Origin of the sequence: Chryseobacterium kimseyorum, assembly GCF_025971945.1 — a bacterium.
GTDB lineage: Bacteria > Bacteroidota > Bacteroidia > Flavobacteriales > Weeksellaceae > Chryseobacterium > Chryseobacterium kimseyorum.
The window spans coordinates 1-115,343 of the sequence record NZ_JAPDHW010000006.1; the positions used below are offsets into that span (position 1 = coordinate 1).

The 115,343-nt window shown below is 36.9% G+C and carries 88 protein-coding genes and 2 tRNA genes (1 of these 90 running past the window's edge); 64 read left to right on the top strand and 26 right to left on the bottom strand.

Annotated elements, in window-relative coordinates:
- Positions 1-835 (bottom strand): helix-turn-helix domain-containing protein (locus tag OMO38_RS09570; protein WP_264749957.1); only part of this gene is annotated, 835 nt, incomplete at its 3' end.
- A gap of 185 nt (positions 836-1,020) precedes the next feature.
- Here OMO38_RS09570 and OMO38_RS09575 point away from each other — a divergent pair.
- Genes OMO38_RS09575 through OMO38_RS09615 form a run of 9 tightly spaced genes read left to right on the top strand, consistent with a single transcriptional unit; the run spans position 1,021 to position 7,530 of the window.
- The gene (locus OMO38_RS09575; RefSeq protein ID WP_264749958.1) at positions 1,021-1,872 is read left to right on the top strand and encodes an aldo/keto reductase; all 852 of its coding nucleotides are present in this window, start codon (positions 1,021-1,023) and stop codon (positions 1,870-1,872) included.
- A 26-nt stretch (positions 1,873-1,898) separates the two neighbouring features.
- Positions 1,899-3,038 (top strand): aldo/keto reductase, encoded by a 1,140-nt coding sequence (locus tag OMO38_RS09580; protein WP_264749959.1) that lies wholly within the window; start codon positions 1,899-1,901, stop codon positions 3,036-3,038.
- A 26-nt stretch (positions 3,039-3,064) separates the two neighbouring features.
- On the top strand, positions 3,065-4,048 hold the full coding sequence (locus OMO38_RS09585; protein ID WP_264749960.1) for an aldo/keto reductase: 984 nt from the start codon (positions 3,065-3,067) through the stop codon (positions 4,046-4,048).
- A 21-nt stretch (positions 4,049-4,069) separates the two neighbouring features.
- A complete protein-coding gene (locus tag OMO38_RS09590) occupies positions 4,070-4,543 on the top strand; it encodes a nuclear transport factor 2 family protein (RefSeq protein ID WP_264749961.1) in 474 nt (157 codons plus the stop codon).
- A 2-nt stretch (positions 4,544-4,545) separates the two neighbouring features.
- On the top strand, positions 4,546-5,352 hold the full coding sequence (locus OMO38_RS09595) for an alpha/beta hydrolase (protein ID WP_264749962.1): 807 nt from the start codon (positions 4,546-4,548) through the stop codon (positions 5,350-5,352).
- Positions 5,349-5,621, top strand: coding sequence for an alpha/beta hydrolase family protein (locus OMO38_RS09600; protein ID WP_264749963.1), 273 nt, complete (start codon positions 5,349-5,351; stop codon positions 5,619-5,621). Before OMO38_RS09595 ends, OMO38_RS09600 begins: the two co-directional genes overlap by 4 nt.
- A gap of 19 nt (positions 5,622-5,640) precedes the next feature.
- On the top strand, positions 5,641-6,261 hold the full coding sequence (locus tag OMO38_RS09605) for a flavodoxin (RefSeq protein WP_264749964.1): 621 nt from the start codon (positions 5,641-5,643) through the stop codon (positions 6,259-6,261).
- 27 nt (positions 6,262-6,288) lie between these two features.
- Positions 6,289-7,032 (top strand): carboxymuconolactone decarboxylase family protein, encoded by a 744-nt coding sequence (locus OMO38_RS09610; protein WP_264749965.1) that lies wholly within the window; start codon positions 6,289-6,291, stop codon positions 7,030-7,032.
- Positions 7,033-7,047: 15 nt separating this feature from the next.
- Positions 7,048-7,530 (top strand): cupin domain-containing protein, encoded by a 483-nt coding sequence (locus OMO38_RS09615; RefSeq protein ID WP_264749966.1) that lies wholly within the window; start codon positions 7,048-7,050, stop codon positions 7,528-7,530.
- Positions 7,531-7,548: 18 nt separating this feature from the next.
- Here OMO38_RS09615 and OMO38_RS09620 read toward each other — a convergent pair whose 3' ends face one another.
- Both OMO38_RS09620 and OMO38_RS09625 read right to left on the bottom strand, forming a co-directional pair.
- Positions 7,549-8,103, bottom strand: a complete 555-nt coding sequence (locus tag OMO38_RS09620; RefSeq protein ID WP_264749967.1) for a 2'-5' RNA ligase family protein — start codon at positions 8,101-8,103, stop codon at positions 7,549-7,551.
- Positions 8,104-8,518: 415 nt separating this feature from the next.
- Positions 8,519-8,962 carry a response regulator gene (locus OMO38_RS09625; RefSeq protein WP_264749968.1) on the bottom strand — a complete coding sequence of 148 codons (444 nt, stop codon included), beginning with the start codon at positions 8,960-8,962 and terminating at the stop codon, positions 8,519-8,521.
- A gap of 162 nt (positions 8,963-9,124) precedes the next feature.
- Here OMO38_RS09625 and gndA point away from each other — a divergent pair, with 162 nt between their 5' ends.
- The 19 genes from gndA (at position 9,125) to OMO38_RS09720 (ending at position 43,084) form a co-directional block, all read left to right on the top strand.
- Entirely contained in the window at positions 9,125-10,543 is a 1,419-nt protein-coding gene (gndA, locus tag OMO38_RS09630) for an NADP-dependent phosphogluconate dehydrogenase (protein ID WP_264749969.1), read from the top strand.
- Between the two features lie 12 nt (positions 10,544-10,555).
- Complete coding sequence (gene zwf, locus OMO38_RS09635) at positions 10,556-12,037, top strand: glucose-6-phosphate dehydrogenase (RefSeq protein ID WP_264749970.1); 1,482 nt, start codon at positions 10,556-10,558, stop codon at positions 12,035-12,037.
- Between the two features lie 27 nt (positions 12,038-12,064).
- Entirely contained in the window at positions 12,065-12,775 is a 711-nt protein-coding gene (gene pgl, locus OMO38_RS09640; protein ID WP_264749971.1) for a 6-phosphogluconolactonase, read from the top strand.
- Positions 12,776-13,049: 274 nt separating this feature from the next.
- Complete coding sequence (locus OMO38_RS09645) at positions 13,050-14,429, top strand: rhamnogalacturonidase (protein ID WP_264749972.1); 1,380 nt, start codon at positions 13,050-13,052, stop codon at positions 14,427-14,429.
- The gene (locus OMO38_RS09650) at positions 14,426-17,281 is read left to right on the top strand and encodes a glycoside hydrolase family 2 protein (RefSeq protein ID WP_264749973.1); all 2,856 of its coding nucleotides are present in this window, start codon (positions 14,426-14,428) and stop codon (positions 17,279-17,281) included. Before OMO38_RS09645 ends, OMO38_RS09650 begins: the two co-directional genes overlap by 4 nt.
- 1 nt (position 17,282) lies before the next feature.
- Positions 17,283-18,605: a rhamnogalacturonan acetylesterase gene (locus OMO38_RS09655; protein ID WP_264749974.1), complete on the top strand. Its 1,323-nt coding sequence runs from the start codon at positions 17,283-17,285 to the stop codon at positions 18,603-18,605.
- A 368-nt stretch (positions 18,606-18,973) separates the two neighbouring features.
- A complete protein-coding gene (locus tag OMO38_RS09660; protein ID WP_264749975.1) occupies positions 18,974-21,751 on the top strand; it encodes a glycosyl hydrolase in 2,778 nt (925 codons plus the stop codon).
- A 9-nt stretch (positions 21,752-21,760) separates the two neighbouring features.
- Entirely contained in the window at positions 21,761-22,564 is an 804-nt protein-coding gene (locus tag OMO38_RS09665; RefSeq protein WP_264749976.1) for a DUF4350 domain-containing protein, read from the top strand.
- Between the two features lie 312 nt (positions 22,565-22,876).
- Entirely contained in the window at positions 22,877-24,751 is a 1,875-nt protein-coding gene (locus OMO38_RS09670; protein WP_264749977.1) for a rhamnogalacturonan lyase, read from the top strand.
- Positions 24,752-25,014: 263 nt separating this feature from the next.
- Positions 25,015-25,797, top strand: a complete 783-nt coding sequence (locus OMO38_RS09675; RefSeq protein ID WP_264749978.1) for a rhamnogalacturonan acetylesterase — start codon at positions 25,015-25,017, stop codon at positions 25,795-25,797.
- A gap of 16 nt (positions 25,798-25,813) precedes the next feature.
- Positions 25,814-26,974: a glycoside hydrolase family 88/105 protein gene (locus OMO38_RS09680; protein WP_264749979.1), complete on the top strand. Its 1,161-nt coding sequence runs from the start codon at positions 25,814-25,816 to the stop codon at positions 26,972-26,974.
- A 681-nt stretch (positions 26,975-27,655) separates the two neighbouring features.
- Positions 27,656-28,744 (top strand): L-rhamnose/proton symporter RhaT, encoded by a 1,089-nt coding sequence (rhaT, locus tag OMO38_RS09685; RefSeq protein WP_264749980.1) that lies wholly within the window; start codon positions 27,656-27,658, stop codon positions 28,742-28,744.
- A gap of 332 nt (positions 28,745-29,076) precedes the next feature.
- The gene (locus OMO38_RS09690; RefSeq protein ID WP_264749981.1) at positions 29,077-32,118 is read left to right on the top strand and encodes a SusC/RagA family TonB-linked outer membrane protein; all 3,042 of its coding nucleotides are present in this window, start codon (positions 29,077-29,079) and stop codon (positions 32,116-32,118) included.
- 18 nt (positions 32,119-32,136) lie between these two features.
- Positions 32,137-34,206: a RagB/SusD family nutrient uptake outer membrane protein gene (locus OMO38_RS09695; protein ID WP_264749982.1), complete on the top strand. Its 2,070-nt coding sequence runs from the start codon at positions 32,137-32,139 to the stop codon at positions 34,204-34,206.
- A 274-nt stretch (positions 34,207-34,480) separates the two neighbouring features.
- Complete coding sequence (locus OMO38_RS09700; protein WP_264749983.1) at positions 34,481-36,583, top strand: bifunctional aldolase/short-chain dehydrogenase; 2,103 nt, start codon at positions 34,481-34,483, stop codon at positions 36,581-36,583.
- A gap of 202 nt (positions 36,584-36,785) precedes the next feature.
- The gene (locus OMO38_RS09705; RefSeq protein WP_264749984.1) at positions 36,786-38,063 is read left to right on the top strand and encodes a TIM barrel protein; all 1,278 of its coding nucleotides are present in this window, start codon (positions 36,786-36,788) and stop codon (positions 38,061-38,063) included.
- 382 nt (positions 38,064-38,445) lie between these two features.
- Complete coding sequence (locus OMO38_RS09710) at positions 38,446-39,831, top strand: FGGY-family carbohydrate kinase (protein ID WP_264749985.1); 1,386 nt, start codon at positions 38,446-38,448, stop codon at positions 39,829-39,831.
- A 107-nt stretch (positions 39,832-39,938) separates the two neighbouring features.
- Complete coding sequence (locus tag OMO38_RS09715) at positions 39,939-41,090, top strand: alpha-hydroxy acid oxidase (protein ID WP_264749986.1); 1,152 nt, start codon at positions 39,939-39,941, stop codon at positions 41,088-41,090.
- A 587-nt stretch (positions 41,091-41,677) separates the two neighbouring features.
- The gene (locus OMO38_RS09720) at positions 41,678-43,084 is read left to right on the top strand and encodes a glycoside hydrolase family 140 protein (RefSeq protein WP_264749987.1); all 1,407 of its coding nucleotides are present in this window, start codon (positions 41,678-41,680) and stop codon (positions 43,082-43,084) included.
- 204 nt (positions 43,085-43,288) lie between these two features.
- Here the strand turns inward: OMO38_RS09720 and OMO38_RS09725 are convergent, their stop codons facing one another.
- From OMO38_RS09725 to OMO38_RS09755, 7 genes are all read right to left on the bottom strand, one after another.
- On the bottom strand, positions 43,289-43,873 hold the full coding sequence (locus OMO38_RS09725) for a hypothetical protein (protein WP_264749988.1): 585 nt from the start codon (positions 43,871-43,873) through the stop codon (positions 43,289-43,291).
- A 207-nt stretch (positions 43,874-44,080) separates the two neighbouring features.
- Positions 44,081-44,524, bottom strand: a complete 444-nt coding sequence (locus OMO38_RS09730; RefSeq protein ID WP_264749989.1) for a nuclear transport factor 2 family protein — start codon at positions 44,522-44,524, stop codon at positions 44,081-44,083.
- Positions 44,525-44,783: 259 nt separating this feature from the next.
- Positions 44,784-45,830: a GntR family transcriptional regulator gene (locus tag OMO38_RS09735; protein ID WP_056076505.1), complete on the bottom strand. Its 1,047-nt coding sequence runs from the start codon at positions 45,828-45,830 to the stop codon at positions 44,784-44,786.
- A 344-nt stretch (positions 45,831-46,174) separates the two neighbouring features.
- Positions 46,175-48,310, bottom strand: coding sequence for a hypothetical protein (locus OMO38_RS09740; RefSeq protein ID WP_264749990.1), 2,136 nt, complete (start codon positions 48,308-48,310; stop codon positions 46,175-46,177).
- A 264-nt stretch (positions 48,311-48,574) separates the two neighbouring features.
- Positions 48,575-52,183 carry a DUF4450 domain-containing protein gene (locus OMO38_RS09745; RefSeq protein WP_264749991.1) on the bottom strand — a complete coding sequence of 1,203 codons (3,609 nt, stop codon included), beginning with the start codon at positions 52,181-52,183 and terminating at the stop codon, positions 48,575-48,577.
- A 1-nt stretch (position 52,184) separates the two neighbouring features.
- The gene (locus tag OMO38_RS09750) at positions 52,185-53,585 is read right to left on the bottom strand and encodes a glycoside hydrolase family 28 protein (RefSeq protein WP_264749992.1); all 1,401 of its coding nucleotides are present in this window, start codon (positions 53,583-53,585) and stop codon (positions 52,185-52,187) included.
- A gap of 552 nt (positions 53,586-54,137) precedes the next feature.
- Positions 54,138-54,764, bottom strand: coding sequence for a CatA-like O-acetyltransferase (locus tag OMO38_RS09755; RefSeq protein WP_264749993.1), 627 nt, complete (start codon positions 54,762-54,764; stop codon positions 54,138-54,140).
- A 120-nt stretch (positions 54,765-54,884) separates the two neighbouring features.
- On the opposite strand from OMO38_RS09755, the gene OMO38_RS09760 reads away from it, so the two are divergent.
- On the top strand, positions 54,885-55,460 hold the full coding sequence (locus OMO38_RS09760; RefSeq protein WP_264749994.1) for a Crp/Fnr family transcriptional regulator: 576 nt from the start codon (positions 54,885-54,887) through the stop codon (positions 55,458-55,460).
- Between the two features lie 8 nt (positions 55,461-55,468).
- On the opposite strand, the gene OMO38_RS09765 is transcribed toward OMO38_RS09760, so the two are convergent.
- Positions 55,469-55,996, bottom strand: a complete 528-nt coding sequence (locus tag OMO38_RS09765) for a GNAT family N-acetyltransferase (RefSeq protein ID WP_264749995.1) — start codon at positions 55,994-55,996, stop codon at positions 55,469-55,471.
- Positions 55,997-56,198: 202 nt separating this feature from the next.
- Here OMO38_RS09765 and OMO38_RS09770 point away from each other — a divergent pair, with 202 nt between their 5' ends.
- From OMO38_RS09770 to OMO38_RS09790, 5 genes are all read left to right on the top strand, one after another.
- Positions 56,199-56,375 (top strand): histone H1, encoded by a 177-nt coding sequence (locus OMO38_RS09770; protein WP_262989762.1) that lies wholly within the window; start codon positions 56,199-56,201, stop codon positions 56,373-56,375.
- Between the two features lie 260 nt (positions 56,376-56,635).
- Positions 56,636-57,784, top strand: a complete 1,149-nt coding sequence (locus OMO38_RS09775) for a hypothetical protein (RefSeq protein ID WP_264749996.1) — start codon at positions 56,636-56,638, stop codon at positions 57,782-57,784.
- 5 nt (positions 57,785-57,789) lie between these two features.
- Positions 57,790-58,623 (top strand): GLPGLI family protein, encoded by an 834-nt coding sequence (locus tag OMO38_RS09780; protein ID WP_264749997.1) that lies wholly within the window; start codon positions 57,790-57,792, stop codon positions 58,621-58,623.
- A gap of 234 nt (positions 58,624-58,857) precedes the next feature.
- On the top strand, positions 58,858-60,420 hold the full coding sequence (locus tag OMO38_RS09785; protein WP_264749998.1) for a M20/M25/M40 family metallo-hydrolase: 1,563 nt from the start codon (positions 58,858-58,860) through the stop codon (positions 60,418-60,420).
- Positions 60,421-60,446: 26 nt separating this feature from the next.
- Positions 60,447-61,154 carry a hypothetical protein gene (locus tag OMO38_RS09790; protein WP_264749999.1) on the top strand — a complete coding sequence of 236 codons (708 nt, stop codon included), beginning with the start codon at positions 60,447-60,449 and terminating at the stop codon, positions 61,152-61,154.
- A 108-nt stretch (positions 61,155-61,262) separates the two neighbouring features.
- Here the strand turns inward: OMO38_RS09790 and OMO38_RS09795 are convergent, their stop codons facing one another.
- The 3 genes from OMO38_RS09795 to OMO38_RS09805 all read right to left on the bottom strand — a co-directional run bounded on the left by OMO38_RS09795 (position 61,263) and on the right by OMO38_RS09805 (position 66,634).
- Positions 61,263-61,832 carry an RDD family protein gene (locus OMO38_RS09795; protein WP_264750000.1) on the bottom strand — a complete coding sequence of 190 codons (570 nt, stop codon included), beginning with the start codon at positions 61,830-61,832 and terminating at the stop codon, positions 61,263-61,265.
- 62 nt (positions 61,833-61,894) lie between these two features.
- Positions 61,895-64,018, bottom strand: coding sequence for a Tex family protein (locus OMO38_RS09800; protein WP_264750001.1), 2,124 nt, complete (start codon positions 64,016-64,018; stop codon positions 61,895-61,897).
- A 201-nt stretch (positions 64,019-64,219) separates the two neighbouring features.
- Positions 64,220-66,634 carry a hypothetical protein gene (locus OMO38_RS09805; protein WP_264750002.1) on the bottom strand — a complete coding sequence of 805 codons (2,415 nt, stop codon included), beginning with the start codon at positions 66,632-66,634 and terminating at the stop codon, positions 64,220-64,222.
- 471 nt (positions 66,635-67,105) lie between these two features.
- Here OMO38_RS09805 and OMO38_RS09810 point away from each other — a divergent pair, with 471 nt between their 5' ends.
- The 7 genes from OMO38_RS09810 (at position 67,106) to OMO38_RS09840 (ending at position 77,016) form a co-directional block, all read left to right on the top strand.
- Positions 67,106-67,411, top strand: coding sequence for a GIY-YIG nuclease family protein (locus OMO38_RS09810; protein WP_264750003.1), 306 nt, complete (start codon positions 67,106-67,108; stop codon positions 67,409-67,411).
- 440 nt (positions 67,412-67,851) lie between these two features.
- Entirely contained in the window at positions 67,852-70,668 is a 2,817-nt protein-coding gene (locus tag OMO38_RS09815; protein ID WP_264750004.1) for a type I restriction endonuclease subunit R, read from the top strand.
- Positions 70,668-72,605, top strand: a complete 1,938-nt coding sequence (locus tag OMO38_RS09820) for a restriction endonuclease subunit S (protein ID WP_264750005.1) — start codon at positions 70,668-70,670, stop codon at positions 72,603-72,605. Before OMO38_RS09815 ends, OMO38_RS09820 begins: the two co-directional genes overlap by 1 nt.
- A gap of 1 nt (position 72,606) precedes the next feature.
- The gene (locus OMO38_RS09825; protein WP_264750006.1) at positions 72,607-74,133 is read left to right on the top strand and encodes a class I SAM-dependent DNA methyltransferase; all 1,527 of its coding nucleotides are present in this window, start codon (positions 72,607-72,609) and stop codon (positions 74,131-74,133) included.
- 54 nt (positions 74,134-74,187) lie between these two features.
- Complete coding sequence (locus OMO38_RS09830) at positions 74,188-75,522, top strand: SIR2 family protein (RefSeq protein ID WP_264750007.1); 1,335 nt, start codon at positions 74,188-74,190, stop codon at positions 75,520-75,522.
- A 9-nt stretch (positions 75,523-75,531) separates the two neighbouring features.
- Positions 75,532-76,614 carry a phosphomethylpyrimidine synthase ThiC gene (locus OMO38_RS09835; RefSeq protein WP_264750008.1) on the top strand — a complete coding sequence of 361 codons (1,083 nt, stop codon included), beginning with the start codon at positions 75,532-75,534 and terminating at the stop codon, positions 76,612-76,614.
- 126 nt (positions 76,615-76,740) lie between these two features.
- On the top strand, positions 76,741-77,016 hold the full coding sequence (locus OMO38_RS09840) for a DUF1294 domain-containing protein (RefSeq protein ID WP_264750009.1): 276 nt from the start codon (positions 76,741-76,743) through the stop codon (positions 77,014-77,016).
- 408 nt (positions 77,017-77,424) lie between these two features.
- Here the strand turns inward: OMO38_RS09840 and OMO38_RS09845 are convergent, their stop codons facing one another.
- Positions 77,425-77,658 (bottom strand): hypothetical protein, encoded by a 234-nt coding sequence (locus OMO38_RS09845; protein ID WP_264750010.1) that lies wholly within the window; start codon positions 77,656-77,658, stop codon positions 77,425-77,427.
- A 649-nt stretch (positions 77,659-78,307) separates the two neighbouring features.
- A complete protein-coding gene (locus OMO38_RS09850) occupies positions 78,308-78,664 on the bottom strand; it encodes a hypothetical protein (RefSeq protein ID WP_264750011.1) in 357 nt (118 codons plus the stop codon).
- 100 nt (positions 78,665-78,764) lie between these two features.
- Between OMO38_RS09850 and OMO38_RS09855 the strand changes: the two genes are divergently transcribed.
- The 11 genes from OMO38_RS09855 to OMO38_RS09905 all read left to right on the top strand — a co-directional run bounded on the left by OMO38_RS09855 (position 78,765) and on the right by OMO38_RS09905 (position 93,769).
- A complete protein-coding gene (locus tag OMO38_RS09855) occupies positions 78,765-79,043 on the top strand; it encodes a DUF1294 domain-containing protein (protein WP_264750012.1) in 279 nt (92 codons plus the stop codon).
- A gap of 478 nt (positions 79,044-79,521) precedes the next feature.
- The gene (locus OMO38_RS09860) at positions 79,522-80,070 is read left to right on the top strand and encodes a type 1 glutamine amidotransferase domain-containing protein (RefSeq protein WP_264750013.1); all 549 of its coding nucleotides are present in this window, start codon (positions 79,522-79,524) and stop codon (positions 80,068-80,070) included.
- A 991-nt stretch (positions 80,071-81,061) separates the two neighbouring features.
- Positions 81,062-82,870 (top strand): translational GTPase TypA, encoded by a 1,809-nt coding sequence (gene typA / locus OMO38_RS09865; RefSeq protein ID WP_264750014.1) that lies wholly within the window; start codon positions 81,062-81,064, stop codon positions 82,868-82,870.
- Between the two features lie 396 nt (positions 82,871-83,266).
- The gene (locus OMO38_RS09870) at positions 83,267-84,382 is read left to right on the top strand and encodes a M23 family metallopeptidase (protein ID WP_264750015.1); all 1,116 of its coding nucleotides are present in this window, start codon (positions 83,267-83,269) and stop codon (positions 84,380-84,382) included.
- A gap of 356 nt (positions 84,383-84,738) precedes the next feature.
- Positions 84,739-86,076: a DcaP family trimeric outer membrane transporter gene (locus tag OMO38_RS09875; RefSeq protein WP_264750016.1), complete on the top strand. Its 1,338-nt coding sequence runs from the start codon at positions 84,739-84,741 to the stop codon at positions 86,074-86,076.
- Between the two features lie 344 nt (positions 86,077-86,420).
- Positions 86,421-87,806 carry an MFS transporter gene (locus tag OMO38_RS09880; RefSeq protein WP_264750017.1) on the top strand — a complete coding sequence of 462 codons (1,386 nt, stop codon included), beginning with the start codon at positions 86,421-86,423 and terminating at the stop codon, positions 87,804-87,806.
- Positions 87,807-87,969: 163 nt separating this feature from the next.
- Positions 87,970-89,571, top strand: a complete 1,602-nt coding sequence (locus tag OMO38_RS09885; RefSeq protein WP_264750018.1) for a glycoside hydrolase family 10 protein — start codon at positions 87,970-87,972, stop codon at positions 89,569-89,571.
- A gap of 297 nt (positions 89,572-89,868) precedes the next feature.
- On the top strand, positions 89,869-90,420 hold the full coding sequence (locus OMO38_RS09890; protein WP_264750019.1) for a ferritin: 552 nt from the start codon (positions 89,869-89,871) through the stop codon (positions 90,418-90,420).
- 218 nt (positions 90,421-90,638) lie between these two features.
- Positions 90,639-91,730, top strand: a complete 1,092-nt coding sequence (gene ychF, locus OMO38_RS09895) for a redox-regulated ATPase YchF (protein ID WP_263002264.1) — start codon at positions 90,639-90,641, stop codon at positions 91,728-91,730.
- A 253-nt stretch (positions 91,731-91,983) separates the two neighbouring features.
- Positions 91,984-92,922, top strand: coding sequence for a helix-turn-helix domain-containing protein (locus OMO38_RS09900; protein ID WP_264750020.1), 939 nt, complete (start codon positions 91,984-91,986; stop codon positions 92,920-92,922).
- Positions 92,923-93,007: 85 nt separating this feature from the next.
- Positions 93,008-93,769, top strand: coding sequence for an SDR family NAD(P)-dependent oxidoreductase (locus tag OMO38_RS09905; protein ID WP_264750021.1), 762 nt, complete (start codon positions 93,008-93,010; stop codon positions 93,767-93,769).
- Positions 93,770-93,858: 89 nt separating this feature from the next.
- On the opposite strand, the gene OMO38_RS09910 is transcribed toward OMO38_RS09905, so the two are convergent.
- Positions 93,859-95,007 carry a methionine aminotransferase gene (locus OMO38_RS09910; RefSeq protein WP_264750022.1) on the bottom strand — a complete coding sequence of 383 codons (1,149 nt, stop codon included), beginning with the start codon at positions 95,005-95,007 and terminating at the stop codon, positions 93,859-93,861.
- 188 nt (positions 95,008-95,195) lie between these two features.
- On the opposite strand from OMO38_RS09910, the gene OMO38_RS09915 reads away from it, so the two are divergent.
- From OMO38_RS09915 to OMO38_RS09930, 4 genes are read left to right on the top strand one after another with little or no spacing between them, the layout of a single operon-like run.
- Positions 95,196-97,085, top strand: coding sequence for a DNA topoisomerase IV subunit B (locus OMO38_RS09915; protein ID WP_264750023.1), 1,890 nt, complete (start codon positions 95,196-95,198; stop codon positions 97,083-97,085).
- 16 nt (positions 97,086-97,101) lie between these two features.
- Complete coding sequence (locus tag OMO38_RS09920) at positions 97,102-97,578, top strand: hypothetical protein (RefSeq protein ID WP_264750024.1); 477 nt, start codon at positions 97,102-97,104, stop codon at positions 97,576-97,578.
- 7 nt (positions 97,579-97,585) lie between these two features.
- The gene (locus OMO38_RS09925) at positions 97,586-100,168 is read left to right on the top strand and encodes a DNA gyrase/topoisomerase IV subunit A (protein ID WP_406567310.1); all 2,583 of its coding nucleotides are present in this window, start codon (positions 97,586-97,588) and stop codon (positions 100,166-100,168) included.
- 11 nt (positions 100,169-100,179) lie between these two features.
- Entirely contained in the window at positions 100,180-100,821 is a 642-nt protein-coding gene (locus OMO38_RS09930) for a rhomboid family intramembrane serine protease (protein ID WP_264750025.1), read from the top strand.
- 15 nt (positions 100,822-100,836) lie between these two features.
- Here OMO38_RS09930 and OMO38_RS09935 read toward each other — a convergent pair whose 3' ends face one another.
- The 6 genes from OMO38_RS09935 to OMO38_RS09960 all read right to left on the bottom strand — a co-directional run bounded on the left by OMO38_RS09935 (position 100,837) and on the right by OMO38_RS09960 (position 105,104).
- Positions 100,837-101,376 (bottom strand): hypothetical protein, encoded by a 540-nt coding sequence (locus tag OMO38_RS09935; protein ID WP_264750026.1) that lies wholly within the window; start codon positions 101,374-101,376, stop codon positions 100,837-100,839.
- Positions 101,377-101,453: 77 nt separating this feature from the next.
- Complete coding sequence (locus OMO38_RS09940; RefSeq protein ID WP_264750027.1) at positions 101,454-101,999, bottom strand: hypothetical protein; 546 nt, start codon at positions 101,997-101,999, stop codon at positions 101,454-101,456.
- Positions 102,000-102,165: 166 nt separating this feature from the next.
- Positions 102,166-103,017 (bottom strand): peptide chain release factor N(5)-glutamine methyltransferase, encoded by an 852-nt coding sequence (prmC, locus tag OMO38_RS09945; protein ID WP_264750028.1) that lies wholly within the window; start codon positions 103,015-103,017, stop codon positions 102,166-102,168.
- The gene (locus OMO38_RS09950; protein WP_264750029.1) at positions 103,018-103,776 is read right to left on the bottom strand and encodes a YaaA family protein; all 759 of its coding nucleotides are present in this window, start codon (positions 103,774-103,776) and stop codon (positions 103,018-103,020) included.
- A 3-nt stretch (positions 103,777-103,779) separates the two neighbouring features.
- On the bottom strand, positions 103,780-104,481 hold the full coding sequence (locus OMO38_RS09955) for a CPBP family intramembrane glutamic endopeptidase (RefSeq protein ID WP_264750030.1): 702 nt from the start codon (positions 104,479-104,481) through the stop codon (positions 103,780-103,782).
- A gap of 11 nt (positions 104,482-104,492) precedes the next feature.
- Positions 104,493-105,104, bottom strand: coding sequence for an L-threonylcarbamoyladenylate synthase (locus tag OMO38_RS09960; RefSeq protein WP_264750031.1), 612 nt, complete (start codon positions 105,102-105,104; stop codon positions 104,493-104,495).
- A 100-nt stretch (positions 105,105-105,204) separates the two neighbouring features.
- Between OMO38_RS09960 and OMO38_RS09965 the strand changes: the two genes are divergently transcribed.
- The 3 genes from OMO38_RS09965 (at position 105,205) to OMO38_RS09975 (ending at position 106,043) form a co-directional block, all read left to right on the top strand.
- Positions 105,205-105,277, top strand: a tRNA-Met gene (locus OMO38_RS09965).
- Positions 105,278-105,316: 39 nt separating this feature from the next.
- Positions 105,317-105,389: transfer RNA gene (locus tag OMO38_RS09970), tRNA-Met, on the top strand.
- A gap of 255 nt (positions 105,390-105,644) precedes the next feature.
- On the top strand, positions 105,645-106,043 hold the full coding sequence (locus OMO38_RS09975; protein WP_264750032.1) for a hypothetical protein: 399 nt from the start codon (positions 105,645-105,647) through the stop codon (positions 106,041-106,043).
- Between the two features lie 59 nt (positions 106,044-106,102).
- Here the strand turns inward: OMO38_RS09975 and OMO38_RS09980 are convergent, their stop codons facing one another.
- Positions 106,103-106,672 (bottom strand): hypothetical protein, encoded by a 570-nt coding sequence (locus OMO38_RS09980; RefSeq protein WP_264750033.1) that lies wholly within the window; start codon positions 106,670-106,672, stop codon positions 106,103-106,105.
- A gap of 322 nt (positions 106,673-106,994) precedes the next feature.
- Here OMO38_RS09980 and OMO38_RS09985 point away from each other — a divergent pair, with 322 nt between their 5' ends.
- From OMO38_RS09985 to OMO38_RS10005, 5 genes are read left to right on the top strand one after another with little or no spacing between them, the layout of a single operon-like run.
- Positions 106,995-107,360, top strand: coding sequence for a BlaI/MecI/CopY family transcriptional regulator (locus tag OMO38_RS09985; RefSeq protein WP_264750034.1), 366 nt, complete (start codon positions 106,995-106,997; stop codon positions 107,358-107,360).
- A 1-nt stretch (position 107,361) separates the two neighbouring features.
- Positions 107,362-109,314 carry a M56 family metallopeptidase gene (locus OMO38_RS09990; RefSeq protein WP_264750035.1) on the top strand — a complete coding sequence of 651 codons (1,953 nt, stop codon included), beginning with the start codon at positions 107,362-107,364 and terminating at the stop codon, positions 109,312-109,314.
- A 51-nt stretch (positions 109,315-109,365) separates the two neighbouring features.
- Complete coding sequence (locus OMO38_RS09995) at positions 109,366-111,204, top strand: M56 family metallopeptidase (RefSeq protein ID WP_264750036.1); 1,839 nt, start codon at positions 109,366-109,368, stop codon at positions 111,202-111,204.
- A gap of 8 nt (positions 111,205-111,212) precedes the next feature.
- Positions 111,213-112,037, top strand: a complete 825-nt coding sequence (locus OMO38_RS10000) for a GLPGLI family protein (protein WP_264750037.1) — start codon at positions 111,213-111,215, stop codon at positions 112,035-112,037.
- Positions 112,038-112,041: 4 nt separating this feature from the next.
- On the top strand, positions 112,042-112,941 hold the full coding sequence (locus tag OMO38_RS10005; RefSeq protein ID WP_264750038.1) for a GLPGLI family protein: 900 nt from the start codon (positions 112,042-112,044) through the stop codon (positions 112,939-112,941).
- A gap of 48 nt (positions 112,942-112,989) precedes the next feature.
- On the opposite strand, the gene OMO38_RS10010 is transcribed toward OMO38_RS10005, so the two are convergent.
- Positions 112,990-114,846 carry a M61 family metallopeptidase gene (locus OMO38_RS10010; protein ID WP_264750039.1) on the bottom strand — a complete coding sequence of 619 codons (1,857 nt, stop codon included), beginning with the start codon at positions 114,844-114,846 and terminating at the stop codon, positions 112,990-112,992.
- A 122-nt stretch (positions 114,847-114,968) separates the two neighbouring features.
- A protein-coding gene (locus OMO38_RS10015; RefSeq protein ID WP_264750040.1) for a M1 family metallopeptidase crosses the window boundary here: on the bottom strand, positions 114,969-115,343 show its end. The gene runs 1,257 nt beyond the window's last position; only the last 375 of its 1,632 coding nucleotides appear in the window; the start codon falls outside the window, past its right edge — the gene reads right to left on this strand; its stop codon occupies positions 114,969-114,971.

A 115,343-nucleotide genomic window follows, 5' to 3' on the forward strand; every position in this document is an offset into this window, starting at 1 on the left:
GATGCTGAGGATATTTAAACCCTAAATCATACGCAATCTGACTGATGGATTTATCAGCATCAAAAACCCGTTCTTTGGCAACATCTATAATTTTATTCTGAATATATTCCTGCGCCGTTTTCCCGGTTTCTTTTTTAATTAAATCTCCAAAATAGTTGGGAGAAAGATTGAGTTCTTCTGCACAAAAAGCTACAGAAGGCAAACCAAAACTGTTGGGCTTTTCTGAATTGAAATAACTGTTCAATAATTCTTCAAATTTCTCCAGAATTCCTTTGTTGACATTTTCTCTCGTGATAAACTGTCGGTCGTAGAACCGCTCACAGTAATTCAGGAAAAGTTCGATATTGGAGGCAATCAGTTTTTTGCTGTGTTTGTCCACAGACTGCTCGAGTTCTGACTGAATTTTAGCAAAACATTCCAAAACCAGTTGCTGTTCTTTCGAGGATAAATGTAACGCTTCATTATTTTGATAGCTGAAAAAGCCGTACTCCGAGATACTTTTGGCAAGTGGTGTTCCTTTAATCAAATCAGGATGGAAAACCAGTCCGTGACCCATCGGCTGATAAAAATCTACTTTATTTTCGACATTCACAACCTGTCCGGGAGAGACAAAAACCAATGTTCCTTCCTGATAATCGTACGTTGCCCGGCCATATTTCAAGTCACCACATTTTACATCCTTCAGAAAAATACAGTAGAGATTGAAATTCATTTTAGAACCTGTTCTTTTGTGGGCTTTCGAAAAATCAATAACGCTCACCAAAGGATGCAATGTCTCGTGATTATTAAATTGATTATAATCATTAACGGTTTCAAAATTAACGGAATTACTCATAGCAGTTTCATTTTCTGATACAAATCTAATTATAAAATCAATGTCTTCTCAGTGTAAAACTTCACATCTGTAATATTGGTAGGTAATACCGTAATCTGTCTACAAAAAGGTTCATCATAAGGGTGGAAATTTGCATAGTAAGTTGATTATCCGAATAATCAATTTTTTAAAATCAATTTAAAATTATGCAAAAAGTAATATTAAACAACGGTGTGGAAATGCCGATTTTAGGTTTCGGTGTATTTCAGGTTCCGGATTTGGCAGAATGTGAAAAAGCAGTCGTTGAGGCTATTAAAACCGGATACAGATTGATTGATACCGCCGCATCGTACGGAAACGAAGAAGCGGTAGGCAACGCCATCAGGAAAAGCGATGTTCCGAGAGAGGAATTATTTATCACCACAAAGCTTTGGATTCAGGATGCTGGCTACGAAAATACGTTGAAAGCGTTTGAGAAGTCACTCAATAAATTACAGCTGGAATATCTTGATTTATATCTGATTCATCAGCCTTATGGTGATGTTTTCGGTTCCTGGAGGGCGATGCAGGAACTGTATTTTCAGGGAAAAGTGAGAGCGATTGGTGTTTCCAATTTTCATCCCGACAGAATTGCAGATTTAATTGCCAATAGTGGATTTACACCAGCCGTTAACCAAATCGAAACGCATCCTTTTCATCAGCAGGTCGAGACGCAGAAATTCCTTGAGGAAAACAATATTCAGATAGAATCCTGGGGACCATTTGCAGAAGGTAAAAACGATATTTTTAAAAACGAAACTTTAACATCGATTGCGGTTAAAAATAATAAATCTGTGGCTCAGATTATATTACGCTGGCTGACTCAAAGAGGTGTTGTGGCGATTCCAAAATCAGTTCGAAAAGAACGAATGGCGGAAAATTTTGACATTTTTGATTTTGAATTGTCCGCAGATGAAATGCAGAAGATTTCCAATTTAGATACCAATGCGAGTCTGTTTTTCGACCACAGAGACCCGAATATGGTCAAATGGCTGAGCGAAAGAAAACTGGATTTGTAAATTAATCAAGACTTAAAAACATTAAAATGGACAGAAGAGATATTTTAAAAACCCTCGGACTCGCTACGGTAGGAAACGCATTGTTACCCTTTGGGAATCTGGCAAAAGGTGCAACGTCAGATTTCAGTGCTAATGAAAATGGTTCGCTTCCCAGCCGTAGAAAATTGGGCAAATCGTTAGAAGTTTCAAGCATCGGATTGGGCGTTCAGAATATGAGCCGAACTTATCAGACCACGATTCCGAACCGTAAAGAGATGCACCGAATTATTCAGAAAGCATTCGACAACGGCGTAACACTTTTTGATACCGCAGAAGCCTACGGTCCTTTTGAATGTGAGAAAATTTTGGGAGAAGCCACCTCGTCTTTTCGGGATAAAATTGTTATCGAAACCAAATACGGCTGGAACATCGGCCAGGAAACCGGAAAACGTCTGCCAGGATTGAACAGCAAACCCGAACATATCAAAATTGTTGTTGAAGGAATGCTGAAGCGTCTTAAAACCGACAGAATCGATTTGTTGTACCAACACCGTGTTGACCCTAAAGTTCCGATTGAAGATGTGGTTGGAGCCATTCAAGATTTAATAAAAGAAGGAAAAGTTCTGCATTATGGGCTTTCTGAACCTGGCGTAGAAACGGTGAGAAGAGCTCACAAAATTCATCCCGTGACAGCCATTCAAAATGAATATTCATTGTTGTGGCGCGGACCGGAAAAGAAAATTATCCCGCTTTGTGAAGAATTGGGAATTGGTTTTGTTCCGTGGAGTCCGCTGGGTGTAGGTTTTTTGACCGGCGCTATTGATGAAAACACGCGATTTGCACAGGGCGACATCCGTGGAAATGAAACTCGTTTTTCACCCGAAAATATTCAGCAAAATTTAAAATTAGTTAAAGTTCTGAAAGACTGGAGCGTGAAGAAAGAGGCGACGCCAGCTCAGATATCTTTGGCGTGGCTGCTTCATCAAAAACCGTGGATTGTGCCCATTCCTGGAACAACTCAAATGTCAAATATGCTCGACAATATCGGAGCGGATAGAATCAAATTCACCAATGCAGAATTTAAAGAATTCAATACGACAATTGATGCTGTAAAAATCGCAGGCGAAAGGTTACCGCCTTTCGTACAACAGTTTTCGGATGTGGAAGCACCTGTGAAGAAGAAATAGAATATTAATCATACAAAAAAATTAAAATGCAAAAAAGAATATTGGGAAACCAGGGATTAGAAGTTTCGGCTTTAGGATTAGGATGTATGGGTTTAAGCTTCGGCTACGGACCTGCAACAGAGAAACAGGAAGCCATTAAATTAATTAGAACAGCATTTGAAAAAGGGATTACTTTTTTCGATACGGCTGAATGTTATGGCCCGTTTACCAATGAAGAATTATTGGGCGAAGCTTTGCAACCTTTCCGAAATGATGTGGTCATCGCTACGAAATTTGGTTTTCAGGATGGCGATTCCAGCAAAGGATTAGACAGCAGTCCGGAAAGAATCCGAAAAGTTGTAGAGGATTCTTTGAAAAGACTGAAGACAGATTATATCGACCTTTTTTATCAGCACAGAGTAGACCCGAATATTCCAATGGAAGACGTGGCAGGAACGGTAAAAGAATTGATTAACGAAGGAAAAGTAAAACATTTCGGATTGTCGGAAGCCAGTGCCGAAAGCATTCGAAAAGCGCACGCAGTACAGCCTGTTTCTGCTTTGCAAAGTGAATACTCAATGTTTTTCCGTGATGCCGAGAAAGAAATCATCCCGACGCTGGAAGAATTGGGAATTGGTTTTGTACCGTTCAGTCCTTTAGGCAAGGGATTTTTAACGGGAGCAGTGACAGAGCAGACACAGTTTGACAAAAATGATTTCAGAAATATCGTTCCTAGATTTTCTGAAGACAACAGAAAAGCAAATCTGGCTTTGGTTGATTTATTGAAAACGATTGCTGCAGAAAAAGAGGCAACACCCGCACAGATTGCTTTGGCGTGGCTGTTGGCGCAGAAACCGTTCATCGCACCAATTCCGGGAACTACAAAACTGCACAGACTGGAGGAAAACATCGGCGGCGCATCTTTAGAACTTTCTTCTGATGATTTATCTAAAATCGCGCAATCACTGAGCCAGATTGAAATCGTTGGGGAACGTTATCCACAGCATTTACAGTCGAGAGTCGGGAAATAATTTAGTTTAAAATCAAAAAAAATGAAAGCATTAATTGTTGCATTAATCATATCCACAGGTTCTACCTACACATTCGCACAGCAGGCAAAACTGGAAACCGTCGTGAAAAAAGAGACAAAATCTGAACAGGAAATCATCCAGCTTTCCAAAGACAAATGGGATTGGATGTCTTCTAAAGATGCCGAAAAACTGGATAAACTTTTTGACGAAAAATCAGTGTTCGTACATATGGGCGGTTCGTGGGGCAAAAAGCAGGAATTGGATGTCATCAAAAGTGGCGGAATCTGGTACAAGAAAGCCCACATTCACGAAACATCCGTAAACATTATCGAGAACACCGCTATCATTCTGACCAAAATGGATTTAGTGGCCGTGGTTGGTGGAAATGAAGTAACCAATCCGTTTATTGTAACGGAAGTATTTGTGAAAAAGAGCGGAACCTGGAAATTGGGTTCACTTTCATTCACCAAAACTATGACACCGGAAAAGAAATAAAGATGAGAACTAAGGCAATACAATTTTTAAGTTTAATTGGTTTAATAGTATTTTCAAATACCAATATTCAGGCTCAGAAAAATGCGAAGGAACCATTGATGATTGCAGAGCAGGGAAGTTTTGCGGTTGGCGGTACGGTTATCAAAAGTCCGGGAACGTTCAATCCACAAAAGCCGACTGCTGAAGGACAGACTTTCAGAGGCGACCACGCTTACGTTTTTTATCAGATTCCTGTGAAAGCCAGAAAATATCCATTGGTAATGTGGCACGGAATCGGACAGTTTTCAAAAACCTGGGAGACAACTCCTGATGGAAGAGAAGGTTTTCAGAATATCTTTCTGCGCAGGAATTTTCCTGTGTACATAATGGACCAGCCGAGAAGAGGAAATGCAGGTAGAAGTACGGTAGCTTCTACGATTGAGCCAACTCCTGATGAGCAAAATTGGTTCAATGTTTTTCGAGTGGGATTATGGCCGAAATATTACGAAGGTGTACAGTTTGCCAAAGATTCGGCCACGCTCAATCAATATTTCCGTTCTATGACACCGAATATTGGGACAATTGATATTAAGGTAAATGTTGATGCAGTTTCAGCTTTATTTAATAAAATCGGGGCCGGAGTTTTGGTCACGCATTCTCATTCAGGTGGAATGGGTTGGCGGACCGCTGTAAAAAATCAAAATGTAAAGGCATCGTTTCTTACGAGCCGGGAAGTGGTTTCGTTTTTCCTGAAGGTGAATTACCAAAACCCATTGCAAGTTCTGCCGGTGCGCTCGAAGCTTCTTCGGTTTCAAAACAGGATTTTATGAAACTGACTAAAATTCCGATTATCATTTATTACGGAGACAATATTCCGGAAAAGTATTCTGAAAATTCGGGAGCTGACGGTTGGAGAGCACGTTTGCAGATGGCGAGATTGTGGCGTGATGCGGTCAATAAATATGGTGGTGATGTGACGGTCGTTCATCTTCCCGAGGTCGGTCTGAAAGGCAATACACATTTCCCTTTTTCTGATTTAAATAACATCCAGGTGGCCGATTTGATGAGCCAATGGCTGAAGGATAAAAAATTAGATTAATTATTTAAAATTATTATCAATGCAGAAATTTGTCATATTCCTAATATCAGTTCTCTGTTTTTTCTCTTGCTCAAAAGCACAGGAAACAATATCAGAAAAAGAATCATTAAAAGATAAAAAAGTGCTGATTTTTTATTTATCAAGAACCAAAAACACGAAGACCATTGCAGAAATCATTCAGAAGAATGTGGGTGGAGACTTGGTGGAACTTGAACTTCAAAATCCTTATCCCGAAAATTATAAGGCCATTGTTGACCAGGTTTCAAAGGAAAATGAGTCAGGATTTTTGCCACCACTGAAAACAAAAATTGAAAACATTGAAAAATATGACGTCGTCTTCATCGGATTTCCAACCTGGGGAATGAAACTGCCGCCACCAATGAAAAGTTTTCTGAAACAATATGATTTGAAAGGTAAAACCATCATTCCATTTAATACCAATGCGGGTTACGGAATCGGAAGCAGTTTTGACACGGTAAAAGAACTCAGTCCGGAAAGTAAAGTGTTTGAAGGATTCACAATGAAAGGCGGCGTAGAACGTGACGGGATTTTATTTGTAATGGAAGGCAAAAAGAAAATTGAGGCTGAAAAGAAAGTCAAAGAATGGCTGACCAAAATTGGTTTAAATAAAACAAAATAGTTGAAATTAAATTTAAAGTAAAAGAAAATGAAGAAAATACAATTTACAGTCGTCATTGTTTTACTGACGGGAATTTCACTGTTTTTTAATACAATAAAAGCACAGCAAATGTCAATAGCAAATTCAGAATTAAATTCAAAAGAAAAAAGCATCATCACCATTTCATCCTTCACGGCGCAAGGAAAACTGACTGAATTGAAAACAGCTTTCAATTCAGGGCTTGATGCAGGTTTGACCATCAACGAAATCAAAGAAATGCTGGTTCATTCTTATGCTTACTGCGGTTTTCCGAGAAGCATCAGAGGTTTGCAGACTTTTATGGAAGTTGTGAACGAGCGAAAAACAAAAGGCATCAGAGACAATATGGGAGCTGAAGCTTCGCCGATTATTGATGAAAAGACCAAGTACGAAAGAGGTAAAAAGATATTGGAAGAACTTTCTGGTGCGCCGCAACCTGATAAACTTTCAGGATATTCAGCGTTTGCACCTGCGATTGATACTTTTTTAAAGGAACATCTGTTTGCAGATATTTTTGAAAGAGATGTGTTGACTTTTAAACAGAGAGAATTGGTAACCATTTCCATTATCACGGCCATTGGCGATGCCGACCCGATGTTGCAGTCGCATTTGGGACTTTCATTAAATGTCGGTTGGTCGCCCGAACAGTTGAGTGAATTTGTTAATGTTATCACTCCGACAATCAGTAAGGAAAAATCAACAGCTGCTGCCACGGTTCTGAAAGAAGTTTTAAAAACAAGAAAATCAAAATAAATTTAATATTTACAAATGAAAAAAGCATCATTTCTGACGTCTCTAAGTTTTGTGATTCTTATTTTTTCAAACAGTCAACTGAAGTCCCAAACTCAAAAAACAATGCAGACTGAATCTAAAACCCTGTTTGAAAAAGGCGAAAAAGTAAAAAACGAAAATTTTATAGGGACAGCTTACCTGAAAATGTTGGTAACGAATGACCCTGAAAATCCAATTACCGTCGGCAACGTCACTTTCGAACCGGGCGCAAGAAACCGCTGGCACAAACATCCGGGAGGGCAGATTCTATTGGTGACAGACGGCATCGGCTACTATCAGGAAAGAGGACAGGCAAAGAAAATTCTACGAAAAGGCGATGTCATCAAATGTCCGCCCAATGTGGAGCACTGGCACGGCGCAAGTATCGACAGTCATTTTTCGCATTTGGCCATTGGAAACAGTGATAAGGAGGCGGTGATTTGGTTGCAGCCTGTGACAGATGCCGAATACACACAGTAATTAAGTTATCTATTTCATTTACCATAGTGTCAGTTGTTTGTCAGAAATTTCTTCTCCCAAAAATGGAAAAATCTGCACAACTTCAAATTGTTTTATGGTATCATTATATTTCCTCAGAGCAATTTTATTGCAATCAAAATTAAGTGTTTCATCAGAAAAAATATTCCGGGATATCTCAATCTGCTGTGGTGAGAGTCCACGTCCAATACTTATGTGAGCACTGCTTTTAATAAGACCTTTAACTTCTGATCTTAGCCTTTCAATTAATTTTTCAAGGTCATCTTTGCTATTAGCTTTAGGTGAGAAAAATGCTGTTTGCTCGGAACAAATGACCTTGTCAAATTCAGCAGGGAAACATTTCTGCTCTCGCGCAATTTTAATCAACTTCAAAATTATTTTCTTCAGTTTATTGTCAGTCGCTAGAAATTCTTGAAGTGTAATATGAGCAATAGACTTGCGACTAGAATAGTCTTTTCCGGATTCTGTAAATAACCTCATTTTTAATTTGCCAACTTTCAAATCAATTTCATCTGGTGGGAGAATAACAACTGAATAGTGATTAACATGATTCATATAAATTTTTAAAAATTGAAATTAGTATTATTAAATTAGAATCAGCTGTGATGAATTTTAAATAAAAAACATCAATCTAAGATTGTTGTTCTTAAACTTGAAACGACTTTGTGATTGACTGTCTTCAATATTTACATTTACGCCAGTTTCAAGATTAAAGAACAATTTTATCTCGCTTGTTCGTAAGAGCCTGATGAACCAAAGACATATTGTTTGCATTTAAAACGTTTATTTTGCTTTTATTAATTACTCTTAAAAGTTTCCAGGCTATCATTTATAATGTGTTTAAAAAAGTTTTCCATAGTTTTAAACAAGTTTTAGCATTATAATCAATAGAAAAACCTCACTTCAGATAAACGAAGCAAGGTAGATTTTATGTTATAGTAAACTATAATTTTATTGAAATTCTGAAAAGTTAGTTTTGAGTTATCTTTTCGATTTTTAAAAGAACATCGTCGATATCGAAAGGCTTAGCAATAAATTCATCTGCCTCACATGCTTTGATTACATTTTCAGATTTTGCATGTGCGCTGATAATCATCACTGGGATTTCTGATGTTTGCGGTTCCTGTTTTAGCTGATTGCATAAATCTGTTCCCAATCCGTCAGGTAACATTACATCCAGAATAAAAACATCAGGAACTACAGATTTGTCTCTTTCGTTGAATGTTTTCACACTAGAAAAAGAGCGTACATCATAATTTTCGAATGACAGGAGTAATTGTAATGCATCTCTGATGCCTGTCTCATCTTCCACGATAAAAATTGTCTTCATACCCTTGCTTGGCAAAAACAAAGCCAATATTTCACTGTTTTTAAAATCTTTAGAAAAAAGTTTACGGAGTATTTTATTTATCATAAAAAAAAATTAAAAATACTTTACAATTGTGATTGTGGTATCATTTTGAAAATCAGCACTCTGTAATAATGTATTGTATTTTTTATCTGCTTTTATTTTTTTCATCCTCGTCATTTCCGTAAATTTATGGGCTGATAACAGAATTCAAATAATATCAGTAAAATGGAAGGATATAATTTCGGAATGATCGGTCTCGGTGTGATGGGGCGAAATCTTCTTTATAACATCGCCGATAACGGCTTTTCAATAGCAGGATTTGATCTCGATGCTGTGAAAATCAGAGAACTGCAGGAAGGCGTAACCTCTGCAACTAAAGTCATCAGTACTGCAACGGTAGAAGATTTTGTTGCCGCACTGGAAAGTCCCAAAAAAATTATCCTGATGGTTCCTGCCGGCGTTCCTGTTGATGCTGTTTTGTACAGTCTTACGCCACTTTTAAGTCCCGGTGATATCGTAATTGATGCAGGTAACTCTTACTTCAAAGATACTGAGAGACGTGTGGCTGATTTAAAAGAGAAAAATCTTCACTTCATGGGAATCGGTGTTTCCGGAGGTGCAGAAGGTGCGAGAAGGGGACCGAGCATTATGCCTGGAGGTGATTTGGAAGCTTTTAAATTAATCCAGCCAATGCTGGAAGCGATTTCTGCGAAAGTAAATGGAGACGCCTGTACAGCTTATATGGGGAACGGTGCTGCCGGAAACTATGTAAAGATGGTTCACAACGGAATTGAATACGCCATCATGCAGCTGATCAGTGAAGCTTACGATCTGTTGAAAAAAGGAGCTAACTTGAATAACGATCAGCTCTACGAAGTTTTTAAAGAATGGAACAGCGGCGAGATGAACTCTTATCTGCTTGAAATTACAAGAGATATTTTCAAGCAAAAAGATGATTTGGAAGAAGGTTTTCTTGTTGATCAGATTTTAGATAAAGCCGGAGCGAAAGGTACCGGAAAATGGACGTCCGAGCAGGCGATGGAAATCGGAGTTTCTATCCCGAATATTGATACGGCTGTGACTTCAAGAATTTTATCGGCTTACAAAGAAGAACGTACAAAGGCTTCACAAATATATTCTAAAAACGAAATTACAAGTCCGGAAAATACAGAACTGTTCATCAAAGAAGTGGGTGAAGCGCTTTATCTGGCGACGATTATCAGTTATGCCCAAGGATTGGCATTATTGGTAAAGGCTTCTGAGGAATATAGTTTTGAAACTTCTCTAAAAGATGTGGTGAAGATTTGGAGAGGTGGATGTATTATCCGTTCTGTTTTACTGGAGAAATTCTATGTTGCCTATACAAAAGATTCAGATTTATCCAATATTTTACTTGATCAGGACATTTCAGAAATCGTTAAAACCAAAATTTCATCATTAAGAAATACTGCAGCATTTGCCGCTAAAAACGGGATTTCAACTTTAGGAATTCAGTCTGCCTTGGGATATTTTGATGCCTACACTACGGAATCTCTTCCTGTGAATTTAATTCAGGCTCAGCGTGATTATTTCGGAGCACACACCTATCAGAGAACCGACAGAGAAGGAATCTTTCACACAACCTGGCAGACTGCCATTATTTAATATTCTGAAAAAATGAGTGATAATAAAATCCTTCAGCCAACGACCATTATTATCTTTGGTTCAACGGGAGATTTAGCCAAAAGAAAACTGTTTCCGGCGTTTTATAATCTTTACATCAGTGGCAGAATGCCGAAGGGCTTCAATATTCTGGCATTGGGACGGGCAGATAACAGCGATGAATATTTTAAAAATTACATCAAAGAAAATCTCGAACAGTTCTCAAGAAAAAAAATCAGTTCAGAAGACTGGGCAGGCTTTCAGGCGCACATTACCTATTTTCAGCATCAGCTGGATGAAGAAAATTCTTACAAAGATTTATATGAAAAATTAGAGAAATTCGATAAAGTCTACGGAAAAAGAGGAAACAGATTGTTTTACTTATCCATCGGACCGAATTTCGTTTCTACCATTTCAAATCATATCAAAAATGCTTCGTTAGCATCTGATCCTGAGAAAGACAGAATTATCATTGAAAAACCTTTCGGGCACGACAAAGAGTCGGCTATAGAACTCAACAATTTACTGGCTGAAACTTTTGAAGAAGAACAGATTTACCGTATCGACCATTATTTAGGTAAAGAAACGGTACAGAATATACTGGCATTCAGATTTGGAAATTCTATTTTCGAACCTTTGTGGGACTGTAAACATATTGAATCGGTTCAGATTACCGTAGCAGAAGAAGTTGGCGTAGAAACGAGAGGAAGTTTTTACGAAGAAACCGGAGCGCTTCGTGACATGATTCAGAATCATTTGCTACAAATCCTCTGTATGGTGGCTATGGAACCGCCTGCGTCGCTTGAATCGGGTGAAATCAGAGACCGAAAAGTAGATGTTCTGAAATCCATCCGCAGAATTTCTTCAGATAAAGTTGATCATTACGCGGTGAGAGGTCAGTATGGAAAAGGCACTGTTAATGGTGCCAAAGCCAAAGGTTACCGTCAGGAAGAAGGAATTGCTCCTGATTCAAATACAGAAACTTTTGTAGCCGTAAAATTCTATCTTGATAACGATAGATGGCAGGATGTTCCGTTCTATGTGCGTACCGGAAAAAAGATGAAGGAAAAACATTCTTACATTACGATTCAGTTTAAACCGCTTCCAACGTCAACATTTTCCGAAACTTCGCAGCAATTGTCTGCCAACCGACTGATCATCAATATTCAGCCTTTGATGGATATCAGATTACAGTTTATGGCAAAGCAACCGGGACTTTCTTTAGTGTTAAAACCTGTGGAAATGATTTTCGACAATTTTGCCTGTCAGGAAGATACACCGGAAGCGTACGAAACTTTATTATTGGATGCTTTGATGGGCGATCTTACTCTGTTTATGCGTTCAGATCAGGTGGAAGAAGCCTGGGATGTGGTGAAAACTATTCAGGATACCTGGGAAGGTAGAAAAGATTCATCATTTCCTGATTATGAAGCAGGCAGCTGGGGACCGGAAGAAAGTTTTGCTTTGGTCGAAAGACAGGGACACAGCTGGGTTTAGGATGATTTAAATTTAAATAAAAAGAAAATGAATATTACCGTATTTGAAGATTTAGATACATTATATAAAAAGGCAGCGGACAGTTTTGTTGATTTGTCAAAAAACTCAATCGAAAAACACGACCGTTTTACAGTTGCACTGAGTGGGGGTTCTTCTCCAAAAGCTATTTTCAAATTGCTGGCAACTCAGGAATATGCCGATAAAATTGAATGGAATAAAGTATGGTTTTTCTGGGTTGATGAACGTTGGGTTCCTTTAAATGACGAGAAGAGCAATGCGAAAATGACTTATGACACACTTTTGGATCAGGTTCCTGTAAACAAAGATCAGATTTTCCCGATGTACAGAGACGGAATTGAGCCTGAAGTGTATGCTCAAGAATATGAACATTCAATCAGAATTGTTCTAGGCGAAGAAGGTGTTTTCGATTTTATCCTTTTGGGCATGGGCGATGATGGTCATACTGCTTCGTTATTTCCGGGCGAGAATATTTTAAATGAAACTGAAAAATGGGTCGATGCCTATTATCTGAAGCCTCAGGAAATGTACAGGATTACTTTGACGGCACCCATTATCAATAAAGCTGAAAATATTCTGCTGGTTACCTTTGGCGAATCTAAAAAGCACGCATTGAATGAAGTTTTAAATGGAGAACATAATCCTGAAATATATCCGCTTCAGTTGATTGACAGAAAGGAAAATTTTCATTTGTTTACAGATAATAAAGCAATGAATTAATAATGTGATTTATTAAATTCAATAATAAAAACAAATGGCACCATTAGAATTCTAGTGGTGCTTTTCATTTACATTAAAAATGTAAACTGCATAAAGATTTGGCTGTATTTTTCAACATGAAAGAGCAGGATGCTGTAAGCCTTCAGAATGTATATTTTTATGAAAATGAAATGAAAGAGTAATTTTCTTTAAAGAATGAAAGTTATTTTATTGATTTTTGTGTTATAAACAACTATTCATAAAAGTCAGGTCATACAGCAATATATTTTAAATTATGAAATTTCAAAATACATCCAAATTTGTTTGGTCTCTCGTGATTGTCGCATTATGTTCGAATGGATTAAAAAGCCAGGACAAATGGCCAGACGGAACCAATATAGACAAGTGGTTTAAAGAAATCAAACCTACAGACATCAACAGATTAGGCAAAAAATACATCTTGACAGCCAACGGCGTGAAGAACGACAGCACAATTCTTCAGACGAAAGAACTTCAGGCTGTGATTGATTTGGCGGCTAAAAATGGCGGCGGAGTTGTGGTTGTGCCGAAAGGTACTTTTCTCATCAGTTCGGTCTTTTTCAAACAGGGAACGCATTTGCATCTCGAAAATGGAGCAAAATTAAAAGGAAGCGACGATATCAATGACTTTCCGATTGTGATGACAAGAATGGAAGGTCAGACGGTAAAATATTTTCCGGCTTTAATTAATGCTGACGGATTAGACGGTTTTACGATTTCAGGAAAAGGTACTTTGGACGGTAACGGACTTCGCTTCTGGAAATCTTTCTGGAAAAGACGCGAGTGGAATCCTAAATGTACCAATATGGATGAAATGAGACCTAGAATTATCTATGTTTCAAACTCAAAAAATGTTCAGGTTGAAGGAATTACAGTTAAAAATTCTCCGTTCTGGAGTACGCATTATTACAAAAGTGATTTCGTTAAATTGTTAAATCTGACAATTTTGGCGCCGAAAGAACCGGTGAAAGCTCCAAGTACAGATGCGGTTGACATCGACGCTTGCACGAATTTCTTAATTAAAAATTGCTATATGTCAGTGAATGACGACGCGATTGCTTTAAAAGGCGGAAAAGGTCCGAAGTCTGATAAAGACCCGAACAACGGCGAAAACAGAAATATTCTCATCGAAGACAACAGTTTCGGATTTTGCCACAGTGTTTTGACTTGCGGAAGCGAATCGATTCATAACTACAACGTGATTTTGCGTAATTCAAAAGTGAACGATGCCTCAAGATTGTTACATTTAAAAATGCGTCCTGACACGCCTCAACACTACGAATTTCTTACGGTTGAAAACATTACTGGAAACGTAAAAACTTTCTTATATGTTAAAGGCTGGAACCAGTTTTTTGATTTGAAAGGCGAAGAAAGACCGAGAAAAGGTTTAGCGAACAATATCACCATCAAAAATATCGACATCAGTTGCGAAACGGCGTTCTCTGTTGAAAAATCTGACTTATTCGACTTAAAAGATTTCACATTTGAAAATTTCAAAATCAAAGCTCTAAAACCTGAAATGCTAAACCTGAATCACATTCAGAATTTAAAGCAAAAAAATATCAATGTTACGCAGGTCGCTTCTCTCACGCAATCTTACGACAAAAAAGACGATTCCGATATTTCTGCTAAATGAGTTTTTATTCCAAAATATTCGTTCTTTTATGCTTTTGCTCACAGTTTCTGCATTCTCAATCTAAGGAAATCCAATTCCTGAGCGGGACAGATTCTGAGCATACGAAAGAATGGGATTTTTGGATAACCGGCGGGAGAAAATCCGGAAGTTGGGAAAAAATTCAGGTGCCTTCACAATGGGAACAGCAGGGATTTGGCTCGTACAACTACGGGCGGGATTACGTCACCTACGGCAAAAATTTTAAATTCAATGATGAAGTAGGTCTGTACAAACATAAATTTTCAGTTCCGAATTCGTGGAAAGGAAAATCAGTGAACATCGTTTTCGAAGGTTCGATGACCGACACAGAGGTGAAAATCAACGGAAAATTGGCCGGAGAAATTCATCAGGGTGCTTTTTATGAATTTAAATATGATATTTCCGACAAATTAATTTTTGGAAAAGAAAATATTTTAGAAATTAAAGTTTCCAAAATGTCTGCGGATAAATCAGTCAATAACGCAGAACGTCTCACAGATTATTGGGTTTTGGGCGGAATTTTCCGTCCGGTTTATTTAGAAGCCAATCCTAAAGAAAATATTTCATCAACATCCATCGATGCCAAAGCAGACGGAACTTTCCGTTCGAATATTCATTTAAAAGGAATCAATTCTGTCAACAATGTAAAGGTTGAAATTTTTGATGCTAAAAATAATCTCGTTGGCGAATCTCAGGTTCAAATTCAAAAAGGAGATACTTTAAAAAATATTCAATTTTCAGTTAAAAATCCACAACTCTGGACGGCCGAAACGCCCAATTTATACAAGGCAAAATTCAGTTTAAATAAAAACAGAAAAAATATCTTCCACACCGAAGAAAAATTCGGTTTCCGAACGGTTGAAATCCGAAAAGGCGACGGCATTTACGTCAACGGAACCAAAGTCAAAATGAAAGGCATCAACCGTCACGTTTGGTGGCCTGAAACAGGCAGAGCGGTCAACAAAAACATCGATTTGATGGATGTTCAACTCATCAAGGAAATGAATATGAATGCCGTCCGCTGTGCTCATTATCCAGCAAATAAATCGTTCTTACAGATTTGTGATTCTTTGGGTGTATATGTTTTGGATGAATTGGCGGGCTGGCAAAAAAAATACAGCACGGAAGTTGGCAGAAAGCTCGTGAGAGAAATGGTTACGAGAGATTCTAATCATCCTTCTATTATTTTTTGGAGCAACGGAAACGAAGGCGGACATAATTTTGATTTGGATGCAGAATATGCAAAATATGACCTGTCCAACCGTCCTGTTATTCACGCGCATCACAAGCCTGGAAATGCTTTCAACGGAATCGACTGCAATCATTACGAAGATTATTACAGCACCAAAAAAATTCTCGAAGGAGAAAATATTTATATGCCGACCGAATTTCTGCACGCGCAGGATGACGGCGGTGGTGGAACTTCCTTGGCCGATTACTGGGAATTGCACTGGAATTCCAAAAAAGGCGCGGGCGGTTTTCTCTGGGCATTTGCAGACGAAGGTTTGGTACGAACCGATTTTAATAATCAACTCGATGTGAACGCAATCAACGCTCCGGATGGAGTAGTGGGTCCGCATCGTGAAAAAGAAGGAAGTTTTTATGCGATTCGGGAAATTTACAGTCCGGTAAAAATAGATTTGAAAACGTTGCCGGATGATTTTAACGGAACAATTCCTGTTGAAAACCGGTATCATTTTACGAATTTAAATGAATGTCAGTTTGAATGGAAGCTGGTCAAATTTAAAACTCCATTTTCTTCAGAATCCGGATTTTATGTTGTTCAAAATGGAAAAGCAGAATCTCCGAATATTAAACCAACTGAAAAAGGAAGTATTAAATTAAATCTTCCTCAAAACTGGAAAGAAATTGAAGCCTTAATACTGACTGCAACCGATTCTTTTGGAAAGGAAATTTACACGTGGACTTGGAGAATAAAATCTAATGATGAAATTTCAAAACAATTTTCAAAATCCTTAGTAAAAGAATTTCCGTTTTCAGTTATCGAAAACGATTCATTATTTATTTTAAAATCAGACGAGAAAGAATTTTCATTTGGAAAGAAAGATGGATTATTAAAGTCTGTCGTTTTAGATAAAAAAGGCAAGAAAATGACCTTCAGAAACGGACCGGTTTTCGTGAATGGAAAAACAGAATTATCAACCATAAAAGCTTATGCAGAAGGACAAAATCAAGTCATTCAGATTTCATACAAAGACGGAAAAAAAACAGTTTGGAGATTAAATCCGAATGGTATTTTAGAATTGAATTATGAATATTCGCTTGCCGGAGATTATCAGTTTGCAGGTGTAAGTTTTGACTATCCCGAAAATTATGTCATCGACGCGAAGTGGCTCGGCAAAGGTCCATATCACGTTTGGAAAAACAGAACTCAGGGGCAGACTTACAGCGTTTGGCAAAATCTCAAGAACTCAACCAGAACAGGTTTTTCACCTTGGATTTATCCTGAATTTAAAGGCTATTTTGACGATATTTCGTGGTTGCAATTGAATACGGCAGAGGGAAAAATAACAGTCGGAACGAAAGAAGAAAAAATGTTCGTCAGACTTTTTGATTTTTACGGAATTTACGGCGCTGAAGGTTACCCGAAACTGCCGACAGGAAATATTTCTTTCCTCGACGCCATTCCGCCGTTGGGAACAGCTTTGGCGTTTAATATTAATAATGATACTGCGACTTTAGGCCCAGAAAGTGAACCAAATCATTTGAAAGGAACATTCAAAAGAACTTTGTATTTCTATTTTGGTCTTCCTGATTTGGGCGGTGAAAATAGGCAGTTCACAATGCCGAAAGAAAATATTTTAACAGATTAAAATGCAGAACTGGATAAGATTTTTGATGCTGTTTTTAGGTTCGTTTCTGTTCGCGCAACAAACGAGTTTCAAGTTTGATTTTGGTACAGACAGAGCCGAAAACGGATTTATTCCCATCACATCAACATCGAAATTTGATAAGAAAATCGGTTACGGATTTATGGATATTTCCGGTTTGAAATCTGTTGATAATGGCGGAAATGCTGTAACGGGAGATTTTATAACCAGCGAAAAACCATTCTATTTTTCAGTCGTGATTCCTGAAGGAAATTATAATATTACATTAAATCTTGGTGATTCTAAAGGAAGTTCTGAAACAACCGTACGGGTAGAAAACCGCCGTCTGATGCTGAATGATATTAAAACAAAAAAAGGTGAAATTGTCGAAAAACAAATCACAGTTCACGTCAAAGACAGCATCATCAGAAAACAGGACGGAACTCAAATCGGAATTATAAAACTGAAACCAAGAGAACGAAAATACCTGCATTGGGACAATCTGCTGACGATTGAATTCAATAACGAAGCACCAAAAGTTTGTTCGGTCATCATTCAGCCCAACAAAACGGCGAAAACTATTTTTATCACCGGAGATTCCACGGTTGTGGATGCGCAGTACGAACCCTGGGCGTCGTGGGGACAGATGTTGCCGTATTTTTTCGTTCCGAATGAAGTCGTGATTGCCAACTACGCCGAAAGCGGAGAAACCCTGAAAGCCTTTGAAGACCGTCACCGAATAGATAAAATCTGGAATAAAATAAAACCGGGAGATTATCTGTTCATCCAGTTTGGGCACAACGACCAAAAATCGGGAAACAGCATTAAATCCGGTTATCGAAAACGATTAAAAGAATGGATTTTGAAAGCCAAAGAGTTAGGAGCAATTCCAGTTTTGGTCACTTCAATGAACCGCAGAGTTTTTGACGAGAACAATAAAATCGTCAATACTTTAGATGATTTTCCTGATGCAATGCGTGAGATTGCGAAAGAGGAAAAAGTCGATTTAATCGATTTGAATGCATTGAGCAAAACCTTATTCGAAACGATGGGACCTGAAGAAGCAAAGAAAGCATTCGTGCATTATCCCGCAAATTCTTATCCCAACCAACCAACTGCTTTGGCAGATGATACGCACTTCAACACCTATGGCGCTTACGAATTGGCGAAATGTGTCGTGAAATCTATCGTTGACCAAAATTTAACTTTAAAGAAATATATTTCAAAAAATTATAAAAATTTTAGCCCAAATAAACCTGATAAAGTTAAAGAATTTCACTGGCCGGAATCTGTTTTTATGGAATCTTTGAAACCAGATGGAAATTAGGATTTAAGAGTGATTCGAAAAGAAATTTTGTATGCCCCAACCCTAAAAGGAGCAAAATTTCTAAGAAAGTTATGACAAGATAATTCCCTTTCATTCTGATTACGAGCAAGAAAGAAGGGAAGAGAAGTAATTTTAATGAAATTGAAAGTCCTGAAAGAACGTTATCAAAAGCATTGGGTGAAGCCCAATGATAAAGTGAAAGAAATAGCAAACAAGCCCTGAAAGGGCGAAGTCATAAACGTATTAAAAAAATCTCTATTTTTTAAAACTTATGTGTTCTTCTAAACAGCCGAATCACCCACTAAAAAATAACTAATATGTCCAAAAATCTTTTGTGACTTTTGTGGTTAAAAATTAAATGAAAAGTAATGAAAATTAAAAATATAGTCAGCCTCAGTCTCTTCTGTTTTGCCTTAGGAAATCTCTCCGCACAAAACCCGTGGCCACAAACCACCGAGACCGCAAAACCGTGGACCCGCTGGTGGTGGATGGGAAATGCTGTCGACGAAAAAGGTTTGGACAAACAACTGACCACTTTAAATAAAGCAGGTTTTGGAGGTGTGGAAATCGTGCCGATTTATGGCGCAAAAGGTTTTGAAAAACAATACCTCACTTACCTTTCTCCGGAGTGGATGAAAATGCTTCAGTTCACGACCAACAAAGCAAAAAGCCTGAATATGGGCGTTGATATGTCAGTCGGAACAGGTTGGCCAATCGGTGGTCCACAGGTTGACGAACAGGATGCTGCGACAAAAATGATTGTACAAACCTACACGATTTCATCTGGTGAAAAATTTTCAGATAAAATCGTTCTGAAAGATGAGAAACAGAAGAATTTAAAAACAGTAAAACTCGATATTGTCACGGCTTACAATGAGAAAAATGAAGCTGTAGTTTTAACGGATAAAATCAATGCTGATGGAACTTTAAACTGGAAACCAGGTTCAGAAAAATGGACGGTTTACGCAGTTTTTGTGGGTAAAACTTTACAAAAGGTAAAACGCGCTGCTCCTGGCGGCGAAGGTTACACTTTAGACCACTTTTCGCCGGACGCAACGAAGGATTATCTGAAAACTTTTGACAAGGCGTTTGGAAACTCCAACTACGGAATCAGGTCTTTTTTCAATGACAGTTATGAGGTTTATAACGCTGACTGGACGCCAGATTTTTTAAATGAATTCAAAAAAAGAAGAGGATATGACTTAAGTCCGTTCATCAAATATCTCTTGAGCAACGAGGAAAATGAAATTGCAGGAAGAGTAAAATCGGATTACAGAGAAACTCTGAATGAATTGATTTTAAATAATTTCACCAAAGATTTCACCAACTGGGCGCATTCCAAAAACTCAAAAAATACCAATCAAGCACACGGTTCGCCGGGAAATTTATTGGATTTATATGCAGCAGTTGATATTCCCGAATCTGAAACTTTCGGAAGTTCGATTTTTGAAATTCCAGGGTTGAAAAGAGATACTGCGGATATTCAGAAATCAGATATGCCGGATTTTAATATGTTGAAATTTGCATCTTCGGCAGCAAATGTGACGGGCAAAAAATTAACCTCCAACGAAACTTTCACCTGGCTGACAGAGCATTTCAAAACCTCGTGGTCACAGGCGAAACCGGAAGTAGAGCAGGTGTTTTTATCGGGAATCAATCACGTTTTTTATCACGGTACGACTTATACTCCAGCGGATGTGAAGTTTCCGGGATGGTTGTTTTATGCTTCAGTAAATTTCGTTCCTGAAAACAGTTTATGGCCACATCTGAAAGGACTGAATTCTTATATCGAACGCACGCAATCTGTTTTGCAAAGCGGAAAATCGGATAATGAACTGCTGATGTACTGGCCGATTTATGACCAGTGGGCAAGTCCGAAAGGGAAGGATGTGACGTTCAAAGTTCATAACGTGGAAAAATGGCTGGTGCCGACTCCGATGTACGAAAATATGAATAAGCTCAGTAAAATGGGGTATTCTCTCGATATGATTTCGGATAAAATGATTGGTGAATCAAAGTCGGAAAATCAGAAAATTCAGGTTTCGAAAGAAGGCTCGGCTTGTCAGGTTTTAATTATTCCTGAACTGACGTATCTGCCGGAATCTACTTTAAAAAGCATAATAGATTTAGCTCAAAACGGCGCATCAATTATCTTTCAAAACGAACCTAAAGATATTCCCGGAAACTTTGAAGTGGAAAAAAGAAGAACGCTGTTAAAGTCTTTATGGAATCAGATTCCGTTTCAAAATCAAACTGGAAATGTAAAAATGGCAAACTTTGGAAAAGGAAAAATTGTTCTGAGTTCAGATGTTGCAGAAGCTTTAAAGTATTTAAAAATCGAAAGAGAAAAACTGACTGATACAGGATTGAAATTCGTGAGAAGACAGTTCGACGGCGGAAAATATTATTACATCGTCAACCATACTTCAAAGGAAATCAATCAAAGTATTCCGTTGAATTTTGTTGGAAAACAAGTGATTTTGATGAATCCTGAAAATGGAAACTATGGTCTAGCAGAGACTCAGAATAATTCAGTTAAAGTTCAGTTGAAATCAGGAGAATCATTAATTCTCAAAACTTCTGAAATTTTGGACAATTCAATTGCAAAATGGAATTATACTGAAAAAAACGATTTACCAATTATCTTAAATCAACCTTGGCAACTCACTTTCAAAGAAGGCGGTCCCGAACTTCCGGAGACCAAAACTTTAGACAAACTTGAGCCTTGGACCAACTTCACGGAAGATGCTTCAACCCAAAGTTTTTCCGGAACCGGAGTGTACACGACGATTTTAAAATTAAAAAAGAAAAACGCCGATGACTATCTTTTAAAATTTGATAAGCTTTACGAAAGTGCAAAAGTGATTGTCAACGGTCAGGATGCCGGAATAGTATGGAGTTTGCCTTTTGAAATCAACATCGGAAAATATTTGAAGAAAGGAAAAAATACCATCCAAATCGAAGTCTGCAACCTGATGGCCAACAGAATCCGTGATATGGACCAAAAGAAAATCCAGTGGCGAAATTACCACGAAATCAATTTTGTGAATATTAACTATAAGCCATTTGATGCATCCAACTGGAAAGTTCAGCCTTCCGGTCTGGACGGAGAAATTCAATTAATTCCAATTCATTATTCAAAATAAAAATTAATTATGACTAAAAATATCATAAAAACATTCGCATTAGGAACTTTGCTGACCTTCAGTTTTTCCAATGCTCAGCAGAAACCGAAAGTGGTTTTAGACAACTTTTTCAACAACGAAAAAAAGGAAAATAAAGAAACCAAAGTTCTGGAATCGTGGCATTACACGTGGAACGACACCAGCAACGGTGGGTTTTCTCTTTTGGGCGAAATCTTCACAAAACAAGGTGCAGAAATCAGCACTTTGACCACAGCTCCTTCAAAAAAAGATTTGAAAAACGCCAATATTTACATCATCGTCGATGCCGATATTGACAAAGAAGCATACGGCGGAAAGGCGAATCTGATTGACCCGACCAGCATCAAAAACCTTACTGATTGGGTGAAAAAGGGAGGCGTTTTGGTTCTGATGAGCAACGATAACGGCAATTCGGAGTTCGAACATTTCAACAAACTGGCTGGAGAATTTGGAATTCACTTTAATGATGATAGCTACAACCGCGTTCAGAAAAGAGAATTTGAGCAGGGAAAAGTGATGGTTCCAGCCGGAAACGAAATTTTCTCTGAGCAGAAATTATATATGAAGGAAGTGGCAACGGTTTCCGTGAAAAGTCCGGCGAAAGAATTGCTTTCTGCGGAAGGCAAAAACATCGCAGCCATCGCGAAAATAGGCAAAGGAACTGTTTTCGCACTAGGCGACCCGTGGTGCTACAACGAGTACATCGACGGCAAAAAGTTACCCGCAGATTTCACCAATTATCAGGGAACTGAAGAGTGGGTGAAATGGTTGTTGAAACAGACTTCTAAGAAATAATTTTTTTAAGTGCAATCTGTTGAAGTTGTGTAGCAAGATTTCTTTGGGCAGCTTAATCCGCCTTCCACTCCCGCTTTTTTGCTCGTCGTTCCTCCTCACAAAAAGAGCTCCGTTCAAGTCGGGCTGCGAATGATTCAACGTTCAAAATTGCTTTTAAATTTTGAAAAACCCTGAAAGGGCAATATCAAAAGCATTGGGTGAAGCCCAATGATAGATTAAAGGAAGATTTCACACAGCCCTGAAAGGGCGAAATCAATTAAAGGAATCTTTGGAAAATGGCAACCATTAGCCAAAACTTATAAAATCAGAATTATGAATGTAAAATTTAAATTTATTTTAGGCGCAATTCTTTTTTCAGAACTCCTGTCAGCACAAAGACAAATGGAATATCTGAAACGCGGAATTGTTGCCATACCTTCAGATTCAGGCGTTTTTGTGAGTTGGCGTTTGCTTGGTACAGAAGCTCAGAATACTCATTTTGATTTGTACCGAACTGAAAATAATTCAACCAAAAAGCTGATCGAAAAACCACTTTCTAACGAAACCAATTTTTTAGATAAAACCGCAGACAAAGCAAAAAATTATACTTATTTCGTCAAATCAAATACGCAGGATAAATCAGTTGATATTGATTCTGCAAACTATGTAGCCAACCAAAAACCTTATTTTTCAATTCCACTAAAAACTCCAACAGGTTATACGCCAAATGATGCTTCAGTAGCAGATTTGGATGGCGACGGTGAATATGAAATCATCCTTCATCAAACCGGAAGGTCAAAAGATAACAGCCAGAAAGGAGAGACTGACCCGCCCATTATTCAGGCTTATAAATTGGACGGGAAGCTTTTGTGGGAAATCAATTTAGGCAAAAACATCAGAGAAGGAGCGCATTATACACAATTTTTAGTCTATGATTTAGACCAGGACGGAAAAGCTGAAATTGTAATGAAAACCGCTGACGGAAGCAGAGACGGAAAAGGGAAATTCATTGGCGACCCGACAAAAAATTACGTCAACGAAAACGGAATGATTCTCTCTGGACCGGAATTTATGACTGTTTTTGATGGAGAAACCGGAGCAGAAATTCACACCGTGAATTATGTAGTTCCAAGATTTGCCGGCAGTTTAAATCCAACCGACGGAGAAATGACCGAAACCTGGGGCGACGCCAAAGGAAACCGACTCGACAGATTTTTGGGAGCTGTTGCTTATCTGGATGGCAAAACGCCGAGTGTGATTATGTCGAGAGGTTATTACACCAGAACCGCAATTGCAGCTTGGGATTATAAAGATAAAAAACTCAGCCTGCGGTGGCTTTTTAATACCGAAAGTTCGGAAGAAAATAAAAAATACCGCGGACAGGGAAATCACAATCTCAGCATTGCGGATGTCGATAACGACGGAAAAGATGAAATTGTTTTCGGGGCAATGACTGTAGATGATGACGGAAAAGTGTTGAACAGCACAGGTTTCGGTCACGGCGATGCTTTGCACGTTGGAGATTTAGACCCATCCAATCCTGGATTGGAAATATTTGATATTCAGGAAAGATTTGATGATGCAGGAGCGCATTTCAGGGACGGCAAAACCGGGAAAATTTTATGGAAATTGCCATCAACTGTTTACAGTGAATCCAGTAAATTTCAAGGCCCTGGACGTGGTTTGTCTTTAAATATCGACCCTCGTTACGAAGGTTCGGAATCGTGGGCTGCAGGAGCTGGACTGAAAGGGGTTTACAATACAAAAGGAAAAAAAATCAGCAACAAAAATCCACCAGCGAATATGGGGATTTATTGGGATGGGGATTTTTTAAGCGAAATTTTAGACGGAACAAACGTATCAAAATGGGACTGGAAAAAAGAAAAATCTAATTTAATTTTTGATGCTAAAAATTTCCAATGCGAATCGAATAATGGGACGAAGAAAAATCCGGCTTTGGTGGCTGATTTATTCGGAGACTGGCGTGAAGAGGTGATGTACAGAACGGCCGATAATCAGGAACTGAGAATTTTTTCTACAACAATTCCAACGAAACACAGGCTGTACACTTTGATGCATAATCCGCAGTATCGTTTGAGTATTGTATGGCAAAATGTTGGGTACAATCAACCTCCGCATACCGATTATTATTTGGATGAATCGATTAAAGAAATGCCAAAACCTAATATTGTAACTATAAAAAAATAGACCTTACAAAGAAGTTTTTTAACCACAACAGGCACAAAAGATTTTGGACACATTAGTAATTTGAAGTTTGTGATTCAACTTTTAAAAAGAGCACATCAGTTTCGAAAATCAAAGATTTTCATATTGGTCTTATGTAAGCGAAGCGGCTTTGCCTCAAATAATAAATTAATTGAAGGAATCGGCTAAACTTCGTTTTGTGAAATGAAAAAAGAATATTTAAATAAAAACTCTGCGAGCTTCGTGTTCAAAAAAATAAAAGTATTATGAAAATAAAGTTCATGCTTCCAATTTTAGCTTTGATTTTAATTATCGGAGCATCTTTTCAAAAACTTCAGGATAAACCTGTTCTTTACATCATAGGAGATTCAACCGTACAGAATGGTTCTGGTAAAGGCTCAGACTCACTTTGGGGATGGGGAAGTTTTATGAATTTATTTTTAGATACAACAAAAATAGAGATTCAGAATCATGCGAAAGGTGGCAGAAGCAGCAGAACTTTTATCACAGAGGGCCGGTGGGATTCCATTATGAAAACCATTAAAAAAGGAGATTATGTTTTGATGCAGTTTGGTCACAATGATGGTGGCGAACTGGCAGATACACTGAGAGCTAGAGGAACAATTAAAGGAATTGGAGATGAGTCCAAAGATATCTACAACCCAATCCTTAAAGTGGACGAAACGGTTTATACTTACGGTCATTACATGAGAAAATATGCGAATGAGGCGAAATCGAAAGGGGCAATTCCCATTATAGTTTCGCCAATTCCGAGAAATAAATTTAACGAGAAAGGTAAAATCGACAAAGACCAGTACGGCATTTGGTCACAAGAAGTTGCCCAACAAACCGGAGCTTATTTTTTAGATTTAAATACAATGGTCATCAAAAAATATGAAAAAATGGGAGCCGAAAAAGTAAAAGCTTTCTTCCCAAAAGACCATACGCATACTAATGAGGCCGGAGCAATTTTTAATGCGGAACTGGTTACAAAAGGCATTAAGGATTTAAAGAAATCTGAACTCAGGAATTATTTAAATAGAAAATAAAAATAAATATATACTTATGAAAAAGCTATTAACAACAGTTTTTTTTGCACTGATCATCGGAGGTTTGACTTCCTGTTCAGTACAGAAGAATGCTTCAGCAAGCAAAGTGGAAATTCCAAACAAAAAAGAAGTTTTGGAAGTTTCAAGAAGAGCGAATCAATACTTTATGGACAAGTGGCCGGATACCAAAAAAGACATTGTTGGTAAGAAAGTCTGGCCTAGTAATCTCTGGACGAGAGCGGTGTACTACGAAGGTTTGATGGCGTTACATTCTGTAGATCCAAAGAAAGAATATTATGATTATGCAATGTCTTGGGCAAACAATCACAAGTGGGATTTACAACGGGGTACATACACCCGAAACGCCGATCATCAGGCTTGCGGACAAACCTATCTCGACCTTTACGAAATCGATGGAAGAAAACATCCTGAAAGAATTAAAAAAGTAAAAGCTGCGATGGACAGCATGATTGCAACCAAAAAAGTAGATGACTGGTGGTGGATTGATGCCCTTCAAATGTCGATGCCAATCTTTACTAAATTGGGTAGAATTACCGGCGAACAAAAATATTTCGACAGAAATTACGAAATGTATGCTTACACAAAATACAAGCATGGCGGAAATGGTTTGTACAATCAGGCAGACAAAATCTGGTGGAGAGACAAAGATTTCGTGCCGCCTTACAAAGAGCCAAATGGTGAAGACTGTTACTGGAGCCGTGGAAATGGTTGGGTGGTGGCTGCGTTAGCAAAAACGCTGCAAGACACGCCTAGATCTGATCCTCATTATAAAGAATATCTGCAGGATTATAAAGATATGTTGGCAGCGTTACTTCCGATTCAGAGGGAAGATGGTTTTTGGAATGTGAGTTTACACGATCCAAACAATTTCGGTGGAAAAGAAACAACAGGAACTGCACTTTTCGTGTACGGAATGGCGTATGGCGTGAACAACGGATTAATCGACAGAGATACTTATTTACCTGTTTTAGTTAAAGCATGGAACGCGATGGTCAAAGATTCTGTCCAGCCTAACGGATTTTTAGGGTGGGTTCAGGGAACCGGAAAAGAGCCGAAAGATGGTCAACCATTAGCAGTAGATAAAGTTCCTGATTTTGAAGATTACGGATTGGGATGTTTTTTACTTGCTGGAAGTGAGGTTTATAAATTGAAATAGATTTTAGCTCCCGCAGATCAAGGTGATTTTGCAGATCTTTAAAATATAAGTCTGCTCAAACCTTCAAGGTTTCTAAAACCTTGAGGGTTTTTTTATGAGAAAGTTCAGTACACATGTGCTTCACATTTTCTCATCATGAGAAACCTAATCGCACGCATTGAATAAACTTTCTCATAAGGGGGAAACCTTGTCGCACCCGTGTAATGAACTTTCCCCTAAAGTAGATTGTATGTTGCAAACGTGCTTTAAACTTTCCCCTAAAACTGTCTTTAAAAATAAAACACTAATCTTTTTAACACGAAATCACCATCATCAAAAATCAAACATCCATAGATCAAACCTAACGGGTTTTCAAAACCCGTTAGGTTTTTTGTTTTTTGGATGAAAAATTAATTGGAAGTCAAACATATTTTTGAAATGGATTTTTACTCTAAACAATAAAAAGAGCTCTGATTAATTTTCAGTTTTAATCTAAATTCCAGAATGTCACAATATCTAGGGCAAATTTTAAAAGTTTAAAGAATAAAATATTATAGATAACTTTCATTAAAATAACAACTTAAGCCAAAATTTGTAAATCGTGTGAATTTTATTATTTTTCAAAATCATCATACATGACACTACAAGACGCGCAATCGGTTACATCTTGCTAATTTTCAAATTCAATCAATCAGAAAAATTATGAATGCATTATTAGGAGTTTTATTTCATTTTTTGGGAGGCTTTGCTTCGGGCAGTTTTTATATGCCTTACAAAAAAGTAAAAGGATGGCAATGGGAAACTTTTTGGTTGATCGGAGGAACATTCTCATGGATCATCGTTCCGCCGTTGGCTGCCTTTCTTACGATTCCTGATTTTTGGGAAATCATTAAAAATGCAGGTTCATCTATCTTAGGATTCACATTTCTGTTTGGGGCACTTTGGGGAATTGGTGGTTTTATGTATGGTTTGGGCGTTCGTTACTTGGGAGTGGCTTTGGGAAGCAGCATCATGTTAGGGCTTACGATGGTAATCGGTTCACTTTTGCCTTCCATTTATTATGAATTTAATCCTGAAGCAGGAAAAGACAATATCGGTTTAATGTTTTCCAGCGATTGGGGAAAAATGGTACTTTTAGGACTTTTGGTTTGCGTTGTAGGAATTATCATCAGCGGAAAAGCTGGTGTGATGAAAGATAAAGAACTTCAGACCGATGCCATCGATCCTCACGGAATGGAAGTGAAAACGGAATACAAATTTGGTTTAGGATTGATCGTAGCAATCATTTCGGGAGTTTTAAGTGCCTGTTTTAATTTCGGCCTGGAGGCTGGAAAACCAATGGCGAATGTTGCCAATGAAGCATGGAAATTGGCAAATCCAAATCAGGGAGAGTTTCTTTTTCAAAATAATGTAACGTATGTTGTTGTTCTTTGGGGCGGTATGTTGTCGAATCTGATCGGTTGTCTTTATCTTTCATTTAAAAATAAATCATATTCAGATTATACCAAAAAGAGCGTTCCTGTTGTAAAAAATATCATTTTCTGTGCGTTGGCAGGAACGATGTGGTTTTTACAGTTCTTCTTTTACGGAATGGGAGAAAGCAAAATGGGGAATGGCCCAAGTTCATGGATTTTGCACATGGCATTCATTATTTTAATTGCGAATCTTTGGGGCGTAATTATTAAGGAATGGAAAGGCGTATCTAAAAAGACAATCACTACAATTTCATTGGGAATGTTTGTGCTGTTTATTTCGATATTGATTGTCGGATATGGAAATTCAATCAGATAGAAATATTTTCATAAAGAATATTAAATTTTATATAGTTCATTTTTGTAAGGCACTGATAAAGATCAGTGTCTTTTTTTTTGCTAATAATTTACTTTTCAGTAGTAATTTTTTAAGTGAATCTAAATTTTTATAACAAATAAATATTTACGAATTTCAAATTTTATTCTATTTTCTGTCATTGAATCACTAATGCATTTAAATTTTATATCAAATATTTATAAATATTTAAGTAAAATTAAGAATTATGTAAGGCAGGATATTGCAGGATGCGAGAAGTTTTGTAACAATGTACTTTGGTGACAGAATTAAGTAATGTAAATAAAAATTAATATATGTCTCAAATAATTAAACAGAGGAATCTAAAGCCACTCATCGCACCGCTCTTTTTGCTTGCGTCTGGTTTTATGTTCGGACAGCAAGTGACAAGCGATACTGCAAAAGTAGATACTAAAGAGATCGAAGAGGTTGTAGTTATCGGTTACGGTAAAGTAAGAAAGTCTGACCTTACCGGATCTGTATCATCAGTATCTGCGAAAGACTTGGCTGCAACGCCATCGATGAATGCACTACAGGCTTTACAAGGTAGGGCTGCCGGATTAAATATTGTGACGGCCGGTGGTGCTCCAGGAGCAGGTGCTAACGTTACCATTCGTGGTGGAGCATCTATTACTCAAGGTACTGAACCTTTATACATTGTTGATGGATTTCAGTTTGATAATGCATTAAATATTATTAACCCTAATGACATTGAAAGTATTGATGTCCTTAAAGGAGCTTCTGCCATTGCAATCTATGGTTCGCGTGGTTCCAACGGTATTATTGTTATTAAAACCAAAACGGGTAAGAAAGGAAGAGTGACCGTTCAGTACAATTCTTTCATGGCGTTTGACATGCTGTCTAAGAAATTGGATATGATTTCAAATGCTGAACAGTATGTGAAATATCAATATGAACTTGCTCAGTTACAGGGAAAAACTACACAGTGGAGTAATGTTTTTGACAATAGCTTGGGAATCGATTCACCAGGGTTTTATACAGGTGCTTTTAACAGAATCAGTAACCGTTACGGTTCAGCGCCAGCATTAGACTGGCAGGAAAAAATGCTTGGCGGAACAGGACTTACGCAAAACCATAACGTAAACGTTTCTGCAGGTACCGATAAAACGCAGGTTTTTGTAAGTTATAATTATAATAAGCAGGAGGGTTTATTACAAAATTTCAGCGAAACTAGAAATTCATTACGTGCAAATATAAATTCTGAATTGTATAAAGGCATACGTTTAGATTTCAGTTCAATGTTCACTTCCAATTCTACAAACGGAGGAGGAGCATATTCGGGAATGAAAAAGATTCTTTTACAGCCTATTACCGGAGGAACATTATTTAGTCAGGATCAGTTGTTTAATACACAGACTTTTGCAGATTATTCAAGTTTAGATTCTTCTTTTGATACCGAAAATCCATATATCGAAACTGCAGCATCTACTTCAAACAGACGTGCCCGAACATTTTTAGCGAATGTAGGTTTAGAATTTGATTTATTGAAGAATTTTACTTTCAGAACAGCAGGATCATATAACTGGACAAACAGTAAGTCTACCTCATTCTCAGATAAAAATTCCCGTGCATTTCTTACAGATCCTGTGAATACAGGAATCAACGGAAGTATTGGTAATTCTGAATCTTACAGATATCAAATCACCAATACATTGACCTATAATAAAACTGTTGGTGAAAAACATAAATTTACTGGTTTAATCGGTAATGAAATCGTTTACCAGGAAAATGAAAGCAACAGTATGAGATTGATAAGATTTCCTACTATCCTAAATTATGGTTTGGATGATATTACTAATGCTACTGTTGCAGATAAAGATGCAGACAGATCTTCTTTCAGCTTACTTTCGTACTTCGGACGTGTAAATTATAACTACGATAACCGTTATTTATTGACGGGTACTTTACGTTATGATGGTTCTTCCAAATTTAAAGATAATCTTTGGGGAATGTTCCCATCGGCAGCTGTAGCTTGGCGTGTTTCTGAAGAAGGCTTTTGGAAAAATTCTAAAATTGACAATTATATTAATGATCTAAAGTTAAGAGGAGAATACGGTGTGGTTGGTAATAATAATATTCCAAATAATGTATTCAGAACCAATGTGGTAGGAACGGACTATCCAACAAATAATACGATTGGTAACCTAGCTTTAGTAACAAGTTCTGTTTTAGGAAACCGTGGTGTAGAGTGGGAGTCAATGAGATCTACAAATATCGGAGTTGATCTTGCATTATTTAACAACAGAATTAAATTAACTTCCGAATGGTATAACAATAATGTAAATGGTATGCTGTTGGAAACTTTACTTCCCGCATCTACTGGATATAGAAGTAAGTTTATAAATATCGGTTCTATGGTGAACCGAGGTATGGAATATACGTTAAACACGATTAACCTGAAATCTGAAAACTTCAGATGGTCTACAGATGCAAATATTGGTTTTAATAAATCTAAGGTATTGTCTCTTGATGACGGAAGAACTTTCAGAAACTTCAGTGTAGGTAGCAACAGAGCAGGGATGGTAACGTATTATGCCACTGTTGGAGAAGAATTGGGAGACATGTACGGTTATGTTTATCAGGGAATTTATACGACTGATGACTTTACTCAGGCAGCAAACGGAACATTAACCTTAAAGCCAGGAGTTGTAAAACCAGCTTCCGGAACACCTAGACCCGGAGATATTAAATTTGCTGCAGATAATGACGCAGGAGATCAGTTTACCAGAAAAATGGTAAAAATAGGAAACGGTACTCCTGATTTTATCGGTGGTATAAGTAATAACTTTTCTTACAAAGGATTTGATTTAGCAGTCTTTTTAAAATTCAGTGTGGGAGGTGATATTTATAATGCGACTAAGCACAGTTTGAGTCCGTATGCATTATATCAGAACGTTCCTTCAGAATTCGGTGATAACTATTACCATGTGGTAGATCCAAATACAGGTCAGGCTGCAACAAGTTTAGTAAGATTAAAAGAACTTAACCCTAATGAAAGCGACAGGCTTTGGAGTTTAGGAAATACAAATTCCAGTTACATTACTTACCCTTCATCATATTATGTAGAAGATGGTTCGTATTTAAGGGTTTCTATGGTAACTTTAGGGTATTCATTTCCGAAAGAATTCTTAAACACGGTGAGATTATCAAATGCGCGTATTTATGCTACAGTGAATAACTTGGCAACAATTACAGGATATTCTGGTTTTGATCCGGAGGTGTCAGCAGCAAGTGGTGTTACAGTAACACCTGGATATGATAATTCTTCGTTCCCGAGATCCAGAAGCTATGTATTGGGGATCAATCTTACTTTTTAATATTTAATTGTTTCAATCATGAAAAATATATTTAACAAACATAATTTAATAAAAAAACTGATCATTGTTCCTACAATACTTATTGCAGGTTTGGGTGTAAATTCTTGTAGTGATGAATTTCTAGATCAGCCTGCTTATAATTCATCTGATACAGAATCTGTTTTTAATAATATAGAAACAGCAGATGCTTTTGTTCAGGGTTTATACAGAGGTCTTGTGCCTACGGAAATGTTTTACCAGTTAGGAGCCGGTGACACAGTGACGCATTCGGCGGAAGATGGATCTACCAATAATTCCAAATACAATATCTGTAATTACCAGTACGACTCAAAAACGCCTAACACAATTACGGGAATTTACGCGGCAATGTATGCGGTTATAGAAAGAACCAACATCGCAATCGACAGATTACCGGATATGCCAGCCAGCCCAAAACGTGAAGCATTGTTGGCAGAGGCAAAAGCCATTCGTGCTTTTTGTTATTATAATTTAATCAGGGTTTACGGTGATGTACCGGCTATTTGGATTCCTCTGGAAGAAGCAGATCCCAACGATCCAAGTACGCTTTATCCTAAGCGTTCTTCTCGTGACGATATTTACGATAGAGTAATCAGCGATATACAAGAATCTATTGTTAATATGCCAACTTCTAACGGTACTCCGGAAAGATTAAATAAGCAGTCTACCAATGCACTTTTAGCCAGAATAGCATTGTATGCTGCAGGATATTCTCTTCGTTGGCCTCTTAATACTTCAACGCCGGGAACAATGTCCCGCCGTCCGGATAATGCAAGAGTTCAGCAATTATATCAGATTGCAGATGCAGCAGCGGCTTCTGTAATCAACGGCGGTACAAACAGTCTGGTACAGGCATCAGGAGGTAAGAGCGGTTTTGAAGCACTTTGGTTTAATTTTGACAGAAGAAATTTTGCAGCAGTTAATCAGGAAATGCTTTGGCATATCGCTTCATACGGACCTAACACCAACTCTGCATTTGGAGTCTACGCACATCCAGGATCCAGAGGAGGTACCTATGGTTCTCGTAAAGCTTTGCAGTTTATACTTCCAAGTTACTATCTGTCTTTCAATGCAGCAGATAAGCGTAGAGATGTAGCAACTACTTCTTACAGCATCTATTTCTTGAATGGTGGTGCTGCTACTGATACCTGGGTTGATGTGGGAACTACGTACTCTTGTATTATGCCTGGAAAATTCAGAATTTCATGGTGTGTGGAGCCACAGGCTGCAGATTCACGTAATTTGAATATTCCTATCATCAGATATGCAGACGTATTACTGATGTATGCAGAAACGCAAAATTATTTAAATAACGGACCTACAGCTGCGGGTACTGCAGCATTAATGCAGGTGAGAAATCGTGCAGGAATTGGCGCTTTACCAGCACCTACAGGTCAGCAGGCATTTGAATCAGCAATTGTTCAGGAGCGTAAATGGGAATTTTCAGATGAGTTCATGCTTCGTACAGATTTAATTCGTATGAATAAGTTGGCAAGCGAAATTGATGCGACAAAAACAGCAATGAAAAATCTTTCAAACCGTACAGGTCAATTTGCAACAACTCCAATCTACCGTCTTTACAAATTTCACAAAAATGCACAGATTTATGGAGATCCTTTCTTGGCTGTTACTTATATCGAACTAACTAATCCTGCACAGATTGCACAGGTTCAGGCAGTACCTACAAGTAATGCGAATAATGCGTATGCAACATACCAAACTACTTTGAAGGCTATTGCCGCAGCAAACGGACAAACATCAACAACAGATGACAAGTGGTATCCTGTAAATATGTTCCAGGCTTACACAAGTACATTCAATGGTAATGCAAGAAAAGCCGTAGGATTTACAGCCGGATTCAATACCCTACAGGTTGGTGCAATTATTTATACCAAACCAACAGGATCATTTGAAAACGGTGGAACCTATCCGAACTGGATCGAAGGCGGTGGCGATGGCCTTTTCTACGGCTTTGTACCGAATAAAACAGAATTGCTTCCATTTGCGGCGCAGTCTGCAGGTCATCCAATGATTGATAACCCAAATTTAACACAGCTTCCTGGATATTAATCAATACAATATTTAGCATTTAATTAAACATTAAGAAAGTGTAAAGATTGATGGTTTTCCTGTTGCTCTTATCAACTTTCTTAATGTTTATAATTTAAGGAACATTCAATCACAAAATATTAATAATAAAACACTTAATACGATTGTTACAAATAACGGAATAATCATACGTTAATTTATCTTTAACTAAAGCATCTTGCAGTATAGTGCGGGATAGTGTAACGGGTAAAACAATCTAAATTTGAGTAAAATTCAGAAAAACAAAAGAAAACAAATGGAAAACGTAAAAACATTTAAATACGTAGATTATTTATGGGATGAAGAAAAAGCAGCATCATTTGGCGACGACCAGGTGGCTTTATTTTTATACCGTTCAAACATATTAGGAGCAGACCTTAGAATTACCAATTATGGTGGTGGTAACACAAGTTGCAAAACCATAGAAAAAGATCCTTTGACTAATGAGGAAGTTGAAGTAATGTGGGTAAAAGGTTCAGGTGGTGACATCGGAACACTTACAAGAAAAGGAATCGCCGGATTGTATACGGAAAGATTAAGAAATCTTAAAAATGTTTACGGAGGATTGGCAGACGAAGACAGAATGGTTGGTTTATTCGACCACTGTATTTTCGATTTGGAAAGCAAAGCGCCTTCTATTGATACGCCTCTTCACGGTTTACTTCCATTCAAACATATCGATCACCTTCACCCGGATGCATTAATTGCAGTAGCTGCCGCCAAAGACAGCGAAGCGATTACCAAAGAAATCTGGGGAGATACAATGGGCTGGGTTCCATGGCAGCGTCCCGGTTTTGACTTAGGTTTACAGTTGGAAAAATGTTTAGCCGATAATCCTGGAATCAGAGGAATTGTTTTGGGTAGCCATGGTTTATTCACTTGGGGAGACACTTCTTACGAATCTTATATGAACAGTCTGGAAGTAATCGAAATGGCTTCTGAGTATATCGCTAAAAAAATCGAAGAAAAAGGACAGGTTTTTGGCGGACAGAAAGTAGAATCTCTTCCTGCTGACGAACGTAAAAACAAAGCTGCTCAGATTATGCCTTTGTTGAGAGGTTTAGCATCTTCTGAAAACAGAATGGTTGGTCATTTCACAGACAGCGATGTTGTTTTGGAATACATCAACAGTAATGATTTGGAAAGATTGGCTCCACTTGGAACTTCTTGTCCGGATCACTTCTTAAGAACAAAGATTCAGCCTTTAGTGTTGACTTTAGATAAGAATGAAGATTTAAGCGATTCTAAAGCGATTTTAGAAAAATTAAATCCACTTTTCGAACAGTACAGACAGGAATACAAAGACTATTACGAAACGTGTAAGCATTCAAACAGCCCTGCAATGCGTGACCCGAATCCGGTGATCATCATCTACCCGGGAGTTGGAATGTTCAGTTTCTCAAAAGATAAGCAGACAACGCGTGTTGCCAACGAATTTTATGTGAATGCAATTAACGTAATGCGTGGCGCAGAAGCAATTTCTGAATACACTTCTCTGCCAAGACAGGAAGCATTCGATATCGAATACTGGTTATTGGAGGAAGCGAAGCTTCAGAGAATGCCTAAAGAAAAACCATTATCAAGAAAGGTTGCTATCGTAACCGGAGCAGGTGGTGGAATTGGACAGGCCATCGCAGACAAAATGGTTCAGGAAGGTGCAGTCGTTGTTTACACAGATTTAAATCAGGAAGCAGTAGAATCTGTAACTGCAAAATACAGCAAAGATCAGGCAGTAGCCGTGACTTGTGATGTGACCAGCGAAGAGGCAATTGCAAACGCTTTCAAAGAAGCTGTTTTAGCTTTTGGTGGAGTAGACATCATCGTGCATTCTGCTGGTTTGGCTATTTCTAAATCTTTGGAAGACACCACTACAAAAGACTGGGATTTACTTGAAAATGTTTTGGTAAAAGGTCAGTTCTTAATGGCGAAAAGCGGTGCTGAGGTTTTGAAAAAGCAAAATCTAGGTGGAGACATCGTAAGCATTGCCAGTAAAAACGGATTGGTTGCCGGACCAAACAACGTAGCCTACGGAACTGCAAAGGCAGCGCAACAGCACATGACAAGATTATTGGCAGCAGAATTGGCAGCTGATAAAATCCGTGTGAATGTGGTAAATCCGGATGGCGTTATCGTTGGAAGCAAAATCTGGGAAGGTTCATGGGCAGAAGGCCGCGCAAAAGCCAACGGAATTTCTGTAGAAGAATTACCTGCATTTTACGCAAAAAGAAATTTATTAAACGAAATTATCCTTCCTGAAGACATCGCAAACGGAGTTTTTGCCTGTGTTGCAATATTAGATAAAACCACAGGAAACATCATCAATGTCGATGGAGGAATGGCGAATGCGTTCCCGAGATAATATTAAAAATTTAACCACAAAAGTCACAAAAGTTTTTTGAAGTTATTATTCGGATTCTGAAAAGATAAAATAAGGATTACCGAAATTTGTTGAGTTGAAAAGACAAGGCTTATTTGAACTTAAATGCGCAAAACATTAAAGCTATAAATTTTCAGGAAAGCTTTTGTGACTTTTGTGGTAAAAATAAATTTAAAAATAAATCATGATTATAGGAAAAGATATCATTGAACAACACAACAAAAACGAAGTTGAAAATTTCAATTCAGACTTCGCATATTTATCAGATAAATTAACAAAATCAGGTTCAGACGTTGCTGAAATCGTTAACAAAATCGCTGATTTCCAGGTGGCAATTCCAAGCTGGGCTTTAGGTGCAGGCGGAACCCGTTTCGGAAGATTTTCTTACGGTGGCGAACCGGCAGTTTTAGAACAGAAATTAGATGATGTTGGATTGCTTCATGCACTTACTCATTCTGCAGGAGCCGTTTCACTACACATTCCATGGGATATTCCAAGTGATGTAAGTGCTCTGAAAGAAAGCGCAGCATCTCACGGTTTGATCTTTGATGCGATGAATTCAAACACATTTCAGGATCAGCCGGATGCAAAACATTCATATAAATTCGGTTCTCTAAATTCGGTAAACGAAGATTCCCGTGCTTATGCTGTTGAACACAACAAAGAAGTAATCAGAATCGGAAAAGAATTAGATTCAAAAAGCTTGACCGTTTGGTTGGCAGACGGAGCAAGTTTTCCAGGACAGTTAAACTTCCAGACTGCTTTATCAAACACTGAAAAAAGCTTAAAAGAAATCTACGCAGGAATGCCGGAAGACTGGAAACTGTTCATAGAATACAAACCATACGAACCGAATTTCTATTCAACAACCATTCAGGATTGGGGAACTTCTTTCATGCTGGCAAATGCTTGCGGGGACAGAGCTTTCACTTTGGTTGATTTGGGTCATCATTTACCAAACACCAACATTGAGCAAATCGTTGCAACATTGATGTACAAAGGTAAATTGGGTGGTTTCCACTTCAATGACAGTAAATATGGTGATGATGATTTGACGGTGGGTTCTATCAAACCTTATGCTTTATTCCTGATCTTCAATGAATTGGTGTACGGAATGGAAAATAATAAAAACAATCCTTATCCGGCTTGGATGATTGACGCAAGTCACAACATCAAAGATCCTCTGGAAGATTTATTACAGTCTTTGGAAGCCATCTTAATCGCTTATGCTCAGGCACTTTTGGTTGATCAGAAAGCTTTAAAAGAAGCACAGCTGAACAATGACGTTGTCGCAGCTCAGGATATTTTGCAGAATGCGTACAGAACAGACGTTCGTCCGTTGTTGAAAGCGGCTAGACTGCAGACTGGCGCGGCTTTAGACCCAATTACTGCTTACAGAAGTTTAAAGGTGAGAGAAACCTTGATTTCTGAGAGAGGCTGGGCAAAAGCAACCGGATTGTAAGATCCGTATTAATTTGATAATTACTTTCAGGTGCAATCGAAAGTTTAATTATATGTATCCTTATTTACCGTTGAGAAAAGAGTGTTTAGAAAATTAGGACTAGGCTTCGTTATTTAAGAAATCAGTGGATTTTTTTCTTAATTTTTCCTAATCACTAAACACTCCTTGATGGTTTTAAATCTTTTAGTAATTAAAGATACCAAAAAAAAGTTTAAATCTTTGAAGCCTTTGCTAAGTGAAACGCCTTTGCGAACTTAAAAAAAATCAGCTTGTCAAAAAAAAATCTTAGCGGACTTTGCGTTTAAATTAAATGTAAAGCAAATTAGTGCTGTTTGTGAAATTATTTGTGCTATTTGTGTTTAAATAAAAATTTATCCCGAGAATGTCCAAAAAAAAGGTAACCATCGTATTTGATATTGGAAAAACCAACAAAAAGTTTTTTTTATTTGATAAAAATTACAAAGAAGTTGTGCGTGAATATACCGAACTTCCCCTTACCACCGATGAAGATGGTTATCCCACAGAAGATTTGGCAGCATTGCAAAACTGGATCAAAGATAATTTCAATGCCATTCTCGATGATGAAAATTTTGAAGTAAAAGCCATTAATTTTTCTACGTACGGAGCAAGTTTTGTGCACCTCGATCAGAAAGGAAATGTTCTGACGCCTCTGTACAATTACACCAAACCAATGGATCAGGATATTCTTGATTTATTTTACGAAAAACACGGCAGCAAACTGAAAATTGCCCGAGAAACAGCATCTCCGCAAACAGGAATGCTGAACTCAGGACTGCAATTATTCTGGTTAAAATACAAACATCCGGAAGTTTTCAAAAAAATCCGTTACAGTCTTCATTTACCGCAGTATTTATCTTATTTATTCACCGGAATTTGCGTTTCGGAATTTACCTCAATCGGCTGTCATACCAATTTGTGGGATTACGACAAAGCAGATTATCACGACTGGGTTTACGATGAAGGAATCGATGCCTTGTTAGGACCAATTGTTCCGACTTCTGCAAGCATCAACACGTCTTACAGAAATAAAAAAATTAAAATAGGCGTGGGAATTCACGACAGTTCTTCCGCGCTGTTACCTTATATTTTAAGTAAAAAAGAACCTTTTCTCTTGCTTTCAACAGGAACGTGGAGTATTTCTTTAAATCCATTCAACGATGAAAGTTTAACGGATGAAGATATCGAAAACAACTGTCTGAACTACATGAGAATCGACGGTAAACGCGTGAAAGCATCCCGTTTTTTCATGGGGAATGAGTATAAAATTCAGGTTGAAAAACTGTGTGCGTACTATGGAAAAGAATATGGTTTTCACAGAGAAGTGCAGTTTGATCAGGATCTGTACCTGCGTCTGATGAAAAATAAAAACATTTATTTCCGTTTTGAAGGGATTATTTTAAAACGTAAAATGATTACTGCAACAGATTTAAATTCATTCGCAACCTTTGAAGAAGCCTACCACCAACTAATGATTGAATTAATGGATCTGCAGATTCATACGATCACAAACGCCATCGGAAATTCAGAAATAAAAAATATTTACATTGACGGAGGTTTCACAGACAACGATGTCTTTATGAAACTGATGTCGCACCATTTCCAGCATTATAATGTGATGTCAACACACTCTCCATTGGGATCGGCTTTAGGAGCTTCGATGGTGATTTCAAACAAAAAAATAGACGAAACTTTTTTACAGCAGCATTATCAGATGAAAGTGCTTCAGCCTTTAATTCTTAATTTATAAATTTTGTTGGAAGCTGGAAGTCAGATGCCGGTAATTAAAAAGTAATTTAGTTTTTAATATCAACATAAAACATCCATCACCCAACATCCAACATTTAACAACAAACTATGTCCTTTCCATTTGATACCAACTACGCTTCCCTCGAATTGCTGATCGAAAAAGCAAAAAAGAAAATGCCCCGATTCGCCTTCGAATATCTGGACGGCGGCTGTAACGAAAATATCAACCGCGACAGAAATACAAGTGAATTGAGAGATGTTCTCCTTCGTCCGCAATATTTAATAAACAACTATACAGAGGCCAATATGGAAACGGAACTGTTCGGAGTAAAATATTCCGCACCGTTCGGAATTTCTCCGGTTGGTCTGCAGGGTTTGATGTGGCCGAATGCTCCGGAAATTTTAGCAAAAGCAGCTTTTAAACATAATATACCTTTCATTTTAAGTACGGTAACGACCAGCAGTATCGAAAGAATTGCTGAATTAACGGAAGGAAAAGCATGGTACCAACTCTATCATCCAAGAGAAGAATGGTTGCGTGACGATATTCTTGACCGTTGTGAAGCTTCTGGTTATGATGTTCTGTGCGTTTTATCGGATGTTCCTACGTTCGGTTACAGAGCAAAAGAAATTAGAAACGGTTTGGCAATGCCTCCGCAACTGAATTTCAGAAACGTTTCGCAAGCGTTGGCGAGACCGGAATGGTGTCTTGAAATTTTAAAACATGGCGTTCCGAGTTTTAAAACAATGGAAAAATACATGGATAAAAACATGAATGTGAAACAATTGGGACAGTTCATGAATTCCACTTTTTCCGGCAGATTAAATTCCGACAGAATCAAAGCCATCCGCGATAAATGGAAAGGAAAGCTTGTCATCAAAGGTGTGGCTTCCGATGAAGATGCAGCCGAAGCGGTACGTTTAGGTTTTGACGGAATGATTATTTCCAATCATGGCGGAAGACAGTTGGATGCTGGAGAATCAACGATTGCGGTAGTAAAGGAAATCAGTGAAAAATACAAAGGTCAGATTAAAATCATGATGGACAGCGGCGTAAGAACCGGTCCGGATGTTGCCCGTGCTTTAAGCTGTGGTGCCGAATTTACCTTTATGGGAAGAACGTTTATGTATGCCGTCGGAGCTTTAGGTGAAAAAGGTGGCGATCATATCATTGAAATGCTGAAAATGCAGTTCAGACAGGTGATGGAGCAGGTTTGCTGTGATACGCCAGAGGAATTGCAGAAGTTTAGAGTGAAGTAGTTTGAGCGGGAAGCTGAGTGATGAAAGTTGGAAGTTTTTACGTTTTCATTAAAAGATATTTTATCTAACTACAACTTTACAGGATGCGAACCATCAATTTTCATAAAAAAAAAGTCCATATTTTTTAATGAATGAAAAGCTTAGTGAGTTTGTCTGAGTGAAAAGGCTTTGTGTAACTTAAAAGCAGATAGTATTTAAAAATTCTTTGTGCACTTTGCGTTAAAATAAAAAATTTTGAATAATCATAGCAAAAAAAATACAGTTCGGTGAATTGTATTTTTTGTTTTATAATACTATTTTTAATCAATATTCAAAGAATGTTTTCAAGCTTCGCGAAGCAAATTTATTTGCCTTTGCATCCCTAAAAAAATGCAACATTAAAAATAATCTTTGCGTTAAAACAATTTGTGTAATGTTTGAAAAATTATTGCGTACATATTTTTTTACCACAAGGAACACAAAGATTTTTCACAAGGATCACAAGCCCTGTGTTCATAGTGAAATGCTTAGTGTTCTTAGTGGTAAAATCACATCATGAAAACAAAAGATAATCAAAAACGAAATCATTTAAAAACCAAATTACTGTCATGAAAAAATTCCTCATATTGCTCCTCATAATTTATTCAGTTTTTACCTTTTCTCAAAACAAAAAACAGGAATTGCCATGGTCAAATGGAGCTCTGCAGGTCAGCTCTAACAACAGATATTTGCAGCACAAAAACGGCAAACCATTTTTCTGGTTAGGAGAAACCGGATGGCTTCTGCCGGAACGTACCGATCGGGATGAAGTAGATTTTTATCTGAGTCAATGTGCAAAAAACGGATTTAATGTCGTTCAGGTTCAAACCATCAATGCCGTACCTGCTTATAACAAATATGGGCAGCCTTCAATGACTGACGGTTTTGATTTCAGCAATATCAACCAAAAAGGAGTTTATGGATATTGGGATCACATGGATTACATTGTAAAAACAGCCGAGAAAAACGGAATTTACATCGGCATGGTCTGTATCTGGGGCGGATTGGTAAAAGCAGGAAAAATGGATGTAGATCAGGCAAAAAAGTACGGACAGTTTTTAGCGGAACGGTATAAAGATTCGCCTAATATCATCTGGTTTATCGGAGGCGATATGAGAGGCGACATCAAAACAGAAGTCTGGGAAGCATTAGCCACCAGCATTAAGGCGGTTGACAAAAACCATTTGATGACCTATCATCCTTTCGGTGCTACGAGTTCAGCAGATTGGTTTAACAGTGCCGGTTGGTTAGATTTCAATATGTTCCAGAGCGGTCACAGAAGATACGGACAGCGGAAAGGCGACGGTGAATCGAAAAAAATCGCCGCTACCGAAGAAGACAACTGGAGATATGCAGAAAAAGCACTTTCGATGAAACCTTTAAAACCCATCATCGATGGCGAACCTTCGTACGAAGACATTCCACAGGGACTTCACGATGTCAGCGAACCACGATGGAAAGATCATGATGTAAGAAGATATGCATATTGGTCGGTGTTTGCCGGTTCTTTTGGGCATACGTACGGGCACAATTCCATCATGCAGTTTTACAGGCCAGGTCTGTCGCCTGCATACGGAGCTCAGCGTGCTTGGTACGACTGTCTCAATGACGCAGGTTTTGTGCAGATGCAGTATTTAAAAAATCTGATGTTGAAATTTCCGTACTTTGAAAGAATTCCGGATCAAAGTATTATTAAAGGCGAAGTGGGTGAGCGTTACGAAAGACTTATTGCTACCCGCGGAGCAGATTATCTGCTCGTCTACAATTACACCGGAAGAAGTATGCAGATCGATTTGTCGAAGATTAGTGGAAAGAAGAAAAAATGTTGGTGGTACAATCCAAGAACCGGCGGGTACAAATACATTGGCGAGTCTGATGGAAATAAAATTTTGCAGATAACTCCTGAAAAAGAGAATGGAGAGGCTAAGGATTTTGTTTTTGTGGCGGTGGATGCTTCGAAGTATTATTTACAGTAAAAATAATTTAGCAATGCAAAAAACTTAAATTTTAGCTTTTAATCACAATAGAGGCACTCAAGTGTTTAGCGTCTTATAAATAGGCAAAGTTTTCGGGTTTTATCAATTTATAGACTAAAATTTTCCATTTCTTCATAGTTGGAAAACTCAAAAATGTCTGAAAAGTTTATCGTCTCTACTTGATAAGAAAATTCAAATGTTTTTTCAATTTGTTGTGACGTTCAAAAGTCCATCAATTCCACTTTTTCCGTATAAGTTTACTGACTGATTTTTGGAAGTAATATCAATTTGTTTTATATCTAGTTTAATCAGAGCTTCAATTAATTTTCCATTTTGATAACTTACAATATTCCAATTGACCATTAACAATGGGTTCTTTCCAATTTCATTGCCATTAATCTTTGTTTCTATAAATTCCGAAACATTATATTTTTTACTGGAACTACTATTTTCAAAATCATAATATTTAGGCTTTTCCACACTAAGATTATGATTTTTAATTAGCTCCCAAAACTTTTCTGACCAAGTTCCAGAATCCCATACTTTTATTTTAGAGCTTAATATTTTTTCAACTTCTGTTTTGTTGTTTTCTCTTTCAATTAAAAGATCAGACAGAATAAATATATCATAAGGAAATACCGCATCATTTAATTTTTTCAGTAATATCTCATTGTAAGGTCTTAAATCCACTTTCGCTAACTTAATGTGGTATATGAGATTTCCTAAATCAGAGCCATTTTTGGACTCAAGGTTAGATGATATATATTGATGACGTTTTTGTTTACTCATCTTTTTTAATGAGAAAGCATCATTTGTTCTACAACTTAAAATAGTAAAGAAAGAGACGAAAAGAAAATATTTTAAATTCATTGTTTTATGTGGTAAAATTCAGCAATCCTCAAATCTATAAAATTTAAACAGTAAATAATTTATTGATATGAATAAAAAATTCGCACAGATGCCTACGCGAATTATATTAATTACAAACTAGATAATCTACTTTTTCTTCTCCGACTTCACCGCCTGTCTCGCCAACAATTTCCAGTCGTTATTCACCTTTGTCCAGACTAATAATATATCCAAAGTCACATCACCAGGTTCCTTTCCCAAATCCGCAGTCGTTGCATAAAAATGATGACGGACAATTGCAGTATTGCCGACGATCTGTATGTTTTGATTGGTAATATCAATCGTTAGAAAATCTGATTTTTTGCTGACCAGTTTTTCAACAAATTCTTTGGCATCATCAATATGACCTCCCGAATGTCCGTAAGTTAGTTCGGGCACAATTAACGATTCCAATGCTGGTTTTTCACCGCTGATCATTGCTGATCTCAGTTTTTCTGCTGCATATGTTACAGATTGGACATCATTTTTTTTCTGTCCGAAAACAGTGATCGCCACTAAAAAACTCAGGGCGAAAATTAATTTTTTAATCATAAATAATTAGATATATTTTTTAAAGATTTTAATTTGTTACGATAATTATTAGAATATTATTCTTTTAAAGTATAATATAGTGAATGTCCCTTAGTAGTTATAACTTAGTTTTTTAACGGTTTGTCTGCCATTCCGTAGGAATCTGAACTGCTTTATTTTGGTGTGTTGAGATTCCTACAGAATGACAAAATTACTGCTGATCTTAGCGTTATAATTAACAATCGACATTCATTTATAATTTATATCAATCATCAATCATCTACAGCGATTCTCTCTGAATAAATTTAAAAACATTATTCACCTGCTCTTTTTTATTCTTTAAAATCATATACGCAGCAGATTCACCCATCGCCTTAAAATCAGTCGTAATTACGGTAATTCCCAGCAATTCTTTCAAAGGGGTTTCGTTGTAGGAAATAATTCCGATGTCTTCACCCAGTTTTAAATTTTTCTGACGGATCTGTTTCACCAGATTCACCAAATCACGCTCACGGATGGTGATGAAAATATCTTTGTCCTGCAATTCCATGTCGGGATAAATTTCATCCAGAATTTCATAGTCAAGTTTAAAATCTCTGCAAAACTGCTCAAAACCGCGAACAATACGGAAAGGATAGGGATGTATGGATTTGTCAGGATACACCAAAATAATCTTTTCGTACTTTTTGATTTTATCTAAACCTTCCTTCAGCGCATCATAAATATCATGCTCGAAATCCTGGAAAATTGATCCGTAATCTCCTGAAATGTTAGGTTTTGTATTGTCTAAAAGTAAAAGTTTGTTCTTTGGGATCTGTTCGATAATATCTAAAACTTCCTGTGTTGAACTCGTATGTTTCGACTGTTCATCACGGAAATGAGGCATCACGACATAATAGTCAAATCCACCAAGATTTTTCTTCAGCGCGTTAATGAAAAGCGTTTCGTCGCAGTGATAGATGTACATCTCCACATTGCCTTTGGTACCGATTGCATTGACGAAATAATTGTAAATCATCATTTTATAGGTACTCGGCTTGTTGATCAGAAAGAAAATATTGATAATGTCGTTCTTATTGATGCGGGAAATATAATAACCTTTACCCTTTACAGATTCAATGATTTGTCTTTTGCGAAGCTCTTTGTAAGCCTTTTCCACAGTGTCCCGGGAGAGAAAGCAGGATTCGCTTAGTTCATTGATTGACGGAATTTTTTCTCCGATTTTTATTTGCCCTCCATCAATTCCGTTCAGAATAGAATCTACAATCTGTTTGTATTTCGGAACTCTGGAGTTTTCATTGATGTTGATTTCTAATGTTTCGGCCATGATTTTTTACAGATAGGAAATGCAATTCAGTTAAAAAACAGCTAAAATCAAAAGCGATTAATAGCTGAAAACAAGATACAAAAATTTGAAGTAACAGATTCATGAATGTTTTTTATAATGCTGATAGTCTAAAACTGTTAATTATCAGTAGATTATAAAATTCAGAGTCATCTGATTTAAATTATGTAAAATTACCATTTCCACCTTCAGGATTTTCAAAACCTTGAAAGTTTAAAATATTTTCCACCACACAACCCTCCAACTCTCTAACCCTTCCAACTCTCCAACAAAAAAAGCCTGCCCTTTCGGAACAGACTTTAGAAACTATATGAATGTGAAATTTTTTAAGGCATCTTTTTAAAACCTTCCGCTTTTATTTTCCAGCTTCCGTCTTTCGGGAAACCAGGATATTGTCCGGTAGAGCTGTCCCAACCTTCCAGCATCATCGCGACGGTTGTCAAAACACCGCCGTTTCCGGGAAGATAAATTCTAAGACGCTTGTCCTGGAAATTATGTCCGTTTTTCAGATAGGTATTGGTTTGAATGTTCATAAACAAAGCGTCCAAAGCTTTATTTGGAAGTCCAAGTCTTGCTGCGTTCATCGCGGTCATTGGGAAATCCCAACCCCACGTATGTTCCCAGTTCCATCTTTCCCAAACGATATCTAGGGTGTTTTTCATTATTTTTTTATCCAGTTTCGGAGATTCGGGAACCATTCCCAATGCGCCCAAAACCGCAGGGTGGTCGGTCATCCATTTTGGAAATGTGAAAGAATCTTTTGCCGATTCTGTCGATAAATAAACACCATCCTGAACCGGAAGCGGAGCCAGTTTATTAATCACATCATCCCATTTTTTATCTCTCGGCTGACCCAATCTTACTTTCCATTCTTGAGCGATTTTCAGCGACCAATCCCAATACGCCACTTCGTAAGTAGGGTTGTAAGTATCTTTCGCCGGGAAAACTTCCTGAGCCGGAATTACGCCTTTTCCCAAGTTGTAACGGTTTTTTTCTTTGTCATAAGTTGCAAAATCAGCCATAAAATCAGCCGTTGCAAAAATCAAATCTTTATATTTTTCAAGAACTTTTTTATCCTTGCTGTTGCGGTACAAAAGTTCGGTCATATAAATAATGTGCGGTTGCTCCCAAATCAAAAATGCAGCAACAGAAGACGGACTTTCGTTTCCTTCGTTATCCGACATTTTAATCCAACGAACTCCTTTGTAGCCTTGTCTTTCTGCTAATTTTTTAGCTTTATCAAATGACCTGAAATAATAATCCAGTTGCTTTTCCAAAATCTCCGGTCTTCCCCAAAGTGCAAAGTGAACACCGTGCCACCAATGCATTTCCGTGTGCGGTTTTCCGTACCAACTGTTGAAGGTCAAACCTGTTTCCTGAGGCGGATTGCTCCCACCACACTGAACTTTGGTTAAATATTCTGACAAAACAACTCTTCTTTCCAACTCATTGGCTCTCGGGTCTGTACTTCCTTCAAAATCAACGGCAGCACCGCTTTCCCAGAATTTTTTCCAGCCAGAAATACTTTCTTTTTCAGCATCAGCGAATAAAGTTCTGTTTGATTTCGGACTTTTAGCTGAAAACTCAACACTCAACTCAACGGTTTTGTTTTTTGAAGAAGGCTCGTAAACAAAGTAATGTTTTCCGGCCTCACGAAGTTTTCCTTCCGTAAAATTCAATTGAGTATAATAATCCGTGCTATGTAATTTGTGCTGAATCAAACCCTGCGTCGACTGAGAAGAAACAATTTTCGTGGTGTGTTCATTTTTTCTTCCATAAAATGCGGCGTCATCCAAAAACTGTCCCGACGGATGCGGATATTTGGCAAAAACTTTAAGCTTGTCTTTAGCTACCAAATCAGATTCAATTTTCACCCCGATTTTATCTGAATTTTGGAAAGAAGCCGTCCATACTTTTACCGGCGTTCCTTCCAGAGAAAATTCACTTGTAATAATTCCCGTCCACAAATCAATTTTCTGATTGATGTTGGTTAAATCTGAAATTTTTGCTTTCTGACCATCTTTTTTCGTCAGCTCAATCCCGATATTTCCTAACTGCAAACGGTGTTGGTTCACACGGAAATATTCAACAGCACCTTTATTTCTTTCCGGTTCTTTGATTTGAACAGAGTACAAAGCTTTTCTACCGTCATTATTGAAATCGTAGGGCTTTAAAGTTTCCTCAAATTTATAATTTTCTTTGTTCGGAAAACTGTTCCAGCCCCACTCAGACTGCGTTCCGAGAGAAACACCGTTTTTATAATATTCAGGAAACGACTGCATTCCGGTGATGTCAACTGTGTAGGCAAACTTTCCGTTTCCAACCGTAAAAGTGGAAAGCGTATCGGCTTTTGTGTTGACAATATTATGTCGCTGAACGACCTTTTTCCGGTCAATTTTCTGGGCATTCACTGAAGAATATCCCATCAGGAAAATCCCTAGATATATTGTAAATTTTTTCATTACGCAATTAATTTTATTAGTTGATGATGTTTTTAACCGCAAAAGAGACAAAAGATTTTTATCTTTTCTAGACACTCAAAAGTCAGCAAAATGACAGTATTTAGATTCAACATTTTGCAAGCTTTTGAATCACTTTTTTTCAATTATTTCTTTTGATGCTTTTGCGGTTAAAAGCCTTTTCATTATTTTATATTATCTTTCACGAATGCACAAATAAAAGTTTTTCTTCCTAAGAAATCATTCGTGCATTCGTGGCATTTTCTTCTATTTCAAAACAGTCGCACTCATCATTCCAATCACCACATCATTGCTCACGGCCGTTAATTTTATTGATTTTAATTCTTTACTCGCATCAATCGGCAAATCCAGAATTGTGGCAGAACCACCATCCACCTGACGGTCGGTAAATCCTTTGATACTCGAATATTTGCTCAAAGTTCCGCCTTTGTACAATTCTCCCGTTTTCAGTTTTACGCGATACGGAATTTTATCATCCGGAATTTCAAACGCGAAATTATCATCAAACAAATCCTGCTCAATCGGCCACCAGTTCGTCGGGTTTTTCAGCTCCAATTCAGTGGTCGAACCGTCAACGTATTGAACGGTAATCTTTCCGTTCACAATCTGCGACTGCATCGGATTCGTAGTTCCAGCCATCAGAAAATAGATTTTTTTTCCTTTCCCTGAAATTGGAATTTCAAGAGCGTCAGAATAATTATCCCACTGACTTACAAACGCTATATTTTTATCCGTTTTATCAACTAAAAATGGAATTCCAAGAAACTCAACTTTGCCATTTTTTCTTTTGCTCATCAATCCGTTGTCATCGATTTGAGTGGTAATTAGCGGATAACACCAGTTTCCGATTCCCTGCCACGGAAGCTGTAAAGTCGGAACTTCCAATCTTGGCGAAAGATATTTCTGATTGAAAATCTCGGTTACTTTTTCATTGTATTTTGACGCCAAAGAAATATTGTTGAATTGACCTTGGTTTTCTATTTTCCAGTCTGTAATTTCAATATTCTGTTTGATTCCGTTGTACTCAAGAACGATTGAATTGGTTCCTTTGCTTAAAACATTCGCCGGAATTTCAATATTTGTATTTTGATTTTTTTGAATCGAAAAAGTTTTGTTTAAACCATTAACAGTCAGTTTTCCACTAATTGGACTGGATGATTTTGATTGAATCTGAAGTTGTTTATTCACCCACTTTGTCTCCAGAGGAAAACGAATGTCAACATTCACCGGTTGCCACCAGGTTGTTCCGTTTTGCTCGACCTGAATGAAGAAAGTTCCTTTTCTTTCCTTATTATCTAGTGTGATTGCCTGGTTAACCACCCCGTCTTCTCCCTTCGGTCGAATCCACCCCTCCAGAGGAGGGGAATTTTTAATTAATCCTTGTGGGTCGTAGATATTTTTAATTTTCTTTTTTAAATCAAAATTTAACTGAAGATTTTCTGAAATATAATTGACGTAATCGGTTTGTTCATTATTCAGTTCTTCTCCGGAATAATTGATTTCAATTTTAAAATCTTTTCCTTTCGGAGTTTCAAACTGAACAAATGGTTGTGAAATCGAATTGGGTTTAATCTTCCAATCCACTTTTTTACCATTCACTTTTACCGATTTGATGTTGGAATAATTCACAGGAATTTGCATTTCCAACGCCACCGGATTCTGATATTTTGATTTAAATAAATACTCGGTTTTCTTCGAAGTTCTGGTAAACTGATAATCCCAATCCGGAAGTTTCAGCTCGGCAGAATTCCAATCTTTCGGGAAACCGGGTTTGATGCTGATTTTATTCTCCAGCAAATTCGGATAAACTCCGAAAAGTCCTTCCGTCAAAGTTCTTGATGCCACACCAATCGGGTCGGCAAAATCACGGTACAATTCTCCACGGAATGCATCATAATGAGAAAGCTGTTCAAAATTCCCCGGACTGATGCCGTAATACATCGACTCCACCAGATTTCCCTTCCAAAGTTGATATGCATCTTCTGTTCTTCCGGCTTGCCAATACGCCAAAGCGGTCTGTAAATTTTCCGCCAAAGCCACATTGTTAATCGACCAATCGTATGGTTGCCAACTTGTTGTTGCTAAAGTAAAATAGTCTTTATTATCCGCACCTTTTACCGTAATCGGAATTTTCGGTGTGTGATGATTGATGTACTGTAAGTTTTGATAATCTTCAAATTCATTTAGAATAAACGCATCAGAAACGTGATAAATTGACCAGATTCCCGGTTTGTCGTGAATAATCTGATTGCCCAAAGCATCTTTATATTCAGCAAAATAACCTTTGTCTTTTATCCAAAGCTGATTTTTCATTGCTTTTAAAATCGCATCAGCTTCCTGTTCGTAAGGCTGAGGATTTTCGCCAATTATTTTCGCCAGTTTTGCCATTTCACGGTTGGCTCTGTAATTATAGGCCGAAGTGTGCGTCACTTTTCCACCCGAATATTGCAGGGCATCACTCGCCCAAATTGCAGCATACGCATCATACAAATCACCACGTTTGAAATTCCGTTTTTCCCAATCTATATGGCGAACCATTGTCGGCCACATTTTTTTCAGGAATTCTTTGTCGCCGGTGTAATTGAAATGCGAAAACATCTGGTCAAAAAACACCAGATTCATATCGTAATGGTGTGGTTTTGTATTGTCATTCGGATTTCTGGAAATGTATCCGCTCGAAAAAACAGAAGTTCCCATTTTTTCCTCGTGTCGGGCAAGATGACGCATCGTGTCCATTTCGACAGGTGCAAAATCGGGTTTTAAAACCTGCGAATTGGCATAACTTTCAAAATGTTCTTTCGCTCTGTCGTGCCAGTTCAACGCATCGGCTGTGTAAGCACCACGCCACGCATTCAACCGCATTCTCCAGGCAACGGCGCCGTGAAGGAAGGTTGGACTTTCCCAAATTCCATCCGCTGCAACGGCTAAATTGGCTCCAAAGTTATTTAAATCCGCATCCGGAGTTTTTAGCTGAATTCTGCTAGTTAATGTTAAACGGGTTTTATCCGCTTCATTAAAGATGTTTTTCAAATCTTCATCCGAAAAAGTTTTATCCGATTTTCCTTTGGCAACCTGAATGTAAACCGGTTGTTTTTGTGAAGAATACGAAGCGTAAACTATCGGAGATTTGTCTGTTTTATTTTGAGTAAATTCAGCCAGTTTTTCCAAAGTCTCAGCATCAGTTTGCTGTAAAGAATTAACATTCGAAAAACTTCCATAAACGGTTTGAGTTTCTTTTTTCTTATTTAAATAATTGAGTTGAAACTGATTTTTGTTGAGACGAAACTTATTGTTCAAACAATATTCAGGCAACAGGTAAAATCCGGATTCCGGGTCTGCACCGATGTCGCCGTTTCTGCTGAAAGTCGTTCCGCTCGCACCGCCGTAAACAGCATAGATTTTTGTTGAAGAATCTACATTGACGGTTTCCATTTTTAAAACCATACCTTCTTCTTTAGCCTGTGCCAGAACGGTCAGTTTTAAAGTTCCTGTTCCAAGAATTGGGTCTTTGATTTCATACAACATCGTTCCCGGTCGGTAACGTGTTTCAATTTTATCAGCCTGAATTAATTTCTTAATCGAATTTCCTTTCTGAATAACGAACTGAAGATTCCCGCCCATTCCCGGAAGATACAGTGCAAATTCAGGCAAATCTCCCGCCTCAACTCTCGAAGCACGGTTATCACCATACAAAGCACGGTTGAATCTGTACTTACCGTTGACCAGTAAAAAATCGCCTTTATCTTCTTTGTAATGCAGTTCGCGCTCATTATTCTGCCAGTGTTTCGACTGGGAATAGGAGAGTGAGAATGCCGACAAAACAATCAGTCCGGCGAAAATGGTTTTTCTTCGCATTTTATGGTTTTAACTCAGTTAATGGCTGTCCGTTAATGGTTACATTTTTTAAAGTCACATTTTTCAGATAATCTACTTTGTAAGGAATCTGAACACCAACCATTTTTGCATTAATCATTGTGAAATCAGTTACTGGCGAAGATTCGTAAGCGTCAGAGAATACGGCATATTTCCCGCCTTTGTCAACGGTTAAATTTTCAACCCAGATATTTCTGATGGTCGGAATGTGATTTCCAGGCTTTTCATAATGCATATTGAAACGAACGGCAGCTTCTTTGTAAGCGCCCACTTTTGTTTTGTAGAAAAATACATTTTCTATCGTTCCGCCACGGCTTGAGCTTGTTTTAATTCTCAACGCACGGTCAAGATTTTTGCTGTCCATCACGTTTCCTATGGCGTAAATATTTTTTACGCCGCCCGCAATTTCACTTCCAATCACAACACCGCCGTGACCGTCTTTCATTTCACAGTTTTCGATGATGTGGTTTTCTGCAGGTCTTCCGATATCTCTTCCGTCCTCGTCTCTTCCGGATTTGATGGCGATACAGTCGTCTCCGGTATCAAAATATGAATCTTTAATCCAGACATTTTTACAGGCTTCAGGGTCGAAACCGTCGTTGTTTGGTCCGTGGCTGATTACTTTTACTCTTTCAATTAAAACATTTTCACACAAAACCGGATTGAGATTCCACATTGGAGAATTTTTTACCAAAACATCCGCCATATAAAAGTTTTTAGACTTGTAAGGCTGAACGAAATTCGGTCTTAAATACCATCCGTCCCCAAAAATTCTTTCTCTTGCAGGCGTTCTGTTGGCCATATATTCGTGAAGTTTAGCTCTTGCAGGGTTCTGTCTTCCCGGACGCGATGTGTTGTAGCCGTATTTTGTTGCACCACACCAGAACCACCAGTTGTCTAAATCTGAATTTCCATCCAAAGTTCCTTTTCCGGTCACGGCAATGTTTTCTTCTTCGTAAGCATAAATCAAAGATGAATAATTCATACATTCCATTCCTTCCCAGCGCGTGAAAACGATAGGGTAGTCGTTGCTGTCTTGACTGAACAGAATCGTTGAACCGTCTGTCAAATGCAGATTTACATTAGATTCAAGATAAATCGCACCCGTTAGGAAAATGCCGTTAGGAACAACCACTCTTCCGCCACCTTCAGCACTGCATTTTTCAATTGCTTTTTTGAACGCTTCCGTATTTTTTGTTTTTCCATCTCCAACTGCTCCGAAATCTGTAATCAGATAGTCTGCTTTTCTGAATTCCGGTTTTTTGATTTGTTTCTTTAAAGCTTTAATTTCTTTTAAAGGCTGCTTTGCGGAAGTCCACGGTTGATATTGAGCCGAGAGTGATATCGAGACTGATGTAAGCAGTAGAAATACGAGTTTTTTCATAATGTCAAACTATATAGAAGTTGATAAATTGTCATGTTTAATAATTGCAATCTAAAATAATTATGCTGAATGATTATCCTGCACTGTCGGTACCGGAAAAAAAACAAAAATCCAGCGATAATTGTGTAATCGATTGCGCGTTTTTAAAGTTAACAGAATTTTTTAAAATGGAAAGATTTGGTATTTCAATTTTAGCTTGAATCATTATAATCAGTTCATCCGCTGATGTTCAAAGGTTTTGAAATTTTGAATGGTTGGTAAAGGTCGTATGAGTATTTTCTTTTCTAATTTTTTAAATCTTACCTGAACAAAGCATTTGTGTGATTTCATTTTCAATCCTGTCTGAGAATCGAATTCTGTTTCTACAATATAATCTTTAACACTGGAAATTACCGATAAAAATTCATCACTTCAAAATGAAAAAAATGTTTGTTACCAAGCTGACTTACAAAAATCAGAATAATGTTGATGTTGAAGTATGCTATTACTCTGATTTTTTGTACAAAATAAAAAGACTTAGCAGTTTAAAAATGTTGAGAAAATCTATAAAGTCTAATTTTCATTCATTAAAGACTGGAATTTTTCGGTGAAAAGTCCGACATGAAAACCGTCCATCAAGGCATGATGCCCATGAATAGAAATATTCATTGTTTTAATACCATCTGAATCGGTCATTTTTCCAAATGAAATTTTCGGGCAGCTATCTGAAATCGAGAATTTTCTGGCGTGTGAGATTGATGTAAAATTTAACCAGGGAACTGCAGAAAAATGAATTACATTATCACCACCTTTTGCAGGAAGAAGCGTGTTCGACAACTTCACCTGTTCGATTTCTTCTTTTGCAGTGTTTCGAAAAATATTTTCATCCGAATGATAATCGATATATGAGAAGCCAAATGTATTATTTGGACGATTAATTGTTGCAGATGCATGAATAACTTCATAAAGATAAGGTACGTTATCTATAATTCTGTATCTGAAATTTTCAATTTCATTGGCGGCTTTTATTGCTCTGAATAAATAGTAAAGAAAGAAGGATTGATTTTTTTCTTTTACAAAATGATAAGCTTTTGTACAGTCAATATTTACGGTTGTCCCGAAAAAAGGCTCTTCAAACTGAGAGAAAAAAAGATATTGTTCTTTGCGGTCCCATTCGTTAATTTCAATTAATGTTTTCATTTTATTTTAAATTTATTGTTGTTTGAGAAGGTAAACTTTTGTTTTTATCTTTGTATGCTTTGTGACGGCAAAATTCTTAAACATAATCATTAATAAAAAGGACATTTGTCCCGACGAAAAATGCTAAGAACCAATCAGTCTTTTCTGGCTTATGTACATGAACTTTATGACCAACAGAAACGTAAAGAAGATATTACAGTAAAATATTTTGAGAAAGATGAACTGATTTTATCTCAGGATGAGGAGGTAAATAAAGTGATGCTCATCAAAGAAGGAATTGTAAAATGCAGCCTCACGGAAGAAAACGGAAAGGAGTACATTCTGGAGTTTTCTGGAAGTGGGGAAATTGTGGGCGAGCTCGAAAATATCCGTCAGGTCAAAGCTTTGTGCAGCATTGAAGCGCTGACAACAGTGAGTGTTTTTTCAATTTCGCGTCCATATTTTAATAGACTTTTGGAAGAAGATATTAAATTCAACAGGTTTTTAATCGATGTTTTTGCAGAACGTATTTTCAACACATCGAGTCGTGCTTCCTACCAACAGCTCTACACCGTTGAAGAAAGTTTGAATAGATTACTGGAACTTCAGGCTCATCAGGATATTGCTATTTCAAAAGAAAATATGGCTGCCTATCTTGGGGTTTCTGTGAGAAGTCTGAACCGAAGCCTGAAAAGTTTATTGAATAAAAACGAATAGTATTTTATTTAAATTTCTTTTGTAACAGCAAAAATATCCATCTCTTTATTGTTGTAAATCAGTTTTTTATTGAAGGTCATTCCGTTTTTTAAGGCAACCTTTTTTGAGTTTTCGTTTTCCGGATATATCATTGAAATTAATCTGTGATGGAAATTATTTTCAAAGGCAAACTCTTTACATTTACGGGCGCTTTCGTAGGCAAATCCTTTCTGTCTGAATTCAGGAAGAATAGAGTAGGCGATTTCCAGTTCAAATTTATGATCAACTTCCCGTACCAAAAGTCCGCATTGCCCGATCAACAGATTGGTTTCTTTGCAGATGAGAACGTTTTGTCCACCTAAATTATTTTCATACCGGTGAAAAGTCCATTCGAACCATTTTTTACAACGTTCTTCAGGAGTTTGAAAATCCTGCATTCCAAGCAATTTTGACGTTTCATCATCCCGGAATAATTCCAGCCAAACGGTAAAATCTGCAGGTTGGAGTTGTCGGAATCGGAGTCTTTCAGTTTCCTGATTGGATAAAAGGAATTTCATGAGATCAATATGGATAAGTTAAATTTCATCAAAATTAAATGTTAAATCACCAACTCAGCCATTTATAGATGACTTTTTTAACGTATAAACACATCTATTTTAAGATTTAAAGTAAATAATTCACGTTTAGCATTAAATTTTTTCATCAATGTTAGGCTGGATGCATCTGAAAACATATATTTGCACCCTAAATTTTATAGACATGAAAGAACTTATTGAAAAAATCAACGCAGAATTCGAAGCGTTTGCATCTGAAGCAAACCAACAATCAGAAAAAGGAAATAAAGCAGCGGGTACAAGAGCTCGTAAATCAGCTTTAGAATTGAGCAAATTGTTCAAAGAATTCAGAAAAGTTTCTGTAGAAGAATCAAAAAAATAATACAGACTCAGCCGGCTACGTTTAGCCGGCTTTTTTTATGCTGTTCTGCTTGCGTTTTTTCAATACCTAAACAGTATGCGAGGACAGATGCCACCCAACTCTTCTGTTAAAATATTCTAAGATTGCAACAGAATTCCCAATTTTTATTTGAAATAAGTTAAATACTGATAATTAGTGCTAATTAATTCATTTTCTATTGAATTGTATGCTTTGTGAAATATATATTTGTGACATCAAATAACGATGAAAACCAAACCTATATGAAGCGAATTTCTATTATATTTCTCATTTTTTCAACATTCCTTTATTCACAAAAAATTCAGATCGTAGATGCTGAAAATGGCAAACCCATTGGCAACGCCCGAATCGTTTTACCCGATCAGCTGCTGTATACCAATGAGGATGGTTTTACACCTGTAGATGGAAATTCTAAAGATTTTGAAGTCTCGGCATCCGGTTTCAAAAAAGAAAAGATTAAAAATTTCAATTCAGTAATTAAACTTCAGCCTGCCTTCAAAGAAATTGAAGAGGTAAAAATTGTAAGCGTAGATATTAAAAAGCTTTTAGATGATGTTTTTAAAAATTATCAGAAAAGATATTATGAAGAGCCTTCAATGTATGATGTGGTCATGAAACAGAAAAGCTTTGATAATGGTAAGCTTCATTTTATGGCGATCTCCGAAGCAAAATTGTGGAGTAAATGCAACTGGTATAATTACAAAGATGGCTATAACAAAAGGTTTGATGATATACTCCAACTACAGTTGAATAATGTAAAATATCTGAAAATCATTAAGTCCGACAGTATCTTTACTGCCACTGAGGATAAATTTTCACATGAGCAGATGGGGAATTATTTCTTTAACTATGAACTGAACAGGACTCTGATGTTTATAAAATCCTCTCAGGCAAAATATTCAGGTGTATTAATATCAGAAGAAGATGGTGAGCAACTGATCAGTTTTAAAATAAAGGTTCAAAGAGGGATCAACATAGAAGGCAGCCTGAAATACAATAAGACTGATAAGGTAATCACGTATTTCCAGACCATTTATGCAATGGATGATTTACCGGTTGAGAAAAAGGTCGCAACAGACGGAAGAGCATTTGATTATAAGTATGGCAATGCCACCATAACCTATGATTTTTATAAAAAAGACGGTCTCTACCTTCCGGCTTTAAACAGGTATGAAACCGACAATTATACCATGTTTTATAAAGATGAAACACATGTGAAAAAGTCGATGCGTGAGATTGTCTACAATACTTTTACCAAATCTGATCATAAAGGTCTTACTCCTAAAGTAGATTTTGCGAAGAGCATTTGGTTAAATGTTCCGGTAAAAGACAATAAAGAAATCACGGTTTTACTTTCGGAAGAAGAACAGGAATTTATCAATCAGAAATAAATACTATGAAAAAATTTATACTATCAGCGTGTATCCTAACGTCGTTTACTTTAAAAGCACAGACGCACCGTTTTATTTATGATGTTGAATACAAAAAAGATTCTACACAGAATATCACCACAAAAGAAAATTACCATCTCGATATAGAACCGAAAGAGGTAAAATATTATCCGCGCGATTTCTTCGTAGGTGATTCTTTGGTTGCCAATAATTTGGCGATTCCTAAAGATTCGAAATTTAATACGTCAAGCATTATTGTGCATCAGTCTGGTAAAGCACGCTATGACGATTATGACATTCTTGATAATATTGTTCTTAAACTTTCTTCCGAAAACAGTCAAAACTGGAAGCTGACCACTGAAAAAAAGAAAGTAAAGGATTTAAACTTACAAAAAGCAACGACAACCTGGGGCGGAAGAAATTGGATTGCTTGGTTTACTGCAGATATTCCATTTCAGGAAGGTCCGTATAAATTTCACGGACTTCCGGGATTGATTGTTGAGCTTTATGATGATAAGAGTAATTACAGATTTGAACTGGTGAAAACTCAGAAACTGGCAAAGCCTTATGTCAATGAATACATTACTTATTTTATGTCTCAGAGCGTGGCCGTTGATCAGGATCGATACAGATCAGCGAAACTTAAATATTACGATTCTCCTATTAATGCACTGCGAAATAATTCGGGAGCTACAAAATCGAATGAAGAATTTTATCTGAATGACGGCACCAAAGTAAACCAGACTAATACACGAGAGGTCAATGAACGTTTACGACAGTCAATAAGAAAATACAACAATCCGATTGAACTGGATAAGGCGATTCAGTATCCGCTATAAAAGTTAAAAGAGCCAGGTAAAAGACAGTTTACCCTCAAATTTTAAGTAGTAATTTTTTTATTTTTTAGATCTGTGGATCTGTGCTGCCGATAAGAATAATTTTCCGTCGGTGATGCAGATCTTCACAGATTTTTTATTTTTTTAATTGATTAGTAAACTTGAATTATAAAGCGTCAACAGAAGATTAAGAATTTTCAACAAATAACTTTATCTTTATGCCAATCAATAAAAAGTATGAAGATCAACACCTTTTTTGCAGTTCCTGCAGTCATTTTGGCGAGTCAGTTTGCCAACGCACAGTCTACCGTTCAGAAATTAAATCCTATTGTTGAAAGTTTTGTAAATGAAGCCAATAATCACTCTCAGTTGGAAGATATGGCATTTGAACTTCTGGATGGCATTGGGCCACGTCTTGTGGGAACACCCGAGATGCTGAAATCCAATGAGTGGACTGCCGGTAAATTAAAATCATGGGGAATTGAAGCCAATCTACAGCAGTTCGGAACCTGGAAAGGCTGGCAGAGAGGAACAACCCACGTGGATATGGTGTATCCGAGAGCAAAGTCTCTTTCAGCAACTCAGTTAGCTTGGAGTCCATCCACAAAAAAAGCTGTCGAAGCAGAAGTGGTAGTTCTACCAAAAGTGTCTTCCAAAGCAGAATTCGGTCAATGGTTGCCTTCCGCAAAAGGGAAGATCGTTCTGATGGCACAATACCAGAAAATCGGCCGTTCGGATGAGCAGATCAAAGAATTTGCAACTCCGGAGTTATACGAGAAACTGAAGGCTGAAAAAGAACAGGCTTCAAAAGATTTCAGAGAGTACGTGAAAAATATCGGTTATGATAACAACACTTTGCCCGAAGCTTTGGAAAAAGCGGGAGCGTCGGGAATTGCCATTTCAAACTGGACCGGAATTATGGGTGCCAACCGTATTTTCGGAGCAAAAACTTCCAAAATTCCGATGATCGATATTGATGTGGAAGATTACGGAATGCTCTACAGAATGGCTGAAAAAGGCAGTAAGCCGAGAATAAAAATAGATGCTCAGTCCAAGATTTTGCCGGATGCCAAAACATTCAATACGGTCGGTATGATTAAAGGTTCAGAAAAACCTGACGAGTATGTTATTCTTTCTGCGCACCTGGATTCCTGGGATGGTGCTCAGGGTGCGACAGATAACGGAACAGGAGTTTTAACAATGCTTGAAACCATGAGAATTCTTAAAAAATATTATCCGAATCCTAAAAGAACAATTGTTGTCGGATTATGGGGAAGTGAGGAACAGGGTTTGAACGGCTCGCGAGGTTTTGTGGCCGACAATCCGAATATTATTAAAGGAACGCAGGCAGTCTTCAATCAGGATAATGGTACAGGAAGAGTCATCAATATTGCGGGACAGGGTTTTGTAAAATCGTATGATTATATCGGAAAATGGCTGAATGCAGTTCCTAAGAATGTAAGAGATCACATCAAAACCGACTTCCCGGGAATGCCTGGTGGAGGAGGTTCAGACCATGCTTCATTTGTAGCAGCCGGAGTTCCCGGATTTTCTTTAAGCTCACTGAACTGGGGCTATTTCGGTTACACTTGGCACACGACCAAAGATACGTATGACAAAATTGTTTTTGATGAGGTGAAAAACAATGTAATTCTTACCGCAACATTAGCCTATATGGCTTCTGAAGATCCTGAATTTACAAGCAGAGAAAGAAGAACAATGCCACAGGATGATAAAGGCGAAATAGCAAAATGGCCGGAAGTAAGAGAGCCGAGAAGAGATTCTAAAGAATATAAATAAATTTTAAAAAAAACATAAAAATTACCATGAAACTACTGACCACAGCTATTACAATTTGTTCTGTATTTGCAGCGCATCAAACAGCGTTTTCGCAAAGTACCAATGAAACCAAAGCTAAAGAAATTATAGAAAAAGCAATCGATACAACGGGAGGAAAAGACCTTTTAAGCAGTATCAAAACGCTTTACACAAAGTCTTCTACGGTAATGGATGGCAGAAATGTTAATTATATTACAAAAGAAATGGCGCCGAATATGGGAAGTTTTGAAATTGAATATCAGGGAAGAATTGTTTACAGATCATGGTTTGACGGTAAGACTGGATACGAGACTGTTAATGGTGAAAAGAAAGTGGCTGATCAGGAAGAATTTAAAGATAAGCTGGATCGTAAATATATAATGAATGAAATTGCCTATCTCGATCCTTCTTTATACAAAGCCGAGTTTGTAGGGACAGATCAGGAAAATAAACTTCAACTTGTAAAAGTAACTGCAAAAGATGGAAGCGTTACCAATTTATACTACGATACTGAAAGTTTTTTACTGAAAAAAGAAGTCCATGAAAATCCTGCAAAAGGTTCCTTTTCGACAACACTATGCACAGAATATAAGAAATACGGTGATCTTAATTACTGCTCAAAAACTACACTGAGGTCTGAGAATGGCGATCAGGTGATGACTCTGCTTGATTTATACTACAACAAAAATATCAGGAAATCAGATTTCAAATTCTAATCAGATAGATTTATAAAAAACAGGCAGCTTATCTTAGGCTGCCTGTTTTATTTTAATCGCACAATGTTTTCTAAATATGAGAATAGGCATTGCTTCGTTATTAATATTTTATGAAAGAACAGCTTCATGAATTTTACCATCAAGTAATTTTCTGATTTCCCATACCTGGCTTTCTTTTACAATATAGGTTCTGCAGACTTTGTTATTCATGTGAATCGTAAAGTTCGCTTCTTTATGCTCTATTTTTAAGACTTCATTTAGTGGAGGAATATAATCGTTTACTAAAAGCTTAAAAGCGGCAAGGCATAAAAGATTTCTGCAGAAAGACTTGAGAATTACAGGATAATTCCCGCTTTCATCAATGACTTTCATTTTAAATATTTTTTTTCCCATTGTTGTTCCCCATTTGGTCTCTGTCAATGTTCCAAGAACAATTACTGATATGATGGAATATAAAATAGAGAAAAATCCGGGTTGATGAAAAATAAAAAAGAAAACTAGAAAGAACGGAAGCAGATCAATAATTTTGGCAAAAATTCGCTGCTTTTCATTATTTCTGAAACTTGCACGATAGGGCAAATCATATTCAAACTCATTATAAATTCTCTTTCCCGACACATCAAATTGACGGGTCGGTCTGTGAATGATTTTTTTAACTTTTAGTTCAGAGATCTTCAATGTTGCAGACTGTAAGTTAGTATTTAAAAATGCGAAAAAAACATTTTCATGAATATTTTAAATTACAAAATCATACTCAGCTGAATTCTTTTCCTCGCCTCATCCACCTCAGTTACTCTCACCTGAACATGCTGATGAAGTTTCACCACTTCATTCACATCAGAGACAAAGCCTTCCTTCAACTGCGAGATATGAACCAGTCCGCTTTCTTTAATTCCCAAATCTACAAAACATCCGAAAGCGGTAATATTATTGACTATTCCCGGAAGAATCATTCCGATGCTCAGATTTTTAATGCTTTTTACATTCGGGTCAAATTCAAAAACTTTAGCCGCTTTTCTCGGGTCCAAACCTGGTTTTTCAAGTTCTTTTAAAATATCTTTTATCCCTAAAATACCAATTGTCTCATTAGTGTATTTTTCAGGTTGAACCAGAGCGATTTTCTCTTTGTTGGCAATCAGTTCGTCAGTTTTTATCCCTAAATCTTTTGCCATTTTCTCGATTATTCCATAAGCTTCAGGATGTACCGCCGAATTGTCTAAAGGATTTTTTGCATTGGTGATTCTGATAAATGCTGCAGCCTGTTGGTATGCTTTTTCGCCGAGACGTGGAACTTTCTTCAGTTGCTTCCGGTCTTCGAAAGCTCCGTTTTCAGCACGGTAATTCACAATATTTTCTGCCATTTTTTCACCGATTCCCGAGACATAACTTAAGAGCGATTTACTGGCAGTGTTCAAATTAATTCCGACAGAATTTACACATTTCATCACCGTAGAATCCAGTTCGTTTTTAAGCTGAGTCTGATCTACATCGTGCTGATACTGTCCCACACCAATTGATTTTGCATCAATTTTCACCAGTTCTGCTAACGGATCGGCCAAACGTCTTCCGATAGAAACGGCACCACGCACGGTCACATCATAACTTGGGAATTCATCTCTTGCGATTTTACTTGCAGAATACACCGAGGCTCCGGCTTCCGAGACCACAAAAACCTGCAAAGGCTTATCAAAAGCTATTTTTTTAATGAAAAATTCGGTCTCGCGACTTGCAGTTCCGTTTCCAATAGAGATAGCCTGAATATTGTAAGCATTCACCATCGATCGGATTTTTTTCATAGCCATACCGCTCTCGTTCTGAGGTGCGTGCGGGTAAAGAGTTTCGTTGTGGAGCAAATCTCCTTTTTCATCCAGACAGACCACCTTACAGCCACTTTTATAACCAGGATCGATTGCCAAGATTCTCTTTTCACCCAATGGCGGAGCCAGTAAAAGCTGACCTAAATTTTCAGAAAAGATTTCAATGGCTTTTTTATCTGCTTTTTCTTTAGCTTCCTGAAGCGCCTCATTTGAAATGGCAGGCTCCAGAAGTCTTTTATACGAATCTTTAATCGCTAAGGAAATTTGCTCTGAGCTTTCATTTCTGGATTTTATTACTGCGTTTTCTATAAAATCTACTGCTTCATCTTTATCAATGCCGATGTTGGTTTTCACAAAACCTTCAGCTTCAGCTCTCAGCATCGCCAGCAGACGGTGAGAAGGAGTTCTGTTCAGACTTTCTTCCCATTCAAAATACTGTGAAAACTTCTGCGCACCTTCTTCATCTTTCTTGGCTTTCACCACTTTTGAAGTGATTAATGCTTTCCGTTGAAAAAATCTGCGGAGATTCTTACGGACATACATATTTTCGTTGATCCATTCTGCCATAATGTCTCTCGCGCCTTGCAGAGCTTCTTCTTCAGACTGCACCTGATCATTCAGATACTTCGAAACCAAATGCTGTAAATCACTGGATTTTTGGCTCATAATGATTTTGGCTAAAGGTTCCAGTCCTTTTTCTTTCGCTGCATCAGCTTTTGTTTTTCTGCGTTTTTTGAAAGGCAAATACAAATCTTCCAGCTCCTGCAGGTCAAAACTTTCATCAATTCTGTTTTTTAACTCAGCACTTAGCGCATTCTGTTCTACAATGGATTTTAAAATACTTTCTTTACGTTTTACAATTTCATCAAACTGTTTATTCAGTTTAAATATCTGTTCGATCTGTATCTCATCCAGGTTTCCTGTTGCGTCTTTTCGGTAGCGGGAGATAAACGGAATGGTGCAGTCTTCAGAAAGTAATTTTAAAGTAGCGTTGATGCTTTTTTCGGAAACAGTAAGAGTGCTTTTGATAAAGTCGGTCGTATTCATGCGGCATTTTTGGAACTGCTAAAATAAGATTTTAAAAAGAAAAAAGACGGGTTGCCCCGCCCTGAATTTTTGATACTAAATTATCCCGTAAAAGGATCTTGGTGTCAAGCTATAATTAATAAACTCGATTATTTTTAAATCTAAAAAAGATACTATCAGATTAAGTTTATCTCAATAATTTTAAAAAAATTAAATGAAATACTAAGGTAGTATTTTGTCATAATACACCGGTGTGTAATTTTCATTATCAGATCCCATGATGATGAATCTGTATTTTTTTGCCGTGTCGTTATTATAAAAATCAACTGCTGCCGGATTAGGTTCCTCGGTTTCCAGAGAAGAATTCCAGTATAACACAGAACGGTAATCATAGCTTATTTTAGAAAGTTCAGAATTTCCATAATCTGCATCAGGATATTTTTCAGACTGGTTATAACCTTCCATTACAAAAAAATTAAGATCAGTCATTGTCAGCATATTATTGGCACGGGCTGGCGCCTGAGTGTCGCCTCTTTTGGTGTAGATCAATACAGCGCCATTTCCGCTGCCGGTCATTCCTACGGTGCCTTCTTTAATTATTTTTACCATTGCTATATTCGCAGATGAAATTCCGCTGAGCGAGTTTGCATCCATCAGCATTTCATCCAGATAAATGTTGGCTTTTCCCTGACGGATGTATGGAGTAGGAGTTCCGCCGTCATAATTAATCGTCAATCCGGCAACGCGACCCTGAAGCCACTGTAAAATATTGGGTGAACTTTGGGCAGACTGGTTTTCATTAACGAAATCAAAGACAATTTCATTGATGCTGCTGTACAGTGGACTGCTGAGTTTTTTATTAAGTTCTTCTGTAAGACTCTTCTTTTTGGCTTTTATTTTTACTTCTTCAATTGTAGTGATTCTTTCGTTGTACTCTTTTTTAGATCTTCTTGCTTCTATGGTTTTAGCCAATTCCGCAGACTGTGCTATTTCTGAAGATGATTTTCTGTCTACCAGTTGGTAATTTTCTACCGCAGGCAATTCTTTTTTTAATGGAATAAAAGTGTTGGTAGGATTGATGAAAACATTGGTTCTGCTTTTAAGAGCAGCATTGGCTCCGTTAATCTGATAGGTAATTTTAATGGGTTTTTCAAAAATCATATTGTCAAAAAAGAACTCGCCATTGCTGTCGGTCTCCACCTCGAAAATCTGATTGCCAGACTGATCTCCATCCACAAACATAATGAGGTTCTGCTGGGCCGCAGGTTTCGCATTGAGGGTAACTCTTCCTTTGTAGGAAATAAATTTTGAAGACTGATTGATAATAGTTGGATATTTTCCTGCCATAATTTCTTTCCAGTCAAACATTTTCCACTGTTCGGAAATCAGGAGTGCATCCAGCGCTTCTACATTTCTTTTTTCAGAAAAATATTGAGTAGGGCGATCTACTTTTGAGGTAACAGTACTGCTGAGCCATAATGAACTCAAAAGATTTTCGTCCTGCAGAGATTTTTTATCCTCAGGATCAAATACGGCGACAGAATAATTCGGAATGCCTTTCATTGATTTTATTTCAAATGAATTCAACTTTCTTTTTTCTACGCTCAAAGTTTTGGCTGTTACCTCAGGTACTGAAACTAAAAGATTCTGAGGCATGACAAAACACATTCTACTTGCCAGAACATTATCCTTATCATCAAAAACCGTAATCTGCAAGACACTGTTGATCAGTTGATTCGTTGGAATTGACTGAAAAACGTCTTTTAGCTGATTGATTTTGGCTTTATACACAAGCTGATCTCCAATGTTGGCTACAACGGTATAAAAAGGAAAGCTCTGTGCTGTATTCTGAACTTTATACCGAATGTTGTCTTTTTCACTGATCACCTGAAGACTTACTCCGGTTTCCGCAGCTTTTGGTAGAGCTACGGTATTTTTCTGTCCGTTATTATCTGTAATGACGGCTTCATAAATCTTATCTTTTTCCGGAGTAAATGTAAAAATTCCAACATTTCCGTCGAATCCTCTGAAAGTGGAAATTTTCTTTTCTGGATTGCTTTTCTCTATGACATATCCTTCCCACTGTGCCGGAGGTTTTCCTTTCGAGTGCAGACGCACGGCAACTTTACTTGAAATTCCCTGTATCAGCGTATTTCCTTCAGGATGCAGTGTGGCAGTCCAAGAGGATGTTTTATCTGCCACCAGTTTTTTTGGAGAATCAGGATTGTAAACCGGAATCTGCTTCAAATACTGAAAATCTTCATTCAGATTACTCATCATTGGAGTATAAGCCCGGAAGAAATACACATCTTCGCTCAGACTTTCAGGAAGCTGAATACTTCCCTGTACAGCACCATTAAAAACAGGAAAACGCTTTTTTAAAATTTGCTTCTTGTTGCGGTCATAGATCTCAACAAAAAAATTGGTGGACAGATCTGAGGTTGTAAAATTCCTGAAAACCATCGCATTAAACCAAACTGTCTCCCCAGAAAGATATAAATCTTTATCAGTGAGCATGTAAATATTTTCCTGAGAAAATTTTTCATTTAAAGTTTGAAGCGCTTTGTCAACGGTTTGCTGTGAAGAAAGCTGGCCCGTAAAAGCCGAGAAAAAACAGAATAAAAGTATTCTTTTCATTGCCTGACTGCATTAATTATCTGCAAATTAGTGAAAAAATGGAATACTTTTTAAATAATGAGAAACTTTATCGTGGCTTCGAGAGCCTCAGCCACCATTTTGTATAGGGTTTTAGCCATTATTCCGTTTAGAAATTTAGTGTCAGTCGGTTTAGAAACGTAACTAACATTTTTATTTAAAATCTCAGAACCATTGGATGAAGGACCTCAGCTATCATTTTATAGAGTTTCGGCCATTATTCAGTTTAGAAATTGAGTGTCATTCGGTTTAAAAATATAACTAACATTTGTATTTAAAATCTTAAACCGTTAGATGAAGACTTCAGACCGCTTAGAACCTAGGTTACCATTTATTTACTAGAAATGTGAAATGGCTTTTACATCTTTTTCAATATTCTATCCAAAAATTTTCTAAGCACTATTCTTAATTTGAATCAGAAAATATGATTAATTTTATAATTAAAACACAAATATGAAAGGCTGGATGTATATTCTCCTGTGCTCAGACGGCAGTTATTATACAGGAAGTACCAACAATCTCGAACTGCGGCTTGCTCAGCATCAGCGTGGGGAAGGAGCCAATAACACCAAAAAACGACTGCCCGTAAAATTGCTGTATTTCGAAGAATACGACAGAATCGATCTTGCCTTCTACCGCGAAAAACAGGTGCAGGGATGGAGCAGGAGAAAGAAGGAAGCGCTGATCAACGGCACACCAGAACTTTTGCCCCAGCTAGCAATTGCCTATCGAGATTTGAGAAGTGAAGCAGATTTGTAGTACGGGAAAGTAATGTGCGGTTACTAATGAGTGATCAATTCTGATCCAATGCCAGAGGTGGCTTCGAGTGCCTCAGCCACCGGGTTCCTTACTTTAATTGGTGAGCCGATTTCGATGATGTTTTTCTTGATAGATTACTTGATGATTTTATTTTGAGTCGTTGAGATACTATAAAAAGTAGCTTTCTCATGATGGAGTATAAACAGAAGAGTAAGCATATCCTACGTGTGAAAGAAAGAATAACCAAGATCCGATGCAAAAGAAACTGTAATCGTGATCCGATGCCTGAGGCTCTCGAAGGCAGAGGTGGCTTCGAGTGCCTCAGCCACCAAGTGTCATCATCTGAGAGGATAAATATTTGAGAAATTTCGTGTTTATGAGGATTCACGTAAAGGGGAAAATGGTTTTTTTGGTTATATTTGAAAAAACTAAAAAAAACTTTGACTCAACCTAATCAAAACCCAGAGCAAAAAGCCCGCGACCAGATCGATGCAATGCTGCAACAGGCTGGCTGGCACGTACAATCAAAGAATAATATTGATTTCAGTGTTGGAGTGGGTGTGGCTATTCGTGAATACCAAACCAGTGTCGGTCCTGCAGATTATGTTCTGTTTGTCAATCAAAAACCTTTGGGATTGATAGAAGCCAAAAAGGAAGATGAAGGACATCGGCTTACCGTTGTTGAAGAGCAGTCAAAAGAATATGCAACGGCTGACCTGAAGTTTTTCAAGAATACAGAAGGATTAAAATACATTTACGAAAGCACGGGTGTTGTTACCCGATTTACTGATTATACCGACCCAAAGCCTCGGGGCAGAAATGTTTTCAGTTTTCATAAGCCCGAGACTTTATTGGAATGGTCGAAGAGAGAAAAAAGTTTAAGAGGAAGGTTTGCTGATTATCCAGTATTGGACGAAACAAATTTGCGTCCGGCGCAGATTATTGCCATTAATAATTTGGAGAAATCTTTTAAAGGCAATCGACCAAAAGCATTAATTCAAATGGCGACGGGTGCCGGAAAAACCTTTACTGCCGCCACTTTTATTTACCGCTTACTGAAATTTGCAAAGGCTAAACGCATTCTGTTTTTAGTCGATACCAAAAACTTAGGAGAGCAAGCCGAGCAGGAGTTCAGAGCTTTTCAGCCACAGGATGATAACCGCAAGTTTACAGAGTTGTATAACGTACAAAGATTGACGTCGAGCTATATCGCTGATGAAAGTCAGGTTTGTATTTCTACTATTCAGCGGATGTATTCTATTTTGCAGGGCGAGGAAATGGATGAGGATGAAGATGTAGTTAATCCCAATGAAAATTCAGGCTGGATAGAAAAACAGTTGGCAAAAAAAGATGCCATTCCGGTTGCCTACAATTCAAAAGTTCCTATTGAGCAGTTTGATTTTATTATCATTGATGAATGTCACCGTTCTATCTACAATCTTTGGAAACAGGTATTAGATTATTATGATGCTTTTTTGGTGGGCTTAACTGCAACGCCCGATAAAAGAACTTTTGGCTTCTTTAATGAAAATGTAGTCAGCCAATATACATACGAAGAATCGGTGATTGACGGAGTGAACGTTCCTTACGATGTTTATTTAATAGAAACCGATATTTCCACCAAAGGAGCTTTGATTGAAAAAGGCTGGTTTGTGGACAGAAGAGATAAATTATCAAGAGCCAAACGCTGGCAACAGGAAGATGAAGATACCGCTTATCTGCGAAATGATTTAGATAAAAAGGTAGTCAACATCAGTCAAATCCGAACGATTATTACGGCTTACAGAGATGCGTTGAGAAAGGATATTTTCCCGAATCGTTATGATGAAAATGGTGAATATGAAGTTCCTAAAACTTTGATCTTTGCCAAAACCGACAGCCACGCTGATGACATCATCAACATCATTAGAGAAGTATTTGACGAAGGCAATGACTTCTGCAAAAAGGTAACCTATAAAATAGAAGAAGACCCGAAATCGGTGCTGAACCGTTTTAGAAACGACTACTATCCGCGTATTGCTGTAACGGTTGATATGATTGCAACCGGAACCGATGTGAAACCCTTGGAGGTGTTGCTGTTTATGCGGGATGTCAGAAGTATCAATTATTTTGAACAGATGAAAGGACGTGGTACCCGTACCATTCCTGCTGATAAATTAAAACTGGTGACCAAAACTGCCGATGCTAAAACACATTTCGTGATTGTAGATGCAGTGGGTGCCACCAAATCTAAAAAGACCGACAGCCGACCGCTGGAGCGACAGCCAACTATTCCATTGAAAGATTTGTTGCAGGCCGTAACAATGGGGGTGCAGGAAGAAGACGTGTATCTTTCATTGGCAAACCGACTTATCCGTCTGGAAAAACAACTGACCGATGCCGAAAAAGAGAGGATACAGGAACTGGCAAAAGGGAAAAGTCTAAAGCAGATGACCCGTGAATTAATTGAGGCTTTTGATGCCGATGTGATTGCCGATAAAGCAAATGCAATTATTGCACAAATCCCGGTTGAAGAACGTACGCCTGCCAAAGAAGCAGAAGCTAAAGCAGAAGCCCAGGAAGCCTTGATGAGAACCGCATCACTCACTTTTAACGGCAAACTGAACGACCATATTGATAATGTACGCAAACAGCACGACCAAATTATTGACCATATTAATTTGGATGAGGTGACTAAAGCAGAATGGGACACTGAATCGGTGGACAAAGCAAAAGCCTTGATTAACGATTTCAGCGAATACCTGAAAGCCAATAAAGACGAGATACAGGCGCTGAGTATTTTCTACGACCAGCCTTACAATCGCCGCAACATTACTTTTAAAATGATAAAAGAAGTAATGGATAAACTGAAATTGGAAAAACCGCTATTAGCTCCGGCTCACGTTTGGAATGCTTATGCGGGTTTAGAAGAAGTGAAAAGCGACTGCCCGAAAGATGAACTCACAGCATTGGTTTCTTTGATTAGAAAAGTGTGTGGCATAGATGAAGAGCTGAAACCTTTTGATAAAACCATTGACGAGAATTATAGAAGGTGGACATTAGCGAAAAATGCCGGAAAGCATAACCGTTTTACAAAGGAACAATGGGAATGGCTGCGAATGATAAAAGACCACATTGTAAGTTCGTACCACATTGAGCTGGATGATTTAGATTACAACCCTTTTGACAGCAAAGGCGGAAGAGGAAAGATGTACCAATTGTTTGGTAACGAAATGGATAGTATTATTAATGAATTAAATGAAGCATTAGCGGCATAATGAGAGAAGATTGGATAGAGTGTAAATTTGATGATGTATTTTTCACAACATCAGGTGGAACGCCAAGTAGAAGAAACGAAAATTATTATATCGGAAATATACCTTGGATAAAATCTGGGGAACTAAAAAGTAATGTTATAACCGAAGCAGAAGAATTTATTTCAGAAGAAGCGGTAAAAAATTCAAGTGCTAAAGTATTTCCGGCTGGAACGATTCTTTTAGCTTTATACGGTGCTACAATCGGGAAAATTGCAATTTTGGGAATTCCTGCGGCAACTAATCAAGCAATTTGTGGAATATTTGAAACTCCATTTGTTTTCAGTAAATATGCTTATTATTATTTAGTAAATAAGAAATCATATCTTATTAAGCAGGGCATTGGCGGAGCACAGCCAAATATTAGTCAAACAATTCTAAAGAATTTAGATTTCTCTTTACCACCCCTTCCCGAACAAAGAGCCATTGTTAAAAAATTAGAAAGTTTATTTAGCAGTTTAGATGCCGGTGTTGCCGATTTAAAAAAAGCACAACAGCAATTAAAAATCTACAGGCAAGCGGTTTTGAAAAAGGCGTTTGAAGAAAGTGATGGATTTTGTAGAATTGGGGAATATTTTAGCTTCTTAGGTGGAGGAACACCAAGTAAACAAAATAAAGATTATTGGAATGGAAATATTAATTGGGCATCAATTAAGGACATTAAAGGTGATATTCTAAATAATACTATTGATTATATAACCGAAGATGGATTACAGAATAGTTCTTCTAATCTTGCTGAAAAAGATGAAGTTATTTTAGCAACAAGAATTAATCCTGGAAAAACAATCATTTCCAATATTAGAACAGCTATTAACCAAGATTTAAAAGTTATAAAACCACTTCAGAAATGCGACCACAAATACGTTCATTACTTATTTAAATCAATTGAGCATAAGTGTTTGAAAGTTTCAAGTGGAACAACTGTATTGGGTATCAGCCTCCCAAATTTAAAAGAAATAGAAATCCCTTTTGAGGAAGACATTAACAAACAAGCTCAAATCGTCAAACATATCGAATCTCGTTTATCTGTTTGTGATTCCATCGAACAAAATATCAAAGAAAGTTTAGAAAAAGCAGAAGCCTTGCGCCAAAGTATTCTTAAAAAAGCATTTGCAGGTAATTTGTTAACCGCACAGGAATTGGCAGAATGCAAACAGGCTGCAGATTATGAACCTGCAAGTGTATTGCTGGAGCGGATAAAAGCAAAGCAGAACAAAGCAACGGCTAAACCAAGCAAAAAGAAAGTGGCTCAACCTTTAGTTGTGGCTATAACAGAAACTTCGGTTGCAAAAATATCAGCAGACATTCACGCAGGCTTAATAGCTAAAGTGATTAAAATTCATGAAGAGAATCCCGCATCAATAGATAACTTAAGTCACATTAAATGTGAAAAGATTGCCCATTTGGTTGAGTACCATTTGCAGATTCCATTGGGCAGACAGCCTGTAAAAGATGCTGCAGGTCCGGATGATTATCCGCACTTGAAGAAAATAGAACACCGTGCAAAAATGGCCAACTATTTTGCTATACAAAAGAAAGAGATTGGGTATTCCTATTCTTCGGCAAAAAATTCAGATAAGGCAATCGAGAAATTTCAGTCTACACTTTCAGATGAAAAGAACAGGCAGTTGGATAATTTAATAGCTTTGTTTTTAAAGTTTGATTTAGAGGTTTCAGAAATTATCGCCACCACATACGCAGGATGGAACAATTTAATTCTTAGTGGAAATGCAAATCCATCAGATGAAGAAATCGTTTATGAATCAAGAGAAAACTGGTCAGAACGAAAGTTAAAGATTACAAGAGAACGCTTTTTCAAAGCAATTGAATGGATGCGAAAAAATGAGATAGTGCCAACAGGATATGGAGCGGTAGTTCCTTTCCCAAAAAAGAAGAATTAAAATGACAGAAGCAGCAATAGTATCAAAAATATGGAATCTGGCGAATGTAATGCGCCACGATGGAGTCGGGTATGGAGATTATTTGGAACAAATCACCTATCTGCTATTTCTTAAAATGGTGGATGAGTTAAATAAACCACCTTATAACAGAAACCTGAAACTACCAAGACTTAAAGATGCAGAAGGAAAAGAAGTGGAAGGTGCAGAAGTTTGTTCATGGGAGAACTTAGTTTCAAAAAACGGTGCTGAACTGGAGTCTTTTTATATCCAGGCATTGCGTTCACTAGGAACGGAAAAGGGAATGTTAGGACAAATCTATGTGAAGAGCCAAAATAAAATACAGGACCCGTCTAATCTGCAGCGCATCATCACTATGATTGGCAAAGAAGACTGGAGCTTAATGGGTGCTGATGTAAAAGGAACGATCTATGAAGGTTTGCTCGAAAAGAACGCAGAAGATACCAAATCGGGAGCAGGACAATATTTCACACCAAGAGCTTTAATCAGAACAATGGTAGCCTGTGTACAACCTAAACCAATGAAAACCGTGATAGACCCGGCTTGCGGTTCAGGCGGTTTCTTTTTGGCAGCCTACGATTGGTTAACAGAAAACAATAAATTAGATAAAGATGAAAAGATGTTCTTAAAGAACAGTACTTTTCACGGCAATGAAATTGTAGCCAGTACGCGCAGAATGTGTCTGATGAATTTGTATCTTCACGGTATCGGGGAGATAGATGCAGAACCACTGGTAAAATCAAATGATGCACTGATAGCAGCAGAAAGCCAGACTTACGATTATATTTTAGCCAACCCACCGTTCGGTAAAAAAAGCGGGATGACGGTTACTAATGAAGATGGAGATATTGAGAAAGAAGATATCAGCTACAACCGTCAGGATTTTTGGGAAACAACGAGCAATAAACAGCTGAACTTTTTGCAGCACATTAAATCGTTGATGAAGATTGATGGAGAAGCGGCAGTGGTGTTACCTGACAATGTTTTGTTTGAAGGCGGAGCCGGAGAGGAAATCAGAAAGCAACTTTTAAAAACAACAGAACTACATACGATTTTGCGTTTGCCCACAGGTATTTTCTACGCCAATGGTGTAAAAGCAAATGTATTATTCTTTAATAACAAACCTGCCAATAAAGAGGCGTGGACCAAAGAAGTTTGGTTTTATGATTACAGAACCAATATTCATCACACCCTAAAGAAAAAGCCGTTGGCAGAATCTGACTTATCGGATTTTATAGCATGCTACAATTCTTCCAACATCAACAAAAGAAAAGAAACCTGGAGCGAAGAAAACCAAGACGGTCGCTGGAGAAAATATAGTTATGACGAAATTATTGCAAGAGATAAAACCAGTTTGGATATCTTTTGGGTAAAAGACCAAAGCTTAACAGATTTGGATAACTTGCCGGATCCTGATGTTTTGGCACTGGAGATTATTGATAATATTGAGGCAGGATTAGCGAGTTTCAGAGAGATTGTGAGTGAGCTGGAGAAGAGTGAGGAGATATAAATATAATAATATTTTGTCTGATATCTGTATGTGTAATCTAATTTTAAAAAAAATATGTCATCCGCCGTTAAAAAATTTATAAAAGAATATTCTGAAGAGCTTATTGCAGGTAAGGCAGCATATTTTATTGGTGCTGGAATATCAGTAAATTCTAATCTACCAAGTTGGACCGAATTAATCAAACCTTTTGCAAAAAAAATAGGAATTAAAGATATTATTGGCAAGGATATGACTTTAATGGCTCAATACGTTATCAATGAAGAGTTTGGTAATAAAGGGCCTTTTTTAGATTCGATTTCACGCAAATTTAGAAGAAGATATTTTCCTAATCCTTATCATTATGCGATATCAAAAACTAATATCACAACTATATGGACGACTAACTATGATAATTTGCTTGAAGAGGTGTTTGCAAATGTTGCAACAGACATAAAATTCACTGATGAATCAATTTCGCGCGATGTACCTGATAATAAAGTGGAAATAATAAAGATGCATGGTTGTATCTATAATTCTCATAGAAGCGATATTACTATTACGCAGTCAGATTACGAAGATTTTTTTGAGAAAAAACCTGCTATAGTTCAACGTCTTAGAATGGATCTTTTGCAAAAGTCCTTTCTTTTTATTGGTTATGGATACAATGATTCAAATATTCAAAACATAATCACGGAAGCCAGAAGATTATCTGGTAATAATACACGTCAGCATTATTTAATTACTACTGATAAAAAGAGCAGAGAATTTGATCTTTGGTGTTTGAATCTGAGAAGATATGGTATTAGAGTAATTAGAATTAATAAAAATGAAGATCTTCTACCAATACTAGAAAGTTTATCTCTACATTCTAGAGGTAGAAGTGTATTTATAACTGGATCACATAATACATTTAGTTCTAAAAATGCTAAAAAATTAAGTAAAAAACTTGCTAGAATACCTGAAACTATATTTAATGACGGTCAATCCTCTGGTCTAATGCGTATTGCTTCAAATGCATTTATGGAGACAATTATTGATAACAAAGATGATGTAACGAAAAGATTTAGATTTTTCCCAAATCCTTATTCGGCAAATCCCAAGTTCGCAAATGATGTATCGTTGTTGCCTACGCTGAAAGAGTGGCGTATTCCTTTATTTAAATCTACATATGTAGTGATAGCATTTGACGGAGGAATGGGTACAAAAGCAGAAGTAGAAATAGCATTGGATATGGGTTGTATTGTGATTCCTTTTTTCTCTGATAAGAAAAGTGAAACTTGGCAGCTTTTGAAAAATAAATTATTGATTGAAAGAATAGAAAAACATGATAAAAAGTATATTAAAAATCTGCGAAAGGAAATCATTAAATATAATGATCTACTTCGTATAATAAAAAACATTTTAAGGTAGTGTTCTATTATGAAGCACAAAATTAATTTATATTACAATAATGGCTTGAAATCTGCGGGTAAAAATTCCAAAACTTTAGTTTCAGTACTGACTGGCGCAACATCTCCTAAGGATGTTGCCAATCAATTGAAAAAGATAGAAACCGTTAGCAAGTTAGAATTCAGCGAACAACCAGATATTATTTCTGATCTAAGTCTACAAACTAGCAAATCCTTTTTGTACAAAGATATAATTGAAAATTTTCCAGATTATATTGTATCTACACTACCTATTTATCAATGTAAAATAAAAGACAAATTAGTAGATGAAAATGAATTGCTTGAGATAGCCCAAGAACAAATAGAAAAAGGGGTTAGTTTTATAACAATACACCCAACGATAAATTACTCAATCATGCAATTGGCACAAAAACGAATTGTACCTTGGACTTCTAGAGGAGGGGCAATTGTGATGAATGATCTGTCAACAAGAAATTTTCATGTTGATAATGTCTATATCAAAATTTTAGACGAGATAATAGTACTCGCAAAAAAACATAAAACAGTTATCAGTATTGGAGCATCTTTTCGATCTGCAAATATATTTGATAGTGTTGATGAATGTCAAATTGAAGAATTTAAATTGCAAAAAGAAATAGCAGATTACATATATGATAGAGGTGTTGATGTAATTATAGAAGGACCTGGACATAGTTCTCCCAATAAACTAAAAGACGTTGCACAATATTATCAGAAAATGGGATATCCTATCATGCCACTAGGACCAATACCAACAGATATTTCAATTGGCCAAGATCACATATCGTCAGCAATCGGAGCTACTATTCTGGGTATGCTTGATTGTGTTGATATTATAACTTCAGTTACTAGAGAAGAGCATACCGGAAAAATACCTAGTGTAGAGTCTTCAATTGAAGCAATCAAAGCAGCAAAAATAGCAGCCCATATTATTGACCTTTACAAAGTTGAAGATTTTTCTCAGGACAATTTAATTGTTCAATACAGAGCAAAACATCAAACATGTATATATGGAAAAAAAAGTTCAGGATGTAGTAGATGTGCACATGTTTGTCCTTTAAAGATACGATGTTAGTAAAATGCAAAAAACATCACAAAATAATTTTTTTCTTCATTCAACTTTTTGAAGGTTATTTATAACATGATGAACCTTGAAAATGCTTTTTTACAAAAGATTAGAAATCTTGAAAAAATGACAATTATGACCCTAAAATACTACCTCCTCATCATAACCCTTATCACCTTCTTTGCATTCGGATGGGACAAGAGGCTGGCAAAAAACAAAAAGCCAAGACTTGCCGAAAGTGTTTTGCTGATGCTCACGTTTTTGGGCGGTACTTTTGGTGCTTTTATTGGGATAACTTTTTTCAGACACAAATACGCCAAAAAAACATTTATCCTGAAACTGGTATTGGTGGTTGCTGTACAACTGACTCTAATTTTTCTTCTAAAGGAACATCTGACGGAGCAGCGGTGAGTTACAATTTATTTTATCCTGATTAGTTTTCAACTTACTGAGCATATTATTCTCTTACCTGAGTATGTACTTTTTCAACTCAGGCTTGCTAAGCTTAAAAGTCGCTGCTTATGAATAAACTTGACAAGGTTTTAATTAGAATTTGTCTGAGCTCCACAAACTTCTCGATACAATTTTTTGAAAAATTACTCGAAGTGACCTAACGATAAAGAAATTGTTTTTGTGAGGATTAAGAAGTAATTAAGAACTAACCTGCGAAAGGCTGTTTTCGTTGCGACGATTAACCTTGACAGGTTTTCTCTGAAGGATAGCCTGTTGAGATCAATTTTTCAAAAACAAACTTAAGTCAAAACAAAAACAGGCAGCCAAAAGGCAGCCTGTTTTCATATATAATAGTGGTTTGGTGTCTTATTTATAATACGCGGGGCGGCGGCTTAACTGGACGGGATTACGGTAGGTGCGTTTGATCTTGACCTTTCCGGTTGCCAGATCATCAACAAGTTCTACATTAAAATTTCCCATTCCGTAAATAATCGAATGAAAGTAGGAGCATTTCTGTTCCAGAATTACGGTGCCTTCGTTCTGCACCAACGCTAGCTGAACTTCAGTATCGAGTTCAAGAAATTGATCGTAGGTATACATTGTGAGTGGTTTCCGATTTTGGTAACAAGAACTGTGCCTGAAGGAGATTTTTTTTGAGATATGGGTGTTTTTTTTGTTGGGTGATGGATGAGAGATGTTGGGTAATGGATGAGAGATGATTGATGATTGATGATTGATGATTGATGGGGATAGGATTATTTCGCTTCAATCGCAACGACTTTTTGTATGATCTACGGACTGTTAAGCAATAGTGTTGTAAAATAATTTAGAGTTTTAGGATTTATCAAAGTTATTTTCTATTAGCTAAAACCTTTGTCAGGTTGTTGAATGGAATTTGTTTTGTGAAACACGAACTTCTCGATACAATTTTTCTTTGAAAAATCACTCGAAGTGACGGTGGGCAAATGACAGGAGTTTTTTTTTGTTGTAAGAATATGGAGGTGGGCTTTAAGTTGAAATATCTTATAACAGTACAACTGCATCAATTTTATTACTGATCAAATTTGATAAGTTGTTGAATGGAATTTGTTTTGTGAAACACGAACTTCTCGATACAATTTTTCTTTGAAAAATCACTCGAAGTGACGGTGGGCAAATGACAGGAGTTTTTTTTTCTGTGTATTCGTAATGGGTTGAGAGAAGTGCTTACATAAGCTTGATTTGCTGCGTTTGTAATAACTGAGAAATTTTAATTCAAAAACTCGGTCGTATTCAGTCTGACACAATACTCAGTTCCCAGATACAAGGGATTGCCATGTTTTTCAGACCAGAAGCCATCCAGAAGATCTTTCGACAGACATCGGTAAACCGCAGTGCCTTTGTACATTTTCTGATCATCACCTTCATACTGGAAATTAATCACCAGAATATCTTCCTTAAAAAAACCGGTACCATTCTGTTCGTGGTCTCCAATGATCCATTGGGCGATTATGCGGTTGTTTTCGTCAAGTGAAAGCGTCAGAACTCCGTGATAGGAGATATGATCCGTTTCTTCCTGATTACTGCCCTGAATGGAGTAGCTGCCCACCAAATTCTGTACTGTCATTAATTTATTTTTATGAACAGCAAATGTAAAAACTTTTATGCGCTCGGGTCTGTTTTGCCTGCCTTTTTCTCATATTTATTTTTGTTTTAGATTTGCTTTCATGTTATACCTGTTTGCTATCATCAATCTGATCACTTTCGCGGCATTTGCAATGGATAAATGGAAAGCTGCCAAACACAGAAGAAGAATTTCTGAATTTTCTTTACTGAACATCACATTTTTTGGAGGAACAGCAGGAGCAGTTTTGGCCATGTTGATTTTCAGACATAAGGTTTCGAAGAAGAGTTTTCTGGTTAAGTTTTTAGGGATTGTTGTATTGCAGGTTGGGATTTTCTTAGGATGCTGGAAGCTGAAGGTTGGATGTTTTGGTGGACTGTAAATCAGAGTTTGTCTCGATTGGTGATGCTTTGAGTTGTTGCAGAAACTCCGATGTAGGAAGATGTAAGATCGATGTTTTGGCAGACTTAGATCACAGGTTGTACTGGTCAGAGATGCATTGCGTTGATGCGGAAATTAGGATGATGGAAGATTAGTAGAGCTTTGGATGAGAATCTTTCCGATGAGGAATTTCTGATGCGCGATGCTCTTTCTTTAGTAAAAGCCGCCAGTACTGAAGTTGTGTAGATAATAAAAAATTACCGATTGTATAAAACTTATGTATAATAGCTGTCGATTCATTTGTAAAGTTCTCAGGAGCTAAAAAGCTTAAAGCAAGAAGCCAGCAGCCAGCAGCCAGTAGCCAACAGCCAATAGCCAATAGCCAACAATATATTTAACATTTTTTTAATATCCCAAAGCCTTCCTGCGGCATTATATTTTCTTAGACATTGGCATAATAACACCAAAAATAAAATATTATGTCAAAGAAAATTGCAATATTAGCAACCGACGGATTTGAAGAAAGCGAATTAAAATCTCCAAAAGAACATTTGGAGCAGCAGGGATGGACGGCTCACATTATCAGTCCGGAATCAGGAACTATTAAAGCTTGGGCAGAAAAGGACTGGGGACAGGAATACAATGTCGATAAAACATTAGATGAAGCTTCAGCTTCTGATTATGATGCACTGGTTTTGCCCGGCGGAGTAATCAATCCAGATCAATTGAGAACCAATGAAAAAGCTTTAAGTTTTGTAAGAGACTTTTTCACTCAGCACAAACCTGTTTCTGCGATCTGTCACGGTCCGCAGATTCTGATCAATGCTGAGGTAGTGGAAGGCAGAAACCTGACTTCAGTCGACTCTATCAGCAAAGACCTTAAAAACGCCGGTGCAGTTTGGGAAGACAGTGAAGTTGTGGTTGACAACGGTCTGGTGACTAGCCGTACTCCAAAAGATCTTCCGGCCTTCAATGCCAAAATGGTTGAAGAAATCAAAGAAGGCAAACACGAAGACCAAAACGCATAATCAAATTGAATAAGCATATAAAAGAAAGACTCGCATCAGATGATGTGAGTCTTTCTGTTTTAAATTAATACCATTCACTGATCATACTATTCAGGCGATATCAAAAGAAAATTATTTTCACCATTTAGGGTTTGGGGAAAAAAAAATTTCGAGAGACAGCCCCGGTTCATAAAAAAAGAAAGTTCACGTGACTACTTATAAATAATAAAAATACCAAACACCGTAAGAAAATTATTCACCCTTTAGGGCCGGGGAAAAAATAATTTTCGCTAAACAAACTCTCTTCATATTCAAAGACAAGTGATCACTCGGCTACTTATAAAATATAAAAATCCCAATCTCCGTAAGAAAATTATTTCACCCTTTAGGGCCGGGGAAAAAAATAATTTTCGAGAGACAGCCCCGGTTCATAAAAAAACAAAGTTCACGTGACTACTTATAAATAATAAAAATCCCAATCACCGTAAGAAAATTATTTCACCCTTTAGGGCCGGGGAAAAAAATAATTTTCGCTAAACAAACTCTATTCATAATCAAAGACAATTGATCACTAGGCTACTTGTAAATAATAAAAATCCTAACCACCGCAAGAAAATTATTTCACCCTTTAGGGCCGGGGAAACAAATTTCATTTCGAGAGACAGCCCCGGTTCATAAAAAAAACAAAATTCACAAGAACTGTTCTAAATAATAAAAATCCCAACCACCATAAGAAAATTATTTTCACCCTTTAGGGCCGGGGAAAAAAAATAATTTTCTGCGAACTAACATCCTTACTTTGCAGAAAAATTATTCCAAACCTATATTTTAATTAAGAAATTAATTTCTAACTCCACAATTACCATAACAGAGCAATCGTTTATCGACCACTCATTAATCGTCATTACGCACCTGAAAATCGCAGCCTTCTCATTATGAATTTGTTAATTAATAAAAGTTTTTATGGTTAATTCATTAAAAATCACTAATTTCGCACCCGTAAAAATCATTCATGCAAAACATTAGAAATATTGCGATTATCGCACACGTTGACCACGGTAAAACTACTTTGGTTGATAAGATTATTCATGCTACAAACATTTTCAGAGAAAATCAGGAAAGTGGAGAATTAATAATGGATAATAACGATCTTGAAAGAGAAAGAGGGATTACCATTTTATCAAAAAATATTTCTGTAACTTATAAAGACGTTAAAATCAACGTTATCGACACTCCTGGTCACGCCGATTTTGGTGGTGAGGTAGAGAGAGTTCTTAAAATGGCAGACGGTGTAATTTTGTTGGTAGATGCGTTCGAAGGACCAATGCCTCAGACAAGATTCGTATTGCAGAAAGCTTTAGAATTAGGTCTTAGACCTTTGGTAGTAATCAACAAAGTAGACAAACCAAACTGTCGTCCTGAAGAAGTTCACGATCAGGTATTTGATCTGTTCTTCAACTTGGAGGCGACTGAAGAGCAATTGGATTTCCCAACATTCTACGGTTCATCTAAACAAGGTTGGTTCAACACTTCATTGGAAGAAACTGAAAACATTTTCCCATTATTAGACGGGATTTTACAATATGTTCCTGAGCCTAAAGTTGAGGAAGGTAACTTGCAGATGCAGATTGTTTCTCTAGATTTCTCTTCTTTCTTAGGAAGAATTGCAATCGGAAAAGTAATCAGAGGTGAGATCAAAGAATCTCAGTGGATTGGTTTGGCGCAGGCTGACGGTAAAGTTTTAAAAGGAAAAGTAAAAGAATTATACGTTTTCGAAGGTCTTGGAAAGAAAAAAGTATCTGAAGTGAAAGCCGGAGACATCTGTGCTGTAGTAGGTTTTGATGCATTCCAGATCGGTGATTCATTCGTAGATCTTGAAAATCCTGAGCCATTGCCAAGAACTTCAATTGATGAGCCTACATTGAACATGACGTTCTCAATCAACAATTCACCTTTCTTCGGTAAAGACGGTAAATTTGTTACTTCAAACCACCTGAAAGAAAGACTGACTAAAGAATTAGAGAAAAACTTAGCATTGAGAGTTGAGCAGACTGGTGATGCAAATACATTCTTGGTATTCGGTAGAGGTATTCTTCACTTATCAGTTCTTATTGAAACAATGAGAAGAGAAGGATATGAAATGACCATCGGTCAGCCACAGGTTATCTTGAGAGAAGACGAAAACGGACAGAAACTGGAGCCTTATGAGTCTTTGGTTGTAGACGTTCCTGAAGAATTTGCTTCTAGAGTAATCGATTTGGCGACGCAGAGAAAAGGTGATCTTCACATTATGGAAACTAAAGGTGAGATGCAGCACTTAGAATTCGAAATTCCTTCAAGAGGTTTGATCGGATTGCGTTCTCAGATGTTGACCGCTACTGCAGGTGAAGCTATTATGGCACACCGTTTCACAGAATATAAGCCTTTCAAAGGGGCTATTCCTGGAAGAAGTAATGGTGTTTTGATTTCTAAAACTCAGGGGCCGGCTACAGAATATTCTATCGCTAAACTACAGGATAGAGGTAAGTTCTATGTTGATCCGGGCGAGGAGATCTACGCTGGTATGGTAATCGGTGAGCAGAACAAGCCTGGAGATTTGGTAGTAAACATCGTTGAAGCAAAACAGTTGAATAACATGAGAGCTTCAGGTAAAGATAAAGATACAGGTGTAGCACCAAAAATCTTATTCTCTCTTGAAGAATGTATGGAATATATTCAGTCTGATGAGGCAATCGAGGTAACTCCAAACTTCATCCGTATGAGAAAGAAAGTACTTTCTGAAGAAGAAAGAAAAAGAATTGAAAGAGGAGCGAAAGCATAATCTCAAATTCATCAATATAGCTAAAGCCCTGATTTTTCAGGGCTTTTTTCATTTTTAGACCATTTGTGATAAATGTATTAAAAGTATGGCAGAGCAAAATAAATATGACAGAATCTACGATTCGTAACTTATCTAGTATTTATGGATCATTTAAAATGACCTAGGAAGCGGAGGCGTTAAGAAATTTAGAAGAAATTCCGTTAAGAAATTTCCACTGTTTGAGTGGCGGCTATGATCATCTTAAAATGATACTTCGTCATTTCCGCCCGAGTTTGGAAATTTTAGGAATTACTTTTAAATTTTAGCTGAGAGTTCCAAGTCTTGAATTTTTGTTTCTTTTGTTTCAAGACAAAAGAACTGAGGACTTCGCGGCTGAATTTTTGTACTGAATATTTTATGTTCAGACCAAAACCACTTCTTTTAATATTAATTTTCCTTTTATTCATCATCTCCTGTGATGGATTAAAAATCCCGAAAAACGTTTTCGATCCATCAGAACGTGCAAAATATGAACGCAGTTTTTCAGGTGCCGACAGCCTGATGACTCAATGGAAGAAAGATTTTTCTGCAGCTGCTGCCAGTCAGTTAAAAATTAAGGACGGAGCATCATTGCTCGTGAATACAGGCAATTCTAAATCTGTCGCTTTGGGCTATTCAATCGAACTTAAAAAAGGAGATCTACTCGTCATCGAAACTGAAATGGCTGATGCGAATAAGAAAATATTTATTGATCTGCTAAATCAAAGTTCCGGTTCTGAAATAATGAAAACAGATCTTATTAAAAACAGTTCATTCTCAAAACAGATTCAGGAAGACGGTTGGTGCAAACTGGTCATACAACCTGAAATCGGCTTCGCAGGTTTATTTAAAATAAAAATTTACACTCAGCCCTCACTGCAGTTTCCTGTAGCAGGAAAGGGAAATAAAAATGTTCAGAGTTTCTGGGGCGCCAGCCGTGACGGTGGTGGCAGAAGTCACGAAGGGGTTGATATTTTTGCACCTAAAGGAACGCCTGTTGTTGCAGTCGCCAATGGCTACATCACCCGAACCGGAAATCAGGGATTGGGAGGAAAACAGGTTTGGCTTCGCGACGACGAAGTGGGAAATTCTCATTATTACGCTCACCTCGACAGCGTTCTGACTGAGGGTGGAAGAAAGGTGAAAACCGGAGATACGCTAGGTCTGGTCGGAAATACAGGCAACGCGGCAGGAGGAGCAACCCATCTGCATTTTGGAATTTATTCCACAGGCGGTGCTGTCGATCCTTATCCCTTCATTCGTGAACGGTCAGTTCCGAAATTTATCTCACAAAGCACTTCAGAACAGTTTTCAGGAAAAAATCTTAAGTCTGGAAGCAACTTGCGGTCAGGCTCCGGTACAGAATACGAAGTCCTTTCAACAGCCAGTTCCAAAGTTCAGGTCACAGTGATTGCAGCTCACGGAAATTGGTCTCACGTAAAAACTGATGACGGAAGAGAAGGTTTTGTGAAAGGAACTCAGATTGAAAAATAATAAAGTAAGTTTAATATAAATTTTTACTATTTCAACTCATCAATACTCATTTTGGGAAAGGTTGTTCTTGATTATTGTTCAGAAAATGGCCTTAATTATCGAAAGCAGTACTGTAAATTTGCTAATTTAATATAGTTTTCAATCATTTATTAAGTCGATTGTAAATTCCCCTTCATGCTTGATTAATTGTTATATTTTGGCAATGAATCTCAATCATTTATCACACTTTCGAACTCACTTAGTAAACTTTTAATAAATACATTTCGCTCTGTTCACTAACTAACACTTGTTAGTTTTAATAAAATTTGTATGTTTGGAAATGAAGCAATAACAGCTTTGTCTCAAAAATATATGATATGAAAAGGGTAAATCTTTTAAAGAGCAGTATGGCAATCTTGATGTTAGGTATAACTGCGCTAGTCAACGCACAGCAAAATACATCTGACAAAACAATCAACGACTCACTGGCAAAATCAAAACCCGTAATTGCTGCCCAACCGCAGGAGGCAAAAGTAAAGGTTGATTTTTACGGTTTTATCCGAAACGATATTTTTTACGATACAAGACAGAATATTGGTGCAGGCGAAAACATCGTTCCGCTTTATCCGAGAGACCGTGCTTTGGATGTCAATGGTGAGGATATCAATGATTCCCCAAAATTCCACATGCTTTCTGTAGTTTCCAGAGCGGGAATTAATGTGAAAGGTCCGGATGTTTTGGGAGCAAAGACAGCCGGAATTCTGGAAGGTGAATTTTTCGGCGCCACAGAAGGCGGAATCAATGAATTTCGTTTACGACATGCCTACATCACTTTAGACTGGGAAAAAACGCAGTTGGGAGTGGGGCAGTACTGGCATCCGATGGTAATTCTGGACTGTCTTCCGAATGTGGTCAATTACAGTACAGGCTCGCCGATTTTTGCTTTAAACAGAAATCCACAGGTGAGACTGACGCATAAACTTTCAGATCAGTTTAAAGTCATCGCTGCCATCAACTCACAGCGTGACTTTACGCCAAACACCGCACCATACCGTGACAGCGGAATGCCGTCCACCCATTTACAGTTTCAGTACAAATCTTCAAAATTCGTTGCCGGGATTGCCGGACAGTATGAAGAGCTTCGTCCGCAACTTTCTTCAGGTACACCGCCAATCGTAAACAATAACCGTGTGAAAAGTTTCACGGCAATGGCTTATGCAAAAGCAATCACAAAGCCTTTAACCATCAGCGCATCTGCGATGATAGGACAAAACGCTGCTTCACTGGTGATGTTAGGTGGTTTCGTTGGATACGCAGCTCCCGGGCAGGCCGATATTTTCAGAACGATGAATACAAGAAGTGCATGGATCGATTTCCAGCAGACTACTGCAAAGAAAGTAGCCTTCGGACTTTTCGCAGGGTATGTGAAAAATATGGGCGCTGATAATCCTGTTGAAGGTAGAGTTGCGACAACTTATGGCGTAACGTCATCATGGGGAGCGGTTTCTGCAACACCGGGCGGCAGAAGCGTTGATCATTTATGGAGAGTCGTTCCCCGTGTGGACTGGGTTTTGAGCAAGGCAATCCGTCTGAGATTTGAGGTTGAAAATACCGTCGCAACCTGGGGCGATGCACAGTCCAACGGAAGAGGTATCGGAAATGAATTTAATGCAAGAAACAACCGTTTCCATGTGGCAACTTTCTTTATGTTCTAAAAAAATAAAAACTCAGACTTCCGCATTTTACAACTGAAAAATTCATTGTGCATTATTAAATGAAACGGGATTGTATTATTAAAAATACACAGCAATTAACAGCCGGTTTAAAAATGATTAAAAATAAAATTTTCAAAGTATTTTTCTTTTCCCCAACCCTTCCTTCGACAGGCATAGGATGACATGGGAGAAAATATTATTTAAAATTTAAATGACTTCCATTAAGGTCAGGGAAATAATTTTGATGAAATTTAAACAGGCTCTAAATAAAATCTTTGTTCACTTGCGTTAAAATTCAGCATCATCATTAACGAATCTAATTGTTAAAATTTAAAACTAATTATATGGATACTACAATACAAAAACCAAAAAACAATATCCTCACAGTAATCATCGCCTCTTCAGCCGGAACACTGATTGAGTGGTACGATATGTTTCTGGCAATTATTCTGGCGGGATCGCTTTCTGTCAATCTTTTTCCTGCCGACGGTTCTTCGCACTTCTTAGAAACTCTGGCCGTAGTAGCATCATCGTTTATGTTCAGACCGATCGGTTCCCTTATTTTCGGAAACATTGGTGATAAGATTGGGAGAAAATATTCCTTCCTGCTTTCACTGATCTTAATGGGAGCATCAACATTTTTAATCGGATGTATTCCCAATTTTTCAAGCATTGGCTGGGCAGCTCCGGTTTTACTATTGGTGTGCAGATTAATGCAGGGATTGGCCATCAGTGGCGAATATGCAGGTGCGGTAATTTATGTCGCAGAACACGCTCCGGCAGAGAAAAGAGGTTTTTACACAGGATTTATTCAGGCAACTGTTCCTATCGGACTTTTAGTTTGTCTCAGTGTGATTTTTGCTACCAGAACTTTGCTTTCCGAAGAAGATTTCAACAGTTTTGGATGGAGAATTCCTTTTCTGTTAAGTTCTGTCTTGGTTTTACTGAGTTATTTTGCAAGAAAAAAACTGCACGAAAGTCCGGTTTTTGAAGAGCTTAAAAAAGCGGGTAAAACAAGCAAAGCGCCGGTACGAGAAGCATTTACCACCAAAGGAAATGTGAAATTAATGCTGAAGGCCATCTTCGGAGGAAACGCCGCCCAAAGTTCGGTGATGCAGACCAGTTTATTTGTGACTTTATTTTTCATGCAGAGAGCGGTGAAATTGGAAGAAACTACAGTTCTTCTCATCACGGGTGTTGTTACTTTTTTCAGTGCCTATTTCTATCAGTATTTTGGAGCATTAAGTGATCGAATCGGTAGAAAAAAAGTACTAATCAGCGGGTTGATTGCCAGCTTAATATTAATTCCGACCTCATTTTATTTATTTATGAAAATAGGAAATCCGGAAGGTTTAACGGAAGTTCACGCAATCAGTACAGAAGCAACTCTACAGATCATGGGAATAAGCTTTCTGCTTTCGGTTGCCGGAGCTGCGACCTACGGTCCTCTCGGTGCATTTATGCTGGAGATTTTCCCGACCAAAATCCGGTATACCAGTATGGGTTTTGCCCAAAATATGGGGAATGGTTTCATCGGTGGTGCAACAACCTTTGTAACTGAACTGATAAAAACTTCTTTTGTAGTAAGTGCGGTTATGGCACCGTTTATCGGCTTAATTTATCCTATTTTTCTGGTTCTTCTGGCTATTATTGTCAATACGCTTTTCGTTCCGGAGACTTACAAAACCGATTTGACAGAGGAACAGGATCCTAATCTTGTTGAGCCTTAAACTAATATTTTCTAAAAAGTTTCAAACTTTCGACTGTAAAAATTTAACAGCATAAATATTCGTATTTGTGCTGTTTCTTTTATTTCAACTTTCTAAATTTGCATTTCTTTAAATGAGAATGAATATTCTTATTTAAAAATGTAACTTTCTTTTTTTGCAATCTATGAAAATCAACAAAATAAAAATATTATTTCTACTCGGACTTTTCGCTTCTTTCAGCAGTTCATGTTCTGTACAGAAAAGTGCTTCTACAACAAAGAATACAGTTAAAGACAATAGGTATAAAGCCAAACCTAAAGATTCTGTTATTGCGGTGAAGCCGCAGGTTGTTGCGCCTGTAGACGAAGATTTTAAAGTTAACCTACCGGCGATCAACCGTGAGTTTCGCGGTGCTTGGATTGCAAGTGTTGCCAACATCAACTGGCCATCAAGAAATAATTTATCGGTTGAGCAGCAAAAGGCAGAAGCGATAAGTATGCTGAATATGCTTCAGGAAAATAATTTTAACGCGGTGATTTTTCAGGCGCGTCCGTCTGCGGATGCCTTATATACAAGCGAACTGGAGCCTTGGTCTTATTTCCTGACGGGAAAAACAGGTGAACCGCCTTATCCGAATTACGATCCATTACAGTTTTGGATCGAGGAATCCCACAAACGAGGAATGGAGCTGCATGTCTGGTTAAATCCTTACAGAGCCCATCATTCTAACGGCGGAACGGTTTCTAATCAGTCGATGGTCAATAAGCTTTCAGATATTACCATAAAATTAAAAAATGGAATGTACTGGTTTGATCCTGCCAATCCTAAAACGCAGGGACATGTTTCTAATGTTGTTAAAGATTTAGTGAAAAGATACGATCTCGATGCCATTCATTTTGATGATTATTTTTATCCTTATGCCACGTATAACAGAGGTGCAGATTTCCCGGATCATGCGAGCTGGAACGCATATCAGAGTTCAGGCGGAACATTGACAAGAGCAGACTGGAGGAGAGACAGCGTCAATAAATTTGTAGAAAGAATTTATAAAGAAATTCACGCCGAGAAAAACCACGTTCGTTTCGGGATCAGTCCGTTTGGTATCTGGAAACCTGGATTTCCGGAAGGAGTTGTGGGCTCTTCACAATATGATGAGCTTTATGCTGATGCGAAATTATGGTTAAATAAAGGTTGGGTAGATTACTTTTCTCCACAGCTATACTGGCCAATAGAATCGAAAGGGCAGCCTTTTGCCAATCTGTTAAATTGGTGGAAATCTGAAAACACCATGAACCGTCATCTCTGGCCTGGGTTAAATACGGTTGAAATAAAGACTGCCGACCGACCTACAGAAATCAAAAATCAGATTGAACTGTCAAGACAGATCCTAAATAATGATGCAGGAGAAGTTCACTGGAGTATTGCGGGTTTAACTAAAAATTCAAATATGCTTCCTACCCTGAAGAATGGACCTTACAAAGAAAAAGCTTTAACACCAAAAAGCCCGTGGATAAAAGCGGGTCCATTAGAAAAACCGACTTTGTTTACAAACGATAACGGAAGTTTTATCCAGACGAGCTGGAGTTCTAAAAATATCGCAAATGTCTTCCAATGGGTTCTTTTCAAACAGTATAACGGAATTTGGGAAACTGAAATCTTAACTTTGGAAACACTTTCAAAGGAAATTCCGAAAAGTAAAGACGGGAAAATTCTGAATGCGGTTGCCATTAAAGCTATTGACCGATTGGGTAATGAAAGTAATTATATGGCAAAAAAAGTCAGGTAGAGAGTTGGTGTTGGAGAGTTTGAGGATTGGAAAGTGGCAACATTTGCTGATGTCTCTACATTGTGAAGAATAAAACCATCGATATTTTCATGATGATCTTAAATAGATTGTAATTCATATAAAAAGTCAGTTCAGTATAGTGAACTGGCTTTTTTATTTTAGACTCACTATAAATTATATTGTTAAGATGATGATTAATAGTCAATTATATTTTACATGTTTTCAATTATAAATTGAAATTCTTTTATCGGAATCATTTTTGTATCCTTTACGTTACAAATACTAAAATATACGATTATGAACACTAATAGACTTTCACCAAGACTGGAACAGGCACTAAGTGACCAGATGAATACCGAAGATTTACAATCCAGAGTTTATTTCTCTTACGGAATCTGGGCAGCTGATAAAGGGTATGGTGGAATTTCAAACTTTCTTTTCCGTCACGCACAGGAAGAGAGAGATCATGCAGTAAAATTTATGCAGTACGTACTCAACAGAGGCGGTAAACCAACAATCACGGCGCTACCTTCACCAGGCCAGGAGCCGGCAAGTCTTACAGACTGTTTCGATCTTGTTTTCAAACATGAGGTAGATAACACGACTGCAATTTACAATCTCGTAAATATTGCTTTTGAAGAAAAAGACTGGGCTTCATGGAACTTCCTACAGTGGTTTGTAAAAGAACAGATCGAAGAAGAAACTTTCGCAATGAATTTAATTGACAAATTAAAAATTGCCGGTGGAGACAGAGCAAGCGACGAGTCATTATTCACACTCGATAAAACATTAGAAACGCTTCCGGATGATGCAGAATTGGCACAGGATGCTACAGGAGCAAATCCATAAAAGCACAACGATAAATTATTATTTCTGAAAATCTGTCAAATATTTGGCAGATTTTTTTTATTATGAAAATCACCTTAAAATTACTATCTTTGCACACCTTTATTTGTAATACGCAGGAACGCTATCACACTGAATTTATTGAAGTGAAAAGCCGATTGCCAAAGCAATAAAACATGCTGCCGGAAGGTTGCATAACATTAATAAAATAAAATTTCGTTATGAAATGTGGAATCGTAGGCTTACCGAATGTAGGTAAATCAACTCTTTTTAACTGCTTAAGCAACGCTAAAGCGCAATCAGCCAATTATCCTTTCTGTACAATTGAGCCTAACTTAGGAACAGTTTCTGTACCGGATCAGAGATTATTTGAGCTTGAAAAACTGGTAAATCCTGAAAGAGTTTTGCCGGCTGTTGTAGAGATCGTTGATATTGCCGGTCTGGTAAAGGGAGCAAGCAAGGGTGAAGGTTTGGGAAATCAGTTCCTGGCTAACATCAGAGAGTGCGAAGCGATTATTCACGTTTTAAGATGTTTTGAAAACGGAAATATCATCCACGTTGAAGGTACTGTAGATCCGATGAGAGATAAAGAAATTATCGACATCGAGCTTCAGCTGAAAGATTTAGAAACTGTAGGAAAAGCAGTTGAAAAAGCTAAAAAATTCATCAAGTCTGGAAAGAAAGAAGATATTCTGACGTATGAAACGCTTCATAATCTTGAAAAATTTATCGAAGACGGTAAAAATGCAAGAGAATTCCCAATGGATGATTTTGCAAAATCTATTATATCAGATGTTCAGTTGTTGACCAACAAACCTGTTCTTTACGTTTGTAATGTAGATGAAAATTCTATCAAAAACGGAAACGAATGGATTGCAAAGATCGAAGAAATGGCTCAGAAAGAAAATGCTGAAGTGGTAGTTTTAGCTGCTCAGATCGAAGCCGACATCAACGAACTGGATACTTTCGAGGAGAGAGAAATTTTCTTGGAAGAATTAGGCTTAACTGAACCGGGAGTTAACCGTTTGATCAGAAAAGCTTACGATTTATTGAAACTTCAAACCTACTTCACTGCTGGAGTAAAAGAAGTGAGAGCATGGACGATTGGACAAGGCTGGACAGCGCCTCAGGCTGCGGGTGTTATTCACACCGATTTTGAAAAAGGTTTCATCCGAGCAGAAGTGATCAAGTATAATGATTACGTGAGTTACGGAACTGAAGCTAAAGTAAAAGAAGCTGGGAAGCTTTCTGTTGAAGGTAAAGAATACATCGTACAGGACGGTGATATTATGCACTTCAGATTTAATGTTTAAAAGTATTAAAAGTTAGTTATAGTATTTTAAAAGAGCGCTCCCATGAATTTGGGAGCGCTTTTATTATGAGTAAATCGTCATTAGTGGTGCCTTTTTTTATTTGTTTTTAATTTTAATAAAATGATTTTTTAAACTGACGTGAATTTTCGACATTTGAATCTCCAATTATAAAAATGCTGTATTAAAATTTTATTCAGATATAAACAATCAGAGCATAACTTATTCCTATATTTGAATTATACAAATTCTCATCATGGAAAAAATAGCTCACGCTTCCCTGGAAGATTTTTACGGCGAGATGGCCAGCAGATTAGGAAAAGATTTGGAAAGCATCTTTCCTAAAGGTCTTCATAAAGATATCGGCCATTTTAATGTTTTTGATATTGCACAAACGCTTGCAACTGTCAAAAGGACATCTGAAATGCCTTACAACAGGAGGAAATATTATAAAATAAGTCTCATCAGAGGAAAAAACAGAGCAGAATATGCAGACAAAGTTATTTCGATAAAAAAGAATGCGCTGCTTTTTGCAACCCCAAAAGTTCCATATCATTATGTTCCTGAAGATGCAGATCAGAAAGGAAGTTTCTGCGTTTTTACTGCTGATTTTTTCACTAAAAATTCATCACAGCATGTTTTGGAAGATTTGCCTCTGTTTCAGCCGGGAGCAATTCCAGTCTTTGAAATTGATGATGAGCTTGCTGATGAAATTGAATTTCTGTTTTCAAAAATCAAAAAAGAGATTGATTCTGAGTATGCTTTCAAATATGACCTGATCCGTAATTATGTTTTTGAACTGATTCATTACGGACAAAAATTACAACCCGCGGCCAAAACTTCAACTTCGCAAAATGCATCCCACCGTGTCGTATCTCTGTTTATTGAACTGCTGGAAAGACAGTTTCCCATTGAGTCTCCCGATCAGAGAATTCAATTGAAAGTTGCCAAAGATTATGCGGAAAGATTGGCCATCCATGTGAATTATTTAAACAAAAATTTAAAAGAAAGCACAGGGAAAACCACCACCGAATTTATTGCTGACCGTGTTATACAGGAAGCTAAAATATTACTAAAGCAGACAAAATGGAATATCTCAGAAATTTCCTATGCTTTGGGATTTGAGGAAATTGCTCACTTCTCCAATTTCTTCAAACGGAAAACATCATTTGCACCACTTGAATTTCGGTCATGATTTGATTTATGCAAATTTCAGATTGATTGAAGCAAATGAATGACCGTAAAAATGACGCAACTTTGTCCCAATAAAAATATTAAAAATGAATACAGCAAAAGTAGCTTTAGTAACAGGCGGAAGCCGTGGATTAGGAAAAAATTCAGCATTGAAAATTGCTGAGAAAGGTTTGGACGTTATCATTACGTATCATAGCAATAAAGAAGAAGCTGAAAACGTCGTGAATGAAATTAAAGCTTTGGGCAGAAATGCAGCAGCTTTTCAGTTGGATACAAGAGATGTCAAAAGTTTTGATTCATTTATTAAAAATGTAAACGATCATCTTAAAGCAAATACAGAGAGTGGAAACATTGACTTCCTGATTAACAATGCGGGAACTGCTTTGTATTCTCCGATTACAGAAACTACCGAAGAGCAGGTGGACGATATGTTCAATATACATTTTAAAGGGGTATTCTTTCTGACGCAGAAATTTTTGCCATTCTTGAACGATGGTGGCGGAATTATTAATATTTCTTCAGGATTGGCAAGATTTGCTCAACCGGGATCATCAGTTTACGGTTCGATGAAAGCAGGTGTTGAAATGCTGACAAAATATATGGCAAAGGAATTGGGATCCAGAAAAATCAAAGTGAATGCAGTTGCTCCGGGCGCAATTGAAACCGATTTCGGCGGAGGAAGAACGAGAGATGACAAAAATATCAACGCAATGATTGCCGGAAATACAGCTTTAGGCAGAGTAGGCCTTCCCGATGATATTGGTGGAGTAGTAGCCTTTCTTTGTACTGAAGATGCACGTTGGATTACTGCTCAGAGAATTGAGGTTTCAGGCGGAATGTTTTTTTAAACAATATTTTATCTCTCGCAGATTAAGCGGATTAGGCAGACTAAATAAAAATCTGCTTGAATTGTTGAATCTGCGAGAGATTTAATTTTTTATAACTTGGCCAAATTCTCAATCGCTCTCTCAAGAGTTTCCTGTTTCTTGGCAAAGCATAATCTGATGACATTTTCATTCAGTTTATTTTTATAAAAAGATGAGAACGGAACGCTCGCCACTTTGTGAGTAACCGTTAATTCCTGAGCAAAATCAAAATCAGATCTGTCTGAAATTTTATCATATTTTAAAGCCTGAAAATAGGTTCCCTCGCAATCAAGCAGTTCAAATGAACTCTGTGCCAAGCCCTGTCTCAAAAAATCTCTTTTCTCCTGAAAAAACCGGTTTAGGCCAAGATAATGTTCATCATTTTTCATGTATTCTGCCAGTGCCAGCTGAATCGGTGTGTTGACAGAAAATACATTGAACTGATGGATTTTTCTAAACTCATCTGTCAATGCTTTTGGAGCGGCACAGTAGCCAATTTTCCAGCCGGTTACATGAAACAGTTTTCCGAATGACGCCACCAAGAGACTTCTTTCTTTAAGCTCGGGATGTTTACAGATGCTTAAATGTTCTTTTCCGTCATAGACAATATTCTCATATACTTCATCACTCAAAATCAATATGGAAGTGTCTTTTACAATTTTAATTAATTCCTGAATATCATTCTCCTTTAAAATCTTTCCTGAAGGATTGTTCGGATTATTGAGAATAATCATTTTCGTTTTTTCCGAAACCAAATCTTTCACCACACTCCAATCGATTTCATAGTCGGGAGCTTTCATCTCAAAACGTTTTACAATTCCCCCGAAAAGCTCTACCGTTGGTTCGTAGCAATCATAAGCGGGTTCGAAAATAATGACTTCATCATCTTTTTTTACGAAAGTGGCAATCGTTGTGAAAATTGCCTGAGTTCCGCCTGCGGTAATAGTAATTTCCGAATCAGGATGATAAACCGCCTGATGACTGTTCTCTATTTTTCTTGCAATTTCCTCTTTCAGACCTATCATTCCTCCCATGGGAGCATACTGGTTAAATCCTTTTTGAATAAAATGATTTACATGATCCAATAGCTCCGAATCGGGCATAAAATCAGGAAAACCCTGTGAAAGATTAATGGCTTCATTTTCATTGGCCAACTGAGTCATCTGACTGAAAATAGTGGTTCCTACATTTGAAAGTTTAGAAAAAGGAAGTTGTATCATGAACGAGATTTTTTTTGCGTAGTTCGAATGTACAGCAATTTTTGAAATTTAATCATATTGTAATATTAAAAATTGTTTTGTAACTGAATTAAAAGCGTGTTTTGTAAGAAAAATACTAAAAAAACAAACTGAAATATTCGGATATTTTTGTTCAATTCCGTACTTTTGTATGTTTGCTGAAATAATCTATGTCACAAGAAATAAACCCTGTATATTCCGAAGATAACATCAGAACCCTCGATTGGCAGGAGCATATTCGTTTACGTCCCGGTATGTACATCGGGAAGCTGGGCGATGGCTCATCTGCGGATGATGGTATCTATATTTTGCTGAAAGAAATTCTAGATAACTCGATTGATGAGTTCAGAATGAAATCCGGTAAAAGAATTGAAATAAAAGTCGACGACGGAAAAGTTACGATTCGTGATTTCGGTCGTGGAATTCCTTTAGGAAAAGTCGTGGATGCCGTTTCTAAAATGAATACCGGTGGTAAATACGACAGCAAGGCCTTTAAAAAATCTGTTGGTTTGAATGGTGTTGGAACGAAAGCGGTAAATGCACTTTCAGACTATTTCAGAGTCCGTTCTTTCCGTGAAGGGAAAATGAAGATGGCTGAGTTCTCAAGAGGAATTATCACCGAAGATCACGCCGAAAAAGATACGTCAGACAGAAACGGAACAGAGATTTCTTTCGTGCCGGATGCTGATATTTTCCTGCATTTTAAATTCAGAAAAGAGTATATCGAAAGAATGCTCCGCAATTATTCTTATCTGAATCCGGGACTGAAGATACTTTTTAACGGTGAAACTTTCTATTCTGAAAACGGTCTTAAAGATTTGTTGGAAGAAGAGCTGGAAAGTGATGTACTGTATCCGATTGTTCATTTGAGAGATAATGACATCGAACTGGCGGTAACGCATACCGACAAATCTCAGACAGAAACTTACTTTTCATTCGTAAACGGACAGAATACAACGCAGGGTGGTACGCATTTGAATGCTTTCCGTGAAGCGTATGTGAAAACGATCCGTGAATTTTTCAATAAGAATTTTGACGCATCAGATATTAGAAAGTCGATTGTTGCAGCAATTTCAATTAATGTGGAAGAACCCGTTTTTGAATCTCAGACGAAAACAAAATTGGGTTCCAACGACATCGGCCCGAACGGTCCGACGGTAAGAATTTTCATCATTGATTTCCTGAAAAGTAAATTAGATAATTTCCTGCACAAAAATCCTGAGATTGCTGAAGCGATACAGAGAAAAATTTTAATCTCAGAAAGAGAAAGAAAAGAACTTTCAGGAATTCAGAAATTAGCAAGAGAAAGAGCTAAGAAAGTTTCGCTTCACAATAAGAAACTTCGTGACTGCAGACAGCATTACAACGATCAGAAGGCAGAAAGAAAAGCTGAAACACAGATTTTCATTACCGAAGGAGATTCTGCATCAGGATCTATCACAAAATCAAGAGATGTAGAAACGCAGGCCGTATTTTCTCTAAAAGGTAAACCGCTGAACTGTTATGGTTTAACGAAAAAAGTAGTGTATGAAAATGAGGAATTTAACCTTCTTCAGGCAGCTTTAAATATCGAAGAAAGTCTTGAAGATTTAAGATACAATCAGGTCATTATCGCTACCGATGCCGATGTTGACGGAATGCACATCAGACTTCTGATGATTACCTTTTTCCTTCAGTTTTTCCCTGATGTAATTAAAAACGGACATTTATATATTCTTCAGACCCCATTATTCAGAGTAAGAAATAAAAAGGAAACAAGATATTGTTACACCGAATTGGAAAGAGTGAAAGCCTTAAATGAATTGGGCAAAAATCCTGAAATTACCCGATTTAAAGGTTTGGGAGAAATTTCACCAGACGAATTTAAAAATTTCATTGGAAAAGATATTCGCCTTGAGCCGGTTGTTTTGGGTAAAGATCAGACCATCGAGCAACTGTTAGAGTTTTACATGGGGAAAAATACCCCGGACCGACAGGTTTTTATTCTGGAAAACCTCGTAGTGGAAGATGCCAATATCAGTGATAAAGAAATTATAAGTGAAGTAGAAGAAATTATTTAGAATACAAAGACCACAAATGAGATTAAGTAACCGTACCAAAGCCCCAGTTTACAATTTCATCAATACATTATTATTAATGATGTTTTTTGGAGGAATTATTGGTTTTATTATAGAGGAATATAAGTTTCAGATTTTAGGCGCTCTCAGCTATCTGCTGATCATTATTCCGGTTTCGCTGTTAGTACTTTTCTATATCAACGGCAGACAGATATTTGAATATGACAGCGACGGTGAAGCTCTACATTTTAAAAATAGAAATATTGTACCGTTTCTTAACCAACCATTGAGTGACGAATTTCCAAAGTACAAACTGATGAAATTTGAAACAGTAAGTCTGTTATTTGTCAAAAGATTATATGTTACCATTTCCAGTAAAAACAGCGGTTCAACGATCTTAAAGTATGAGATCTCATATTTAACTCAGAAAGAAGTCAACGATTTAAAATTTTCGCTTAATAAAGTGATCAAAGCAAACAAAGAAAGAAGACATTAGGAAAGTAATGATAGAAGAAAACTCTCACGAAGGCGAAAGCTTAAAAAAAGTTTCAGGACTGTACAAAGACTGGTTTCTGGATTATGCATCTTATGTAATTTTAGATAGAGCAATTCCGTCTGTTTATGATGGTTTCAAGCCTGTTCAGCGTAGAATTATGCATTCTATGCGTGAGCTGGAGGACGGCAGATACAATAAAGTCGCCAACATCGTCGGAAATACTATGAAATATCACCCTCACGGTGATGCTTCGATTACCGATGCGATGGTAGGAATCGGGCAAAGAGAATTGCTGATTGATACTCAGGGGAACTGGGGAAATATCTACACTGGGGATTCTGCAGCAGCAGCGAGATATATTGAAGCGAGGTTGACCCCTTTCGCGTTGGAAGTAGTCTTCAATCCGAAAACTACAGTGTGGTCTAAATCTTATGACGGCAGAAATAATGAACCGGTAGATTTACCTGTAAAATTCCCGTTGCTTTTGGCACAGGGTGTTGAAGGAATCGGGGTCGGACTTTCCACAAAAATTCTTCCGCACAATTTTAATGAACTGATTAATGCTTCAGTAGCTCATTTAAAAGGCAAGAAGTTTGAAATTTTCCCTGATTTTCTGACAGCAGGTTTTCTGGATGTTTCGGAATACAATGACGGTCACAGAGGTGGAAAAGTAAGAGCCAGAGCAAAAATTTCTCAGGTCGACAAGCATACGCTGATGATCTCTGAGCTTCCTTTTTCTAAGAATACAGGCGATTTGATTGATTCAATCATTAAAGCCAACGAAAAAGGGAAAATTAAAATTAAAAAAATTGAAGACAATACCTCAGATAAAGTAGAGATTCTGATTTATCTTCACAACGAAGTTTCACCAGACAAAACGATTGATGCTTTGTACGCCTTTACCGACTGTCAGGTAACGATTTCGCCAAATGCCTGTGTCATTGTTGGGGACAAACCTATGTTCCTGAACGTTTCTGAAATTCTAAGAATGAATACTGATCATACGGTTTCATTGCTTAAAAAAGAATTGGAAATCGAACTTAACGAACTGCAGGAAAGCTGGCATTTTTCTTCACTGGAAAGAATTTTTATTGAAAACAGAATCTATCACGATATTGAAGAGGTAAAAAGCTGGGAAGACGTTTTAAAAACCATTGCGATTGGTCTGAAACCTCATACAGCACATCTTTTGAGAGAAGTGACAGAAGAGGATATTCTGAGACTTACTGAAATCAGAATTAAAAGAATTTCAAGATTCGATTTAGATAAATTTAAAGAAAATATTGCTGCATTAGAAGGTAAAATCGAACAGGTCAGACATCATCTTGCCAATCTGATTGCCTACGCGATTGATTATTATTTAAATATTCAGAAAAAATACGGAAAAGGCAGAGAACGTAAAACCGAACTGAGAATTTTTGATACTATTGATGCATCCAAAGTTGCAGTAGCCAACGAGAAATTCTACGCTAATTTCGAAGAAGGTTTCGTAGGAACTTCATTAAAAAAAGATCAGTTTTTATTCGACTGTTCCGATATCGACGATATTATTACTTTCAGAAGAGACGGAAGTATGAAGGTCGTGAAAGTTGAAGCCAAAACCTTTATCGGAAAAGATATTCTGCACGTTGCGATTTGGAAGAAAAACGACAAGCGAACCGTTTACAACATGATTTACCGTGAGGGAATGCAGGGGCCATTTTATATGAAACGTTTTTCGGTAACCGGAGTAACCAGAAATACAGATTACCGTCTGGCATCTGATGCAAAAGGTTCAGAAACACTTTATTTCTCAGCAAATCCGAATGGTGAAGCGGAAACAGTAACCGTTCTTCTAAAACCAAACCCGAGAATCAGGAAAAATAAAATGGATATTGATTTCTCAGAAATAGGAATCAAAGGCCGTGATTCTAAAGGGAATCTGGTCACCAAATATTCTGTGAAAAAAGTAGATCTAAAAGAGGAAGGTGTTTCTACACTGGCACCTCGTAAAATCTGGTTTGATGATACCGTAAGACGTCTGAATGCGGATGTGAGAGGAACGTTGTTAGGCAGTTTTAAAGGTGACGATAAGATTTTAACAGTCAATTCTCAGGGTGAAGCAAAGCTGATCAGTTTTGATCTTGGAAACCGTTTCGATGACGAATATATCATTCTTGAAAAATGGAGACCACAGCAGCCGATTACCTGTATTTACTATGACGGCGAAAAAGATATTTATTTTATTAAAAGATTTTTGCTTGAGAATACAACGAATCCGCAGACCTTTATGCCTTCGGAACATCCGAAATCTTTTATCGAAAGAATTTTAGTCTCCAATGGCACCACTGCTGAAATTATCTTTGCGAAGGATAAAGGAAAAGAACGTGATCCGGAAACTGTAAATATAGACGAATTCATCGGTGTCAAAGGAATTAAGGCAATTGGAAATCAGTTTACGAAATTTAAAGTAAAAACCATCAACATTACCATTCCTGAACCGGAAGAAGAAGAGCCGGAAGTTTACGAAGAACCAGATTTTACACCGTCAGCAGACGAAGATGGTGGTACAATTGGTGATTTGTTTGACGATGGTTCTGTTGAAAATTAAGAACAAAAATTATGAGTGTAATCGTTATTATATTAATTGCAATGACATCAATTATCAGTTATTTCGGACTGAATAATATGGCAATGTTTGAAAAATACAAGTTTAATGTTGCAGCAATAAGCAATAGAAAAGAATACATAAGATTGATAAGCTCAGGATTTTTGCATGCTGACTTTATGCACCTGTTTTTCAATATGTTTTCACTTTATTTGTTTCAGGGAGCAGTTATCCAATTTTTTGGAGAAATAGGGTTTTTGATTATTTATTTTGCTTCCATGCTTTTAGGGAATGTATTCAGTCTTTTTATTTACAAAAATCAACCATGGTATTCTGCGATTGGTGCTTCTGGTGCCGTTTCAGGAGTTATTTTTGCGGCGATAGCAATGGTACCCAATGAGATCCGTGTAAACTTTTTGCCAGGATGGCTTTTCGGAACACTGTATTTCGGATATTCTGTTTATATGATGTTAAACCCAAAACAATGGGATAATTTGGGACATGCTGCCCATTTGGGCGGTGCATTCTTTGGACTGATTTATTCGATAACGCTAAATCCTGAGCTGGCGATGAGTAATATTCTTTATTTGGGAGCGATGTCACTACCTCTGTTATACTTATCATACGAAATCTTTATAAAGAAAAAAATCGGTTAGAATTAATCGATTTTTTTATGCTTTATCGTTTTTAATCTTCTCGTAAATATATACTGGAAGTTTTGCGACAGAAATTTTCAGTTTATCTGAATTCAATTTTTGTAAATTCTTATCATTGATGTAATTATTACAGCTCATAAACAGGAAATAAGAAATAACTCGATTGTAATCATCAAGCTTCTCATCCTCAATCATTGCAAGCATCTGAGACATAAATTTTTCTCTGTCTTCTGCTTCTGACACGGCACGGCCAAGCCTTCCCACACTTCCGTAATAATGATTCTTTACAGGATTATCTAATCTAAAAGTAATTCCCATAATAAGATCATAAACGTTGATATTCAACTCTTCTAATTCCTTGATGTACGTATGACGAGATTTCCATGCATAACTTCCATCTGACAGTCTATCAAAGCGGTCATTCATAATGTCTAAATGTGACTTTAGAAAAATATCCCATCTGCCTGTCTCTGCAGAAAGAAGGGCCATATTTACACCCTGTACTCTTGGTCTCCTGTCTTGACTACAAAACCCTACAGCCTTTTCGGATCTCATCTGTTCAAGAATTTCCGTTTTTTTAGAATGCGAAAGTTTTCGCCAGTTTAACGGTAGGTTTACCGAAAAATCATGATTTAAATCTTTATCTTCATTATCCTGATTAACTTCAATAAATTTCGTCGAGGAAGTGTCAATAAGACAGTCAGAATAAATGATTTGCCTTGAATATTCTGGCTCCAGTAATACTTTCTTAAATTCAGATGCAAAATAAAAGCGGTTATCTTTTCATCAGTGTAATTATCTTTATCATTATATTCATAAATCCAGCTGTTTTCACCATTGTGTTCAAAAAGTTTTTGGCTGTAATCTTTTTCTATTTCTACACCGTAATCGTCGCCAAAATCGATTTCATTATACGTTATTACATCCTTGTCTCTGTAATTTTTTATTTTAGATTTTATAATGAGCAAATCTTTTCTCACAACAGCATTAGGATATTTTACAATAAAATCTTCGTAAGAAATATGGTTGTCAATATCTTTCTTGGCGTTTTCGACATGTTCTTTCTCTAAAGTGATAAGGTGTCCTATTGTTTGCTGTTTAGAATAGAATTTCTGATCGAGGTCACAGACTTTATATTTTAGATGTAGAGAATCCACAATTTTGCCCAGTTTAGACATGGTATCTTTACTGTAAATTAATCCGTTTTTAAAAGTAGTAAATTCTGTCTGTGCCTGTAAAGAATGCTGTGAAAGGACTGTGAGCGTTAATAATATTTTTTTTCATCGGTAAAAGAGTTATCAGTTTGAATGATAACGTTAAGATACCTGAAATTATTTTGTATGATTACCTCAAACCAATTACGAAACGGTCGTTTTCGCTTAAATCTTTGACTAACTCTGCGTGTGAGAAACTATCCTGATACAATTCTAAAGTTTCCAGACCCAGTTTTTGATTAATTTCCAGAAACAGCAATCCATTTTCATTTAAATATTGCTCACAATCTTCAGCAATCTTCCTATAAAAAATCAAAGCATCTGAAGTTGGTGAAAAAAGTGCCATAAGAGGTTCAAATCCCTTTACAGAATCTTCAATTTCTACTTCTTCCTCAATCCCAATATAGGGCGGATTTGATATGATGACATCATAGTTTTCAGTCAAAGTAGAATTCAGATAGTCGGCATGAATGAATTTGATGTCAAGCTGATGAAATTCTGCATTTCTCTGGGCAACTTCCAGTGCCTTTTCAGAAAAATCAATGGAAGAAACTTCTGCATCGGGAAAATGCTTTTTTAAAACCAAAGGAATTACACCGCTTCCGGTTCCAATGTCTAAAATTTTCAAACCTTGATGTGTAAACGCTGAATCTTTAATTTTCCGGATGGCAATTTCCAGAAATTCTTCCGTTTCCGGACGTGGAATTAAGACGTTTTCATTTACGAAAAAATTCATTCCGTAAAATTCTGTTTCTCCTAAAATATGCTGGTAGGGTTTTCCTGTTTTTAATTTAGAAATAACTTGCAGAAGCTGATTTTCATGATGATCTGACAATTCATTTTCAGATAAAGTTCTTAGCTGAATTTGATTTAAATCTAAAATTCTATCAGCGAAAATTGAAAAGAGAAAATCGCTCTCCGAATCTGTGTAGAGTTCCGAAAGCTCTGTTTTAAACTGTTTTTTTAAATCCGAAATTGTCATTTATCTTGTAAAAACCAGTTTTGTATCCGTCGATTTTTCTTCATCAATTCTGTAGCCTTCGTAGTTGAACGCTTTCACATCATTTAAGGTTTTAGCTTGAGTTTCTGCACAGAATCTAACGACCAAACCTCTTGCATGTTTTGTGTAAACAACGATGGTTTTAAGTTTTCCTTCTCTCAATTCATAAAATTCGAAATCAATGACTTTATGATTGAGCTTTTTTCTGTCGATAACTTTTCCATATTCGTTGCTGCATAAAAATAGAAGCAATTCGTTCTTTTTCATTTCAGAATTAAGCTGCTCTGTGAGTTTCTCAGTCCAGAAACTGTAAAGATTTTTATATTCATCAAACTCAAACGGTCGTCCCATTTCAAGTCGGTACAGCATCACTTTGTCTGATGGTTTTAGCAAACCGTATAAGCCAGAAATCATTCTGTAGTTTTTCTGTAAATAATCAACAGCCTTTTTATCTAAAGTTTTAGCATCTAATCCGCGGTAAACTTCACCTGTGAAGGCAAACATTGCCGGAGCTGACTCTTTTGTGGTAGGCTTTGCTTTCCATTTCTGATTTCTTTCCCAGTTTTCATCTGCTAATTTGGGCGAAATTTCCATCAGCTCGGAAAGATATTTTGGAGATTTAGGTTTTAGAAAAGAATGGATAAATGCTGCATCGTCAATGAATTTAGGACTTGTAGTTCTCAACAAATCTGTTGAGTTTTCTGTATTCATTAATTTTGCAGGAGATGTTATAATTTTCATAGTTTAAAAAACAGATATGTGTTTAAGACCGATCAGATTCATGAGCATGAGAGAGATAAAATCAAACATGAAATGGCAGATGATCAAAATTTTAATATTCGAATATTTCTTGTAAAAAACGGCAAATACAATTCCTATAAAAAATGGAACGACAACCTGGCCAATTGTTCCGTAAGAACTGTGAAGAATTCCGAACAGCAATGCTGATACAGTAATTCCTAATACCGGACTGTTGTATATCTTTTCAATTCTAGGCTGAATATACGCCCGCATCAGTAATTCTTCAATCACTCCCGCGGTGAGACAGGTAAAAACAATCAGAAAATAATTATTTTTAAAAATTAAACTGAGCTGTAATAGCTTATCACTTACTTTCTCATGAGTGATCAGCATAATTATTCCATTTAAAACAGTTCCACCTACCGCACAGATAAGATAGAGACAGATTACCGCAACTAAATAAAAACCGGCAGAATATTTTTTGTCTTCCCAAACGAAGAATGATCTGTTCTCAATAAAAAAATTATAAAGAAAAACCAGTACTAAGACAAGCCATAAAGAAAGTCTGTCGTAAAAGAAAAGATCAGCGGTAAATGTTTTAATATGAAAAAACTGATTGATGATCGGTATTGAGTACAGCATTGAGAAGGCAAGAAGTACAAAAGTAAGTACAATGCCTACAGAGTATTTTGCGTTAAGACTCATTGTGTAAACTTCTAAATTTCACCTTTTCCCTGTCTGATGATTTCCGGTTCGCCTGAAGTAAGATCAACAATGGTAGACGCCACGTTATCTCCATATCCGGAATCGATTACGATATCCACAAGATGATCATATTTTTCGGCTATCAATTCAGGGTCTGTAGAATACTCAATAATCTCATCATCATCTTTTATCGACGTTGATGCAATCGGGTGTCCCAGTTTTTCAACAATTAACTGCGGAATCGAATGATCCGGAACCCGGATTCCTATTGTTTTATGGTTTTTATATGCTAACGGTAAACTTTTATTGGCTTCCAGAATAAAGGTAAACGGACCGGGAAGGTGGCTCTTCAAAAATCTGAAAACAGAAGTGTCAATGGGTCTTGTAAAATCTGAAAGGTGGCTTAAATCATTACAGATAATTGAGAATTTCGCTTTGTCGAGCTTCTGTTTTTTGATCTGAGCGAGTTTTTCCATGGCTTTAATATCAAAAATATTGCAGCCCAATGCGTAGACGGTGTCAGACGGATAGATAATCAGTCCGCCATTATTCAGGGTTTTAATGACCTCGTTGATAAGGTTTTCCTGAGGATTGTCGGGGTAAATTCTAAGTATTTTTGCCATATAACAAAGATACAAATATTTAAATTATTTTCCGAAAACGCCGTATTTAAAAGAAATACTTGGAATGTTAAAATAAATTCGTACATTTGCAATCCAATATCGCGGGATAGAGCAGTAGGTAGCTCGTCGGGCTCATAACCCGGAGGTCATCGGTTCGAGTCCGGTTCCCGCTACTAAGTTAAGTGCTTTCGGTAAGCACTCTAAAGATACACCGCGGGATAGAGCAGTAGGTAGCTCGTCGGGCTCATAACCCGGAGGTCATCGGTTCGAGTCCGGTTCCCGCTACTAACAGGAGAATTACAATTGTAGTTCTCCTTTTTTTTATGGTGATAACAAGATATCAACTTTAAAAAAATGTATAGGTTTTCATTTTTCAATCCACTGCGTAGTGCCGGTGTCTGTTAAAAAATCGTAAAAATTTGTGGTAATCTGAATTTTTTAATAAACTTGAAAATTCAAAAGTTTCTGTGATACTTAGTGTCAATAATATTAGATAAAAATCAAGAAACTGAGAAAGTGAAATTTAATAAAAAAAGATTTATGGAAAACTCCCAAGAAACAAATGTCAAGAAGATTGAAGCATTTATGGAAAAATGGTTTAAACATTTTGACGAGTTAGATGAAAACAGCTTCTTCCTGCAATACTTGTCTGAAGATGTAAAAATGAAGTTCCCAGGTAATGATTTATTTACCGGGCACGAAGGATTCAGCAACTGGTTTACAGAATCTAAAAACAATCTTGTAGCAAATACCACACATCATGTTTCTGACATTAAAATTACAGAGACGGCAAAAAATCAGTTCGACATTGCCTTTGACGTAAGATATGTTGCAGAGATGAAAAATCAGAAAATTGATATGGATGTGAGAGAAGACTGGAAATTATCATGGGATGATGTAAAGAACCAGCCTGTAATATCTGAATATATCGTAAGTTAATTATAACTGTTTATACTCAAAAAGAAATCCCGCTTCGTAGTAGAAACGGGATTTTTTATTTAGTTAACTAGAGTGTCAAAATTCTGAAGTTTGTAATCATCAGATTTTAACTGCTCAAAGTAAGTTGATTTGTTATTTCCTTTCATCTTTTTTACTGCACCTACAGCTCCTGAAAAATCTTTATCAATTTTTGATGAAATTTCTGTCGGTTTGAAGTCAAGCTTTACGCTGTCATCTGATACCCCAAGATATCCATTCTTTTTAGTAACATAGTTGATGTAGTTTTCGTAGATGCCTAAAGTATTTCTGAAGTATTGTGTATGATAGTTCAAACATTTTTTAGTTTCTTTTGATCTACCTAAAATACAGCTTGCCATATTTCCTTTGTAAAGATCAAATTCCTGAGATACTTTATCGTATTCGTTTTTTAAAGCAACCTTTCCATTATCCAGAACAGTTGTGTTTCCTTGATTTTCACTGATCTTCTTTAGATGTTCTACCACAACCGGAACTGTGGCTTCAATTTTTGATTTTGCTTCGGTTACAGAACCGAATACTGATGACATCTGAGCTGATGCTGAGCTAAAAATAAATAATAATAAAACAGTAAGTAGATTATATCTTTTCATGAGAAATTTTTAAAGCACTAAAATAAATATATTTTCTCAGTTTAAGCAAGTAGATTTTAATTTTATTTAATAAATTTTAACAAGTTTTATGAAATTATAATATTATAAACTTAATTACTGCTAAATATTTAGTCATAAAATACAGTGAGTTGAAAATTTAACATATTTTAATAAAAAATATTCATCTGATAATCAGCTAATTAACAAATTTAAATCTTTATCACTAAAAAAATAGTTGTTCGATTGGATTTAATTTCTACATTTGTATAACTAATTTACTAGTGATACAGATTTCAAAGGTAAATGTAAGATAGAAAATGATATGAAGATTCAAAACTTAACAAAAGCAGAAGAGCAGGTAATGCAGTATTTATGGAGACTCGAAAAGGGTTTTCTGAAAGATGTTCTTGATCTCTTCCCGGAACCGAAACCTCACACGAATACGGTTTCTACTATTCTAAAGGTTTTGAAAGAGAAAGAATTTGTAGACTATAATATATATGGAAGACAGCATGAATATTTCCCTCTTGTTTCTAAAGAGCAGTATTCTGGGAAGACCATGAAAAGTCTTGTGAAAAATTATTTTAAAGGTTCTTACAAAAGTGCCGTTTCTTTTTTGGTTGAAAAAAATGAGATGACCGTTGAAGATCTTGAAATGTTACTGAACGAACTCAAAAAGAAAGACTAAGATGGAAGCACTGGTTTTATATTTCGGAAAAGTAATCATCTGCTCGGGTGTACTGTTTTTGTATTATCAGTTGTCTCTTAAAGACAAGACGTTTCATCATTACAACAGGTTTTATTTACTGTTTGCGATGATTACTTCTATATTGCTTCCCTTAATAAGAGTAGAAGATTTTACGATTGAAGTGAGCAACGACATTTATTTGCTTATTAACAGGATACAGAATTTAAACACAAACAATACAGCGGATCATGATTACATTTATTTTAGAATTGTTTTTTCAGCTTTGGGATTGGTGTCTTTCTATTTTTTAGGAAAACTGCTTTACGGAGTTTTAAAAATTACACAATTTAAAAACCAGTTTCAGAAAGAAACTTTTGAAGGAGTGAATTTCTACCAGACCAACCTTTCAGAAGCACCGTTTTCATACTTTAAAAATCTTTTTTGGAAGAATACCATTGTGATCAATTCAGACATTGGAAGGCAGATTTTGAAACATGAGATGGTTCACATAGAGCAGAAACATTCGTATGATAAAATATTTATTGAGATCATTACTGCTGTTTTTTGGTTCAATCCGTTCTTTCATATTATTAAAAAAGAAATAAGTTTAATTCACGAATATCTGGCTGATAAAAAAGCCGTCAAAAAATCGGACACAAAAGCATTTGCGCAGATGCTTTTAGCAAGTCACTTTTCCGGAAATCAATTAACGGTGACCAGTCCGTTTCTCAGTTCAAACCTAAAAAAAAGACTCAAGATGTTACAGAAACCCCAAACCAAATTCGGTTATGCGCGTAGAATTTTTGCATTACCGGTGTTATTTACAGTTGCTTTCGCTTATATGGTGAACGCGAAAAATAAAGAAATTGCAGAGACCAATATCGAAATAGAAAATGCAGTTTCTGAGATTAAAAAAGATACTATTTCTCCTAAAAATAATATCGATCAGATCGTAGAAAGACAGGAAGCTAAAATTTCTAAAGCGAATGACGATTTAAGGATTCAATCTGAAAAGCTTAAAACTTTAAGCGAAAAATCGAAAGAAAAAGCGGCAGAATTGAAAAAAATTGCCAAAGAAAAAGGTGATGACAGCTATGAATTTGAATTGAAAGCAAAGGAATTGAAACAGCTTTCTGGCGAAATGGATAAGATTGTTGACAACGCTTATGATTTAAAATTTAAAACGGATTCTCCCAATGGCAATAGTTATTTCTTTAAATTAAATGAAGATAAAGGAGTTGAACTGAGTAATTTTTTATATTCTAAGGAGTTTAAAGAAAGATCGGGTTTAACAGATGATAAAATTAGAGATTTGAATGAAAAAATAGGTCGTCGGGTTGGTAAAATAAATAAATTTTATCTCAATGGGAAAGATATAATGGCTAATGAAAATCAATCCATACCGCCAACTCCTATAACTCCGCCAATAGTAGCTCGTGGATACACAGGAGTTGCAAAATATACTGAGGTGAAGCCCTATGTTTTATCTAAAAAAGACCAGAGAAAGCTGGAGAAATTATCAAAAGAAAGAGCCGAACTGGCAAGAAAGCAGGCTGAGATTTCTAAAAAGCAGGCGGAAATTATCGGTGAGAAAACTCAGAATAATCCATGGATTATTTCTGTAGATGCACATGCAAATCCAAAAGCAGACTATACTGTAATTTCTAAATATGTGGATTCTGAAAAAAAAGTGAAAAATACCATCGTGAATACTCAAAATACACGTGTCATTACTGATGGTGCTATTTCCGATGCTCGTAAATTTAATATCAGTGGATTGGATGACTTTGATAATGATGTAAAAATTCTGATCGATGGAAAGGTGGTATCAAAGGAAGATTTGGCTGCTTTCGATTCAAAAAATATAAAAGATGTGCATGTTGTTAGAAATAAGGTGAATGGAAGACTGAAAGGAGAAATAATTGTAAACACCAAAAAAGGAAAGGCGGAATAGGTCCGGAAATTTTTAAAGATAATTTTAATTGACATCCAAAACGAATATGATATGGAAGCGCTGATTTTATACTTCGGAAAAGTAATAATTTGCTCAGGTGTTATGTTTTTGTACTATCAAATTGCTTTGAAAGACAAAACATTCCATCATTACAACAGATTTTATCTTCTTGCGATGATGGTAGTATCCATGATTCTGCCTTTACTTAAAATCGAATATTTCACAATTGAATTCAGCGATGAAGTTTTTGTTTTGCTCAATAAAATTCAAACTTTTACAGATTCTAAAAACACAAATGATGGAATCAGTTATCTGAAGTATATCAACTGGGGAATCGCCGGCGTTGCAGTCATTTTATTATGCAAACTTTTATTCGGAATATTTAAAATTATTAAATTTAAATCTCAATTCGAGAAAGAGAACTTTGAAGGAATCAATTTTTATCAGACCAATCTTTCAGAGGCGCCGTTTTCTTACTTTAAAAATCTGTTCTGGAAGAATTCCATTATAATAAATTCAGACATTGGAAAACAGATTTTAAAGCATGAGATGGTTCACATCGAGCAGAAACATTCTTACGATAAAATTTTTATTGAAATCGTAACTTCAATATTCTGGTTCAATCCGTTTTTTTACTTTATAAAAAAAGAAATTAATTTAATTCACGAATATCTGGCGGATAACAAAGCTGTCAGACAGTCGGACACCAAAGCATTTGCGCAGATGCTTTTAGCAAGTCACTTTTCCGGAAATCAATTAACGGTGACCAGTCCGTTTCTCAGTTCAAACCTAAAAAAAAGACTCAAGATGATTCAAAAACCAAAGACAAAATTCGGATATGCGCGCAGACTTTTTGCGTTGCCGGTGGTATTTACCGTTGCTTTCGCCTACATGGTAAACGCTAAAAACAGAGAGATAGAAAAAGTAAACGATGATGCTGAAAAAATAATGAAGTCATTAGAAAACAGAAGTGGGCAGACTAATGATGAAATCAGTCTCACCAACGCTGAAAATGTTGTTTCAAAAGATACCATCAAACCAACAAATTCTCAGACTTCTGAGGGCGCTATTGTTTCAAATTTAAAGATTGCAGGCATCGAAGGTGACCCTCTCAGTACATTTATGAAGGATGCTGATGATCATGATATTTTTCTGGTAGAAGGTAAAAAGGTCAGCAGGTCTGAATTTGCAGATTTTTTAGAAAAGAACAGAGAAACTCCCAATTATGTATTCAGCCATTCGGCGCGTAAGACCGATGCCGTAAATGTTATGATTTACAGTGCTGCTAAAAATAATGACAAGGTTTCCAGCGCTGTAAGAAACAAGATGATGAAGGAAAATAATCTAGGAAATGACATGTTCTTGTTTTTGACCAAAATGCAAGTCACAGATAAGGAAAGAGAAGACCTGAGACAGTCAGTATTAGACAGAGCAAAAGCTAAAAAAGCTTCACAGGAAGCGGAAGATAATACAGATCATGAGGCAACACAAAATGTCAATTTTGTAAAAGGAATAGATGATGCTGAAAGGCTTAGAATAAAATCAGAAAAAGAACTTGAAGCCCGAAAAGAGAATATCATCATGTTCAAGCACGAAGAAATTATATCTTATGTGAAAAATAAAGACCAAACTTTTACAAAAGATGAAAGAAAGTCTCCTGTGAAATCAAGTGTTATGGTTTTACCTTTAAAAGACGGGCAGTTTTTTATCGATGGAAAAGAATTTACAAAAGAAGAACTGAGAAATTACATGAAGGTTTTTCAGGAAGAAATTATTAAAAAGGATATTGCTTCGGCAAAAGCTCCATTTAAGTCTGTGAAAATGTACAGAACTCCGTACGGAGACAGAGGTTTCTCAAAACTGGATAAAGTGGAATTTTCAACTAAATAAATTTAAATATGAAATTAGTAACTACTTTTAGCTTTTTGCTCATCGTTATATTCGCCAGCGCACAGAATAAGCGTTTCACATACGACTATCTGTTTATTCCGGACTCTACCAACGTTTCTGATGTGAAAAGTGAATTGATGAATCTTGATGTCACAGATTCCGGTTCAAAATTTTACAGTGCTACCGTTTATCAGTCAGATTCAATTATGAAAGTTGATCTTGATAAGCAGTTGGCTGCAACTGGAATGATCAATGTAAAATCTGATATGCGAAAAGGTTTGATAAGATATTCGGTGAGCAAAAAATATCCGAAATACGAGGTTTTTTTACACAATAGAATTTTAATGGATCTTTATAAGGTTTCAGAAGAGCGGACAATTGACTGGAAAATTACATCAGAAAAATTAAAAATAGGAGAATGGAGCACCCAAAAGGCAGAAGCCGATTTTGGAGGTAGACATTGGTATGCATGGTTTACTACAGATATCCCCATTCAGGATGGACCGTATAAATTTCATGGCCTGCCAGGACTGATTGTAAAACTGGAAGATCAAACTCAGTCACACCGTTTTACTTTGCAGGCAGTTAAAAACTTCAGTTCTGTTCCTGAAGATATTTTTGGTTCTAAGGAAATTTCAGTAAATTCAAAACAGTATAACAAACTGTTGAAGGATAATGAAAATGATCCTACAAAAGGCCTCAAGCAGATGCAAATGGGTGGTGTGACCATGATTATGAAAGATGGACAAAACGCACACATGAAAGATCAGGAAGAGCGTATAAAAGCAAGATTGAAAAAGGATAATAACAGAATAGAACTTATTAAGAAATAATATAATGAGAAAAATTTTTAATCTCAGTTTTCTACTCTTATCAATAGTCGTCTTCTCACAAACCAACCGTTTCTTCTACGACTATAAATTTATTTCAGATTCTACTGACAAATCTGCTTTGACAAGCGAAGTTATGCTGCTGGATATTGATAAAAACGGTTCAAACTATTACAGTCAACAAAAATTTGTGGTAGATTCAACTGCTAAGGCTGATTTGGAAAAGCAGTTGAAATCAAGTCCAAACAATATCAGCATCCACAGGAAAGACAAACCGGGTATGGTTTCTTATAAAGTAACGAAGCAATATCCTGACTTTAAAACCTATCTTTTCACAGGAATTTCCAGCGACAGTTATAAGATTGAAGAAGACCAGAAACCTGAATGGAAAATTCTTCCGGTTAAACAGAAAGTAGGAGAGTACAATGCTCAGAAAGCCACAACCAATTTTGGTGGCAGAGAATGGACTGCATGGTTTTCTACAGATCTTCCATTTCAGGACGGGCCATATAAATTCTACGGACTTCCGGGTTTAATTGTGAAAATTGAAGATAAAACCGGATCACATTCTATGACGCTCGTAGGAAACAAAAATATTCAGACCAGTTTAAATAAAGAAATCGACCTGCCACAGGGAATACAGCTGTACGGAATGGGCGGCAAAGATATTGAAATCAATGAAAAGCAATTTAAGAAAGTCTGGAAATCTCACGTGAATGATCCGACGAAAAATATGCGAGAAATGATGTCTAAAAGTTCAGAAACCAACAAAGTGATTTTTAAAACAAGAACTGCTGACGGCAGAGAAATTTCAGACCCTAATCAGGTTTTCAGAGAAATGGAGAAAAAAGCCAAAGAAGGTTTCAAAAAGAATAACAATCCGATCGAGCCGGATTTGTATCAATAAATAAGTTAAGAAAAAAAAGCGGTGAAAATTTTCACCGCTTTTTCTATGTTATTTCTTACCCGTCAGCCATTGATCCTGAAGTTTCTTTTCAGCTAGCGTTGGATTGGCCTTAAACTGAAGCGTTTCAAGGGTCATCTTATCGAGAACTGCTTTTCCTTTAAGATCGATTTTATCATTTTTATCACCATTTTTTCTGAGAACAGTCACCGTAACGTTTTGCCCATCTTTAATGGTTTTAGAATAATTGATAAATTCCTGTACATTTTGAATATTGATTGTCTTACCGTCAAGCGCTACAACTTCATCCGTAATTTTGAATCCGATACTTTTCGCAAAAGGAGATAATGCAGAACTTTCATCAAATACAAAAGTGTTGTTTTTATCGTTGTAACCAGTCTGGTTCGGATCTTTTACAAACCAGAAGATTGGCGGAGTTTCCTGCTTGTTGATTTCTACACCCACCTGCGCCAAATATTCAGCGTATGGAGTTGGCTGACTTCCTGAGATATACTTATTGTAAAAGTCTTTTATCTGAGGATAACCAGTAACCGTTACCAGTTCGTCAATCAGTTTGTCATCTTTGAAAGGTTTGTTTTCACCAAATCTCTGTGATAATTTTCTGATCATATCACGGTAACCCATTTCTCCGTTTGACAGTTTTCTCAGTTCAATATCAAGGCACATCGTCAAAAGAGTTCCTTTTTCATAGACATTTCTGTACTGATCTTTGTATTCGTCCAGCAAAATATTTTTACTCATCACTGTAAACGGCATCGTATCGTTATAGCTTTTTGAGTTTTTAATTTTGTCGCTCATTCTCTGAAGGAACTGATCTCTAGTAATCAAACCTTCCTGAATCTGGAAAAGATTGGCAAAATATTCGGTTCCACCTTCGTACATCCAAAGATGCTGAGACATTTTAGGATCTGCATAATCGAAATAGTGAATTTCTTCTGAATGCGTTTTCAAAGGATTGACCGTGTGAAAAAATTCGTGAGAAACTACGTCTACAATTGCTTCGTCGATAGCTTCTTTAGGCATCATTTCGTGCAGGACAACACTTGTAGATTCGTGATGTTCCAATGCTCCGAAGCCTTTAATCTGAGGTCCCTCTGTTCCTGCAAGATAAAGCATGATCGCATACTTTTTATTGGTATTCATATCACCCAAAAATTTCTTTTGAGCCACGACCATTTTCTCTAAATTTTCTTTAAAATCTGCTGCTTTGTACTTTCCTGTTGGCGAATAAACTCCTAAAACCAAATCCATTCCTCCAGCATTGAAAGTTATATAATCAGGTTTTGAATACATCAATGGAGAATCGGTCAGTTTTGCATAATTTGCTAAAGTAAAAGTATCTGTAGCTTCAGATTTGTCCTGGTCTACCAAGGCAGTCGTTCCGTAAAAGTCATTGGGCTTTTGGATCGTCAGTTGGTAGGGAACATCCTGCATATTGTCGATATAACCCACAAAGCCATGAGTATTAATCAAATAAATTTTCCCCTGTTCGATATCTGTTCCTGATGGCGAAAATACAGCTTTGTGCTTATCGGTTGTATTCTCCTCATCAAAACTGTCATTTACCAAGTAGGTAACTTTAGTTAAAAACTGTGCGTTTTTTAGAGAGTAAGTATTGTCACCAACTTTCGTGAAAGCTATTTCTTTTCCTTTATTATCTAAAAATTTAATTCCCTCTATAAATCTTCCGTAATCATCCACAGAATATGTTCCCGGAACTGTTTTCGGAAAATGGAATTTAACATCTCCTGATTTCATTTTAGGAAATTCCATGGTAACAGCGATTTTGTCGTCTTTCACATTTACAAGATCGATATTGGCTTTGATAGATTGTGCATGAACAAAAGCTGCAGCAAGAATTCCTAAGCTAAGTGCTATTTTTTTCATTAGGTTTATTTTATAGATAAGTAGTTGACAGAAAATTGAAATTGTTACAGAATCATCAAATTTTATTTAATTTTTTTTAAATAAAAAAGACAAAACCCTGATGAAGCTTTGTCTTTAGTAATTTATTGAACTTTTTTATATTTGACGTAGTAATTCTTATTAAACTCTACAGGAGCGGTGTTTTTAAGTTTTACTTTCTGCCAGGATTCATTAGGCGAAATTGTTTCGTTACCGAATTTAACAGGAAGATTCAGGTTCTTTACCACATCGGTAAAACGGTATTTAAGCTCTGTTCCATTCTGAGAATATTCTAAAACCGGAACTTTGGTAGTTCTTAAATATTGATTGAAAACTGAAGAGAAATCAATTCCTGATTTTTCTGAAATATATTTTTCAATCTGTTCGGTAGTTACCGTTTGATGATAAAAATCTTTGTTCAAACCGCGTAAAATCTGTCTGAATTTTTCATCGTTATTGATCACCTGTCGGATCGTGTG

Bases quoted from the DNA above. Each gene is read 5' to 3' on its own strand.
- OMO38_RS09775 (WP_264749996.1), top strand. From the start codon at position 56,636: ATGAAGCGAATTTCTATTATATTTCTCATTTTTTCAACATTCCTTTAT.
- OMO38_RS09820 (WP_264750005.1), top strand. From the start codon at position 70,668: ATGAGAGAAGATTGGATAGAGTGTAAATTTGATGATGTATTTTTCACA.
- OMO38_RS09595 (WP_264749962.1), top strand. From the start codon at position 4,546: ATGAGAACTAAGGCAATACAATTTTTAAGTTTAATTGGTTTAATAGTA.
- OMO38_RS09660 (WP_264749975.1), top strand. From the start codon at position 18,974: ATGAAAATTAAAAATATAGTCAGCCTCAGTCTCTTCTGTTTTGCCTTA.
- OMO38_RS10010 (WP_264750039.1), bottom strand. From the start codon at position 114,846: ATGAAAAAAATAGCACTTAGCTTAGGAATTCTTGCTGCAGCTTTTGTT.
- zwf (WP_264749970.1), top strand. From the start codon at position 10,556: ATGAGTGATAATAAAATCCTTCAGCCAACGACCATTATTATCTTTGGT.
- OMO38_RS09725 (WP_264749988.1), bottom strand. From the start codon at position 43,873: ATGAGTAAACAAAAACGTCATCAATATATATCATCTAACCTTGAGTCC.
- OMO38_RS09670 (WP_264749977.1), top strand. From the start codon at position 22,877: ATGAATGTAAAATTTAAATTTATTTTAGGCGCAATTCTTTTTTCAGAA.
- OMO38_RS09705 (WP_264749984.1), top strand. From the start codon at position 36,786: ATGATTATAGGAAAAGATATCATTGAACAACACAACAAAAACGAAGTT.
- OMO38_RS09620 (WP_264749967.1), bottom strand. From the start codon at position 8,103: ATGAATCATGTTAATCACTATTCAGTTGTTATTCTCCCACCAGATGAA.
- OMO38_RS09695 (WP_264749982.1), top strand. From the start codon at position 32,137: ATGAAAAATATATTTAACAAACATAATTTAATAAAAAAACTGATCATT.
- OMO38_RS09785 (WP_264749998.1), top strand. From the start codon at position 58,858: ATGAAGATCAACACCTTTTTTGCAGTTCCTGCAGTCATTTTGGCGAGT.
- OMO38_RS09735 (WP_056076505.1), bottom strand. From the start codon at position 45,830: ATGGCCGAAACATTAGAAATCAACATCAATGAAAACTCCAGAGTTCCG.
- OMO38_RS09610 (WP_264749965.1), top strand. From the start codon at position 6,289: ATGAAGAAAATACAATTTACAGTCGTCATTGTTTTACTGACGGGAATT.
- OMO38_RS09605 (WP_264749964.1), top strand. From the start codon at position 5,641: ATGCAGAAATTTGTCATATTCCTAATATCAGTTCTCTGTTTTTTCTCT.
- OMO38_RS09830 (WP_264750007.1), top strand. From the start codon at position 74,188: ATGTCATCCGCCGTTAAAAAATTTATAAAAGAATATTCTGAAGAGCTT.
- OMO38_RS09845 (WP_264750010.1), bottom strand. From the start codon at position 77,658: ATGTATACCTACGATCAATTTCTTGAACTCGATACTGAAGTTCAGCTA.
- OMO38_RS09580 (WP_264749959.1), top strand. From the start codon at position 1,899: ATGGACAGAAGAGATATTTTAAAAACCCTCGGACTCGCTACGGTAGGA.
- OMO38_RS09720 (WP_264749987.1), top strand. From the start codon at position 41,678: ATGAAAAAATTCCTCATATTGCTCCTCATAATTTATTCAGTTTTTACC.
- OMO38_RS09810 (WP_264750003.1), top strand. From the start codon at position 67,106: ATGAAAGGCTGGATGTATATTCTCCTGTGCTCAGACGGCAGTTATTAT.
- OMO38_RS09575 (WP_264749958.1), top strand. From the start codon at position 1,021: ATGCAAAAAGTAATATTAAACAACGGTGTGGAAATGCCGATTTTAGGT.
- prmC (WP_264750028.1), bottom strand. From the start codon at position 103,017: ATGACAATTTCGGATTTAAAAAAACAGTTTAAAACAGAGCTTTCGGAA.
- OMO38_RS09840 (WP_264750009.1), top strand. From the start codon at position 76,741: ATGACCCTAAAATACTACCTCCTCATCATAACCCTTATCACCTTCTTT.
- OMO38_RS09680 (WP_264749979.1), top strand. From the start codon at position 25,814: ATGAAAAAGCTATTAACAACAGTTTTTTTTGCACTGATCATCGGAGGT.
- ychF (WP_263002264.1), top strand. From the start codon at position 90,639: ATGAAATGTGGAATCGTAGGCTTACCGAATGTAGGTAAATCAACTCTT.
- OMO38_RS09645 (WP_264749972.1), top strand. From the start codon at position 13,050: ATGAAATTTCAAAATACATCCAAATTTGTTTGGTCTCTCGTGATTGTC.
- OMO38_RS09890 (WP_264750019.1), top strand. From the start codon at position 89,869: ATGAACACTAATAGACTTTCACCAAGACTGGAACAGGCACTAAGTGAC.
- pgl (WP_264749971.1), top strand. From the start codon at position 12,065: ATGAATATTACCGTATTTGAAGATTTAGATACATTATATAAAAAGGCA.
- OMO38_RS09950 (WP_264750029.1), bottom strand. From the start codon at position 103,776: ATGAAAATTATAACATCTCCTGCAAAATTAATGAATACAGAAAACTCA.
- OMO38_RS09740 (WP_264749990.1), bottom strand. From the start codon at position 48,310: ATGAAAAAATTTACAATATATCTAGGGATTTTCCTGATGGGATATTCT.
- OMO38_RS10000 (WP_264750037.1), top strand. From the start codon at position 111,213: ATGAAATTAGTAACTACTTTTAGCTTTTTGCTCATCGTTATATTCGCC.
- OMO38_RS09930 (WP_264750025.1), top strand. From the start codon at position 100,180: ATGAGTGTAATCGTTATTATATTAATTGCAATGACATCAATTATCAGT.
- OMO38_RS09975 (WP_264750032.1), top strand. From the start codon at position 105,645: ATGGAAAACTCCCAAGAAACAAATGTCAAGAAGATTGAAGCATTTATG.
- OMO38_RS09655 (WP_264749974.1), top strand. From the start codon at position 17,283: ATGCAGAACTGGATAAGATTTTTGATGCTGTTTTTAGGTTCGTTTCTG.
- OMO38_RS09770 (WP_262989762.1), top strand. From the start codon at position 56,199: ATGAAAGAACTTATTGAAAAAATCAACGCAGAATTCGAAGCGTTTGCA.
- OMO38_RS09905 (WP_264750021.1), top strand. From the start codon at position 93,008: ATGAATACAGCAAAAGTAGCTTTAGTAACAGGCGGAAGCCGTGGATTA.
- OMO38_RS09875 (WP_264750016.1), top strand. From the start codon at position 84,739: ATGAAAAGGGTAAATCTTTTAAAGAGCAGTATGGCAATCTTGATGTTA.
- OMO38_RS09880 (WP_264750017.1), top strand. From the start codon at position 86,421: ATGGATACTACAATACAAAAACCAAAAAACAATATCCTCACAGTAATC.
- OMO38_RS09800 (WP_264750001.1), bottom strand. From the start codon at position 64,018: ATGAATACGACCGACTTTATCAAAAGCACTCTTACTGTTTCCGAAAAA.
- OMO38_RS09760 (WP_264749994.1), top strand. From the start codon at position 54,885: ATGCTAAGAACCAATCAGTCTTTTCTGGCTTATGTACATGAACTTTAT.
- gndA (WP_264749969.1), top strand. From the start codon at position 9,125: ATGGAAGGATATAATTTCGGAATGATCGGTCTCGGTGTGATGGGGCGA.
- OMO38_RS09750 (WP_264749992.1), bottom strand. From the start codon at position 53,585: ATGAAAAAACTCGTATTTCTACTGCTTACATCAGTCTCGATATCACTC.
- OMO38_RS09995 (WP_264750036.1), top strand. From the start codon at position 109,366: ATGGAAGCGCTGATTTTATACTTCGGAAAAGTAATAATTTGCTCAGGT.
- OMO38_RS09955 (WP_264750030.1), bottom strand. From the start codon at position 104,481: ATGAGTCTTAACGCAAAATACTCTGTAGGCATTGTACTTACTTTTGTA.
- OMO38_RS09990 (WP_264750035.1), top strand. From the start codon at position 107,362: ATGGAAGCACTGGTTTTATATTTCGGAAAAGTAATCATCTGCTCGGGT.
- OMO38_RS09980 (WP_264750033.1), bottom strand. From the start codon at position 106,672: ATGAAAAGATATAATCTACTTACTGTTTTATTATTATTTATTTTTAGC.
- OMO38_RS10005 (WP_264750038.1), top strand. From the start codon at position 112,042: ATGAGAAAAATTTTTAATCTCAGTTTTCTACTCTTATCAATAGTCGTC.
- OMO38_RS09850 (WP_264750011.1), bottom strand. From the start codon at position 78,664: ATGACAGTACAGAATTTGGTGGGCAGCTACTCCATTCAGGGCAGTAAT.
- OMO38_RS09910 (WP_264750022.1), bottom strand. From the start codon at position 95,007: ATGATACAACTTCCTTTTTCTAAACTTTCAAATGTAGGAACCACTATT.
- OMO38_RS09700 (WP_264749983.1), top strand. From the start codon at position 34,481: ATGGAAAACGTAAAAACATTTAAATACGTAGATTATTTATGGGATGAA.
- OMO38_RS09855 (WP_264750012.1), top strand. From the start codon at position 78,765: ATGTTATACCTGTTTGCTATCATCAATCTGATCACTTTCGCGGCATTT.
- OMO38_RS09960 (WP_264750031.1), bottom strand. From the start codon at position 105,104: ATGGCAAAAATACTTAGAATTTACCCCGACAATCCTCAGGAAAACCTT.
- OMO38_RS09755 (WP_264749993.1), bottom strand. From the start codon at position 54,764: ATGAAAACATTAATTGAAATTAACGAATGGGACCGCAAAGAACAATAT.
- OMO38_RS09780 (WP_264749997.1), top strand. From the start codon at position 57,790: ATGAAAAAATTTATACTATCAGCGTGTATCCTAACGTCGTTTACTTTA.
- OMO38_RS09805 (WP_264750002.1), bottom strand. From the start codon at position 66,634: ATGAAAAGAATACTTTTATTCTGTTTTTTCTCGGCTTTTACGGGCCAG.
- OMO38_RS09615 (WP_264749966.1), top strand. From the start codon at position 7,048: ATGAAAAAAGCATCATTTCTGACGTCTCTAAGTTTTGTGATTCTTATT.
- OMO38_RS09925 (WP_406567310.1), top strand. From the start codon at position 97,586: ATGATAGAAGAAAACTCTCACGAAGGCGAAAGCTTAAAAAAAGTTTCA.
- OMO38_RS09900 (WP_264750020.1), top strand. From the start codon at position 91,984: ATGGAAAAAATAGCTCACGCTTCCCTGGAAGATTTTTACGGCGAGATG.
- OMO38_RS09825 (WP_264750006.1), top strand. From the start codon at position 72,607: ATGACAGAAGCAGCAATAGTATCAAAAATATGGAATCTGGCGAATGTA.
- OMO38_RS09935 (WP_264750026.1), bottom strand. From the start codon at position 101,376: ATGAGATCCGAAAAGGCTGTAGGGTTTTGTAGTCAAGACAGGAGACCA.
- OMO38_RS09650 (WP_264749973.1), top strand. From the start codon at position 14,426: ATGAGTTTTTATTCCAAAATATTCGTTCTTTTATGCTTTTGCTCACAG.
- OMO38_RS09710 (WP_264749985.1), top strand. From the start codon at position 38,446: ATGTCCAAAAAAAAGGTAACCATCGTATTTGATATTGGAAAAACCAAC.
- OMO38_RS09985 (WP_264750034.1), top strand. From the start codon at position 106,995: ATGAAGATTCAAAACTTAACAAAAGCAGAAGAGCAGGTAATGCAGTAT.
- OMO38_RS09940 (WP_264750027.1), bottom strand. From the start codon at position 101,999: ATGTCTAAACTGGGCAAAATTGTGGATTCTCTACATCTAAAATATAAA.
- OMO38_RS09915 (WP_264750023.1), top strand. From the start codon at position 95,196: ATGTCACAAGAAATAAACCCTGTATATTCCGAAGATAACATCAGAACC.
- OMO38_RS09675 (WP_264749978.1), top strand. From the start codon at position 25,015: ATGAAAATAAAGTTCATGCTTCCAATTTTAGCTTTGATTTTAATTATC.
- rhaT (WP_264749980.1), top strand. From the start codon at position 27,656: ATGAATGCATTATTAGGAGTTTTATTTCATTTTTTGGGAGGCTTTGCT.
- OMO38_RS09590 (WP_264749961.1), top strand. From the start codon at position 4,070: ATGAAAGCATTAATTGTTGCATTAATCATATCCACAGGTTCTACCTAC.
- OMO38_RS09920 (WP_264750024.1), top strand. From the start codon at position 97,102: ATGAGATTAAGTAACCGTACCAAAGCCCCAGTTTACAATTTCATCAAT.
- OMO38_RS09745 (WP_264749991.1), bottom strand. From the start codon at position 52,183: ATGCGAAGAAAAACCATTTTCGCCGGACTGATTGTTTTGTCGGCATTC.
- OMO38_RS09665 (WP_264749976.1), top strand. From the start codon at position 21,761: ATGACTAAAAATATCATAAAAACATTCGCATTAGGAACTTTGCTGACC.
- OMO38_RS09860 (WP_264750013.1), top strand. From the start codon at position 79,522: ATGTCAAAGAAAATTGCAATATTAGCAACCGACGGATTTGAAGAAAGC.
- OMO38_RS09885 (WP_264750018.1), top strand. From the start codon at position 87,970: ATGAAAATCAACAAAATAAAAATATTATTTCTACTCGGACTTTTCGCT.
- OMO38_RS09870 (WP_264750015.1), top strand. From the start codon at position 83,267: ATGTTCAGACCAAAACCACTTCTTTTAATATTAATTTTCCTTTTATTC.
- typA (WP_264750014.1), top strand. From the start codon at position 81,062: ATGCAAAACATTAGAAATATTGCGATTATCGCACACGTTGACCACGGT.
- OMO38_RS09715 (WP_264749986.1), top strand. From the start codon at position 39,939: ATGTCCTTTCCATTTGATACCAACTACGCTTCCCTCGAATTGCTGATC.
- OMO38_RS09600 (WP_264749963.1), top strand. From the start codon at position 5,349: ATGAAACTGACTAAAATTCCGATTATCATTTATTACGGAGACAATATT.
- OMO38_RS09790 (WP_264749999.1), top strand. From the start codon at position 60,447: ATGAAACTACTGACCACAGCTATTACAATTTGTTCTGTATTTGCAGCG.
- OMO38_RS09730 (WP_264749989.1), bottom strand. From the start codon at position 44,524: ATGATTAAAAAATTAATTTTCGCCCTGAGTTTTTTAGTGGCGATCACT.
- OMO38_RS09690 (WP_264749981.1), top strand. From the start codon at position 29,077: ATGTCTCAAATAATTAAACAGAGGAATCTAAAGCCACTCATCGCACCG.
- OMO38_RS09625 (WP_264749968.1), bottom strand. From the start codon at position 8,962: ATGATAAATAAAATACTCCGTAAACTTTTTTCTAAAGATTTTAAAAAC.
- OMO38_RS09765 (WP_264749995.1), bottom strand. From the start codon at position 55,996: ATGAAATTCCTTTTATCCAATCAGGAAACTGAAAGACTCCGATTCCGA.
- OMO38_RS09835 (WP_264750008.1), top strand. From the start codon at position 75,532: ATGAAGCACAAAATTAATTTATATTACAATAATGGCTTGAAATCTGCG.
- OMO38_RS09585 (WP_264749960.1), top strand. From the start codon at position 3,065: ATGCAAAAAAGAATATTGGGAAACCAGGGATTAGAAGTTTCGGCTTTA.